At 49.3% G+C, this 86,330-nt stretch carries 63 protein-coding genes and 1 pseudogene; 33 read left to right on the top strand and 31 right to left on the bottom strand.

All coding sequences use genetic code 11. The features are described 5' to 3' along the window. The first annotated feature begins 572 nt into the window (after positions 1–572). A complete protein-coding gene (locus B153_RS0122750) occupies positions 573–1,820 on the top strand; it encodes a nucleotidyltransferase family protein (protein ID WP_020599057.1) in 1,248 nt (415 codons plus the stop codon). Here the strand turns inward: B153_RS0122750 and B153_RS0122745 are convergent. Continuing rightward, positions 1,781–3,733, bottom strand: a complete 1,953-nt coding sequence (locus tag B153_RS0122745) for an asparagine synthetase B family protein (protein WP_040761881.1) — start codon at positions 3,731–3,733, stop codon at positions 1,781–1,783. The genes B153_RS0122750 and B153_RS0122745 overlap by 40 nt on opposite strands. Before the next feature lie 138 nt (positions 3,734–3,871). On the opposite strand from B153_RS0122745, the gene B153_RS0122740 reads away from it, so the two are divergent. Continuing rightward, on the top strand, positions 3,872–4,573 hold the full coding sequence (locus B153_RS0122740; RefSeq protein WP_020599055.1) for a hypothetical protein: 702 nt from the start codon (positions 3,872–3,874) through the stop codon (positions 4,571–4,573). A 1-nt stretch (position 4,574) separates the two neighbouring features. Here B153_RS0122740 and porU2 read toward each other — a convergent pair whose 3' ends face one another. The 3 genes from porU2 to B153_RS0122720 all read right to left on the bottom strand — a co-directional run bounded on the left by porU2 (position 4,575) and on the right by B153_RS0122720 (position 9,514). Next, positions 4,575–7,835 carry a putative type IX secretion system sortase PorU2 gene (gene porU2, locus B153_RS0122735; protein ID WP_020599054.1) on the bottom strand — a complete coding sequence of 1,087 codons (3,261 nt, stop codon included), beginning with the start codon at positions 7,833–7,835 and terminating at the stop codon, positions 4,575–4,577. 228 nt (positions 7,836–8,063) lie between these two features. After that, the gene (locus tag B153_RS0122730) at positions 8,064–8,864 is read right to left on the bottom strand and encodes a polyprenol monophosphomannose synthase (RefSeq protein WP_020599053.1); all 801 of its coding nucleotides are present in this window, start codon (positions 8,862–8,864) and stop codon (positions 8,064–8,066) included. Positions 8,865–9,127: 263 nt separating this feature from the next. Beyond that, a complete protein-coding gene (locus B153_RS0122720; protein ID WP_020599052.1) occupies positions 9,128–9,514 on the bottom strand; it encodes a DUF4296 domain-containing protein in 387 nt (128 codons plus the stop codon). 128 nt (positions 9,515–9,642) lie between these two features. Here B153_RS0122720 and B153_RS0122715 point away from each other — a divergent pair, with 128 nt between their 5' ends. From B153_RS0122715 to B153_RS0122705, 3 genes are read left to right on the top strand one after another with little or no spacing between them, the layout of a single operon-like run. Beyond that, positions 9,643–10,503, top strand: coding sequence for a DUF58 domain-containing protein (locus B153_RS0122715; protein WP_020599051.1), 861 nt, complete (start codon positions 9,643–9,645; stop codon positions 10,501–10,503). Then, positions 10,504–11,508 carry a hypothetical protein gene (locus tag B153_RS0122710; protein WP_020599050.1) on the top strand — a complete coding sequence of 335 codons (1,005 nt, stop codon included), beginning with the start codon at positions 10,504–10,506 and terminating at the stop codon, positions 11,506–11,508. Between the two features lie 4 nt (positions 11,509–11,512). Beyond that, positions 11,513–12,580, top strand: a complete 1,068-nt coding sequence (locus B153_RS0122705) for a VWA domain-containing protein (RefSeq protein WP_020599049.1) — start codon at positions 11,513–11,515, stop codon at positions 12,578–12,580. Between the two features lie 23 nt (positions 12,581–12,603). On the opposite strand, the gene scpA is transcribed toward B153_RS0122705, so the two are convergent. Together scpA and B153_RS0122695 are read right to left on the bottom strand one after the other, a co-directional pair. Beyond that, positions 12,604–14,778 (bottom strand): methylmalonyl-CoA mutase, encoded by a 2,175-nt coding sequence (scpA, locus tag B153_RS0122700; RefSeq protein WP_020599048.1) that lies wholly within the window; start codon positions 14,776–14,778, stop codon positions 12,604–12,606. Between the two features lie 3 nt (positions 14,779–14,781). Beyond that, on the bottom strand, positions 14,782–16,101 hold the full coding sequence (locus B153_RS0122695) for a methylmalonyl-CoA mutase family protein (protein ID WP_020599047.1): 1,320 nt from the start codon (positions 16,099–16,101) through the stop codon (positions 14,782–14,784). 302 nt (positions 16,102–16,403) lie between these two features. Here B153_RS0122695 and dnaA point away from each other — a divergent pair, with 302 nt between their 5' ends. The 3 genes from dnaA to B153_RS0122680 all read left to right on the top strand — a co-directional run bounded on the left by dnaA (position 16,404) and on the right by B153_RS0122680 (position 23,796). After that, positions 16,404–17,813, top strand: coding sequence for a chromosomal replication initiator protein DnaA (dnaA, locus tag B153_RS0122690; RefSeq protein WP_020599046.1), 1,410 nt, complete (start codon positions 16,404–16,406; stop codon positions 17,811–17,813). A gap of 77 nt (positions 17,814–17,890) precedes the next feature. Further along, positions 17,891–18,916 (top strand): GNAT family N-acetyltransferase, encoded by a 1,026-nt coding sequence (locus B153_RS0122685; protein ID WP_020599045.1) that lies wholly within the window; start codon positions 17,891–17,893, stop codon positions 18,914–18,916. A gap of 503 nt (positions 18,917–19,419) precedes the next feature. Continuing rightward, complete coding sequence (locus B153_RS0122680) at positions 19,420–23,796, top strand: SdrD B-like domain-containing protein (RefSeq protein WP_020599044.1); 4,377 nt, start codon at positions 19,420–19,422, stop codon at positions 23,794–23,796. A gap of 132 nt (positions 23,797–23,928) precedes the next feature. On the opposite strand, the gene B153_RS0122675 is transcribed toward B153_RS0122680, so the two are convergent. Then, positions 23,929–24,717, bottom strand: a complete 789-nt coding sequence (locus tag B153_RS0122675) for a DUF3108 domain-containing protein (RefSeq protein ID WP_026262376.1) — start codon at positions 24,715–24,717, stop codon at positions 23,929–23,931. Positions 24,718–24,747: 30 nt separating this feature from the next. Next, the gene (locus tag B153_RS0122670) at positions 24,748–25,794 is read right to left on the bottom strand and encodes an aminopeptidase (protein ID WP_020599042.1); all 1,047 of its coding nucleotides are present in this window, start codon (positions 25,792–25,794) and stop codon (positions 24,748–24,750) included. A 188-nt stretch (positions 25,795–25,982) separates the two neighbouring features. Between B153_RS0122670 and B153_RS38890 the strand changes: the two genes are divergently transcribed. Continuing rightward, positions 25,983–26,084: a lasso RiPP family leader peptide-containing protein gene (locus tag B153_RS38890; RefSeq protein ID WP_157634788.1), complete on the top strand. Its 102-nt coding sequence runs from the start codon at positions 25,983–25,985 to the stop codon at positions 26,082–26,084. A 76-nt stretch (positions 26,085–26,160) separates the two neighbouring features. Here B153_RS38890 and B153_RS0122665 read toward each other — a convergent pair whose 3' ends face one another. From B153_RS0122665 to B153_RS0122640, 6 genes are all read right to left on the bottom strand, one after another. Further along, the gene (locus B153_RS0122665; RefSeq protein ID WP_020599041.1) at positions 26,161–27,444 is read right to left on the bottom strand and encodes a serine hydrolase domain-containing protein; all 1,284 of its coding nucleotides are present in this window, start codon (positions 27,442–27,444) and stop codon (positions 26,161–26,163) included. A gap of 54 nt (positions 27,445–27,498) precedes the next feature. Beyond that, positions 27,499–28,059 carry a GNAT family N-acetyltransferase gene (locus B153_RS0122660; protein WP_020599040.1) on the bottom strand — a complete coding sequence of 187 codons (561 nt, stop codon included), beginning with the start codon at positions 28,057–28,059 and terminating at the stop codon, positions 27,499–27,501. 61 nt (positions 28,060–28,120) lie between these two features. Then, positions 28,121–29,224: a mandelate racemase/muconate lactonizing enzyme family protein gene (locus B153_RS0122655; protein WP_020599039.1), complete on the bottom strand. Its 1,104-nt coding sequence runs from the start codon at positions 29,222–29,224 to the stop codon at positions 28,121–28,123. Between the two features lie 83 nt (positions 29,225–29,307). Beyond that, entirely contained in the window at positions 29,308–30,459 is a 1,152-nt protein-coding gene (locus B153_RS0122650; RefSeq protein WP_020599038.1) for an amidohydrolase family protein, read from the bottom strand. Positions 30,460–30,546: 87 nt separating this feature from the next. Then, positions 30,547–31,023, bottom strand: coding sequence for a 2-C-methyl-D-erythritol 2,4-cyclodiphosphate synthase (gene ispF, locus B153_RS0122645; RefSeq protein WP_020599037.1), 477 nt, complete (start codon positions 31,021–31,023; stop codon positions 30,547–30,549). Positions 31,024–31,036: 13 nt separating this feature from the next. Beyond that, positions 31,037–32,275, bottom strand: a complete 1,239-nt coding sequence (locus B153_RS0122640) for a M16 family metallopeptidase (protein WP_020599036.1) — start codon at positions 32,273–32,275, stop codon at positions 31,037–31,039. A gap of 99 nt (positions 32,276–32,374) precedes the next feature. Between B153_RS0122640 and B153_RS0122635 the strand changes: the two genes are divergently transcribed. Then, complete coding sequence (locus B153_RS0122635; protein WP_020599035.1) at positions 32,375–33,490, top strand: tetratricopeptide repeat protein; 1,116 nt, start codon at positions 32,375–32,377, stop codon at positions 33,488–33,490. A gap of 52 nt (positions 33,491–33,542) precedes the next feature. Here the strand turns inward: B153_RS0122635 and B153_RS0122630 are convergent, their stop codons facing one another. After that, entirely contained in the window at positions 33,543–35,459 is a 1,917-nt protein-coding gene (locus tag B153_RS0122630; RefSeq protein WP_020599034.1) for a DNA polymerase III subunit gamma/tau, read from the bottom strand. Positions 35,460–35,620: 161 nt separating this feature from the next. On the opposite strand from B153_RS0122630, the gene B153_RS0122625 reads away from it, so the two are divergent. Then, positions 35,621–36,235, top strand: a complete 615-nt coding sequence (locus B153_RS0122625) for a trimeric intracellular cation channel family protein (protein ID WP_026262374.1) — start codon at positions 35,621–35,623, stop codon at positions 36,233–36,235. A gap of 37 nt (positions 36,236–36,272) precedes the next feature. On the opposite strand, the gene B153_RS0122620 is transcribed toward B153_RS0122625, so the two are convergent. After that, a complete protein-coding gene (locus B153_RS0122620; RefSeq protein WP_020599032.1) occupies positions 36,273–37,073 on the bottom strand; it encodes an ion transporter in 801 nt (266 codons plus the stop codon). A gap of 460 nt (positions 37,074–37,533) precedes the next feature. Between B153_RS0122620 and B153_RS0122615 the strand changes: the two genes are divergently transcribed. The 5 genes from B153_RS0122615 (at position 37,534) to B153_RS0122595 (ending at position 43,921) form a co-directional block, all read left to right on the top strand. After that, a complete protein-coding gene (locus tag B153_RS0122615) occupies positions 37,534–38,244 on the top strand; it encodes a GNAT family N-acetyltransferase (RefSeq protein ID WP_020599031.1) in 711 nt (236 codons plus the stop codon). Between the two features lie 408 nt (positions 38,245–38,652). Then, complete coding sequence (locus B153_RS0122610) at positions 38,653–38,997, top strand: hypothetical protein (protein WP_026262373.1); 345 nt, start codon at positions 38,653–38,655, stop codon at positions 38,995–38,997. A gap of 152 nt (positions 38,998–39,149) precedes the next feature. Continuing rightward, positions 39,150–41,504 (top strand): TonB-dependent receptor, encoded by a 2,355-nt coding sequence (locus tag B153_RS0122605; RefSeq protein ID WP_040761871.1) that lies wholly within the window; start codon positions 39,150–39,152, stop codon positions 41,502–41,504. Between the two features lie 2 nt (positions 41,505–41,506). Continuing rightward, positions 41,507–42,538, top strand: a complete 1,032-nt coding sequence (locus tag B153_RS0122600; RefSeq protein WP_020599028.1) for a DUF4249 domain-containing protein — start codon at positions 41,507–41,509, stop codon at positions 42,536–42,538. Positions 42,539–42,601: 63 nt separating this feature from the next. Further along, the gene (locus B153_RS0122595; RefSeq protein WP_020599027.1) at positions 42,602–43,921 is read left to right on the top strand and encodes a cryptochrome/photolyase family protein; all 1,320 of its coding nucleotides are present in this window, start codon (positions 42,602–42,604) and stop codon (positions 43,919–43,921) included. Between the two features lie 32 nt (positions 43,922–43,953). Here the strand turns inward: B153_RS0122595 and B153_RS0122590 are convergent, their stop codons facing one another. The 4 genes from B153_RS0122590 to recQ form a co-directional block, all read right to left on the bottom strand. Continuing rightward, on the bottom strand, positions 43,954–45,192 hold the full coding sequence (locus B153_RS0122590) for a lytic transglycosylase domain-containing protein (protein ID WP_245564928.1): 1,239 nt from the start codon (positions 45,190–45,192) through the stop codon (positions 43,954–43,956). A 94-nt stretch (positions 45,193–45,286) separates the two neighbouring features. Continuing rightward, a complete protein-coding gene (locus B153_RS0122585) occupies positions 45,287–46,513 on the bottom strand; it encodes a lytic transglycosylase domain-containing protein (RefSeq protein WP_020599025.1) in 1,227 nt (408 codons plus the stop codon). A gap of 186 nt (positions 46,514–46,699) precedes the next feature. Then, positions 46,700–47,791, bottom strand: a complete 1,092-nt coding sequence (locus B153_RS0122580) for a lytic transglycosylase domain-containing protein (RefSeq protein WP_026262371.1) — start codon at positions 47,789–47,791, stop codon at positions 46,700–46,702. 189 nt (positions 47,792–47,980) lie between these two features. Continuing rightward, positions 47,981–50,107 carry a DNA helicase RecQ gene (gene recQ / locus B153_RS0122575; protein ID WP_020599023.1) on the bottom strand — a complete coding sequence of 709 codons (2,127 nt, stop codon included), beginning with the start codon at positions 50,105–50,107 and terminating at the stop codon, positions 47,981–47,983. Between the two features lie 203 nt (positions 50,108–50,310). Between recQ and B153_RS0122570 the strand changes: the two genes are divergently transcribed. After that, positions 50,311–50,886, top strand: coding sequence for a hypothetical protein (locus B153_RS0122570; RefSeq protein WP_040761869.1), 576 nt, complete (start codon positions 50,311–50,313; stop codon positions 50,884–50,886). Positions 50,887–50,939: 53 nt separating this feature from the next. Here B153_RS0122570 and B153_RS0122565 read toward each other — a convergent pair whose 3' ends face one another. Further along, positions 50,940–51,467: a hypothetical protein gene (locus tag B153_RS0122565; protein ID WP_040761875.1), complete on the bottom strand. Its 528-nt coding sequence runs from the start codon at positions 51,465–51,467 to the stop codon at positions 50,940–50,942. A gap of 119 nt (positions 51,468–51,586) precedes the next feature. On the opposite strand from B153_RS0122565, the gene B153_RS0122560 reads away from it, so the two are divergent. From B153_RS0122560 to B153_RS0122545, 4 genes are all read left to right on the top strand, one after another. Continuing rightward, entirely contained in the window at positions 51,587–53,959 is a 2,373-nt protein-coding gene (locus B153_RS0122560; protein ID WP_020599019.1) for a penicillin acylase family protein, read from the top strand. A gap of 160 nt (positions 53,960–54,119) precedes the next feature. Continuing rightward, positions 54,120–55,904: an arginine--tRNA ligase gene (gene argS, locus B153_RS0122555; protein WP_026262370.1), complete on the top strand. Its 1,785-nt coding sequence runs from the start codon at positions 54,120–54,122 to the stop codon at positions 55,902–55,904. A gap of 80 nt (positions 55,905–55,984) precedes the next feature. Then, entirely contained in the window at positions 55,985–56,602 is a 618-nt protein-coding gene (locus tag B153_RS0122550; RefSeq protein WP_020599017.1) for a glutathione peroxidase, read from the top strand. Positions 56,603–56,691: 89 nt separating this feature from the next. Further along, a complete protein-coding gene (locus B153_RS0122545) occupies positions 56,692–57,585 on the top strand; it encodes a 1,4-dihydroxy-2-naphthoate polyprenyltransferase (protein ID WP_020599016.1) in 894 nt (297 codons plus the stop codon). 83 nt (positions 57,586–57,668) lie between these two features. On the opposite strand, the gene B153_RS0122540 is transcribed toward B153_RS0122545, so the two are convergent. From B153_RS0122540 to ileS, 3 genes are all read right to left on the bottom strand, one after another. Beyond that, positions 57,669–59,993 carry a metallophosphoesterase gene (locus B153_RS0122540; RefSeq protein WP_040761873.1) on the bottom strand — a complete coding sequence of 775 codons (2,325 nt, stop codon included), beginning with the start codon at positions 59,991–59,993 and terminating at the stop codon, positions 57,669–57,671. A gap of 89 nt (positions 59,994–60,082) precedes the next feature. Then, positions 60,083–60,484 carry a hypothetical protein gene (locus B153_RS0122535; RefSeq protein ID WP_245564927.1) on the bottom strand — a complete coding sequence of 134 codons (402 nt, stop codon included), beginning with the start codon at positions 60,482–60,484 and terminating at the stop codon, positions 60,083–60,085. Between the two features lie 296 nt (positions 60,485–60,780). Continuing rightward, positions 60,781–64,230: an isoleucine--tRNA ligase gene (gene ileS, locus B153_RS0122530; protein WP_020599013.1), complete on the bottom strand. Its 3,450-nt coding sequence runs from the start codon at positions 64,228–64,230 to the stop codon at positions 60,781–60,783. 178 nt (positions 64,231–64,408) lie between these two features. Between ileS and B153_RS0122525 the strand changes: the two genes are divergently transcribed. The 3 genes from B153_RS0122525 to B153_RS0122515 all read left to right on the top strand — a co-directional run bounded on the left by B153_RS0122525 (position 64,409) and on the right by B153_RS0122515 (position 66,428). Next, positions 64,409–64,642 (top strand): hypothetical protein, encoded by a 234-nt coding sequence (locus B153_RS0122525; RefSeq protein WP_020599012.1) that lies wholly within the window; start codon positions 64,409–64,411, stop codon positions 64,640–64,642. 103 nt (positions 64,643–64,745) lie between these two features. Next, on the top strand, positions 64,746–65,207 hold the full coding sequence (locus B153_RS0122520; RefSeq protein WP_020599011.1) for a putative toxin-antitoxin system toxin component, PIN family: 462 nt from the start codon (positions 64,746–64,748) through the stop codon (positions 65,205–65,207). Between the two features lie 114 nt (positions 65,208–65,321). Further along, on the top strand, positions 65,322–66,428 hold the full coding sequence (locus tag B153_RS0122515) for a DUF2911 domain-containing protein (RefSeq protein WP_020599010.1): 1,107 nt from the start codon (positions 65,322–65,324) through the stop codon (positions 66,426–66,428). A gap of 72 nt (positions 66,429–66,500) precedes the next feature. Here B153_RS0122515 and B153_RS0122510 read toward each other — a convergent pair whose 3' ends face one another. Next, a complete protein-coding gene (locus tag B153_RS0122510) occupies positions 66,501–67,862 on the bottom strand; it encodes an OmpA family protein (protein ID WP_020599009.1) in 1,362 nt (453 codons plus the stop codon). 211 nt (positions 67,863–68,073) lie between these two features. On the opposite strand from B153_RS0122510, the gene B153_RS0122505 reads away from it, so the two are divergent. The 8 genes from B153_RS0122505 to B153_RS37800 all read left to right on the top strand — a co-directional run bounded on the left by B153_RS0122505 (position 68,074) and on the right by B153_RS37800 (position 78,080). After that, a complete protein-coding gene (locus B153_RS0122505) occupies positions 68,074–69,492 on the top strand; it encodes a Gfo/Idh/MocA family protein (RefSeq protein ID WP_026262368.1) in 1,419 nt (472 codons plus the stop codon). 279 nt (positions 69,493–69,771) lie between these two features. Continuing rightward, positions 69,772–71,151 (top strand): putative oxidoreductase C-terminal domain-containing protein, encoded by a 1,380-nt coding sequence (locus tag B153_RS0122500; protein WP_020599007.1) that lies wholly within the window; start codon positions 69,772–69,774, stop codon positions 71,149–71,151. Positions 71,152–71,240: 89 nt separating this feature from the next. Continuing rightward, positions 71,241–72,401, top strand: coding sequence for a Gfo/Idh/MocA family protein (locus B153_RS0122495; protein WP_026262367.1), 1,161 nt, complete (start codon positions 71,241–71,243; stop codon positions 72,399–72,401). Between the two features lie 106 nt (positions 72,402–72,507). After that, a complete protein-coding gene (locus B153_RS0122490; protein ID WP_020599005.1) occupies positions 72,508–73,878 on the top strand; it encodes a sigma-54-dependent transcriptional regulator in 1,371 nt (456 codons plus the stop codon). 48 nt (positions 73,879–73,926) lie between these two features. After that, the gene (locus B153_RS0122485; RefSeq protein ID WP_020599004.1) at positions 73,927–75,876 is read left to right on the top strand and encodes a KUP/HAK/KT family potassium transporter; all 1,950 of its coding nucleotides are present in this window, start codon (positions 73,927–73,929) and stop codon (positions 75,874–75,876) included. 82 nt (positions 75,877–75,958) lie between these two features. After that, positions 75,959–76,783: a ThuA domain-containing protein gene (locus B153_RS0122480; protein ID WP_020599003.1), complete on the top strand. Its 825-nt coding sequence runs from the start codon at positions 75,959–75,961 to the stop codon at positions 76,781–76,783. A gap of 76 nt (positions 76,784–76,859) precedes the next feature. Beyond that, positions 76,860–77,783 carry an SMP-30/gluconolactonase/LRE family protein gene (locus B153_RS0122475; protein ID WP_020599002.1) on the top strand — a complete coding sequence of 308 codons (924 nt, stop codon included), beginning with the start codon at positions 76,860–76,862 and terminating at the stop codon, positions 77,781–77,783. A 150-nt stretch (positions 77,784–77,933) separates the two neighbouring features. Next, positions 77,934–78,080 (top strand): hypothetical protein, encoded by a 147-nt coding sequence (locus B153_RS37800; protein ID WP_020599001.1) that lies wholly within the window; start codon positions 77,934–77,936, stop codon positions 78,078–78,080. Between the two features lie 59 nt (positions 78,081–78,139). Here the strand turns inward: B153_RS37800 and B153_RS0122465 are convergent, their stop codons facing one another. The 3 genes from B153_RS0122465 to B153_RS0122455 form a co-directional block, all read right to left on the bottom strand. After that, on the bottom strand, positions 78,140–78,478 hold the full coding sequence (locus B153_RS0122465) for a hypothetical protein (RefSeq protein WP_245564926.1): 339 nt from the start codon (positions 78,476–78,478) through the stop codon (positions 78,140–78,142). Between the two features lie 276 nt (positions 78,479–78,754). Continuing rightward, positions 78,755–79,291, bottom strand: a complete 537-nt coding sequence (locus B153_RS0122460; protein ID WP_020598999.1) for a hypothetical protein — start codon at positions 79,289–79,291, stop codon at positions 78,755–78,757. Positions 79,292–79,415: 124 nt separating this feature from the next. After that, positions 79,416–80,798 carry an alkaline phosphatase family protein gene (locus B153_RS0122455; RefSeq protein WP_020598998.1) on the bottom strand — a complete coding sequence of 461 codons (1,383 nt, stop codon included), beginning with the start codon at positions 80,796–80,798 and terminating at the stop codon, positions 79,416–79,418. A 260-nt stretch (positions 80,799–81,058) separates the two neighbouring features. Between B153_RS0122455 and B153_RS0122450 the strand changes: the two genes are divergently transcribed. Next, positions 81,059–84,259, top strand: coding sequence for a TonB-dependent receptor (locus tag B153_RS0122450; protein ID WP_020598997.1), 3,201 nt, complete (start codon positions 81,059–81,061; stop codon positions 84,257–84,259). 218 nt (positions 84,260–84,477) lie between these two features. Here B153_RS0122450 and eboE read toward each other — a convergent pair whose 3' ends face one another. The 3 genes and pseudogenes from eboE to B153_RS0122435 form a co-directional block, all read right to left on the bottom strand. Continuing rightward, positions 84,478–85,704 carry a metabolite traffic protein EboE gene (eboE, locus tag B153_RS0122445; RefSeq protein ID WP_020598996.1) on the bottom strand — a complete coding sequence of 409 codons (1,227 nt, stop codon included), beginning with the start codon at positions 85,702–85,704 and terminating at the stop codon, positions 84,478–84,480. Between the two features lie 101 nt (positions 85,705–85,805). Continuing rightward, a complete protein-coding gene (locus B153_RS38305; protein ID WP_020598995.1) occupies positions 85,806–86,093 on the bottom strand; it encodes a hypothetical protein in 288 nt (95 codons plus the stop codon). Continuing rightward, positions 86,090–86,330: pseudogene (locus tag B153_RS0122435) on the bottom strand (IS5 family transposase); the annotation flags it as partial. The pseudogene B153_RS0122435 and the gene B153_RS38305, both read right to left, overlap by 4 nt.

The following is an 86,330-nucleotide window of genomic DNA, read 5'->3' as shown; positions in this document are numbered from 1 at the left end:
CCGGTTGAACTTCTACGGCACGGATGGTCATGCGGTGTCGTTGGAGAAGAGTGGGGTTCAGGGGGATAATGTGTTGCTGAAAGCAGACAGCAAGCTGTCGACGGGTGTGTACGTTCTGACGGTAGAAGAGCGGGGTCAGACGCGTAAACATCGGATCGTGATCGAATAGGTTCGGGGTTTTCCTCGNANCGCTTTCAGCAACTGAATTCACCACATTTAATTCCTTGTTTCATGAACTCAAAGTCTAACCATACAGTGCCCTCTTCCACGAAGAAGGCCTACACCTCGCCCAAGCTNCATGTGCTGGGTAATGTCAAGAAGCTCACTCTGAAGATTGGTTCGGCCACCGATGGTTTCGGGGCTACCTTTGTTGGCGGTTGAGGCTATAGCTTCCCTGAGCTTCTCCGAAATGAAAAAAGCCTGGTGCTGATCGTACGATCTCACCAGGCTTTTTTCATTTATCTAGATTAGCCTTATATTCGGTTGCCGTACTATCAATTATCGTTTGTGGTTGGGAACAGTGTATTAAAATCAGTTAGGTTTAGCTGTATAGTTTAAAAAAAGTATAGCAAATGCATATTAATCAATCTCCAGAAATTACGGTTCTGTTTATGGCATGTGAACTGTATGTACATCAGGAGAAAACGGCTGAGCTGACCCATTTTTTAGAAAAGAATCCAATCGACTGGGAATTACTGTATCAGTTAGCAGACCGCCATCGCCTAAAACCTTTTCTGTACAAGGCACTGCAAAAAAGCGCTGGTTGTCCAAAACGCTTCCTCACAAGTCTGCAAAATGATTGCCGGGAGGCTGCAACGGATAATTTATTAAAACTTCATCATTATCATTCTGTCGATAAGCTATTAACCGAAAACCATATTGATCATATAGCTTTAAAAGGCATCTATCTGGCTGAAAATTGTTATCCAGATACGAGTCTACGTAGTACAGGTGATATTGATTTATTAATCTATAAAGAAGACGTATTCCGAACAACAAATCTTTTTCAACAGTATGGCTATCAATTAAATAAAAAGCATGCCGTTCATTGGCAAAACAAAAGAGAAACAGTCCTTTCCGATTTATTCGAAGTCAGTTTATTTAAGCCCTTTTTTGGTAGTAATGCATTTGAAATAGATTTGCACTGGTACATTTTAGGGTTCAATATTTATTATAAGCTTTTTGATTTATCATTTATTCGCTCTAATCCAGCGCTGGTAAATGAGCGAAATATTATTTTATTAGTCGCGCATCATGGCGTTTTCAACGTTTGGCAACGCATCTACTATATAAATGATTTATATTTTCTATTGAAAAATAAGCCTGTACATTGGGAGACTCTGTTAAAGGAACTGGATTCGGTTGGTTTTAAACAGGTTTTTCTTTCGGGGCTATATTGGTGCCATACAATTTGGGGTTTAGTATTGCCTCCACAAATTGAATCACTGATTAAATCAGAAAAGGTAAGGTCGATGGCCTCCAGATACGCAGAAAGCTGGAAGGAGAGCCAAACGGATGAAAAAAGCTATTTAATTGTAAAGCAATTTTCTCTCTTTTTTAGAGCACAGAGCCATTTTTTAGGTAAACTGAACGTTTTGGGCTCGTTTATCAAAAGTAGACTATTCCGGTATAGCCTCTTCAAAGTTGGAAAGAAATATATCTATTTCCCTAAAGAATTAGGGTTTATAACCGTATTTGTTCGAGTCTTTCAATCTATACTTCGATTTTTCCCTGATCGATCAAACCCATCAGGTGCAGAGCGTAATAGCGATAACGATCCTCAGTTAGCATCCAGAGAATCGAGCCAAAGTGCCAGGTAAATGATTCGGCTTAGTTGCCAATTATAGCGCGTTTTTTTAGTAGCTGGATAGCTGGAACTAAACACAATGGCAACAATCTTTTCAAAAATCGTTTGGTCTACAATTTCCCAGATTGGATGGTTGGGTAATGTAAGTCGTTCCCGGACTGATGTATATAATTGTTGGGCCGACAAGGTGCCATATTCAACGAAATTTGCTTTGGTATATCTCGATCTAATAGCTTGCGGTAATACGGTTCGTAAACCATTTCGAATAAGTCCACGACCACGTCCCTGATTAAAATGTACTGCTAAAGGCGTTGCCAATCCCAATTCAATTACGGACTTGTCAAAAAATGGAAAAGAATAGGTATGGCCGTAGTAAGCTCCGATGTGATTCATCTGTTCGTTGCAGATGACATTGGTAGTGTGAAGTATTTGATTAAAAGGTGCCTGATGTTCAGTAGTTAATTGGGCAACGAGTTTCTGGGTCGATAACGAGGGATGATGGTTTTTCAGTTGGTTTTTAAAATCGGCATTCAACGCATCATCTATCAACGATTGATGGGTTAATCGGTTCTGGATGCGTTTGATCAAAAAGGAGAGAATCGTGTTGGAGGAGAGGCCAAAAAAGCGCTTTTGCTGGATAAGCATTTTTAAAAATGAAGGGCCAGATTGATTTCTGAAGCGTTTTTTTAGATCAGAGCCAATAACGGAGATAACAAATTTCTCGTACTTCATCTGCTCACTTAGGGCCGACCAGTTGGCGCTCAGGTAGGTCAGATTAGAGCCTTGTACCGCTACCATCTGGCGGCACGCTTCTTCTAGTGCTGCCCAGTCGTTTGCAGTCAGTAATGCCTCCAGATAATCAAACCCGTTTGGCGCTGTACTGTCGCCATCATGACCAGTCAGCAGTAAATCGCAGCCAATTTGTTGTGCTTGTTCCGAAACACTCAAATGAAAGCTGGAAGGGATAATAAAGTGTTCGGGGCGGTCGAATAGCTTATGTAGGGTCAGAACGGCATCCAGTACATTGGCTAACGGCCGAACGGTAGTATGTTTCGGTTGCCACTGGTCAACAACCGCCTGTACATACTCCTGTTCACTGGCCGATGGCTGATTGGTATCGATGGAAAACGTGTGTAATGCTGGACGTTGCTGAGCCAGCAGGAGCGATTGGGCTACACAACTGACGGATGAAGAGTCTAGCCCGCCACTAAGATGCGAACCTATTCGTTGTTTACCCTGAATCCGATGCCGGATCGCCGTCGTGAAATGTTGCTGAAACAGGGAATTGTAGTCTTCCGGTGTTGCCAGTCCCTCAAAACGACCCAGCGCAGGCTGCCAGTAAGGATGAATCTGGATGGACCGTGGGTTTACGGATACGTAATGGCCTGGCAGAACACTATAAATGGTTTCGTAGAACGTTTCGGCACTGTATGGTACATAAACCGTAGACCAGGTCAGATACTCTTTAAATTTATAGCGATTCGATTTTATAGGAACATCCTGCAAGGCCAGGAGGGCTTTAATTTCGGAGGCAAACGCGAAGAAACGCCCTGGCTGGTGCGTATAATAGAGTGGCTTAATACCCAAAGGGTCTCGGGCACAGATCAATTGGGTATTGCGCTCATCCCAAAGTACGGCGGCAAAATCGGCATTTAAGTCATTGAATACCGTTGTTCCCTTTTGTAAATAGCCAGAGGTGAATGGATTCTCCGGGATGGTATTGGCGAATACATCCGCATCCGAAACCGCATAAAGGGAAGCGGGTCGATTCGTCTCAACCGTCCCTCCCAGGGCAAATAGCTCGCCCTGAGAAACAATCTGGCTTGCCGGCTGACCCCGATGGTGTAGTAGCCTGGTCAGGTTTGATCGATCATCCGGATCAATCGGTTGCCCATCAAATCGAATTATTCCCGCAATGCCGCTCATGGTTTCGTATTGAAAATGTAATAACCTGGCCCTTTTTGTATCTTCGCTTTCGGTTCGTTCTTGGGCACAATTTATAGAATTGACAACGGGGCGACAGCTTGCCTGAGCGATCTGACCATTTTTTTGTAAAGCCGCCACATGTGTTTAAAAAGTAGCCTCTATCAAGTTAGCCTGCTGGTACTGATCAACCTTGGCTTTGGATGCCAATCGGCCGATACATCCCTGACCCCCGATGATTCGACGTATTTCCCGATTCAAACAGGTGATTACTGGATTTATCAGGTAACTCAGGAGACGTATACACTGACCAGCGCCCCAACGACACGGACCTATCAGATTCAGCAGAAAATTAGTAATTCCTATACGCAGAATGGTCAGGTATTTTACCAGATCGAGGAATCCATCAAACCATCAGCGCAATCGGATTGGCAAATCAACGCGATTCGTACGGTATATAAAAACCTTTCAGAAGTAATTAGCCAGGACAACAATGTACCTAAAGTGCAGATGCTGTTTCCGATTGCGGCTTCTACAAACTGGAACCTGAATACTTACAATGCCAACCCCGATACTGTGCTGCACTATCAGAATGCAGGAAGCCCGTTTAAAGTAGGTAGCCAAACGTTCGACAATACCGTATCGGTGCTGGGAACGAATGACTCAACGCTGATTAATCAGCAAAAATACAGCCGCGTGTATGCACAGAATATTGGCCTGGTATACCGCGAAAATACATCCCTGGCCTATTGTCAGTCTTCGCCCGATTGTATTGGTAAAGGCATCATTTCGGCAGGTAGCCGACAAAAATGGTCATTGATAGCGAGTAATCGACTGAAGTAGATTAAGGCTGCCAGATCACTTTGCCGGTTCGTTCATCAGTTCGCCCATCTTTCCAGGTCAAACGCAGTGAATACGGATAGATCCCCGCTGAAACTCCCTGCCAGAGCAACAGATTTTTGCCTGTCGAAACGGGGACAAAGCTATTAAATACCTGAACACCAGACTGGTTGTAGATAATAAGTCTGGATTCGACGGGCAAATCGTTTACATTCAGATTTAATTCAAATTTGACGTAGCTGGTGGCAGGGTTCGGATAGGTGTTTACGGTGATGGTCTCTTCGTTCGAAAGCGTAACCAGGTCGAGCCGATAAGGGGATGAAATCCGGTTGCCAGCGGCATCTTTTCCGAATACGATAAGCTGATACGTGCCGCCTGCTTTGAGCGATAAGTGCGTGGTGACCTGAAGCTGGTTGGCCGAAACAGCCGATACCGACAGGAGCTGAGCAGGTATTTTCTGGGGAGCGCAGGTTTCGCAACTTCGCAAATAAACATCTACCGCACTGGTGTCCTGTCGGGAAAGGGGGTTCTCGTCCAGAATAAATACATCGACCCGTGGACTTAACCCGACAACGGATCGGTTCTGCCGGATAGCCCCATCAATAAACACATTGATCTCAGGATTTATGCGGTCAGGTAGGGCTTTGATGGGATAGCTATTGCCACTTTCGGCCTGCGACCAGTCGATCGTGAGCGTTGCCGAGTTGTTGGTTTTCGATAGTTCGGTGATCTGATTCGCTGGGTCGATGATTACCTCAATCTTTTGCAGACCTGGGTCTTTGACAATGGTATATCGTACCGTATCCTGATAACGAAAGGCATTGAAACGGAGTGTATTGGTGGTGGCTCCTCCGGTACTGGCCGTTTTCTTTACCGATACAACAACGGACTGACCGGCTACGAATTTGCCCAGATTGGCTAGGGGCATAACGACCTGGATGGAATCACTACTTTTGATGGAACTGCCTACTACCGACGACTGAATATAGAGACCTTTTGAATCAATCGAGAAATCGGGGTTGGGAAGTGGGTATAAGCTTACAGCTGGATCGCCCTGTAAAACCATTTCCAGTAATATAGATTCGTCGTAGGGGCCGTAAGCTCCCTTCTGGATGGTCGTATTGAGCTGTTGCTGCACTTTCCCGAAGGGCATACCCAGCGTGCTGGCGTCTGTAAAAAGGGAGGTATATAGGTTGTTAAGGTAGTAGGCGGTAGGTCCTTCAAAACTCCAGTACGAATGCGCTAATACGACGGCTGCTCCTTTCGAAGGGGCCAACAACCAGTCTGTGGATAAGGTATTGAAACGCGAAAAAATCTCTCCGGCACCGCAACCGTTAAAAATCATGAACGGAAAAGACGAGTTATGCAACCCATTGTCTGGCGGAGAAGCATAGCCAAAATTCATGTCCGTTATATTAGGACCCGAGTGGCCAAAAAAGGTGATCAGACCAACGCCGTCATTCACCAAAGGGGAGATATTAATGGTTTCGACCTCGGCTGTCGTGGTCTTGCTGAAGACGGAAACCTGCCCACCTAATAGCCCATTGGTAGCTATAGTGCCGAATCCGGCCAGTGAACTGCTGAGCCGCTGGGCTTCATCTTTCGTTTTGCCCCCACTGATATGAATGAGGTGTTTACGCCAGAGACCATTCTGGGTTGGGTTTTCAACTTGTTTTATTTTGTCCAGATAGGCCAGTACCTGTTCATTCGTCGTTACATTCAGCCGACCCGTTGGTATGGCGGGGGTATTTACTGGATAACCGCCCAGGCCCGCAGTTAATAAAATGTCGGAGCCTGGGTAGCCAATGGTTGGAACCAGGTCGTCAGGGGCGGTTTTTACATAATAGGGGTAGCTACAGGCCTTCCCAATCAGCAGCATGTTCTTTACAGCCGTGTTGGCCAGCATATAATCGGCAAAACGCCGAAGAGCCAGCGGACTTCGTTCGCCATAATTAAACTGGTCGTAGAGTGAGTCGGCGTCTACAATAAAAGGGATGTGCTTTCCACCCGCATCGGATGCCCGATAAGCTGCGTAGGTACTGGCCGACTGTTTTAGGGACGAATGCGTAACAACAAGATACGTGGCTGATGACGGAAAATTTGTCGAAAAACGGGCCGTCTGTATCGACAACGGTTTGAGAAACTGGCTCGATACATAAACATCCCGCTTTTGATTCATGCCCGTGACAACGGCCTGCGGCTGGCCCGATGCTGTCTGCAAAACCAGAAATCGGCAATTGGCTTTATCCGTAATGTCGTAGGCAATTGCTCCCGCTGGTGCGTTTTTGATAGCGAGTAATGACGTGGATTGAGCGTTCGGCGGCAAATGAAAAACTTTGTTCGATTGCCCCGCCATATCCGTAGCCTGTGGGTACGATACTTTTACGTAGGTGATCGAAAAGTTATTCGTATTATCGATTTTCTGCGATTTGAATCGGAGCGTAACTTGTTCGTTCTGAAGTCCTGATGGATTGATTGTGGTCTGGAATGTCTGGGAAGCAAAGCCAGAAATTAACAACGGATTTATTTGGGCGACATTTCCGGCATCCACCGTAATTCGATGATCAGTATTGTCGCGTCCATTGACCATGCCTTCCAATACGATGGGCCAGGAAACCGTACTGACCCGGTTTTGTAAGGACATGGATACGGTACCAGTTGAATCGGTTGTCAGTAATGGGCCCGACCAGCCTTCGCCCGGTTCAAAATAACTTAGCTGAAGAACGGGTTCGATGCCTTTCAGGTTGTTGAAGGTGTAATCGCTCGTATAAGCCCGAACGGCTTCTTCAACGTGGAATTTTTCGGCAGTAAGGCCCTGAGCTGAGGAGTTTTGTTCGGCTACGCGCTTGCCGGTTTGTCCGGGCGAACTGGTCAGAAAATAGGCTGTTTTGTCGGAAAATAGGGTTTGGTAAGGATGTAATCGCTTTTGAGGGCGGTATAACAGCGAATCCTGACTCCCATCGTTCCCTTCTCCATAAAATTCCAGATAGTCCTGAGCATCGAACGTGCCATCCTGCTGGCCTACGATACGGATGGCTGTTTCTTTCCCTCGGAAAAAGAGTTGCCAGCTGGCGGGATTGGTTTGAAGGAAAGAGGCATCAGCCGATTTAAGGTCATCATACGTGATTCGGTAGATGCCTGTCTGATTGGTAGAGAACTTCAGGTATTTCTGCGAGGGGTTTATCCACTCGGAACCAAATGTGCGTTGCCCATATAGAGCAAACCAATGAATCGTAAATACTAAGAAAAGTAATCCTTGTTTCATCAGGAAAACGGATAGCCTAACCAGGACAAAAACGGCTCATCGGCAGCCCGGAACAGAGGCCCGTGTGGGGGCCTGTCTCAACCACGCGCTGAGCGGTTTCTGGTAGTTGCGTTGAGCAAATGACGACACTACTGAATCGGGTTTTAGTAGATCAATAATGACGCGTTACCAAAGATAAAGATTAGTTTGGTAACTTGGTTAAGCCAAACGGCGCCCGGTCAGCTTAGGCTAGATCGCATCAACAGACTCTTCCATTTTGGCTACAGATTCCCGGCGGGGGATGTAATGCCGGAAAAAACTGCTGATCTTCATCTGCAATACGCCGAACACCGCTTCCTTGAAAATCTTCGACGACATTTTGGAAACTCCTTTTGTGCGGTCGGTGAAAATGATGGGCACTTCCTGAATCCGAAAACCGTATTTCCAGCAGGTGAATTTCATTTCGATCTGGAAGGCGTATCCAACAAATTTGATTGGATTATGCAGGATAACTTCGAGCACTTCTGCCCGATAGCAGACAAAACCGGCCGTTGGGTCCATGACCGACATGCCCGTGATAAATCGGACATACACACCTGCAAAATACGACATCAGCACCCGGCCCATCGGCCAGTTTACGACATTGACCCCCCGGATGTAACGCGAACCAACGGCTACATCGGCCCGGTCGGGTTTTTCATCGGCACAGGCATGATACAACCGCACCAAATCATCCGGATTATGCGAAAAATCGGCGTCCATTTCAAACAGATACCGATAGCCGCGCGATAAGGCCCACTTGAAGCCATCAATATAGGCTGTTCCTAACCCTAACTTTCCACGTCGTTCGAGCAGATGAAGCCGATGCGAAGGCCCTGTGCTGGGAAAGTCGTGCTGTAAATCGCGAACGCACTGAGCTGTGCCGTCTGGTGAACCATCATCGACGATAAGAATATCGAACGGCTCCGGCAGGCTGAACACTTTCCGAATAATCGCTTCGATATTCTCGATTTCATTATACGTAGGAATAACGACCAGACGTTCTTTCACAGCTTCTTAGTTACGTTTAGAGAGGGATTATCTGTACAACAACAAAACCCACGCTTTTTGTACAAATTAATCATTAAAAATTGTTAATCAGGATTTTGGTTACCGACTGTTGTTCCTGAACTGGGTTTCGGGCCGGAGTGGTCGGTTTGTACAAGCGGGTAGTTATCAATTGTTTTGCCCATTGGGGTTTGCCAAAGTAGTTGCCAGATTGTTGGTGACCGGGTTTAATCAATAGTGAACAAAAAGGTAAGTCTCTATACGGGTCAGTGTGAGTTATCAGGGGCCTTTTTAGTTTTTCCACTGATGATGTTTTGCAGGTTTTTGGTGACCTGCTGATAAATCGTTTCCATCTCACGCGGGTGCGACGAGTAAAAAATGTAACTTTTTCGATAAACGGCCGTATCGAGCTGGTATTTATTAATGATCTGGCTTTCCAGGCGTTTATAGACTATATTCGATGAGTCGATCGACGTTAAGGCCATGCGACTGACCCGCGCTTCGGCCAGATGAACTTCAGTCAGAATATCGGCCATCCGATCGGTCGGAACCAGGTTGTCCGGGCGTTCATCTTCAGGAGCCGTACAGGCAGCCATCAGCCAGCCGCTTACCAACAGATTCCTCCAACAGGATTGAAAATGATTCCGATGCATATGGATTGGTTTAGAGGTTTAGGCACTTGTTGCGTAAGCCGAATACTGAAAAAACGATAGCTTTGTAAGCTGATCTCGTCAGGCAAAGTTCGGGATTGGTTGTTAAAAAAGCATAACGTCTGGTATCTATGGACGAATTCCTGGCACGGCTCCGAAACTTCGACATCCGCATCCGAAAGGCGGTTAATTCGCAGATGCGCGGAAGTTTTCGGTCGGTGTTTAAAGGTACGGGTCTGGAATTTACGGATTTACGTACCTACCAATACGGCGACGATGTGCGGGCTATCGACTGGAACGTGTCATCCAAAGGGCACGGTACGTTCGTAAAAGTATTTCGGGAAGAAAAAGACCAGACTGTTTTTTTTGTGGTCGATGTGAGTGCTTCCCAGCAGGTGGGGCCAAGTTATCGCGACAAGCTGGCGGCTACCAAAGAAGTATGTGGGGTACTGGCGTTGTCGGCCATTCGGGAAGCCAGCCACGTAGGGATGTATTGTTTTTCGGACCAGAAAGAAAAATACATCAAGCCATCCAACGGCCTCAAAACGGGCTATCAGTTGATTATGAGCCTGTATAAACTACAGCCGGAGTCGGGAAGGACCAGTATTGCCGATGCGCTGCTGTTTACGCTTAATGCGCTGAAGCGTAGGAGTGTAGTGATTCTGTTGTCTGATTTCATTGATCAGCAATATGAACATAACCTGAAGGCACTGGCGAAAAAGCATGACCTGGTCGTTATTCACTTGTACGATCAGCGGGAGGTGAAGCTGCCCCGGCTGGGGATTATTCCTGTGCATGATACAGAGACCGGGCGAACGATCTGGGTGAATACCTCATCGGCTGCGTTTCGGAATGGACTGCATGACACGTTTCGACAGAATCAGGTGCGGCTTGAGCGACTCTGCAAGCAATACAATGCCAACTACCTGGCCCTCGATTCGCAGGAGGATTTTGTACCAAAACTTGTTGAGTTATTCCGGGTGAGAAAGTAAATGATTTATATTCATCGCACAATCATTTTATTGGCGTTCCTGCTGGTTTTTGGGCAACCCGGAGTATCACTGGCCCAGAACCGATCCTTGCGACAGGTTCCATTGCAAGGGTATTTTTTGGCCGATAGCATTGAGATAGGTCGCCCATTTCAATACTCGCTCACCTATCGACATCCTGCCATAAAGGACGTATTATTCCCGGATACAGCGCAGCATTTTTCGCCTTATCAAGTGGAAAAGGTAGTTGTATTCCCAACCCAAACGACAGGTACTGGTGCTATGGCCGTCAGCCGGGATAGTGCCGTATATACACTCATCTCCTTTGAGACCGATACGATTCAACGCCTGAAGGTACCGATTCGAATCATTGGTGATGCCGATTGTACAACGTTTTGGTCTCGGGTCGATTCGGTATTTCTGCGGTCGAAGTTGCCCCTGGCTAAGTCAGATTCTGTTCGCTTGCCGACACCAAAACTGGCTACTGAAACCGATCTGGCAACCTTGCAACAGCAGTTTAATTACCTGGCATTGGCCACCGGGTTTTCGTTGGCAGGCTTCGTGGCTTTCCTGGTGTATGCCCTGTTTGGGCGAACCATCAGCCGACAATGGAGGCTCTATCAGCTCAACCGGCAGCATCTTCGTTTTTTGAATGAATACAACCGTTTCTGCCGAAATATTAATTCATATACGGCTTCCGAAACGGCAAATCAGGCCATCGTTTTATGGAAGGTTTATCTGGAACGGCTGGATTCTCTGCCGTATACCTCCATGACAACGCCTGAACTAGCTGAGCAAATGGCTGATGATCGTGTAACGGATGCGCTACGGGAAGCCGACCGAATGATTTATGGCGGTTCGTTTTCGCCCCAATCCCAACCTGCTTTGCGCCTTCTGGGCGAAGTCGCTACACAAACGTATCGTCGTGCGCAGGCTCGTTTGCAGCGATACGGCAATGCCAATGGGGCTATGAATGAACCATCAACCGAAACCTCATCAATAGCCTGACTGTATGGAACCCTGGTATTCGCTTTATTGGTTTCGTTCGGTGCAATGGCAACAATACCACTTTGCTCACCCACTGGCGCTTTCGCTGATTCCGGGAATTCTGGTGCTGTTTTTCCTACGGTACTATTTGGGTCGAAATGCCCGGCAGCAGTTGAACATTTCGATTGGGCAGCTTCGACAAAGACGTATAGGTTCAGACAGTCCGTTCGATCGCTGGTTAAGTTTGCTACGCTATCTGTTGCCTGTCAGTGTCTTTGTGGGTGTGGCTATGCTACTGGTCGCATTGGCTCGCCCACAGATTGTCCGACAGCAGCGCGATGAGCAGTCGGAAGGAATCGATATTATGCTGGCTATCGATGTGTCGGAGTCGATGAATGAGAGCGATTTGCCCCCCAATCGGCTGGCCGCTGCCCGTCGGGTGGCCCAGGCGTTTGTCAACAGTCGCAAAAATGATCGAATAGGCCTGGTGATTTTCGCGGGTGAAGCCTTCTCCTTATGTCCGCTGACAACCGACTATACCTTGCTGAAACAGTACCTGAATGAGCTTAATACGCGCATGGTGCGGACTTCGGGAACGGCTATTGGCGATGCGCTGGCCCGGTGTATCAATCGTATGCGTGATCCAGTTACCACAGCGGCCGATACAACGCGGTCCGATGCTGAACAGGCCGGATCAGAACGGAGCAAACTAATTATTCTCCTGAGCGATGGGGATAATACGGCCGGAAACCTGGACCCGGTTACGGCTGCCAAACTGGCCAGAGCCTTTTCAATGCGTCTTTACACCATTGCGGTCGGGCGTGCTTCGTCGGTGAAAGCCGGAACCGTCGATGAGGGCATTCTAAAGACCATTGCCACCCTTGGAAATGGTAGTTTCTACCGGGCTACCGACGCCCGGAGCCTGCAGCGCATATTTGCCCATATCAACCGTCTTGAAAAAGCTCCGGTACACGTCAGAGTGTATGAAGATATCCAGGATTTTTACCGTGTGTATTTATACTGGGGCATTAGCTTTCTGTTGGGCGCTTTGCTGCTGAAAAACACAATTTTTGGTAATGTACTGGAGGATTGATCAGGCTGAATTAAGTGTAAGACTTATTCCTTCATCAACTCGGCCAGAATTTTCTGGGCGGCTACGGAAATGATCGTTCCAGGACCAAATACGCCTTTTACACCAGCATCGTAAAGGAATTGGTAGTCCTGAGCAGGAATTACCCCACCAGCGATGACCAGAATATCGTCGCGCCCGATTTTTCGAAGCTCCTCAATCAGTTGTGGAACCAGAGTTTTATGACCAGCCGCCAGACTCGATACACCCACAATATGCACATCGTTTTCGGCTGCCTGACGAGCTACTTCGGCCGGAGTTTGGAATAGGGGCCCCATGTCGACATCAAAACCCAGGTCGGCAAAACTGGTAGCAATAACTTTAGCCCCTCGATCGTGCCCATCCTGCCCCATCTTAGCGACCAGAATACGGGGGCGCCGTCCATCAAGTTCGGCAAATTGATCACTCATCTGGCGGGCCAGACGGAAGTTTTCATCGTCAGATACCTCGGCCGAATAAACGCCTGATACAGCCCGAATGGTAGCCTTGTGTCGGCCAAACGCTTTTTCCATAGCATCCGAAATTTCGCCAAGTGTAGCCCGTGCGCGAGCTGCTTCAACAGCCAGGGCAAGCAGGTTGTTTCCGCTCTCGTGGCTTTCTGGCGAGGGTTGGGGTGGGTTCGAAGCCGCCTGCGTTAGTGCTGCCAGGGTGGCCTCTACGTTTCGTGGATCTCGTCGGGATTTTATCTCGTTCAGACGTTTAATCTGCGCTTCGCGGACGACCTTGTTGTCTATATCGAGCAATTCGATGGACGTGTCGGAGCTGGATTGGTAGCGATTGACGCCAACGATGGTGTCTTTGCCTGAGTCGATACGGGCTTGTTTACGGGCGGCAGCCTCTTCGATCCGAAGTTTGGGCAGTCCGGTCTCGATGGCTTTGGTCATCCCACCCAACTGCTCTACTTCCTGGATCAGTACCCACGCTTTTTCGACCAGTTCTTTCGTCAGAAATTCAATGTAGTATGAACCGCCCCAGGGATCGATGGTCCGTGTCACGTTGGTTTCATGCTGGATATACAGTTGGGTGTTGCGTGCAATACGAGCCGAAAAATCAGTGGGCAGTGCAATAGCCTCATCCAGCGAATTGGTATGCAAACTCTGCGTACCTCCCAGTACAGCCGCCAGGGCTTCGATGGTGGTCCGGGCGACGTTGTTGAACGGGTCTTGTTCGGTCAGGCTATAGCCAGAGGTTTGGCAATGCGTTCGTAACGCCAGCGATTTTGGGTTTTTGGGGCTAAATGAATTGACGATGTTTGCCCACAATAAACGACCAGCCCGTAGCTTGGCAATTTCCATAAAATGGTTCATGCCGATGCCCCAGAAGAACGACAGCCTTGGCGCAAATGCGTCGATGTTCATACCGGCCCTTAAGCCCGTTCGAATATACTCCAGTCCATCGGCCAGGGTATAGGCCAGCTCCAGGTGTGCAGGTGCCCCGGCCTCGTGCATATGATAGCCACTGATACTGATAGAGTTGAACTTGGGCATATACTGGGCTGTATAGGCAAAAATATCGCCTACAATTCGCATCGACGGTTCAGGCGGATAGATGTAGGTATTCCGCACCATAAACTCTTTCAGAATGTCATTTTGAATGGTGCCCGATAACTTTTCGGGTGGAACGCCCTGCTCTTCAGCCGCAACGATATAAAAAGCCATGATCGGAATAACGGCTCCATTCATGGTCATCGAGACCGACATCTGATCGAGAGGAATCTGATCGAAGAGGATTTTCATATCTTCGACGGAATCGATGGCTACCCCCGCCTTGCCGACATCGCCCACTACACGGGGATGGTCGGAGTCGTACCCCCGGTGGGTAGCCAGATCGAAAGCGACCGATAACCCTTTTTGACCGGCTGCCAGATTCCGGCGATAGAACGCATTCGATTCTTCGGCGGTCGAAAAACCCGCATACTGCCTGATTGTCCAGGGCTGGCGAACGTACATGCTGGCATAAGGCCCACGCAGATAGGGTGGTATACCAGCCTGCGACGACGAAACGTACTGGGTATCAGCATCGGCAGACGTAAAGCGGGGCTTAAGTTTAATACCCTCGGCCGTGGTAAAAAGCGCAGAACGTGAATGCTGGGGCTTTAGAGGTTCCAGCGACGTTGCGTTCGACGGTGCTTGCTGAATTTTCTGGGTAAAATCGGGTCTCATGGTTTACTCAAAGGGTTCGGCCAGTCGTTTTTCGGCTAATCCTGTTTCTTCAGTGGTTAGGGTATGGGTTTGCGTTGTCGTCTCGTCAAAACGGAATTTGTTGACCCCTACCAGCACGCGTCCGTTTTTAATCGCTTCTACTTTAGCCTGATAGGCGCGTTCCAGCTCGGCCTGTATGTACCCATCGGCTATGGCTTTGGCCATGCCTCCCCGCTTTTCGATGGTTGTAAAAAGGGCCCAGGCCATTTCCACTAGCTGATGGGTCAGGCTTTCAACGTAATACGATCCAGCTGAAGGGTCAGCAACTTTGCCTAAATGCGATTCGTCGCTCAGCAGGATAGAAAGGTTACGGGCTATTCGTTCCGAGAATTCGCTTGATTGATTCAGAACGGCATCGTACGCGTGGATACTCAATACATCGCACCCACCGATGATGGCTGCCATGGCTTCGGTAGTGGCTCGTATCATGTTGGTATAGGCAGTAGCCGTAGAGTCGTAAAACCTAGAGGTTCGGGCATGGATCTGAATCGGATACCTTATGGCCGATTCCTGGTAAAACTGTAAGAAGCGTTGAATGAGTACCCGTAAGGCCCTGAGTTTGGCGATTTCTAAAAAATAATCGGTTCCGATGGAAACGGAGAGAATGAGTTTTTGAGCCAGTTGCTCAATCGGTAATCCGGCATCTGTGAGTGGGTCGAATCGGTCTGCCAGCGAAGCCAGCAGGAACGCTAGTTCCTGGGTCGCTGTGGCTCCGGCCTGATGAAAAGCGTGGCTACTGACCCCAACCGTATAAAACTGGGGAGAATCGGCCGTTAATTGAGTAATCTGGGCGGTTGCTTCACCAGCATCGGTTAGTAGGCCCCCTTTGAGTTGGTAAGGAGCAATGGTTTTCAGGCGTTGAACCACATCGACTATTTCCTGTGAAGTGACTCCCGGCTGAAACTGAAAGTAAACAGGCGTTTCGGTCAGTTTTATGCCATTTAGCAACTGCGAGAGGTCAGGTCTCGCAGGTAACCGGACCACTAATCCGTCTGCTCCTTTGGCGAGTGTGTCTCTGAGAACCGCATTGGCCGTTTTTTCATTCGAGCCTGTACATTCGGGGGCATTAACCCAGCCGGGAATCGGCTTCTGCGCGTCCTGAATCAGCGTAAGTGGCAATTGATTTAGATCATCGGCTGTATAATAGGGCTCCAGCGTAAACCCTTCGTCGGTATGCCAGCGTAGGCTTTCATAAGCACCAGCGTCTTTAAGTTCCCGCTGAACCTGTGCCAGCCAGGCTGATTGGTCGGTTGGAGGAAAAGATGACGAAAAAAAAGAGTCCATCGAGTACGATTAAGACGATACGCTGTAAAAGTAACGTTTTTATCTTTTCGGGAAAGTCATGCGTTTTTAACTCGCTGATACAGGGCATCGTTGTATTATTCAAAGGGATTTTGCCACCCCCTTGACGTTCAAGCTGAATCCCTTAATTTTAGCTTAACATTGCTGAAGCGGGAGCGATGATGACTTAAATCATGCCTTCATTTGTATGGTCTGGTCGGATATTTTCCCCATATTTGTCTCCTTTTTTGCGGAATCAACCGTAGCACAATTAGTTTCTCGTGAATGTAACCACTCAGACAGGCATGCAGCGTGAAGTAACGACGGTGTGGAATCGCTGTCTGAACGTTATTCGGGAAATTGTTCCCGAACAAAGTTTTAATACCTGGTTTGAACCCATCGTGCCTCTACGGCTCAATGGGAATGTTTTGACGATTCAGGTGCCCAGTGAGTTCTTTTACGAATGGCTGGAAGAGAATTTCGTACACGCGCTTCGTAAGGCGCTCGATACGGCTATCGGGCCAACAGGTCAGTTGGAGTACTCGATTATTGTCGATAAGGGAAATGAGCAGAATCGACCGCTAACGGTTAATGTGCCCACGACCAAAAGCCCCCAAACGGCCAAGCCCGACAACGTCAACCCCGATATTCTTAAAAGCCCGTTCCAGCTTAAAGACCTCGATTCGCTTACGCTCGATTCGTACCTGAACCCGAGTTATACCTTCGAGAATTATGTGGAAGGCGATTGCAACCGGCTGGCTCGCTCGGCTGGCTATGCGGTGGCTGAGCGCCCTGGAGTCACCTCCTTCAACCCACTGATGATTTACGGTGGGGTAGGGTTGGGCAAAACACACCTGGTCCAGGCCATCGGGAACTACATCAAGAATAACAGTCATAATAAGTTTGTTCTGTACGTCACGTCGGAGAAGTTTACCAATCAGTTTCTGAATGCGGTACGGACCGATGGTATTCGTGACTTTACGTCGTTCTACATGCAGGTCGATGTGCTGGTTATCGACGATGTGCAGTTCCTGCAGAAGAAAGAGAAGACACAGGAAATTTTCTTCCATATCTTCAATCACCTGCACCAGTCGGGCAAGCAGATTATCATGACGTCGGACCGGGCTCCACGGGCGCTGGACGGGTTGGAAGATCGGCTACTTTCCCGCTTCAAATGGGGGCTTTCGGCCGATTTGCAGACACCAGACCTGGAAACCCGTATCGCCATTATCCAGAAAAAACTACAGACCGAAGGTATCTATATCGACGACAATGTGATTGAGTACCTCGCTCATAGCGTTAATACAAACGTACGCGAACTCGAAGGGGTTATTGTCTCGCTGATGGCCCAGGCTTCGCTAAATCGGCGCGATATTGATCTGGAGCTGGCGAAGCAGACCCTCCGAAATATCGTAGTCGATTCTGATCGGGAAGTAACCATCGATTCGGTCCAGGAAGCAGTGGCCGATTACTTTAACGTGACTATTGCCGATCTGAAAGCGAAAAGTCGGAAACGTGAACTGGTACACCCCCGTCAGGTCGCCATGTATCTGGCCAAAGAAAAAACCGATCTGTCGCTTAAGTCCATTGGCTATCACTTTGGCGGACGCGATCATAGTACGGTGATTCACGCCGTTCAAACGATCAGTGATCTGGTGGCCAAACACGCCGAAACCCGCGATATGATCGAAAAGCTGAAAGCTCAGTTTAAGTAACCCCTCATTTCGGACATAGGGTTGACGAAAAGAGCAGGCTGACGTCTCAGAGGTACTATCTATCGTCATTCATCAGTTTGGCAAAAGTTCCTCATCTGGTTTCCCGCGAGCAAATCGACGTTTTAGCCTGGGATACCTGCGTAGCGGCTTCACCGCAGCGGATTATCTATGGCTACTCATGGTACCTGGATGCTGTTTTGCCACGGCCCAGATGGTCGTGGGTAGGGATTGTCCTTCTGGATGATGCAGGGCAATATGAGGCCGTCATGCCGATTCCACTACGCCGAAAAGGGGTAGCGGGTTTTCGGTATAAGTGGGTGGTGCATCAGCCGTTTTTCTGCCAGTTTCTGGATATTTTTAGTCGGGATACGGCGTTGGATGTTCGCCCGTTTTTTCGCCTGTTGACGGATGCGTTTCGGTATGGATCAAGTTATAGCACGCGTCGGTCAATTCATGACCTAAGCGGTTTCGATACCGTTCGACAGTCATCTACACACGTACTGGGGTTGGCGCCTGATTACAAGACGGTCTATCAACAATATTCGCGCGATCGTAAATGCAATTTGCGTCGGGCGGAAGTTGCCAACTGGACCCTTGTCTTTTCGTCGGACCCGGAACCACTCCTGAATTTGTTCAGGCGGCATCACGCCGGGCTGATGGATGGCGGAGTGCCGGAGTGGGCGTATGACCTGCTCAGAAATCTAACATCTGCCTTGATTCAGCGCAATTGTGGACGAATTCAATACGCTGTCCGGGATGGACATATCGAAGCGGGTGTTCTGTTTGCTCAGGAAGGGAACCGGATTATTTACCTTTTCAACGCAGCATCGGAGGCCGGAAGGAAAGGCAATGCCCGTACATTACTGATTGATCGGACGATTCAGGAGAATATAGATTACAAAAGGGAGACGATTCCGTGGTTGTTCGATTTTGAAAGCCCTGAAAAGCCCTCTGTCCGGCAGTTCTATCAGAGCTTTGGTGCCTATGAACAACCCATTCATTCAGTACGCTGGCATCGCTTAAATCAGCTCGAATATGCCGTGCTTTGTATTCGTGATTGTATAAAAGGTATCATCAAGGCGGTGTTCAATACAAGAATTTAAGTTATACGGCGATTCTTCTTGATTCTAGAACAAATTAATACTATACGATATTGTTATTTTTGGTAATTAAAAACTACTCTTAGTACTTCATTAGCTTACTAATAAGTTTCTTATTGTGCTGTATAGAATAAATAAAAATTGTGATTATTGGTATATGAGTAACTTTATTGTTAAAAGCATTTGGTAGGTTAGTTGATAAAATGGTGTGATTTTTGTGGGTAAAGACAATCTGTCGAGTTATAAGCCGCTTAATAAAATACAATCTGTTGTTTATCCTTTTTGAGAATTGATAATCCCTATGGATGGCTGGATGGTATAAATGTTGCCAATCATGAAATAGGTTATCTCTGATGTATTAAAGGTTATAGTCTGTCATTATTTTTTGATACATGAATATTTAATCTACTGTTGTGTTAATCATAAGTAGACTAGAGGTAACTGAATTTGATAAATAATATATTATTTGTTGATGGGTTAACTGTTCATCCTCTAGCTTCAACGGAATGTTACTAAGACTACTTGTACCTATTTCACTTCAACTGGTATTGATTTTACATTCGGATAAGACGGCTGTTCCACCACCAGCCTATGACCGAACAGCTACAGTAAAGCCGAAGCATTTTCAAGAGGATATCGACAAGGTGGCTCATTCGCTCAGCACAAAACCGATTACGTATAAAACCGTTCCCCAAACTGCATCCGTTGGTGATAATGACTGTGGATTGACTTTACAGCTTAGCGAAACAGGTTGTTACTCCGTCAGTGGAATCAGTAAGGTAACCATTAGCGCTGAAATTGGCTGGTCGACTATTCCTGATGGAGGGGTGGTTACGGTTCAGCTAGGAAGTGCTACCAAGACGTTTACGACCCGTGCTATTTCGACCGCAGCAAACGCCGATGTACATACTCCGCAAGTAGTAGCGTTTCAGGTTGATGCCGATGGCACACCCGCTGCTGTAACCGTCTCTTATAACGCAGGTGGGCAAAACTGTTCGGTCACTGAAACGATCACGAAGCCATCTGCCTGCCCACCACTGACCTGCCTGGGGCTGGGAGGCACTGTTTTCAAAGATTTTAATGCGGACGGTATTCATCAGGATGGCGAGGCTACCGGATTACCTGATATTACTGTTCGGGCCATTACCAGAGTGGGTACAACGTACACGACATCGACCGATTCAATTGGTAACTATACGATGGCTATTCCGCAGGCAGAGTATCCAGTTCGGATCGAATTCACTAATATACCGACCTATGCCGGCAATGGAACCCCAAACGGAGCGGATGGACGGACGACGGTTCAGTTTGTTAGCGCACCGGACTGTCGGGTTGACCTGGGGGTACTTAATGCCCAGGAGTATTGCCAGACTGATCCTTTGATTATGCTGCCCTGTTTTGTTAACGGAGACCCGTTGCCAAATGGCTCTACATCTGGCGGTCTTGATGCCCTTATTGCTTTTCCGTATTCGTCGCGTGGCAACAAGAACATGAGTGTGATGAAACCGCTCGCTACGGCTAGCCAGGTTGGGTCCTTGTGGGGAACTACGTATAGCAAGTTTACAAAACGACTATACACGAGTGCTGTACTCCGTCGGCATGTCGGGCTGGGGCCTGCTGGCCTGGGCGGTATTTATATTACCGATATGTCGGGCCCCACATTAAGTACTGCGAATACAAATCTGTATGTAGACCTCACCACACTGGGAATCGATTTGGGGACAATCCCGTCGAATAATGCAAGGGGGTTAGAGGGGCTACCCATTGCCGCCAGCCACGATCCTGATTCATTTACGGCCATTGGGAAAGTAGGTATTGGTGACATGGATATTGCCGAAGATGGGTCACTATTGTGGTTTACAAATCTGCACGATGGCAAATTGTATTCACTTCGGGTACCGCCTTCGGGGGCACCGGGCCCCAGCGATTGGGCTGTTCACCCGTTGCCGGCCGATAATGTGTGTACCAGTGGTATCCGCCGGATCTGGGCTTTGAAGACGTATCAGGGGAAGGTATATGTAGGTGCTGTTTGCGATGCATCCGTTAGTAAAGACAAGAGCGATCTGCGGGCTATTGTGTATGCCTATACGCCCGGTACAGGTGATAATCTGGGGAGTGGGGGAACCTACCAGATTATATTCGATTTTCCGCTGACTTACCCGAAAGGCGCCCCTGATCGTACGGATTTCAGCATACGGGGCTGGTACCCCTGGGAAGATTCATTCTCCAATTTTGTGGTCGTTAATACGGGCGAGTATTTTATCATGCACCCGCAGCCTATTCTGGCCAGTATTGAGTTTGATATTGATGGGTCCATGGTACTGGGATTCAATGATCGTTCGGGCCTACAGCTTGGCTTTCAGAACTTTAGCGATGATGCTGGTGATACCAAACATTACAGTAACATCAGTGGAGGAGATTTGCTCAGAGCGTATTTTAGTAATGGTACGTTTATCCTGGAAAATGGTGGTAAAGCAGGGCCTAATACGGGTTCGAGTATCAATAACAACCAGGGGCCAGGTGGGGGTGAGTTCTACAACGATGACTTCTATTATGAAGGGCAAGGGTTAGTGCATTCTGAAAATGCCAATGGGGCTCTGGCTATTCGACCGGGGTCTGGTGAGGTAGTAGCTTCGACAATGGACCCGCTCAACAACCAGTCCTGGTCGGGTGGATTACGTTTTCTGAGCAACAAAACAGGAACCCATACTACGGGCAATAATGCAACCAGTGCATTTGTGGTGTATAAAACGGTAGATGGCGATGGAGGAACGCTGGGTAAAGCTACGGGCCTGGGCGGGGTTGGATTAGCCTGCGACCTACCGGCTTATTTGCAGGTGGGCAATCGGGTCTGGCTTGATACTGATCACGATGGCGAACAGGACCCAGATGAAGCGGGCCTGCCTGGTGTCAATGTTTCTTTACTACAGAACGGGGTTGTTCTTGCCACGACTACGACCGATGCGGTTGGTGAATATTATTTTACGTACACACCAACATCGTCGACCGTGCCGGGTTCAACGACTGCCCTTTTACCCAACTCATCCTATCAGATTGTTTTTGGTACGAACGGCCAGTTTGTTGATACACTGCTAACGGCTGGCGGTGGAAAATACCATCTTACCGTAGCGAATGCGACAGGAGGCTATCGAAATGATCTGAACGATTCGGATGCGCAACTAACTGCTTTCGCAAGCTTCACCGCACCGGCAATTAGTATCACCACCAGCTACAGCGGCTCAGTAGATCATAGCTTTGATGTTGGTTTTTACTGTCTGCCAACATCTGTGGCGAGTGTATCCGTAACACCAGCCACTTGCCCGGTCAGCAGTATTACCGCGAATAGTGATGCCCGCATTGATATTAGCGGTATACAGAATGGGGATAAAACCTTTTTATACACCACTAGTATTCCGCCTGCGTATACGGCTACTGGCAACAGCCGTACAATAGTGAGTGGAAGTGTAAGTTATACGGGACTGGCTAATCCCGTCAGTAGCAGTGGTACGAGTTATTCGGTCATTGTATACAACGGACCGTATTGTTATGAAATCGTTCCGGCCTTTCTGCCGTATAACAACTGTATACCTACCGTCGGACTTGCCGTGACTCCCGGTACCTGTAATACACTGACCAACGAGTATACGCTTACGGGGACAATGTCGCTCAGCAATTCGATAACCGATAACGCCCTTTTAACGGATGGGAATGTAACGGCCAGTGTACCCATAACCGTAGGGTCAACCTCTGTGCCTTTCTCGTTAAGTGGCTTTCCATCGGGTTCAGGGCCTCATTCGCTGAGTGCAAGCTATGCGGGACAAGTGTTCAGTCTGACGTATTCAGCGCCATCAAGTTGTACCGTTGCGGCTGACATACAGGTGACATTGGCTGTCGTTTGTGCCGGGCAACCCGCTACGCTTACAGCTAGTGGGTGTGCTACTGGAAGAATCGACTGGTCGGCCGGGACTATGCCCAGTAGTGGTACATCGGTAACGGTTTCTACGGCTAGTCTTGCCAGCATCGCCAGCCCTACGGTGTTGACATACACCGCCACCTGTACCATCGGCAACAGCGTCACATCGGCCGTCGCCAGTGTAACAGTGAACCCGCTGCCAACGGCAACAGTAAATAGTGCGACGATCTGCACAGGCCAGTCGGCCACTCTGCTTGCTACAGGGGGCACCAGTTACACGCTTCTGCCTGATAATCTGGTAAGTGCTATCGGCGAGTTTGTCGTAAGCCCCACCTCGCAAAGTGCATATACCGTGATTGTAAGCAACGCCAATGGTTGTGTAGCCAGTGTAACAGGAACCGTATCCGTAAACGAGCTGCCCGTGGCTACGCTGACCAGCGCTACGATCTGTAGTGGGCAAACCGCTAGTTTAACCGCAACGGGTGGCAATAGTTATACCCTGTTGCCCGGTAATCTGGTGAATGCCTCCGGCGTGTTTGTGGTTACACCTACAGGCAACACTGTATACACCGCCGTGGTCGGAACAAGTAGCGGCTGTACGGCAACCACTATTGGGGCCGTTACGGTGAATCCGTTGCCAACAATCGGAAACATTTATTCAAACTGTAACGGACCGGGTTCGTATACAATTGTCTTAGATAACGTGTCTACTACGACAGCAGGGCCTTTAACCTATGAATTGGTACAAGGTAGCTCATTTGATACAGGTGTAGCGGTAACGTCAGGTAAGACGCTGCTGCCTGCGACTGGGTTTCTGAGTCCGATCCAGTCGCCCGGTATCTATTGGCTACGGGTCTACAACGAAACGGATTGTTATGCCGAAACCTCCGTTGACATACAGGCCTGTGTATGCCCAACGGGTACATGTGTGCCTATCCTGATAAAAATAGCCAAGCGACCAGGCCGATGAGGTTTTGAAATCAGGTAGTAAGAAACCGGGTCGTTAAAGCAGAGAATGTACAATGACGTTTCTTCTTCATCCATACAAAACCCTCCCTATAGCTATGGGGAGGGTTTTGTATGGATGAAGAAGAGGGTACAATTAAAAGAACTTAAGGGGTTGTTTCAGGCCGCTATTCTGGCGCAAATCCATGACCATAGCGCCGACCCAGAAGTCAACTTCTACTTTTACCGGCACTTTGTTCGCATCGTCGGAAACGAAAATACGGATCGACTCTTCTTCTTTAAAGAGCTTGTTAGCAGGCAGAACCGGATTCAGCTTGATGACATTGATCTTGCCCTGCTTGGTTTTGATAACCGCTTTACCACGATACCGAACTTTCATATTATAAATGGTATCGTCGTAAAAAGCCGGTACTTCAAGAACCTGCCCATTACTGATCCTGTTGAAATCGATTGTACGCAGGAAGTAATAGCCACTGATCAGGTCGTGGACATTATCGGGGACCTTGAACACATCCTTTTCCGTACGCTCTTCAGCTTTTACGGTATTGGTTTCGTGATTAAACGTAATATTTTCTTCTTTCCGGTAACTGTTTTCCTGAAGATTGGTATAGAACTTCTGAGGAAGAATGGCGGCTGTATCAATATAAGACCGCCAGGTGTCCCGAATGCGGGTAACCAGATCGAAAGCACCGACGGTTCGGCCGTCGACGTTCACGCGGTAACAAGGACGGTCGTTGACTTTGTATAGAGTTGGGCTTACATCGACAATGGCTTCGGCCGCGTTCAAAAAACCATAGTGAACCCGGTATTCGAGATGTTCGCCGGGACCAAAGCTTGTATTGACGACACGACGATAGGTGTTTAACGCCATAAAGCCAGTGCTCAGGACCAAAAGAATACCAATGCTGATCAATAACTTCTTCATAGTACCAAATGCCCGCATCCCGGACTCCAGTTATAAAGATGGATAGGTCTTTTTTAAGTAAGACAAGTATCGTTTAAAATCTCCTCCGAATCGGTTTTCAAATTCCTGCCGAAACCGATTCTGTTGTTTTCGGTAGGTTAAGTACCCAATAAAGTACGCATTATTGGGTAAGTTTGGTTTGCTAAGACTCCGTTTTTTTATTGAACGTACACTTATGGCTTTACGTTGATCGGTGATGGTGTCGGCTGAAGCCACGATTTGCCGAATGGTTTGCCATTTCAGTGAATCTTTGACAGCCGCCAGGGTTGTAGGTTTAAACGTTCGGTATAAGCTGTCGAGCGTTCGGGTCCCCCGCAAAATATGCTCATCGTATCGTTCGTAAAACGCTTTACTGGCCAGATAGTTCTGGTAAGGCTCGGAAGCTTTCCCATACTTTTGGGCCAGAAACCGTAAGGCTCCGTATTCGCCTACGAAATCAGCCAGGTTTTCGTTGTACTCTAAACTATTTTTTATGAACAGCGTTCCGTGCGTCAGTTCATGGATAATCAACTCGGCCAGGCTTCCTACAGGTTTATCCAGAAAGCTGGACAAGATCGGGTCATTTAAAAATCCTAATGTCGACCAGGCCGATACTTCACCAATCCGGGTATCGAAACCAGTTCGTTTAAGTTCCGAAACCGCTGAATCGGCACGGTCTTTTTCAAAAAAACCTTTGTACGAAAACGTACCGATGATTGGGAAATGCCATTGTTTTGCAACGAGTTGATAAGGCTCTGCGGCTGTTACCACCCACAGGATTGGCTTCCCATGCTGGTCATAAAACGATTCGTAACTTCCTGACTTATCCAAACCAAGCGAGTCTATAGCAAAACGCTTGATTTCGCGGATAAGTTCTATTTGCTTTTTCAACGAGTCGGGGTACGTCGGATCTGCCAACACCTGGTTTACGGGTTTTGTGTTCCAGATTACGCTCAATTGTCCTTTCGCCTGCATCCACCCATAACTGACCAAATCCCATTGCCAGACAACCAGCGCAGCCAAAACCCCTACAAGTACAAGAGCAATTTTTTTAATCATGGGTTGGAAGCATTCATTAACAAGTTGGCATAATGCGTATATGGCCACACTACCTTCTACTAAATAAGCACTTTAACGGCATCGCGATGTCGCTTTTATAGCCTTATTATTGCAAAAGAAGTATGCGTAAAGGACGTACTGGTCGCATTAAGTATACCCATCTTTACTTACTTTAAACGATTAAAACCATGAAAAGTTACACTAAGCTATTGCCTAAAAAGGCATACCAAAAACCAAAACTGGTTAAGCACGGAAAGGTAAACCAAATTACATTGCATGCAGGTAGCTGATAGGTATCGGCAAATCAGAGGGAACTCCATGGCCCTCTGATTTGCCAGTTTAGCTACATCTTCGTCTGAGAATAGCCTAATCAAGTGCCTGATATACCGCGATTCGGAATTTCTTTACGAAGTCGCTGTAATAAGCGTAGGGCTGCACATTGGTAAAAATGAGAAGAATAAGTTCTTCTTTGGGGTCAATCGTAAATTCGGAGCAGTACATCCCCCCCCAGGTAAATGAACCGGGGGTTGCCTGATCGCCATAATGGGAGTTTTCGGTAATCAGTTGAAAACCCAGCCCAAACTTATCTTTCCGATCCCAGACCTCAGCCGCGCCAATCTGGTTACGGAGCATCATTTCGACCGTTTTTCGACCCAGAATCCGCCTGCTATTGAACGTGCCGCCGTTCAGGAACATCTGGCAAAGTTTGGCATAGTCTTCTACCGAACTGATCAATCCCGCTCCTCCCGAAAAATACGTTTTAGCCCCCGAAATAGACGAGTTGCGGTAGGCTTCGTTCGTATGTAACGTCAGCGGTTTGTCCATACTCGACTTTTCGTACAGTTCAACCAGTCGGCTGGCTTTATGATCGGGCAGGTAAAAATAGGTGTCGGTCATGCCCAGCGGCTCCAATACGCGTTCCCGTATGGCAACATCCAGCGGTTTGCCAGTCAGGACTTCGATCAGTCGGCCAATAATGTCGGTATTCAGTCCATAAGTAAAGCCCGCGCCGGTAGAGTCCGTTCCAGGATCACGCAGGAGTGGACGTTTGGCCAGTTTATTGATCGCATCTTCGAGCTTATCGGGAGCCGTTGAATTGAAAAAGGGTACTTTAAATTCGGGGCGACCATCGAGTGGGTGCTCGTATGGAATACCCGCATTGTGGCTCAGCAATTTCCGAATGGTGATTTCGCCTTTTGCCGGACGCGTTTCGTAGGTACCGCCAATCGGGTCTTTTTTGTCATACCTGACCAGTACTTTCGGATTTTTAAAGGCAGGAATATAGTTTGAGATCGGATCATCGAGCAAAAATTTTTCCTCCTCAAACAAGGTCATAAGCGTAGTCGTCGTGATGGCTTTCGACTGTGAGGCAATCCGATAGAGGTCATCGCGTTTGAGTGGAGTTTTCTTGGCCAGGTTGCTGTACCCGAACGCTTTATAATGAACCACTTTGCCTTTGTGGGCCACAAACGTAACGGCATTGGGCGCTATGTCCTGATCGATCAGGCTTTGTAACCAGGTGTCTAACCGTTTTAGTCGGTCGGCCGAAAAACCCGCATCAGCGGCCGATTTGGCAGGGGTGAAAGTTTGGGGTAAGGGCTGGGCCACCACTGAGGTGACGCTAAGTACGAAGAGAATGAGCAGGCGCATGGTTCAGTTGGGCCAATCGTCAGACTGGCTATAGGTCTTTGTTCAGCGGCCAATTTACTCCTTTCTGAAATCCCAGGCTACCACTACCCAGGTTTCGCCGATAGCCGGATCGTAAAACTCGTGAATCGGCTCGAAGCCAACGCGACTATGAGCCCGTAACGAGCGGGTATTGTTGGCCGAAATATCGGTGATCAGTAGCTGAAATCGGTCGCCATATACTTCGCGATGATGCTGGAACATCCGGTCGAATAGTTTCTGGCCCCGATACCCATCAGCTACACATACCTGTCCCATCACATACCAGGCATATTCGGGTAAGGGCTTACCGTCGTAAGTCAGCTTGGTGATCAGGTCAAACAGGGGCAGCAGTTCTGGTACTTCCGATCCAAATTCAGGAAGCATGGTCAGGGCATAGCCTACTACGCTATTGCCGTCTTTGGCAATGACGCTGGGAGCTGCCTGGTTCATACGTGCTAGTACAGCCGGGTCATGCTCAACGGTCACAAATCCCTGATCGACCTGTACAGCAAGTGGAACATTTCGGCGGAGGTTTTTTTGCTGGAGTGCCAAAATCCCCTGAACATCAGCATCCGATCGAACGGTAGTAATTTGCATGCATGGAATGCGGATGGAAGCCCGCAACTCTAGTTATTGACAATCGCGGGTTTCTACCGCCTTACAACGTAATGGCCATTTTCTGGCATTTTTTCAGAAAGTCGGCATCTATTTCTGCGCCAATGCCAGGGGTTTCGGGTAAGTCGATCAGGTAGCCGTTGTAGGTAATGCCGCCATAGACTGGATCGGCAGCATGTTCGAAACAGGCGTCCAGGTCATAAAAACGAACATTCTGACGGGCGGAAGCAAAATGAGCGTTGGCAGTAAGGGCCAGCCGTGACTCCGACATACAGCCAATCATACAAGGTATCCCGGCCGATTCAGCAATGGCATTGATCTTGAGTGCTTCCCAGATTCCGCCACTCTTGGATAGTTTGATGTTAAAATAATCGACCGCTTCTTCGCGAATGAGCCGAAGGGCATCCGTAGCGTCGAACAGGCTTTCATCGGCCATAATCGGTACGGTTGACGCTTGCCGAATTCGACGTAGGCCCGCAATGTCATGCCGTTTAATGGGCTGTTCGCAATACTGAACATTCCAGTTGCCAATGGCCCGTAATACGCCCAATGCCGTTACCACGTCCCACCCCTGATTGGCATCGGTTCGGATGGGGGTTGTATCGCCAATGGCGTTTCGGATGGCTTCTACCCGTTTAATATCATCGTGAAGAGTAGTGCCCAACTTTACTTTGATGGCTTCTGCTCCCTTGGCCTGAATGCGCAGGGCATCGTCTACCATGCGTTCAGGGGTGTTGATGTAAATGGTTTCGTCCGTAACGAGTTGCCGTTTGGAGCCGCCCAGGTACTGATAAAGGGGCATACGGGCCGCTTTTGCCGCAATATCGAATAACGCCATATCGAACGTCGAGCGGGTCGTAACATGGCCGGGCAAATAGCGGGTCAGGGTGTTAAGGCATCCTTCTATATCCAGTGGATTCCGACCCAGCAGCAGTTTAGCCATATCATGGGCGGCCGCCAGCCCCGACTCCTGCGTTTCGCCAACGATCATCCAGAAGGGGGAGCCTTCACCCCATCCCGTAATGCTTTCATCGGTTTGAATCTCGACCAGCAGGTTTCGGGCGTTCTCAATCAGGCCCAGCGAAATGGCAATTGGCGCTTTGAGCGGTATATCGTACCGATAAAGATGGATGGCAGTGATTTTCATGGTTCTTCAAACAAAGACTCTACAAAGAGCACCGAGATTTTCGCCCCGTGCACTGTGGAGTCTTTGTTTTCTTGGTTATGACATTATTGCGGAAACTGGCTTTTATCCAGGCCGGGAATGATCCGTAGCGCGTTTTTGTAATACACTTTTTTCAGAACTTCGTCGGGTAAGCCCATGCCGTACATTCGCCAGAAAGCGTGGTACTTTTTGTGGTACGGGAAGTATTCGTCGTCAGTTTCCAGTACCCGGAAATAGGTAGCGTATTCGCTGGGTACCCAACTGTCTTTTCCAAACAGAATCCGGTCCTGATACTTTTCGAAAAATTTACGACTGGCCTTTGGCTGGCGGCCTAATTCCGCGATGACAGCCCCAATCTCGACATTCATGTTGGGAAAAACAGTCATCAGACTATCCAGCTTTTTCAGGTCGTTGGGATACCAGCCCATGTGAGCAGCAATAAACGTCGTTTTGGGATGTTTCCGGAATACATTGTGCTGTTCCGTAATCAGTTGCTCCCAGGGTACCGGGTCATTAGGGCCCCGCTTACGCCCAGCGTGGAGCTTTAGTTCGAGCCAGCGTTCATTGTAACGGTCCATCGGGTCCCAGAACGACTTGGGGTCGGCGGTATGAATCAAAACCGGAATGCCCAACTGCCCACATTTGGCCCAGATGGGATCAAGACGTGGGTCATCGACCCGAACCCGGTTGCCTTTGTCGTCTTTTACACTGAATCCCAGGCTTTTGTAGATTTTCAGCCCTTTGGCTCCTTTCTTTACGTCGTCCTCCAGGATTTTAACGGCCTGCTCGGTCCAGCCTTTGTCGTTTACGTTCGAAAAGTTGATGTTCGTAAACAGCACCAGCCGTTTGGGGTTCGTCTTTTGAATATTGGTCAGGGCGTCGTCGAAAAATTTTGTGCTGGCGGTCTGGTTATCCGCAAAGCCGCGTCCACTCAGGTTGACCATCAGGCCCATGTTCAGACTGTCCATCTGGGAGAGGAGTTTGCGCAAATCCTCTTTGTCCATCTGAAACTGGTGGTTGTGTACGTCGATGAATGGATATTTCGACCGGGTAAGCTTGTGTTCGGGGACTTTGAGGGTCGATACGGGGTCGTATTCTTCAAAGCCGAGGGGCATATCGGCGGGTTTAGGCTGAGCCACAACCGATAGGCTGAACAGCGAAAAGCCAAGGGCATAGCGGAGGGCCGAGCCAACGATGGGTTGTAAAGAAGAAGTCATATGCATTAGGTTATCAGGTTGCCGAAGCCCAAACGGTTCGTGCGAAGTCGGGTAGTGAAGATACTTTTTTTAGCAGTATAGTAAAAATCAGCGAAAAATTAACGCCACACAATGAGCGGCAATGCCTTCGCCCCGCCCCACAAAACCAATATGCTCGGAGGTAGTGGCTTTGATGGAAATGTCTTCTTCAGGAATGGCCATTACACTGGCCAGACAGGTTTTCATGGCCGGGATGTGTGGGTTTAGTTTAGGTTCCTGCAACACAACGGTTACATCGACATTAGAGACTTCGTACCCGGCCTCCCGAACCATACGCAGCACTTCAGCGAGCAGAATTTTACTATCGACACCTTTCCAGCGAGGATCTTTGTCGGAAAAATGGTAGCCGATGTTCCGCATGTTGGCCGCACCCAGCAGGGCGTCGCACAATACATGACATACGACATCGGCATCAGAATGGCCAACCGGCCCAAACGTACTCGGAATTTGAATCCCACCCAGCCAGAACGGACGCCCTTCTTCCAGTCGATGTACATCGTACCCTTGTCCTACGCGAATTTTCATATAAACGCTGGTTTTATTCGGCAACCCGGTAATAGAGCGTTGAACAGTTTTCTTTGCGCAGCACCTTACGGGCCGTGGCCTGAATGTCGTCGGTGGTTACGGCCTGAATTAGCTCGGCCTCCTGATTGACTAAATCCGGGTTTCCGGCATTGGCTGCGTAGGCTAGGTTCATGGCCCGGTTTAGTAACTCGACTTCCGAGAAAGCCAATGTGGCTTCGGCCTGGTTTTTAACCTTCGCAAGTTCGTCTTCCGATACGGGCTGGTCAATGAATTCATGCACAATGGCTTCGACAGCCGCATCGGCTTCTTCCAGCGAAACACCTTTATTGACATTGCCCTGAATAACGAGCAGTCCGGGGTCGATAGAGGCTGTAATATAGGCATTTACACTGCTGAACATCGGGGTGTCGCGCAGGAGTTTCTGGTACAAACGCGACGATTTACTGCGGCCCAGCATATCGCTCAGTAGATCGGTTGTGTGAAAGCCAGGCTCAAAACGGCCGGGCATGTGGTAAACTTTGTACAAGCTGTTGAGAGGAACTTTGGCGGAGGTCTCCAGCTTTCGCGCTTCGGTCTGGATCGGTTCGGCCGGGAGCCGACGGAAATACGGTTCGCCTGCCGGGATCGAAGCAAACCATTTGGTACACAATTGCTTGACCTGCTCTACAGTTACGTTGCCAGCTACAACCAGAATGGCGTTGTTGGGCAGGTAGTATTTATAGAAGAACGATTTAACATCGTCCATCGTAGCCTCTTCGATATGGCTGATGTCTTTTCCGATCGTAGCCCATCGGTAGGGATGTTGCTGGTAAGCAAGCGGCCGAAGCTTGAGCCAGACATCACCATAGGGTTGGTTCAGATATCGCTGCTTAAACTCTTCGATAACCACTTTTTGCTGTACATCCAGTACTTGCGGATCGAAGGAGAGGCTCAGCATCCGGTCCGACTCCAGCCAGAAAGCCGTTTCCAGGTTCGCGGCTGGCAGAGTAATGTAATAATTCGTAATATCGGGGCTGGTGAACGCATTGTTTTCACCGCCTACCTTCTGCAACGGTTCGTCGTAAACCGGAATATGGCGTGACCCACCAAACATTAAATGCTCAAACAAATGGGCGAACCCGGTTTTGTCCGGATTTTCGTCGCGTGACCCAACATTGTATAAAATATTGACAGCGGCCATGGGCGTCGATTCATCTTCGTGAACGAATACCCGCAGACCATTATCGAGAACAAACTCTTCGTAATGAATCATAGCTAAGCAACAGCAATTAATCTTCGTTCGATTAAGCGCATTGAACAAAAGTACGCTTCTGACTGTATAGAATCAAACGACGTAACTACACCAAGCGCTTTGTCTATTCTGAAAAATACCCTTTTAAGTCTGTTCTTCCTGATAGCCCCGCTGATTGCTCCCGCACAGCTACTCAATGACGCTTCGGCTCAGCAGACTATTTTAAAGGCGCTCGACCATATCTATAGCCTTGAGTTTACGGAATCGGATGCGTTGATTCGGCAGTTACAGACCCGCTATCCGCAAAATCCGGCGGCCTACATTCTACGGGCTACCCAACTGGATATTCAGCACTTACCATTGGCTGAAAATAAAGCCGCTACAGCCCAGTTCGTTCAGGCCGTTGAGCAGGGATTACAGTTGTCGAAGCGAATGCTAGCCAAAAACGAAGAGGACCCCGAAGCTATTTTCTTTATGTTGACCTGCCATAGTTATATGGCTATGCTTTACAACAATCAGGGCGAATCGCTAAAAGCCGTTGGGGAGTCGAAAAAAGCCTATAGTTACCTGCGCGATGGGTTTAAGCTGATGGAAAAGAATCCAGACTTCTACTTCACTACCGGGTTGTATAACTATTATGTGGAACGATACCCTATCGACCACCCGATTGTCAGGCCGTTTATGGTTTTCTTCGCCGATGGCGATATTCCGCTGGGTATCCGTCAGATGGATGTGGCTACCCGAAAGGCTGTTTTTATGCGGCCAGTGGCCAATTACTACCTGGCACACCTGCTGATGAAGCATGAAACCAGTCCGGCACGGGCTACCGTATATACCAAGTATCTGGTAGAGAAATATCCCGATAACCCCTTGTTTGCCATGAGTTATGCGGAGTCTTTACTGCTGGCAGGACGTTATGCCGAAGCCCGTCCTTCTGTGCAGCGGTTAAAGCAGATGCCAAACAAACTGGTTCCGCTGGCGTACCATACTTTTTCGGGTATGCTGGCCGAGTATCTGGATAAAGACGACAAAGAAGCAGCCGAATACTACAATCAATCGCTTAAGCTACCCTACAACGATCCCTATACAAAAGAATATCTGGCCTTTGCCTACGCGGGATTAGCCCGGATCGCTGCCCGCGCCAACGACGCTACCCGCGCCCGGATGTATTACAAAAAAGCCTTATCGATAGGCGAGTATAAATCCTTGATCAGAGAGGCCAAAGGGTATAAGTGATGTATGATATAGGATGTATGATGTAGATCACTAGTACATCCTATATCATACATCAATAATCTACTTCCAGGTTCAGGACTTTGCGGAGTTCGTGCAGGGCAGGGTTCTTTTCGGCCATGTAGTTGTATTTATCCTGCGAGCTGTAAATCATTTTCTTCACTTCCTGAATAACCACCTGATGCTCAATCTGAATCTGGCTATTCTGAAGCTCCCTACGTAAATAACCCAGCAGTTCAGGTTTTAACTCCGTCAGAAAATCTACCTGAAGCGTATTGTCGAGTGTCAACCGAATGGTCGTACCATCCAATACCAGGTCGCGGTTCAGGACAACCTGCTCGGAGGTTATGTCATTCTGTTGGCGACGCAGCCGGGCAAAGGTAGACCACTGATCCCTTAATTCGTCGAATGTGAACGATTTGTCGGGCCGGGTGGGGGCCTTTACTGTAGTCACTTCTTCTGTATCCGTTGCTGCGGATGCGGGACCAGCCGTCAAGGAAATGGTCGTTCGCAGACGACTACTTGCGGGTCGGGCCGGGGGGGCATACTGAGGTTTAGGAGCAACCGGAGCCTGAGCCTCTACCGTTACAGGGGCATTGGCCAGAGCGGTATGTCCGTTAGTCGGAGCTTTTACGGCAGCCGATGAGCCATTGGTCGATGGGCTCGATTGGTAGCCATTAACGGGTTCGCTCGTAATGGGATGCGTAGTCAGTGGCTGACTGGCAGTGGGCGTTGGAGGCTCTGGTCTACTGACTGCTGATGGGCTGGGGATCGGTTCGCCGTTTTTTTTTTCAGCGCCCGATTGGGCTAGCGAAGTAGCATCGCCATTATGCGTTCCATGAAGCGGCAATTCCGGCATTGAATCCCAGTTCAGAACATGCCGCAGATTGGCCAGTTTCATCAGCCACAGTTCGATGTGTAACCGCTGATCTTTGGCCTGCTTGTAGTTCATGTCGCATTGACCGCCCAGGCTGAGAGCCGAAAGCAAAAACGACATAGGAGCCTTAGCCGACTGATCGAGGTATTGCCGCCGGACGTTTTCGGTTACCTGGAGCAACTGAACCGTTGCCGGGTCTTTGCAAACCAGCAAATCACGGAAATGACGGCAGAACCCGACCACAAACTGATGGCCGTCGAACCCTTTCCGGAGGATTTCGTCGACTGTCAGTAAACTTTGAGGCAGATTACCTGCCAGCAGTGAGTCGGTTAGTTTGAAATAATAATCGTAATCAAGAATATGCAGGTTATCCAGTACTTCCTTGTATCGAATGACCCGGTCGGCAGCGAAGGTAACGTTCAGGTCGAACATCGACAGCGCATCCCGTAGGCCCCCATCGGCTTTTTGAGCAATCAGATCAAGGGCTTCGGGCTCGGCCGTAATGTCTTCTTTTGAGGCAATTTTAGCCAGGTGGTCCGAAATATGCCCCGGCTGAATTCGGTTGAAGTCGAAAATCTGGCAGCGCGACAGAATCGTCGGCAGAATTTTGTGCTTTTCGGTTGTTGCCAGAATGAAAATCGCGTAGGATGGGGGTTCTTCCAGGGTTTTCAGAAAGGCATTGAAAGCCGCCGACGAAAGCATATGGACCTCATCGATGATGTAGATCTTGTATTTGCCCGATTGAGGTGGGTAACGAACCTGATCGATCAGATTCCGTATATCTTCGACCGAGTTGTTAGAGGCCGCATCCAGTTCATGAATATTAAACGAAGCATTTTGAGTAAAACTCACGCACGATTCGCAGGTATCGCAGGCTTCCCCTTCGGGCGTCAGGTTTTGGCAGTTAATGGTTTTGGCCAGAATCCGGGCACAGGTCGTTTTGCCAACGCCACGTGGCCCACAAAATAAAAACGCCGACGCTAAGTGATTGGTCTTGATAGCGTTCTTGAGGGTAGTTGTAATATGCTCCTGACCTACCACGGTGTCGAAGGTAGCCGGACGGTACTTGCGGGCCGAGACCACGAAATTTTCCATACTGCAAGTTAGCAGGTTGGGGTCGGAAAGGCAAAAGGTATTTGGCGAAGTACGGGCAGGCGAACCTGAGCCTAACGGCAAAGAATTTCAATACCACTTGATCCAGTGTAAGTTTGCGGATTGATCGCCCGGCGCTATTTCTGGACGATTCCTTATTCGCTATGACTATCTGGTATATCATCGATCTGGTTGGTACAAGTGTCTTTGCCATTTCCGGGGCACTTTCGGCCCTGAGTAAGAAAATGTACCATGATGTAGTGGCCTTGTTTTTTGTGGGCTTTCTGACGGCGGTTGGTGGAGGAACAACCCGGGATGTTATTATGGGGGCCCATCCGATTGCCTGGATACGAGACCCGACTTATCTGATTGTTATTTTTATCAGTGTCATTATGGCTGTAGTAGGACGTCGCTTATGGCGTGGGGCTTTCCGACGCCCTTTACTCCTGTTCGATACTATTGGTTTGGGGCTGTTTACGATTCTGGGTATGCAAAAAGCCTTGCTGGCTGGCGTCAACGATTGGGCTGCCATACTGCTGGGCATTATTACAGCGCTGTTTGGTGGGGTCATCCGGGATACGTTCGTGAATGAGCTACCGCTTATTTTAGACCGACAACTGTATGTTACGCCTTGCCTATCGGGCGCGATCCTTTACCACATCAACGCACGTATGGGCGTCGATCCAACGCTGAACGTCATTGTATCGGCCGGCTTGATTACTTTATTCAGGCTGGTTGCTATCCGGCAGGACTGGACATTGCCCCGGATTCAGAATTGATGGTTGCTTGTTCGTTGTCCCAATTTCCGCCCCGCGCTTAAATCTCCTTACCGCAATGGGGGCATCGCTGACGACTATGGCCTCCTTTATGATGGCGGATGTGTTCGTTGAAACCCGACACCAGAATACCGGTTGGTAAAGCAAATACACCAATCCCGACAATGGCCGCAATGCCACCTAAAAACTTCCCCAATGGTGTAATTGGGTGAATGTCGCCGTACCCTACGGTTGTCATGGCCGTAACTCCCCACCACATGGTTGCCGGAATACTCGAAAACTTGTCGGGTTGCGCGTTGTGCTCTACATAGTACATAATGCTGGAAACAATAATGAGCATAAAAACGACCAGGATCGTACTTAGAACCAATTCCTCCTTTTTGTCGGAAACGACACTTTGAATGAGCCGGAAGGCATGTGAGTAGCGTGAAATTCGGAACAACCGGAATATGCGGAACAGACGCAGAATCCGAACGATGGCCAGGTCGGTGGCAAACAGCGAAAAGTAGAACGGGAAAATGGCTAGAAAATCGATAATGGCTGAAGTCGAAAACATATAGCGTAGTCGGCCCCAGAACGGATGGTGGTATTTCTCATTTTCGACGCATACCCACAGACGAAGGAGATATTCAAACGTGAAAAAGCTGACGGAAAATACCTCAAAATCGTAAAATAAGCGGGCAAAGCGCTGATTATAGTCTGGTACTGTGTGTAAAACGATAGCGATGGCATTCAGGGTGATGATGCCGATCAGCACCAGGTTGAAGACCAGACTAACACCACGGCGCTTTCCAGCCGAAGTTTCAAGGATACGGTAGAGTGACCTACGAATGTGTAGCATGACAGGAAACGGAAGGGAATGCAAGCTACTCACCAAAAACTGAACTTACCATGCGAAGGCCCAGAAAGCCGCCAGCTATATACGTTTGGCAAAAATAGTGTAGTGAGTATTTGTGACCTGCTGATAGTGAGCCGTCTATATTATTGCATTTAACATTCAATAAATATGTTTTGACCATTAACGAACTATCCTGCAAAAAAACCGTTATTTTATTGCAGGATACGGATAATCTCTCTAACATTGTCCGCTTTTTTCTGCACAAACCAATGGCAAAGCTCGTTTATTTACCGACTTTCTTCCATACTACGCCATTTCGGTTTAGGTCCGAAAGGACTATATCAATTTGTTTGCCTATGCGGTAGACGTTTTCGCCCATTTTCTCGTTTTAATTTTCACAACAAACCAGCTCCGGATTGCGCTGTCTCCGTATACGCGGCTTTACAACCGCCATTAAACGACAATGATTAAGCCCGAAATAGTCAACGATCAATATATTGTTCAGGTCGCCAGTGAAGATCATCTTCGGCTGGCCGAAACCATCTGCCGTGAGATGGAAGAGAGTGCGAAGGCCCGGGGAACCGGTATCGCCAAGCGTTCACCGATTTATGTCATGGAAAAAATGCTCGAAGGGAAGGCAATTATTGCCACGACCCTCTCGGGCGAATGGGTTGGGTTTTGCTATATCGAAACCTGGGACCACGGTAAGTTTGTGGCCAATTCGGGCCTGATCGTGCATCCCGATTACCGCAAGAGCGGGATCGCTACCCGAATCAAAGCCAAGGCGTTTGAACTCTCCCGGACCATGTTTCCGACGGCCAAGATTATCGGGATTACGACCAGTCTGGCCGTTATGAAAATTAACTCGGACCTGGGCTATCAACCCGTAACGCTGAATGAGTTGCCAGCTGATGACGCCTTCTGGAAAGGTTGCCAGACCTGTGCGAACTTCGACATCCTGACGCGTACGAACCGGAAACACTGCCTCTGTACGGGTATGCTTTACGACCCCGAAGAGCACAAGAAAGAGGAGAAGGATGAAAAGTGGAACTTTCTGAAAGAGTCGAAACTGTATGAGCGCTGGATGCGCATCAAGAATCGTATTCTGTTGCGTTTGAATCCGTCCGAACGGTCGCGGTCGCGCAGACCCGAACGCGAAATGGAGGTTGCCTGAATACGTTCCTTCTTTTGTACAATATATGCCAAAGGCCCGGACAATTCCCGGGCCTTTGGCATTTCTGCTTCTGTACTTAGTTTGATGGCCGGTTTGCCATCAGCAAAGGCATTAAAAAGATGGCTTCTTAACAATTTCTTAACATTAGCCGTCAGAATTTTATTTTGGTGTATAGGTGATTTATATGTGGTTGATTGACTATACGCACAATAAAGACGGTTTGAGCCAAATATTATAAAAATTTAGACAAATAATAGGTTTTTTTGGTGTTCGTCTGGAAGTGCAGATGAAGCTGATTTGATAACATTGACGTAATATTTGTGTATTATTAACCTACCATTTGCCTTAGGTACGTTCAGGCAGTTTATGGATGAGTTGGACCCTTGTTTCACTTAATCTGTTGAAGTCATGAAAAAATACCTTTATCTACTTATGCTGGTAGGCTTCCTGGCAACACAAGCTTACGCACGGCCTTTTGCTCCGCACAAACCGACAGCACCCCAGGTGACGATGGAGCAACAGATTGCCCGGTACATTTCTTATCCGAGTATATTAAAGTCGACCAGGCTGGCAAGCGTTGTGGTGATTCAATTTCGAATCAACGAAGCCAGTGAGGTATGTCAACTAAAAGTTTTTAGCCAAAACGATGAGTTGAATCATTCGTTGATTCGCCAGCTAACCAGTAAGAAACTGGTGGGATACGGCCGTGTTCCTGACGAAGTATATACGGTTCGACTGCATTTTGAACCTTAAGTAATTTTACCCGATAGCCCTTCTTGTGCTCCCCGAAAGATACCCGCTCCGGCAAGGGTATCTTTCGGGGAGTTCGTATTTTTAATCCATTTCGTTCAAAACGGTTTTGTAACTTAGTCCTTTATTTATAGATTATTCCTATACCGCACGCTATGAGGCTTCGGCTCTACGTTCTTTTTCTTTTCAGTCTTTTTGGGTCGTCAACATTCGCACAGCAAAAGCTTCGGCTCTCAGTGGTCGTGCGCGATGGAGCTACAAAAAAGCCAATTCCCGGAGCTAGTTTGTTTATTGCCGAAACGAAGGCAGGGGCCAGAGCCGACAGTGCTGGGGTGATTTCGATTAACCATGTGCCGGGCATACTGACCCTATATGTGTCGGCGGTGGGCTATTTTCGGGGCCGGGAAACCGTGGTACTTGATTATAACAAACGCGTCGAATATTTCCTGCAGCCACGCTCTACAGATCTGGAAGAAGTTGACGTGCGGGCTCTACGCGAGGATAAAAACATCAAGGCTGTACAGATGGGTCAGATTCAGCTCAGTATGCCCGAGCTGAAGCGGATGCCGGTTGTGTTGGGTGAACCCGATATTCTGAAAGCCCTGACACTACAGGCGGGTGTTACCACGGCGGGCGAAGGCGCTGGTGGGTTTAATGTACGCGGTGGCCGATCGGACCAGAATCTGGTTCTTTTTGATGGGGCTCCGCTGTTCAATACCTCTCATTTGCTGGGATTCTATACGAATGTCAACCCCGATCTGGTTCAGGATGTTAGTTTAAATAAAGGCGCTTTTTCGGCTCAGTACGGTGGGCGTGTATCGTCATTATTACTCATGAGCAGCCGGAACGGGAACAAGGATGGCTGGCGGTTGTCGGGCGGGCTTAGCCCGGTTAGTGCGCGGGTCGTTGTGGATGGACCTCTCTCCAAAAAGCTCACCTTGCTGGCTGGTGGGCGCGTTGCTTTTCCGAATTATCTGTTAGGCTTATTTCCGACCGAAAGTGTTAAAAATAGCCGCGCATTTTTTTATGATGGTAGCCTCAAGCTGACGTATACGCCCGACGACCGAAATACGATTGCCCTATCGGCCTATCGGAGTCAGGACAAATTCCGATTTCCGGGCGATACGCTGTATGGCTGGACGTCGGATGTGCTAACGGGCCGCTGGAGTTATCTGATCCGACCCAACCTTCAGTTCAACCTGACAGCACTATACAGCGGTTACCACCTGAATGTGGATGGTGTTGCCCCCAGCCTGACGTTTCGATTCACGTCTTACATTGAGCAACGGGAGGCTAAAGCCGATCTGTTTTATACCCTTCAGCAAAAACACAAGATTCAGTTTGGCCTGAATGGGATTCGGTACGACGTTAGTACGGGCGATGCAGAACCCACAGGAGAGAATTCCAGTATCAATCCCCGTCGGGTTGCGCCAGAGCGCGGGCGGGAGGTAGGAGCGTATGTGAATACCGAATGGGAACTAACGCCCAGAATTACCTTACAGGCCGGAGTACGGTATTCGGCATTTGCTTATCTGGGGGCACAAACGGTTTATACATATGTGGATAACCTGCCCCGTTCGGAAGAAACCATTCAGGACTCGACCCGCTATGGCAATGGTCAGGTTATACAGGCCTATGGTGGCTTTGAACCCCGGCTGGCATTACGGGTGCAGATGGCGAAAAATACGGCCATCAAAGCCAGTGCCGGGCGAACCCGCCAGTATATAAACCTGATTTCAAATACAACGGCCATTACACCGCTCGATTTCTGGAAAATGAGCGATCGGTACATCCCTCCTCAAATTGCCGATCAGGTATCGCTGGGGCTGTTTCAGAATTTGAATGAGAATACGTACGAACTGAGCCTGGAGGGCTATTACAAACGGCTGCAAAACCAAATAGAATACCGCTATGGAGCCGATCTGATACTGAACCCAACTCTCGAAACGGCCTTGGTGCCAGCCGCTGGTAAAGCGTATGGTGTTGAGGTGGGCGTCAGTAAAAATAAGGGCCAGTTGACGGGGCAGATCAATTATACCTACGCTCGCTCACTGATTGCGGTTCAAACCCCTTTCGATGAATTGCGCATCAACGGCGGTAACTATTACCCGTCTTACATTGACCGCCCCCATACGCTGAACGTACAGGCGCGTCTGGCCCTGTCGCACAACTGGACATTCTCAACCAATTTCGTGTATTATACGGGTGTACCAGCCACCTATCCCGACGGGCAATTTACGTTTAATGGTGAGCCCGTTCAGGACTATTCCCGTCGTAATGCCGACCGTATTCCTGATTATCATCGGCTCGATGTAGCGTTTTCGAAAGACACACGGTTCAATAAAGCTCAAAAGCGGTATGGGGTCTGGACCCTGGGAATTTACAATGTCTACGCGCACAAAAACCCCTATTCGATCTATTTCACCCGCTACAACCAGCGTACCGAATCGTACCGACTGTCGGTATTTGGCACGATGATTCCATCTATCGCCTATAATTTTTACTTCTAAGTATGCGTCAGTTTATAAGTTATGTTCTGCTTCTGACGGTGTTTACGGCCTGTATCGACCGGGTTGAGTTGCCGATTCGGGCAGAAGCTCCCCGGCTGGTTGTGGAAGGACAGATTACGAATGAAGCCCCTCCTTACACGGTTCGATTGACGTATACCGGAAATTACAGCAGTGGTGGCCAGAATCCATCCGATCAGTATGTCCGGGAAGCGCAGGTGAGCCTGGCCGATGACCGTGGGCGGTCGACGCGTTTTGTGGCCATGGGGCAGGGGCTTTATCAAACAACGGATACTACCTTTCGAGGGCAGGTTGGCCGCGCCTATAGCCTGACCATTGTGCTAAGCGATGGCAAACGGTATGTAACGAAGCCCGAACAGATGCCGGCTGTACCTGTAATTGATAGCATTTCCGGGCATTTGGTTAAAACGAATAATGTGATTAAGCCCTATGCCATGTCGTACGGGGTCAATACGAATGATCCGGCCAATGATAAAAATTACTATCGCTGGACGGGCTATGGCTATACAAACCGCCTTTCGCTGGGTTCGCCATGCTCGCTGGGCAGTCCTAACAAATGCTTCACCCGGTGCTGGACGACCGAATCGACCAATGCCGTGAACATTTACAGCGACGAAGCCATCAATGGAAATTCGATTCGGGATCGGTTTGTGCTGCAGGTCCCTGTTTATGCCATTGGTCCTCAGTTGGTTGAGATTCAGCAATATGGAATGACCCAGACAAATTATCAGTTCTGGAAGCTCTACCAGCAGCAAAACGCCCGAACGGGTAGTATTTTCGATCCGCTGCCCGCGCCCGTAACCGGCAATGTTGTAAACGTGGCTGACCCGGCCGATCTGGCCCGGGGGTATTTTGCCGTTACGTCGATTACCCGAAAACGACTTCGGGTTATTAACTACAGTGCCCCCTTTTATCCGGCTGTGGCCAGTTTCATTGCCAGCCAGATTTTACCCGATGGCGATTGTCGTAATACGTATGGTCCGGTGCCCGTAACGGAACCCGACGGATGGGAATAAGGAAGTTTGGTTGCGCAACATTTTTCATGGACGAATTGTTGCGCAACCAAACCACCCTAACGAATGACAGAACCTCTATCGCTGGTTTGGCTCCGGCGCGATTTGCGATTGCACGACAATGCCGCTTTGTACTACGCTCTGAAAAGTGGCCGCCCTGTTTTACCCGTATTTATTTTTGACCGCACGATTCTGGATGCGCTGGACGAACGTACCGACCGACGGGTTGAGTTCATTGTTCAGGAAGTTAATCGCCTACAGAATGAACTGACCGCTATGGGCTCAACGCTCGTAGTGCGGTATGGGCATCCAGTGGCTGTCTGGAAGGAGTTGATTCAGCAGTATGCGATTGGCGACGTGTTTGCCAACTCCGATTACGAAGTATATGCCAAGCAGCGGGATAAGGCGATTGCTGAACTATTGAGTGAACACGGAATCGGGTTTCACACGAGTAAAGACCAGACTATTTTTGATCGGGACGAAATACTTAGTGGTAAAAAAGCGCCCTATACAGTTTTCACGCCTTACAGTAAAAAATGGCATGAAGCCCTGACCGACTTTTATCTTCGGTCGTATCCAACCGAGCGTTATTTTTCGCACTTCCATAAAACCCGGCCCGAACCCATTCCTACGCTGGCCGAACTGAACTTTAAGCCGGTAGGTGAGTCTTTCCCGGCTCGGAGCGTGTCGGCCGGTTTGTTGAATGCTTATAAAAAAACACGGGATTTGCCAGCCCTGGCGCATGGAACCAGTCAGCTAAGTATCCATCTGCGCTTTGGCACAATCAGTATTCGGGAACTAGCCCGACAGGCGCAAGCGGCCAGCGAGGGTACGTTTCTGAATGAACTGTGCTGGCGGGATTTTTACTTTCAGGTATTACACCATTTCCCCCACGTTGAAAAAAACTCGTTTCGCCCAAAATATGACCGGATTGAGTGGCGAAACAACGAAGACGAGTTTGCCCGCTGGTGTGAAGGGCGTACAGGCTATCCGATTGTGGATGCGGGCATGCGTCAGCTCAACACAATTGGCTGGATGCATAACCGGGTCAGGATGATCACGGCTAGTTTTCTATGCAAGCATTTGCTGATCGATTGGCGATGGGGCGAAGCATACTTTGCCAAAAAACTGCGCGATTACGATCTGGCGGCCAATAATGGGGGCTGGCAGTGGGCAGCGGGTTCGGGTACCGATGCCGCTCCTTACTTCCGGGTGTTCAATCCGAGTTTACAAGCTCAAAAATTCGATCCCAAAGAAGTTTATATTCGACACTGGGTGCGGGAGTTGGGAAGCCCTGCGTATCCAAAACCCATGGTCGATCATGCCACAGTGCGCGAACGGGCCATCGCCACCTACAAAAAGGCACTAAACCAACAGGAAGAGTAATAGGGCCTGTACAAGTAACTTATCCAGATACTCTATAGCTTCCATTGGACTACCCAGCCCGGCTTAATGGCCTTTGGGCGAGGCACACCAGCCAAGCCTGTCGCCGGATTCATGGCGATCAATGTGATGGGGATGGTCGTTTGGGTTTGGGCCGAAATGGCTTTGGTCGCTCGTAGAAATAAATTGCCCTGCGTATCGACATCATCCACAACGGCATAAAGCAAATCGCCCGCCTGAAGTTCGTCTTCGCCAATCTGAACGGCTTCGGTCAAGGCAAACGCCCAGCTTTGGCCTACTTTAGGCTGCCCGGCCTTAATCAGTCGGGCAACGGCATCGCCCGTAAAAGCAGGCGTCTTTTTGGGCTTCGATTTGAGCAGTTGTACCAGCAAACTGTCCATAATCATGGCTTCATTTTTCCGGGATGTGCCCGCATCCGAGATCGATTCGATAGGGACACCAATAGGGTCCTGATCTTCGTCCTGGAGCCAGCCCATACGCCGGGCCTGTTCGCGTTCGCGCTCATACGCCTGGCCGGAAGATGCGAGCATCATACCCGCGGCCCCGGCTCCATAGATTGGATTCGTGAACAGTTCTTTCATGGCCAGTATTCGGTAGAGATAATAGCTGGTTTCGGTATTTAGGGCCATGGCATAATAATCTCGGTGCCCCGATTTAGTGATTTTTCGCTGCATCATACCAACGCCACCATTATAAGCAGCCGCTACCAGTGTCCAGGAGCCTAATTTCTGGTGCAGAAACCGTAGGTATTTACAGGCGGCTTCGGTCGATTTATGGAGATCGGTACGTTCGTCGTTACCCGGTGCGATTGAGAGGCCCATATCCTGGGCCGTATCGTCCATAAACTGCCAATAGCCTATAGCCCCGGCCGATGAAACCGCGTTCGACTGCCAGGCACTTTCAATGAGTGGCAGGTATTTAAAATCATTGGGAATATTATACCGGGCCAGAATGGGTTCAATAACCGCAAAAAAGGGAGCCGATCGGGCTTTCAGTCCATTTACATGCTGAATATACCCTGAGCTACCTGCCAGTGCCAGCGCTAGTTTAGCTGAAACTTCACCCTGTTCAGTAGGAACAATCTCCCCGCAAAAATGCAGCCGCTGTGGACCCGCAAGAGGACGCAGAGGTACGGGTTTACTGCGTTCCGATCTGGATTTTGCTCCTGTCGCTTTTTTCTGGGCGGTTGCAGGGAGCGTAAGTAAACTAATGCTAAGGGCAGCCAGCACAACGCTTTTTGTTGTTAGTCTCAAATCAAAAGTCGATTGGTTGGACCTTTAGACAACGCATTGACGAAGAGGTTTAGTTCAGTGAGGAGCCGTGTTCTCTGAAAGGAGAGGTGTTCATTTACAGGGCTTTCCAGGTTAGAATCCACCCTGATTTTATCTGATCAACGTCAGAGAGCTTAATCCCGGTGCGACCTGTGGAGGCATCGATAGCGGTCAGCGACAGATTGTACGTATGCTTTTCGGTGACAGAGTACATTTTGTCGGCTCGCAGATAAAGTTTGTCGGTTTTTGGGTCTATGTCTTCGACAACAGCGTAAAGCACATCCCCTTCTTCAAGAGGTTTTCCATCGGCCATTCCGTTGCGGGTCAGGTGGAAAACCCAGGTGGCTCCTCGTCGTGCTCCCGACGATTCGACCAGTTTAGCCCGGATACCATCCCGGAATACATCGGCTGCGTTTGGCAGAGGAATATCTTTGGGTTTTGCCGTCGTGGGTTGTGTAGCATCGTTGTCAGGGGCCTCGACCGCTTTCTCGGTTACGGTATTAAGCAGCGATTCGGATAGGATAGGCTCCTGCTGATCGGACTCGTAAGTGGGGTTCAGGGGCTCACTCAGATACGCCATCATTTGCTCAGGAATAAGTTGCCGATACGATCTATAGTTGGAAAACAATTCTTTGAACGCCAGAATCCGGTAGAGGTATTTGCCGGTTTCGGCATTTAGGCGCAGGTAATAATAATCGCGCTGCTGTTGACGACGGATATTCCCCAGGAGCGCCCCAATCCCGTGATTATAAGCGGCTGCCGCTAGGGTCCATGAACCTAAACGATTATACAGATACCGCAAATACCGACAGGCTGCGTGCGTCGATTTGACCAGATTCTGCCGTTCGTCATAACCCGGTTCAATAATCAGCCCCAACTCACGGGCTGTGGCAGGCATAAATTGCCAATACCCAACTGCTCCTTTGGGGGATACGGCCATCCCCGTGAGCGCACTTTCGACCAAAGGCAGGTATTTGAAATCCAGTGGAATGTTATGCTTGACCAGGATAGGCTCGATTATCGGAAAAAAAACGGCTGCTCGTTGTCGCATGCGGTAAATGGCCTCGTTTTGAGCCGTATTATGGGCGAAGGCAGACACCAGCCGACGGGCAACAGCCTCTTCATGCAAGGGTACCGATTCTCCGCAGAAATAAACGGAGGGCAACAGCCGGGTTAGTCCCGGATCTATAGGATTTCGATTGATTAACGGCCCGTAGGCTGATGTTGGCAGCAACTCTTTGGATACAGAAACACACGCCACAGCCAGACCCGTCGCCAATGCAAAAGAGGCTAACAAGTTCATTACACAGCAATCGTACCATTTATGGGTTACAGTAATTTAGACGTAAATAGAAATCTATAGTAACTATATAGTTTTAATTTTTCTGTTATGATAAGTTGTATGTTGCTGTATTTGGTTAACCCTAAACGCAGAAAGCCGCTTCAAAAGCGGCTTTCTGCGTTTAGGGTTACTGGTGGTTTTAACGGCTTATAACCAATCCCAGAAATGCAAAGGTCGGATACCTTCGCCTTCGCCTTGCTTCCATTGAAGGATACGGGGGCGACGAAAACGAAGCACCATCAGGCCCATCATTAGCTTTTTAATGGGTAAGTGTGCGCCCTGTTTTTCCAGTGCGGCATCCGGAGCATTCGGTGTATGCTTTACCAGGGCGGCACTGGCAATCAACTGATCGGTATCGGAAGGGGCTTTGGTCAACGTATTGTTTGGCCGAGGACCCCAGATGGGTGATGTATACTCTTCATCAATCAGTTCGATGGTCGGCGCATCCTTAATCTTCTTCGGTACGGCCAGTGGCTTATGCCAGCTTGGCAGTGGCTTGGTAAGCTCGGCAATCGTTGATCCGCTTAGTAGCAAAGCATACTGACGGGGGTTGGTCAGCAATTCCTTAAACGCCAGGATCTGGAAAAGATAAGAGCTGGTTTCGCGGTGGAGCCGAAGTCGGTAATAATTCGAATGGCCCTGCTGCTCCATCTTGTTCATGACGTGCGTAATACCGCCATTATAGGCTGCTGCTACCAAAGTCCAGGAGCCCAGTACTTTATACAACTGGTGCAAATGCCGACAAACGGCTACCGTCGACTTCTCCAGGTCACGGCGTTCATCAATGTGTCTATCCACTTTCAGCCCCAGTTCGCGGGCGGTTCCGGGCATAATCTGCCAATACCCAGCGGCTCCTTTATACGATACACTGCGGTTGTTGAGGGCACTTTCGGCCAGAGGCATAAACCGAAAATCGCGGGGGATTTTGTACTTCCGTAAGATGGGGTCAATAATCGGGAAGAATTCAGACGCTTTGGTGCGAAGGTCCATCAGAAACGCTTCCTGAGCACCATAGTTGCGCAGGGTTTGTGCCCACCGACGCGATACGCGGGGTTCATTAACGGGCACTTCTTCACCACAGAAATAAATTGGAAACAGACGTTTGGTCGAATCAACGACTAATAATTGGGGGTTGTTTAGACCGCTTGACAACGGAAGTACCCGGCTCGTATCGGTTCCAAAAAGTGGGGACCAACTTGGTAGTGTAGTGGCACCAACCCCCGGCTTCATGGCGGCCATGAGCAGTGAAAAACTTACTTCTTTAATCAAAATTATAGTAGTTGTTGTGAGACATAGAGACGAAAAAACCCGCACAGAAGTAACGGGCTCGTAATCTTTACTGAAACGAATTTAGCTGATTATCTGATATATACCAAATTTGGCCTCTAAGAATTATCCAACGGTACCGCTGAAAACAGGATTATATCTTTATAAAAGGCCCGCTACCAGCGTCAGTTTGGCGTAGTCGTACTTCCCTCCTAAATACTCATAAACGGCCTTTAATCGCCCTTCTTCAAGGCCAACGACTCCGATCACTTTTTCAATTTCCTGGCGTTCGTAAGGGTCAATCAACGAGGCCAGATCAATGTCGTAGCCCGACTTGGAAAGTTGCACCAGATGGCTGGCTACAGAGCCGCTTGTAAGCTGCCGTTCGGCCGCAATTTCGTCAATCGACAGGCCTCTGTTGTAAAGATCGAGTGTGAGTAATTGCGTCGCTCCTTTAGGCTTCTCTCCGGCCTGTACACGTCCACGCACATAGCCCACGATCTCGTCCAGAAACTGTTTTCCGAACAACTGAAGTTTACGTTCGCCCACGCCACTGACGTTCCGTAGGGCATCGGGTGTAGTGGGCTTCTGCCGGGCCATGTCTTCGAGCGTAGTGTCTGTGAAGATGACATAAGCCGGAACGTTTTGCTCATCGGCCAGTTGCTTGCGCAGGATTCGGAGCCGCTCGAAGAGTTCGTCTCGCTGCGATTCGGTTTTGGTTCTTGGTTTTTCGACGACGGGTTTGGGAGCATCATCGGGTCGTACCAGATCTATTTTTCGACCGCCGTAAAGTACCTGATCGGCCAGGATACCTCTTCGTAATGCGTAGTGTTGATCGTAGGCGATTTCAATAACCCCGATGTTGATGAGTTGGTGCAGGTAGTTCCGCCAGTCTTCAAAACGAATGTCGCGCCCGGCTCCGTAGGTTTTTATCTGATCGTAGCCTGCCTGCAATACCTGCTGGCTGCGCGATCCCCGCAAAATATCGATCAGCAGATTCATAGGGACACGCTCACCCGTGCGTATCATTGCCGAAAGGGCTTTCTGGGCCAGAATGGTTCCGTCGAAGGTAACGCGTGGATCACGGCAAACATCGCAGTTGCCACAGGGCTCGGGGAGCTCTTCCGAGAAGTAAGAGAGCAGAATCTGACGGCGGCAGGTATGGGCATCAGCATACTGCTGCATCCGTTCCAGTTTGGCCAGTTGAAGCCCCAGATTGGCCGGATTATTTTCGGCCAGCATTTCCTTGTAGGTGGCTACATCGGCAAAGCTGTAAAAAAGAACCGTTTGAGCGGCTGCCCCGTCGCGCCCGGCCCGACCGATTTCCTGATAAAAGCTCTCGATGTTTTTGGGCAGGTTGTAATGAATCACCCAACGTACGTTCGATTTGTCGATGCCCATGCCAAAAGCGATCGTAGCACACATAATCCGCACATCGTCGCGCAGGAAGGCCTCCTGGGTTTTAGTGCGGTCGTCGGGGTCCATTTTGGCATGGTAGAAGGCCGCGCTGAACCCTTTCTCCTGTAGTTTGGCCGCCAGCGATTCGGTCGACTTCCGGCTCAGGCAGTAAATAATACCGGATGTATTGGGCTTTTGCTGAAGGAGTCGGATAATCTGCTGCAGGCGGTTTTGACCCGGCAATACCTGTAAGCTCAGGTTCGTACGGTTGAACGAAGCCACAAACACGGCGGGGTCGACCATCCCTAGCCCAGTCGCAATATCCTGGCGGGTTAGTTTATCGGCGGTGGCTGTCAGGGCAATGGTCGGTACGTGCGGAAACTGTTCTTTCAGGACGTGCAGTTGGGTATACTCCGGGCGGAAGTCGTGCCCCCACGAAGAAATACAGTGGGCTTCGTCGATAGCAAAAAGAGAAATATTGATCTGCTTCAGGAAATGAAAAAACGACTCCGTAAGCAACTTCTCGGGCGAAACGTAGAGCAGTTTAAGCGTTCCTTTCTGGCATGCCGCTTCAATATCACGCTGCTCACGGGAGGTCTGTGTACTGTTATAATAAGCCGCCTGAATACCGTTCATGTGCAGAGCCTCTACCTGGTCTTTCATGAGCGCGATCAGCGGAGAAACCACAATGGTAACGCCCGGCAGCATCAGGGCTGGAATCTGAAAGCAAACGGACTTACCCCCTCCGGTGGGCATCAGTACCACCGTATCGCGCCCGCTCAGTATCGACTGGATAATCGCTTCCTGCATAGGCCGGAAGCGGTCGTATCCATAATATCGTTTGAGGTAATCGGCGGGATTTTGCGTTTGAAGCGGGGGTGTACTAATCATTGGCGTATTCGGGTGATGGTACGCTGGTCGGACAGATGTCAGTAAGACGGGCTAAAAGCCATTGGTGACAGCTACCGGCTACAATCATTCTATCAAATTTAAGAAAAATTTAAGTCATTTTTAGTGTTGGAATGGTGATTTTATCCCCATCTTTCCGTCCTAAGAACCAATTCAATTGTTTCACAAAACCCGATCTAATTTGTATGAACAAGACCCTGTCAATCATGTGCCTTGCGCTAAGCCTTCTGGTTGCTGTCAATGGATGGGCACAGGACGATAAACCGTCGAAAAGCAAAGCAAAGAAAGAACAGAGCGAGGCCGACAAAGATGCCAAAAAGGCGGCTAAAGCAGAGAAAAAAGCCGCCAAAGAGGCTGCTAAGGCTGGTATGGCCGATGCGGATAAAGCCCAGGCGAAGGCAGAGAAAAAAGCGGCTAAAGAGGCCGACAAAGCAAAGACTAAAGCTGATGCCAAAGTGGATAAAGCTGAAAAGAAGACGGATAAAATGGCTGCCAATGCTGGACTGAAAGACGACAAGATGGACAAGCCATCGAAGGCCGACAAGACAGATAAAGCGGACAAGAAAGCCGATAAAATGGCGAAAGCATCGACTCCAGCCGTAAAAGAGGAAAAAGCTACGCCCGCCGACTACAAAGCTCCGGTTGACCCGTCCTCTAAGGGGCCTAATGGGGAGAAAGTTATGGTTGGCCCACGTGGCGGTAAGTATTACATCAATAAAAACGGTAACAAGACTTACCTGAGCAGTACAAAAAGCAAATAACGTCTGGGCAACCAAACACAAAGGGCCGGGTTCATCGAATCCGGCCCTTTGTGTTAATAGGTGGACTGGTAAGATTTTTCCAGAGGAGCACTACCCTGAATGATGCCGTCTTTAATCAGTTGCATAACCAGTTGTCTGGGTAAAACTTCGTTATCACTCAATCCCGTTGTAACGAGTGCTTTCCAGAAAGGGATGCCTGTTGACAGGCTTTTCATTTCCAGCAGAAGTTCGTTGTTCGATGAAATATACCGGCCCGACCCCGATGTGTAGCTTCGATTAAAATCTATTGTTAGTACGACTTCACTCTGGCAAGCCTGGCGTTGTTTTTCGATGGCTTCTTCGGCCGTTTCGAACGAGATTGGGCTATTGGATACGGTACAAACCTGATAGCCGGTCGGAAAGGCTGTTTGTAACGAAGCCAGATAGGCAGGCTTGGTGGCAGGCAGGCGTGATACAATCAGAATTCGCTTAAACTCCGGTTTGGCATCCGCTTTTACGTTCGACTGAAAGGTTGCTGTTACGCAGCTCGTCAGGGCAACCAGTAGGCTGCTGATCAGAAGGCCAGAAACGAGTGATTTCATCCGGTTTAGAAGTTGGTGTTGGGTAAACATACTAACCGCTCAGCGATTTGATTGTTAAATGACTGTTAAACTTCCTGTAAATGGTTTGTTGACTATCTTACGATAAATTCATCAACGCTATGCTTCTACGGTTTACCCTGTTCCTTCTGTTGGTTTCAATCGCTTGTGTTCGTCAGTCAGATAAAGTCCGTCAACTGCCTGGTTTGCAGGAGCCTGTCGACATTGTCCGCGATAAGTGGGGCGTCAACCACATTTATGCAAAAAATGAGCACGATTTATTTTTCGCACAGGGCTATTCTGCGGCTCAGGACCGACTGTTTCAACTCGAAATCTGGCGTCGGCAGGCTACCGGAACCATCGCTGAGCTACTGGGGCCGCAGGAGCTTAAAAGAGATGTAGGAGCCCGACTGTTTCGGTTTCGGGGCAATCTGGATGAAGAACTCAGGCAATATCATCCGCACGGCCCGCAAATTGTCCGGGCGTTTGTTGAGGGCATAAACGCCTATATCAATACCATGCTGAAAACACCGGAACAGTTGCCATTTGAATTTCGGGTGCTCAATACAAAACCCGGGTTATGGACACCAGAGGTAGTGATTAGTCGGCATCAGGGCATTATGGCCAATGTGCGGGACGAGTTGAATTACGGTCGGCTGGTCAATTTGCTTGGTCCCGATAAAGTTCGGGCGTTGCAGTGGTTTCATCCGGTCTCGAAATCCAATGAGCCTGACCTGACCCTGCATGTAAACGGTGACGAATTGTTTCAGCCCATTCTGGAGCTATATGAAGCGTTCCGTCTGCCTCTGAAATACAAAGGCAGACTTAGTAAAGCCGATGAAGATGAAGCCTTTCAGTTCGATAAAGACCGATGGTTCGACACCGAAAAGCAATACACAGGTTCGAACAACTGGGTGATTTCCGGGGCTAAGTCGGCCAGTGGTTATCCGATGCTCGCCAATGATCCGCATCGGTCGCAGGCGACACCTTCACTGCGGTATTGGGTACATCTGGATGCACCGGGCTGGCATGTAGTGGGGGCGGGTGAGCCTACACTGCCTGGTATTTCCATTGGTCATAATGAACACGGAGCCTGGGGGTTAACCATTTTTGAGACGGATAATGAAGATTTGTATGTGTACGAAACCAACCCGGCAAATCGGAATCAATATCGATACAAAGGGACCTGGGTAAGCATGACCACGCTGTCGGAAACGATTCCGGTGAAAGGTGGGCAGCCCGTAAAGGCAATGCTTAAGTACACCCAACATGGTCCGGTCGTTTTTGAAGATACCGTACATCACAAAGCCTATGCCGTGCGGGCCGGATGGCTTGAACCGGGCTGTGCACCTTATCTGGCGAGTTTGCGAATGAATCAGGCCCGAAACTGGGCTGAGTTTCGGCAAGCGTGTGAGCAAAGCCGGGTTCCGGGCGAGAATATGATCTGGGCAGAGCGCCCTGCCAATGGTAAGACCGGAAACATTGGCTGGCAGGTGGTGGCTTTATCGCCTGTTCGTCCGAATTATACCGGGTTGGTCCCTGTGCCGGGCGACGGACGGTTCGACTGGAATGGCTATCTGCCCATACGGCAACTGCCCAACAAACTCAATCCATCCGAAGGGTATATTGTAACTGCCAATAACAACCTGCTGCCACCCCATTATCCCTACCGAAATGCGGTGGGCTGGACCTGGTCATCACCCAGTCGGGCCAACCGGATCGAAGAGGTGTTGAGCAAGGGGAAGCCCAAAAACCTGGCGGATTTTAAAGCCTTACAGGCCGATTATCTGTCGATACCTGCCCGAACGATTGTGCCTTTGCTTCAAAAGCAGACCTCCCCGAATCCCCGAACCCAGCAAGCATTAACCTATTTGCGTCAGTGGGATTATCGGCTTGACCCGAATTCGGTAGCGGCTGCCCTTTTTGTCGCCTGGGACAACGAGCTTAAAGCGGCCGTTTATGACGAGAAAGTGCCCCTGAAAGCCCGTCCGTATATGAAATCGTTACCTACCAAACGGGTCACCGAAGCGTTGTTGCAGGATACTCCCCGTCGGGATAGCCTCCTGATGACGTGTCTGGATAAAGCTGTCGCCGATTTGACCGACCGCCTTGGTCCTGACATGGCGAACTGGCGGTATGGACAGCCCAATTTTAAACACATCACCATCCTGCATCCGCTGAGTGCTCTGGTCGATGGAGCCATGCAGAAGCGGATCAATTTGGGGCCTGTAGCGCGGGGAGGATACGGCGAAACCGTTAATGCTACTTCGTTTGATCTGAACCAGACGCACGGTGCCTCGTTTCGGATTCTGGTCGATACGCAGGATTGGGATAAAACCCTGGGCATCAACACGCCCGGCCAGTCGGGTAATCCTGATAGCCCACATTATGGTGACCTGTTTCCGCTCTGGGCGAAGAATGAGTACTTTCCGGTGTATTTCTCGAAAGAAAAAGTAAAATCTGTAGCCGAAGAGAAGGTTGTCCTGAAGCCGTAACGCAGACATCCTGTCCGCATGGTTAAACGCTTAGGGGGTTGTATGTATGATGAATGCTTCCTTTTCAACCATGCGGACAGGATGTTGGTATGCCGCATCACCGCGATACTTTCGTACTTTTGCTGCCGAAAACTGTACGAACCGACAGTTTCACAAGCGAATGGATATTCAGGAAGATTTAAAAAGTGCGATTCAACGGGCCGTTTCCGAGTTGTACCAACAGGAACTAGGCGAGGTTTCTTTACAACCCACCAAAAAAGAATTCGACGGACTGTATACGTTCGTGACGTTTTCACTGACGAAGGCGTTGCGGCAGGCCCCGGCTCAAATCGGTCAGGCCATTGGCAACTGGCTGGTAGCGAATAGTGCGATTGTGAGCGCGTTCAATGTGGTACAGGGTTTTTTAAATATCAGTATTGCCGACGCAGCCTGGATGAGTGTATTGAACGACATCGCCGGAAATCCAGCCTTTGGCCAGTTAGCTCCCAAAGGGCAGTCGGTAATGGTTGAATTTTCGTCGCCCAATACCAATAAGCCCCTGCACCTGGGGCACCTGCGGAATAATTTTCTGGGCGACTCGGTCAGTCGGATTCTGGCGGCCAATGGCTATGATGTGGTAAAAGCCTGTATTGTCAACGATCGGGGGGTACACATCTGCAAGTCGATGCTGGCCTATAAGCTTTTTGGCAACGACGAAACACCAGAACAGGCCGGTATGAAAGGCGATCACCTGATCGGTAAATACTACGTTCTGTTCGACAAGGCCTATAAACAGCAAGTTGAAGAGATGGTAGGGCAGGGAATGCCTAAAGAAGAAGCCGAGAAAAAAGCTCCCCTGATGCTTGAAGTGCAGCAGATGCTTCGGCTTTGGGAGCAGGGTGATCCCGAAACCGTAGCGCTCTGGCGCAAACTCAACGACTGGGTCTATACCGGGTTCGATGCTACCTACCGCGCCATTGGCGTCAGCTTCGACAAAACCTATTACGAGTCCAATACGTATGTACTCGGTAAAGAGATTGTCGAAGAAGGCTTGCAGAAAGGTGTTTTTTACCGGAAAGACGACGGCTCGGTCTGGATCGACCTGACCGATGAGGGCCTGGACCAAAAACTGGTACTTCGTTCGGATGGTACGTCGGTCTACATGACGCAGGATTTGGGTACCACGGATCTGAAGTTTCAGGATTTTCATAACGACCGCCAGATTTGGGTGGTTGGCAACGAGCAGGATTACCATTTCAATGTGCTGTTTGCCATTCTGCGTCGGTTAGGGCGGCCTTACGCCAGCAATTTGTACCATCTTTCATACGGCATGGTCGATCTGCCAACGGGCAAGATGAAGTCGCGGGAAGGTACGGTTGTCGATGCCGACGATCTGATTCAGGAAACAACTGAAGCGGCCGCCACCGCAGCCGACGAAGCGGCTAAAGGCAAGCTCGACGAATTTAGCGAAGCCGAGAAAACAGCCCTGTTTCATATGCTGGGTCTGGGTGCGTTAAAATACTACCTGCTGAAAGTTGATCCGCAGAAACGAATGCAGTTTAACCCGGCCGAATCGGTGGATTTGCATGGAAATACCGGCCCCTATATTCAGTATGTGTATGCCCGGATTCAGTCAATTCTTCGGAAAGCTGCCGAATCGAATATAGCGCTTGCCGGAAGCGTTTCTGAAACGCAACTTGATGAGATTGAGCAGCAATTGGTCTTTCTGTTGAGTCAGTATCCACAGCGCGTGAAAGAGGCAGGTGACGATTACGCGCCTTCGTATCTGGCTCAGTATGCTTATGAGCTGGCCAGAACGTTTAACCAGTTTTACGACAAGTTGCCGATCCTGAAAGAGACCGATCCCGATACGCTTCAGACCCGTCTCGTATTGGCAAAATCGATTGGTGAAACTATTCGGAAGGCAATGGGCTTATTGGGCATAGAAGTTCCGCAGAAAATGTAGTTACTTTGTTCAGAATCAGTCAATACTAGTTTACTTTCTAAACGTTATGCTTCACGCATAGTAAAACCGAAAAACCAACCATGAAAAAGAATTTCATTTTTACGGTAGTCGCACTGGCCCTTATTTTCTCCCTGTCCAGTTTTATGTCGCTTTCTACGCTTGTTAAAGGGATTTTTGCTGACAAGCGGGCTGCTCTGTCGGCACCTGCTACCAGTGCCCCAACCAAAAGTCTGTATGATTTTACGGTAAACTCGCTGGATGGTAAGCCGGTGGCTTTGAAAGGGTTCAAAGGTAAAAAAGTGGTGATACTGAACGTAGCCTCGAAATGTGGATTCACCCCGCAGTATGCCGATTGGGAGAAATTCTACAAAGAGCATGGTAGCAAGATTGTCGTACTGGGTTTTCCTGCCAACAATTTCAAAAGCCAGGAGCCGGGTTCAAACGAAGAGATTGCTGAGTTCTGTAAGAAGAATTATGGGGTAACCTTCCCGATGTTCGAGAAAGTATCGGTGTTGGGCGAAGATCAGGCCCCGCTCTATAAGTGGCTGACGCACAAAGATCTGAACGGCTGGAACGATCAGGTGCCTACCTGGAATTTCTGCAAATATGTGATCAACGAAAAAGGCGAACTGACCAACTTCTTCGGCTCGAAAGTAAAACCCGAAGATGAAGAGTTTAAGAAAGCAGTTGGTATTTAATTTAATGAGCGAAAGAGTGAAAGAGTGAAAGAGCGAATGTCTTTGGAGGAGATCGCTCATTCACTCTTTCGCTCTTTCGCTTTTTCACTATGAAAAGTTGGATTGCGGCTGCGCGGCCCCGGACATTGCCGCTGTCGTTGGCGAGTATTATTTTAGGAAGTTTTCTGGCTTCTGCCGATGGGCAATTTAGCTGGTCGATTGCGCTACTGGCTGCTCTAACCACCATTTTTCTGCAAATCCTGTCGAACTTTGCCAATGATTATGGCGATGCGGTTTCAGGAAAAGATACCGAACTTCGCGTAGGGCCACGCAGGGCAGTAGCTACCGGCGACATCAGCAAAGAAGCGATGATGCGCGGCATTATTCTGATGTCGGTTCTATCGCTGCTGAGTGGCATTGGTCTGCTGATTGTAGCCTTTTACGGGGCTGGACCAAAACTCTTCTGGTTTTTTCTGGTATTAGGGCTGCTCAGCATTGCGGCTGCTATTGGGTATACGAATGGCAAGCGCCCGTATGGCTACGCTGGGTTTGGCGATATTGCCGTCTTGATTTTCTTCGGTTGGGTGGGCGTACTGGGAACGTATTTCCTGCATACGCTTTCGTTCAACCCGCTTCTTCTCTTACCGGCTACCAGCGTTGGCCTTTTTGCAACGGGGGTTCTGAATGTCAATAACATCCGCGATATTGAAACGGATACCATGACCGGCAAACGGTCGATTCCGTCGCGCTTGGGCCTGTCGCTGGCCATTCGCTATCACTGGGGTTTGTTGATTGCCGGTATGGCTTGCGCACTTGCCTATTCGTTTCTGACGGGAGCGGCCTGGGTGAGCTATCTATATGTGCTGGCCTTCCCGCTCTTTATCCTCAATGGTCGAGCCATTGCCTCTCACCAGCGCCCGGCGGAGCTTAACCCGCGCCTGGGACAACTGGCTATGAGCACGCTATTATTTGTGATCTTATTTGGAATTGGTCAGGTCTTGTAGAAGAACGAGTCGAGCGTGGTCAGGTAGGGTTTGTACCCATGAATTATGCCTGACCACCCTTGACCATAGTTGTTGACCACCAGTTATTGCCTCACCACCTTTCGGATTAGCGTGCCTTCGCCAACCTGAATTTTTAGTAAGTAAGTTCCTTGTGCATGCGGCATGGCAATAGATTCTGACAGGGAACTGGTTGGGGCAAATTGCTTGTGTACCACCGCGCGCCCGCTCGCATCGGTAAGGGTCATGCTAATCTCTTTTTTCTGGCCCATCGTCAGTTCAATATGGATGACATCATGGGCCGGGTTGGGGTAAACTTTCAATTGGCGATCCGACAGGGTTTCTTCGGCCAGCGGCAGGAGTACCGTTACCGACGCCTGTCCTGAACTGGTGCCTTTGCCGCAGCTATTCTCAACACTGGCAATCGAATAAACACCCGACTGCGTTGGCTGAATGGTTAGGGTAATCGGATTTACATTACCCGAAAAAGCGGTCCCATCGGATAGGGTTCCCTTCCAGGGGGCATCGCCGGTAAGGTTGATTGTCAGGGCAACCGATTCGCCTTTCAAAATAGTCGTCGACCCGGCAATCGTAGCCGTGGGCAAAGGTTTGACGGTGAAGGCATTGCTTGGGCTGAGTTGGGCATACGGAATACCGCGAGGGCGCACCTGCACCCGATACCCTGTTCCGGGCGTTAGGTTGGCAGGCAAAGTAGCCTGTAAACTAGTTAATGGGCCTGAGCCAACCACCTGATTCGTGCCAAAATTGCCAGAAGCATCCGACAGAAGTACATCATACTGCCAACCAGCAGCTTTGGTAGTATTTTCGGGAGTGGCCGTTACGGTAAATGCACTACCAACACAAACACTGGTGGCTACCGACGCCTGGGTTGTAATTTTAGGTGGAGGCAATACGTTCACGGTAAACTGATCGGTCAGGCATTTCTGGCTATCGTTGACCGTAATGGGAAACGTTCCGGCTTTGTCAGCTATGTAGGTAATGCTTCGGCTATTTTGTCCCCCCGGCCAGCGGTAGTCCCCAGTCCAGGAAGCCGACAATTGAAGTGTATCCCCGTATTCAGCAGCTAGGGAAGAGGTTGTTCCCGTACTTTTCAGCAGTGTAAATCGGTCGCCGATTGATCCGTCTGACAATAAAAACTGAGCATCCAGACGATCGCCGTTTACGTCCAGAATCATTGAACCCCCTTTCGATACATTGTTATATACCGTGGCTGGATGCGGAAACCCATCAGTTTGGCCACCCAACTGCCCACCGGAGCCGTTAACGACATAAATTGTTCCCTGACCTTTCGACAAAATAGGGCAGGAGTTGGGCGAACCATCGTAGCGGCCCGTGTTATTGTCTGCGAGGTTTTTCGTTTTATCGAAGGTATTGGCCAGCCCTCGTAAACCCTTTAAGCGATAGGTTCGTTCGTAGCCATGGCTATGGCCATTCAATACCAGATCAACGCCGAACCGTTCCAGAATGGGGGTGAGGTTTTCGCGAATGAGCCGCATCGACTCTTCGGTATCGGAGTTGTGACCACCTTTGCTATAGGGTGGATGGTGAAAAATAACGATGGTCCAAGGAAGTTTATTAGCCGCCAGATCGCGTTTGAGCCATTGAACCTGTGCGGATGTGGTATCATACAGACGATACTGCCCTTCTTGCCTGCCTTGTGAGTCGAGCGAAATCAGATGCACATTGCCATAATCGGCGGCATAGTAGGATTTTGAACCAGAGGGCACACCGCCAGCTTCGCCCTGTTGGGGAAACGAAAACAGATTATAATAGGCAATGTTAAAATTGGTTTCACTATCGGCATAATCGTGATTGCCGGGCGTAATAAAAATAGGTGTATTACGGAGCGTAGGCGCGTAAACCGGGAAAACCAATCGCTGGTAATCGTCTTCCAGTCCGTACGAATACGCATTATCGCCAAGCCAGAGCCATAAATCGGCTGGCCGGTTGGCTGTAGCTTGGCGATAGGCCTGATAAACAGTCTGTTGGTTGTCGCTACCGCTCCCAAAATCGCCCAGAACCCACATACGAAAGGGGCGTGTATCGCCCGCTGGCAGTGCTGTTTTGAACGAATAATCGGGGCCGGCCGCCAGTTGCGTATCGCCATACCCTATGGCATAAGCATACCGAGTAGCGGGTTTCAACCCGGTAAGGGTCAAAATATGTTCCTGAGTAGGTTGGGATTCCTGCACACTCCCGGTGAGCTGGTTAGGCGATTGGCCAAACCAGACCCGCCCTATAGTAGGGGATTCGGTACGCCAGCGAACGACTACCGACGTGGGCGTAACAACCTGTAAGTAGGGGCCGCGTATCAGTGTGGGCGTTTGGGCAGAAACCTGCTGCCAGATGCAGAGGATAAAGGCGAGTGGTATACGTCGTAAAAGCTTCATTGGGCGACGGGGATGTCGCCGTAAAGGTACACCTACCGGGCGAAATTTATGCCCAATAGGTGTAAATTCGTTCATGTCAATTCATTGACTTAACGGCCTTTATGCAATGCCTGATGCATTTTCAGCAGATTCCGTACGGGCCAGTCGCTTTGGTTATAAGCTTCCAGTTGAGCGAGTTTCATGACCAACTGTCGTTCTATGCGCCGTCGTTCGTCGTTCGGCAGTTGTTTTAGGTTGGTAGGTAGCTGATGGAGCGCCTGATTTAGTTGGAGGCAGGCTGTAGCGGGCAACGTAAAGTGGGCTGCCAATCGCTCGACATCGGATAGTTTCCACAGATCAGGTTTGCTGCGCCGATTTCGGATGGCATTGCCGCTTAGCCCTACTGCAATTCCTAATTGCTCATCATTGAGCGAACACTCGCGTAACCGCCACATGACGGCCTGGTAATTGTTAACAAAGGAGTGTAGAGTTGAGCGTAGATAATCAATCAAAGTTGTAAAATGGTTAAGTGAACGCAGATATTCATTGCGGGCGAAAACTATGTATCTGATGGGCTAGGGGGCTTTGTGCCGAAGGTCAGTTTGTACACGTGCAGTCAATAGATTGAGCTGCCTATCCATTATGGGCACACGGGTTTATATACAACATTCGTGCCGTTGTGTATTTTTTGGAAAGGGGATAAAAATCAATAATCGGGGGTAGCGTATATAAAAAAAGTCACCCCTCCGTAGAAAGGTGACTGTAGAATGGGGCGAATGACCCGTTATGGATAGCCGAGACGGTAGGGCTATACGCGTTCGACGGTGAGCCGAAGCTGGAATTCATCCATTTCAATCTCCGTGGCCAGCGATTCGGCTCCCTGACCGTTTAGGTCGCCTACCACATCGAGAGCAACAGCCTGGACTTCCTGACTGATGTAGTCACGATTGGTTTCAATAGCCTGAGCCAGTACTTCGTTGTTCCGCTCCAGGGCAATCCGAATCTTATCGGTTACCGAGAAATCGCGATCTTTCCGCAGGTTCTGGATACGATTGACAAAATCGCGGGCAATGCCTTCGCCCCGTAACTCATCCGTGACCGTAACATCGAGAGCAACGGTCAGGCCGCCTTCACTGGCAACCAGCCAGCCAGGAATATCCTCCGTCTGGATGTCAACATCCGAAAGTTGCAGATTGAAGGGGCCAAGTTGTAGCGTGTTCGTTTGCTCCAGAGTTTTCAGTTCGTCGTCGGTCATGGCCGTGATCGCAGCCGCCACCTCTTTCATCTGCTTACCAAACTTGGGGCCCAGTGCCTTGAAATTGGGTTTTACCCGCTTTTTCAAAATGCCGCTGGCATCGTCGACAAACTCAACCGCCTTTACGTTCACTTCCGACATGATGATGGGAGCGACATGCTCGATCTGTCGGCGGGTGTCCGTACTCAATACTGGAATCAGTACCCGGCTCAATGGCTGACGAACTTTCAGTTTATGCCCTTTTCGTAACGAGTGAACCAATGAGGATACACCCTGTGCCGCTTCCATCGACTGCTCCAGTTCAGAATTGATCAGGGTTTTGTCGGCCACCGGGAAATCGGTCAGGTGAACAGAGGTTTGTCCTTCGTTCAGGTTCCGATACAGCCAGTCGGCATAGAACGGGGCAATAGGAGCCATTAGCTGGGCGACCACGCTCAGGCATTCATGCAATGTTTCGTAGGCAGCTCGTTTGTCAGCGGTCATTTCTCCGTCGGACGTGACCCCAGACCAGAAACGCCGACGCGATAGCCGAACGTACCAGTTCGAAAGTTGGTCATTGACGAAATCCTGTACGGCTCGCCCGGCTTTGGTTGGGTTATAGCCATCGAACTGCTGGGCCACTTCCAGAATGAGCGACTGTAGCTTCGATAGAATCCAGCGGTCAAGCTCAGGACGATCAGCTACAGGAACCGTACGGCCCGTAAAGGTGAAGTGATCCAGATTGGCATAGAGTGCAAAGAAATTATAGGTATTCGAGAGCGTACCAAACAGCTTGCGCTGTACCTCGCCGATACCATCAACATTGAACTTCAAGTTGTCCCAGGGCTCAGCGTTGGTAATCATGTACCAGCGCGTGGCATCAGCGCCATACTGGGCCAACGTTTTGAACGGGTCGATCGCATTGCCCAGACGTTTCGACATTTTGTTGCCGTTTTTGTCGAGCACCAACCCGGTCGAAACCACGTTTTTGAACGCGATCGAATCGAAAAGCATACCCGCAATAGCGTGTAGGGTAAAGAACCAGCCGCGCGTCTGGTCAACACCTTCCGAGATAAAGTTGGCCGGGAAGGCTTTTTCGAACACGTCTTTGTTCTCGAACGGATAGTGCCACTGTGCATACGGCATCGCACCTGAATCGAACCAAACGTCGATCAGGTCTGGCTCGCGCTGCATGACTTTCCCCGATTCCGAAACAAAATAAACTTCATCTACATACGGACGGTGGAGGTCAAATGTAGACTGGTTGAATGATTGAATGAATGAATGGTTAGCGTCGAGATAGGACTGGTATTCAGTTTGACCTTCCTGAACCCACTGGCTCATTTGCTCATTCGCTTTTTCAATCTTCGACACGAGTTCGGCAACCGAGCCAATGCAAACTTCTTCGCCCGTTTCCGACCGCCAGATGGGTAGCGGAGTACCCCAGAAACGGCTGCGGCTCAGATTCCAGTCCACCAAGTTTTCGAGCCAGTTACCAAAACGACCCGTACCCGTGCTTTCAGGTTGCCAGTTGATGGTTTTGTTTAACTCTACCAGCCGATCTTTCTTCGCCGTTGTGCGGATAAACCAGCTATCGAGCGGATAGTACAGAATCGGTTTGTCGGTACGCCAGCAGTGTGGATACGGGTGTTCGTATTTTTCAACTCGAAACGCCTTGTTTTCCTCTTTCAGCTTAATGGCGATCAGCACATCCGTTGGCCGGAATTCCGGGTCGGCGCGTTCTTCGTCCGAATAGTATTCCTCTTTTACATACCGACCGGCAAAATCCGTGATTTCATTCACGAACTGGCCATGCTTATCGACAATCGGGACTTCTTTGCCGTTTTCATCCTTCACCATGATGGGTGGAATACCAGCCGCCTGGGCTACCCGAAAGTCGTCGGCACCAAAGGTAGGCGACGTATGAACAACCCCGGTACCATCTTCAGTCGTCACAAAATCGCCCAGGATAACCCGAAATGCGGGCTTATCTGGTTGAACATACGGCAACAGTTGCTCATACTCGATCCCTTCCAGATGTTCGCCTTTAAATTCCGACAGAATTGCCCAGGGAATTACCTTATCGTTTGGCAAGTACGCATCGAATGCCGGGCTGTTGGGCGACTCCTGGTGACCTTTTTCGTTGAACCATCGACTGACCAGCGCTTTAGCCAGTACAACATTGATCGGGCTGAAGGTATACGGATTGAACGTCTTGACGAGTACATAATCAATGTCTTTTCCGACGGTCAGGGCCGAGTTGGCCGGTAAGGTCCAGGGCGTAGTGGTCCAGGCCAGAATGTAGACATCGGCATCAGAAGAGTCGAAAAACAAAAAGCCCGATTTGCCAGTCACCTTGACCTTAAACTGAGCGACGATGGTGGTATCGCGCACATCTTTGTACGTACCGGGCATATTCAGCTCGTGGGAGCTGAGACCCGTTCCGGCTTTGGGCGAATAGGGCTGAATGGTATACCCTTTATAGAGCAGGTCTTTGTCGTACAACTGCTTCAGTAACCACCAGATCGACTCAATGTATTCGTTTTTGTAGGTGATGTACGGATTGTCGAGATCGACCCAGTAGCCCATTTTCTGGGTCAGGTCGTTCCACTGATCCGTAAACCGCATCACGGTTTCGCGGCATTTGCGGTTATAGTCTTCAACACTGATGCCCCCTTCCGATTCGGGTTTGCCGATATGGTCTTTCGTAATGCCCAGTTCTTTTTCGACCTGAAGCTCGATGGGTAGGCCGTGTGTATCCCAGCCCCCTTTTCGCTCCACCTGAAAACCCTGTTGCGTTTTATAGCGGCAGAAAATATCCTTAATGGTTCGGGCCATTACGTGGTGAATACCGGGAGTTCCATTGGCCGATGGTGGGCCTTCATAGAACGTAAACGTTGGGCGGCCTTCACGCAGGGAAACCGACTGTTCAAATACCTGATTCTGATTCCAGTAAGTTAACACCTCGGCTGCTAGCTTGGCATAGTCGAGGGATTCGTATTGTTGGTACTTCACGCCTGGCATAATCGAAAACACGGACACCTTCGTGGTGAGCGTGCGGTTGAAAAATGAGTGCAAAGATACGGAAATTTGCCGCACCGGACTGACTGGAAAGCGGTTCGTATTTCTTCATACCTTTGTGTAGGATGAACAATGTGTTGCCGCAGGAACGTTCATAAGAAAAAGTTACCTGATAATTGACATGGAAAATAAGTTGCAAACTCCCCTTACCGAACCTCAGCTTGAGTTGCTGAAGATGTTTTCGCATAAGGTAGACGATGCCGATTGGTTAGCTATTAAGCGTATGATTGTTCAGTATTTTGCCCAGAAAGCGATTGAAGGGGCTGATAAAGTTTGGGCCGAGCAGAGCTGGAATGACGAAAAAATAGACGAATTATTAAATACCCACAAGCGGACTCCTTATCTGGGAGCCTAAACATAAGCTACCTTGACAGATGCTGGATTTTCGGCTAAGTTTGCTTTATAAACACCGAAATGTCAAAGGGGCTGACATATACGGGTAAACCTCCCTGTCATTCATGGCCTCTCTGGCTAATTTTCCTCCTGATAGTGCCCCTCTTAAAGTTGTCATTGACACAAACGTCCTTCTCGTTTCGATTTCAAGTCGTTCCCGTTATCACTCTATTTACCGTTCGTTTATCGACGGATTGTATACGCTTTGTGTAACGACCGATATACTGAGTGAATACGAAGAAATTCTGGCCTCTCCCAAGCATCTTGGTCCAGAATGGACGCAGTATGTATTAGAAACGATTGACAATGCTCCCAATATGGAGTTTGCTACACGGTATTATCGTTGGGAACTCATCAAGTCGGACCCTGACGACAATAAGTTTGTTGATTGTGCGCTGGCTTGCAATGCGGACTACATTGTGACGAATGATGGTCACTTTGATACACTTAAAGAAATTCCTTTCCCGAAAGTTACAGTCATCTCTGCCGACGAGTTTTTACAACTACTTTCTACTTTGACCGTATAACCGCCCGAAATGGCTTCGACCGCTTATACAGTTCACCTTGCCCCGGCCGTTCGTAATCTCTTATTTTGGTAATCCGTCAATTAGTGAGTATTACTCAAAACAGGACAGCTAACCATGAAGAAAATTACGGTATTGCTCAGTGCTTTCTGCTTAAGTTCATTATCTGTTTTTGCACAACTTACCTTCCCGGCCGATGGGGGAAACAAAAAAGCATCGGTTTCGGAGCGTATTGGTATCACCGATGTTACGATTCATTATGATCGGCCTGCCCTAAAAGGCCGGGAGGGGAAAGTATGGGGGCAACTGGTCCACTATGGGTTTAAGGACTTAGGCTTTGGTACCAGTAAAGAATCGCCCTGGCGAGCGGGGGCCAACGAGAACACGACCATTACGTTCAGCACCGATGTAGCTATTGAGGGGAAACCCTTAACGGCTGGTACTTACGGGTTGCTCATGGCTGTGCAGGAGAATGATGTAACAGTCATTTTCTCCAAAAACAGCACATCCTGGGGCAGTTATTTTTACGATCCCAAAGAGGATGCGCTCCGCGTGACGGTTAAACCGCTGAAAGACCAGCCATCGGTAGAGCGGTTGAAATATGAATTCACGAACGAAACCGATAGCTCGGCGGTGGTCATGCTGGAATGGGAAAAATGGGCGATTCCATTTACCGTATCTGTCAATCTGGTGCAGACGCAGCTAGCTTCGTTACGGAACGAGCTACGGGGCGAAAAAGGATTCCGGTGGGATGCCTACCAGCAGGCGGCTGCTTATGTGGCCGACCATAAAACGAATCTGGAGGAGGGCCTGCGCTGGGCCGATTATGCAATCAATGGGCAGTTTGTAGGCGAAAAGAACTTCAATACGTTCAGCACAAAAGCGCGGTTATTGACGCTATTGAACCGTGGTACCGAGGCCGATGCGCTGATGAAAGAGGCTCTGCCCTTGGCAACTTTGCAGCAGGCGTATCAATACGGGCGGCAACTGATCAATCAGAAAAGAACAAAAGAAGCACTGGCCCTTTTTCAGGATCTGGCCAAAAAATACCCGAATGTGTTTATGAGCCATATGGGCCTGATGCGGGCCTACTCGGCAATGGGTGATTACAAGACCGCCACCGATTGGGGACAAAAAGCCTTAGCCCAGGCTCCTGATGCCAATAACAAAGCCAATGTCGAACGTCTACTAGGCTTGCTCGGGCAAGGGAAAGATGTGAACTAGGTGGCATAGGGCATGGGGGTAAGGGTATAAGATAGTTCGACCCTATGCCCCTACCCCCATGCCCTATGCCATTTAAATCGACAAAATCACAAACTCGACCCGGCGGTTTACTTTACGTTCTTCGTCGGTGCCTTTGGTTAGAATAGGTCGTGTGTCGCCATAGCCGATGGTCTGGATGCGAACGATGTCGATGCCTTTCTGGGCCAGATACCGTTGGCAGGCGACGACCCGATCGCGGGAGAGTTGCAGGTTTTTATCGTGATCGCCAATGATATCGGTATGGCCTTCGAGCCGGATGGTCATGTTGGGGTTATCTTCCATCATGGTCACCAGCTTGTCCAGTTCGGCATAGGAAGCCGGTAATAAATCAGACTTCGACATTTCGAAATAGACGTTTTTCAGCGTCACCTTGTCGCCTACAGACAGGGGTGTTAGGACGATATCGCGGGTAACACTTTTTCCACCCGCCACCTTGCTTAAGTCTAGTACACCATTGGTCGATTGGTAGCCACGTGCCGATACAATGTAGGTGTAGACCTGCCCTTTCTGTAACATCATTTTATACCCACCCGTCGAAGCAAAACTCTGCACCGAATCGATAGCCTGCTTGCTGGACGAGAGCTGGTAGTCGATGGTAGCCGTAACGGGCCGTTTGTTTTTCGCGTCGCTAACTTTGCCTGTAACCGTCACAATAGTCACTTCGGGTGCTGGAGCAGGGGTCGGTTTAGGTTTAGGGGTTTCCATCTCGCCACCCGAGTTACCCGTTGGGGCTGGGGGAACATTCGTATTCTTTTTAGGCAGATTGGGTACAGGCTTGGGGGTAGGCGTCGTTGGTGGGTTGTATACCACCGGGTCGGCCGGGTTATTCACATACAGGTTATAAATGTTCCAGCATATGTAGTTGTCTGAGTGGCATTCGAATAGATCGAAATTTTCAAGCCCTTTATCTAGCCGCTGAAAATATACGGTGAAATTGACCTGTTCACCAGAATAAGTGTTTCTTCCTACAAATACCCTTTTGCCAGTATTCGGATTTACCCGTTCCTGTTTTACTGGAATTCCTTCAACACGTACAAATGGAAACGTTCGGGCACCATTGGCAGCTACTAAATAGCTGGTCGGATCGAAACCAATCGTTCCAGTGGCCATAGGTTGTCCGTTTTGATCGTATTTCGGTGGATTATTCTCAGTATATGTACAATTCAAAATTGTGTAATCTGGTGTTAGACGAATGCTGTTGACCGTTACGCCGGGGTCGGCAGCGCGCCCACTGCCGGGCTGATTGCCAGGGTTTGGGTAAGGGTCGTTCGGATATTGCTGACCACCAGATGGATATTGACTACCGCCCGAGGGGTAACCCGATGGATATGAACCGATCATGCAGGAAGACATGAGTCCGGCCAGTAAGAGGAAGAGGATATAGCGTTGCCGCATAGTGAGTAAGTGGTTACTGTTCAGAGTAGAGTGAATGGTAAAATGAGTACTGTAAACGTAAGTAATTACTGAATAAGACGGGTAGGGCAAATGTTAGTTACAGTCTGGATACCATAATCTTTCGAAATGAACTACAGAAACCCGGCACAATAGTAAAAATCGCCGGGTCAGACCTTAGGTATACTACAAATCGTCTCTGAATCTTACGATCATGGCATCCGATACTCAAACAACTATTTCGCGGAGGAGCTTCCTGGATATGGCCGCCAAAGGCACGCTGGCATCATCGGCAATCATTAGTGGCTTCCCAACGATTGTACCCGCTTCCGTTTTTGGTAAAAATGCGCCCAGCAACCGAATCAATATTGGTGCTATTGGCACAGGACGCATCTCGCGTGGGCATGATATGCCGGGCGTGTGGCAGTACGATAATGCGCTGATTATGGCGGTTTGTGACCTGGATAGCAACCGCGCCGAAGACGCTAAAAAACTCGTAAACGGGGTATATGCGAAAAAAACGGGTAAGGATAATTATGACGGCGTTCGGGTATATACCGATTATCGCGAACTATTATTAAATAAAGACATCGATGCTGTTCTGGTCAGCACGCCCGATCACTGGCACGCTCCCATTGTGGTGGACGCCGTACGAGCGAAGAAAGACGTATATATGCAGAAACCGGCTTCGCTCACCATTGCCGAAGGACGAATGATGGCCGATGCGGTGAAACAGTCCAAACAGATTGTGCAGGTCGGGAGCCAGCAGCGGTCGTCGGAACAGTTTCGGTACGCGGCCGAATTGGTACGTAATGGTCGGATTGGTGATCTGAAAACGGTCTATGTTGGTTTGCCGGGCGATCCATCGGGCGATGAAGAACCACAAATGCCAATACCTAAAAACCTGAATTACGATATGTGGCTGGGGACTACACCCGAAGTGTACTACACCGAAAAACGGGTCCATCCACAGGTGGGTTATGATCGACCGGGCTGGTTACGTTGCGAACAGTTCGGAGCCGGTATGATTACGGGCTGGGGGGCGCACCACATCGACTCGGCGCACTGGGCCATGAATACCGAATACACAGGCCCGGTCGAAATCTGGGGCAAAGCCGATTTTCCGAAAAGTGGCTTGTGGGATGTCCACGGGATTTTCCGTACCGAAGCCATGTATGAAAATGGCGTACACATGATCGTGACGAACGAGATTGCCAACGGAATTCGCTTTGAAGGGACAAAGGGCTGGATTTTCGTGTCGCGCGGTGATGCTAACGTGACTTCCAGCGACCCGATTGCCAAACAGAATGCCGCTAAGAAGCTTGATGCCAGCGATCCTAAACTGCTTACGTCTGTCATTGGTCCCAACGAAGTACATTTGCCCGTGAGTAAAGAGCATCATGGCAACTGGCTGGAAAGCATCGTAAGCCGGAAAGAGCCCATCGCTCCAGTCGAAGTGGGGCATCGATCATGCTCCGCCTGCCTGCTGCACCACGCGGCCATGAAACTGAATCGTAAGCTTTACTGGGATCCTAAGAAAGAACAATTTAAAAACGACCCTGAAGCCAACAAACTCCTGTCGCGTCCACAACGTGCCCCATACGCGATTAAAGCATTAGCTTCGGTGAAATAAAGTAGTCATGGAAAAATAGTTTAGGATATGCTGCGAGAGCGTTTTTGTCATCCCGACGCAGGAGGGAACTTCGGAAATGAGATAAAAAGTGATTTCCGAAGTTCCCTCCTGCGTCGGGATGACAAAAAACAATCTAATGTATTTTCAATGACCTACTTAATGTTTCTAGTTTTTGTAGTTGAGGCTGGTTGATAGAAAAATGTACGTAGCATAAGCCTGTCTCAACGACAAAAACTTGAAACTTGTAAACTAGTACTCTCAAAATCAATTATTTCGAAAATGAAACTGCTGCCCACCGTTGGCATTATGTGTATGGCTGCGATGATTACCGCCTGCCAGTCGTCAGAGAAAAGTGAAAAAGCCAGTGGCAAAATCCAGTTGATTACGCTCGATCCCGGTCATTTTCACGCGGCTCTCGTCCAGAAAAACAGCCTCGAAGGGGTCGATTCGGTGGTGCATGTGTATGCCCCCGATGGCCCGGACCTGCAACTCCATCTGGATCGAATCAATGGGTATAATACCCGCCCCGAAAACCCTACCCACTGGAAAGAAGAGGTTTACAAAGGCGCTGATTTTCTGGAAAAAATGATTGCCGAAAAGAAAGGCAACGTAGTGGTCATGGCGGGTAATAATCGACTCAAAACCGATTACATCCAGAAGACCATCGATGCGGGGTTCAACGTGCTGGCCGACAAGCCGATGGTGATTGAGGCTTCAAAATTTGATGCGTTAAAAAATGCCTTTGCCTCGGCCGAAAAAAACAAGGTTCTGCTATACGACATCATGACCGAGCGGTACGAAATTACGACCATACTTCAGCGGGCTTTTTCGCAGCAGGCCGACGTATTTGGAACCCTGGAAAAAGGAACCCCCGATAATCCGGCCGTAACGAAAGAGAGTGTTCACCACTTCTATAAAAATGTGTCGGGGAGTATTCTGACCCGACCAGCCTGGTTTATGGATGTGACGCAACAAGGCGAAGGCATCGTAGATGTGACCACGCACCTGGTCGATCTGGTTCAGTGGGAATGCTTTCCTGAGCAAACCATCGATTATCAGAAAGACATTAGCCTGACATCGGCCCGTCGGTGGACAACGGACATGCGCCTGAGCCAGTTCAAAGCCATTACCAAACAGGCGGCTTTTCCCGATTATCTTAAAAAAGATGTGGTGAATGATAGCCTTCTGAAGGTGTACAGCAATGGCGAAATCAATTACCAGTTGAAGGGAGTTCATGCGAAAGTGTCGGTTACCTGGGCCTACAAAGCCCCCGAAGGTGCAGGCGACACACACTACTCCATCATGCGCGGCACCAAAGCGAATCTGATTATCCGGCAGGGTGCCCCGCAGCAGTACAAACCGACGCTGTACATAGAGGCTGTTCCGGGTAGTAAAGATTTGGAAGCGTCGATCAAAACGGTATTGCCGAAAATTCAGCAGGAATATCCGGGGGTTGAGGTCAAGAAAATAGCCACCGGATGGGAAGTTATCATTCCTGAAAAATACAAGGAAGGACACGAAGCGCATTTTGGCCGGGTGGCTCAGAAATACCTCGATTACCTGAAAGCCGGTAGCCTGCCCGCCTGGGAAGTCCCCAACATGATTGCAAAATATTACACCACCACCCAGGCTCTGGAGCTGGCAAAGAAAACTAAATGACTGAATGATTGAGTTGTTGAATGATTGAATTGCTGACGCATCACTTTGTGATTCAATCATTCAACAACTCAATCATTCAACAATTCACTATGAACCCAAGAAGAAACTTTATCAAGGAGACCATCAGCACAGCGGCTGGGTTGGTCCTGGCTCCCGCCCTGTCGAACGAATTAATAGGGGCTCCTGCCTTTATTCCATCGACATCATTGGGGAGTAATTCGGTGCCAACGGGTGCCGCCCGGATTCGTTTTTCGGTGATCGGGATGAACCACAGTCATATTTATGGGCAGGTGGGGGCTGTTCAGCGGGGGGGTGGTGAACTCGTTTCGTTTTATGCCAAAGAACCCGAATTAGCGGCCGAATTCGCCAAACGGTTTCCGCAGGCAAAGCAAGCCAAAAGTGAGGCCGAAATTCTGGAAGATAAATCGATCCAACTAGTTTTGAGTTCGGCCATTGCCAACGAACGGGCTCCACTGGGTATTCGGGTTATGAAAGCCGGAAAGGATTTTATGTCCGATAAGCCCGGTATTACCACCCTTGAGCAACTGGCCGAAGTGCGTAAGGTTCAGAAAGAAACCAAGCGCATTTATTCGATCATGTACAGCGAACGGCTGGAGAATAAAGCAACCGTAAAAGCCGGAGAACTCGTGAAAGCAGGTGCCATTGGTAACGTGATTCAAACGGTTGGACTAGGCCCTCACCGCATGAACCCGGCAACGCGACCCGCCTGGTTTTTTGAGAAAAAACAGTTTGGGGGTATCATCTGCGACATTGCTTCGCACCAGTTCGATCAGTTCCTGTTTTTTACGGGCTCGACCAAAGCCGATATTGTAGCGTCTCAGGTCGGGAATCTCCATTTTCCACAGTACCCGAATTTTGAAGATTTTGGTGATGTAATGCTGCGTGGGGATGGTGGTATGGGCTACATCCGGGTCGATTGGTTTACCCCCGATGGCCTGAAAAGCTGGGGCGATGGCCGACTGACAATTCTGGGAACAGAGGGTTTTATGGAACTTCGGAAAAACATCGATCCCGGTGGGCGCGAGGGCGGAAATCACCTGTTCATAACGGATAAGAAAGAAACCCGCTACATCGATTGCAGCAAAGAGAACCTGCCCTACGGCGAACAACTGGTCAACGATGTGTTGAATCGCACCGAAACCGCCATGTCGCAGGAACACTGCTTCTTAGCTACGGAGCTTGCCCTTAAAGCACAGAAAAATGCGCAGGTAATTCATTTGAAAAAATAGTATTTGTTTACAGTTTGATGTTCGACTTTGCCGACTATTTAGATCAAGCCTCGAATATCAAACTGTAAACTGTTTCCCATCTTTGCAGGCGACTAAGCGCATAACTATGCCTGCTACTATTCTGCTGATCGACGATGAGTCGCGGCTGCGTCAATTGCTGGCGCGGATTCTGGAACTCGAAGGGTATACGGTGCTCGAGGCTGAAAATGCCCGGGCGGGCCTGAAAGTTCTTGAACGTGAGGAAGTTCAGCTTGTGATCAGCGATGTGAAGTTGCCCGACAAAAATGGTATCGAACTCTCGGCACAGATTAAACAGCTCTATCCAGCCACTGAAATCATTGTTCTGACCGCTTACGGTACGATTTCAGACGGCGTAACGGCGATCAAAAATGGTGCGTTCGACTACATCACCAAAGGCGACGATAACGACCGGATTATTCCGCTGGTCAGTCGGGCTATCGAAAAAGCAACCCTTCAGTTTCGAATACAACAGCTTGAAAAACAGGTTGGTCAGCGATACGGATTCGAGAGCATTATCGGTCATTCAAAAGCGATTCAGCAAGCCATTGACCTGGCTCGTAAAGTGGCTGTTACTGATACCACGGTATTGCTAACGGGCGAAACAGGTACGGGCAAAGAAGTGTTTGCACAAGCCATTCATCAGGCTAGCTTACGGAAGTCAGGGCCATTTGTCGCCATCAACTGTGGGGCGCTGGGGAAAGATATTCTGGAAAGCGAACTCTTCGGGCATCGGGCGGGGGCCTTTACGGGGGCCAGCCGCGATCAGAAAGGGCTGTTTGCCGAAGCAACCAAAGGAACCATTTTTCTGGATGAAATCGGCGAAATGCCGCTCGATTTGCAGGCGAAACTGCTCCGGGTTCTCGAAACGCATGAGTTCCTGCGTGTAGGCGATACTAAGCCGACCAAAACCGATGTGCGGGTCATAGCAGCTACCAACCGGGGGCTTGAACAGGAAGCGAATGCGGGCCATTTTCGACTGGATCTCTATTATCGTCTCTCCGTATTTCAGATTGAACTCCCACCCCTGCGCAACCGACGCGACGATATCCCCGACCTGGCCGAACAATTTGCCCGACAATATGCGGCCAAGCTCGGCAAGCGCGATATTCGACTGAGTGCAGCGTTTGTTCAAAAACTCCAGCAGCATTCGTGGAAAGGCAATATCCGCGAGTTGAAAAATGTCATCGAACGAGCCGTCATTCTGGCCGAATTCCCTCAGAATACATCGGCCGAACTTACACCTGATTTGCTTCCCTACGAAATGCAAACGGCTGGCCCTGCCTTAAGTCTGAACAACGAACTGGCACTGGATTTGGCAACGGTCGAACAACGGCACATCCGTCGGGTTTTACAGCATACCAACGGCAATAAGACCGAAGCCGCCCGGTTACTCGGCATTGGCCTGACCAGCCTTTACCGAAAATTGAGCGAAATGGATACTTTGCAGGGAGAGTAAAGTCTAAGGGCTATTGATCCTTTAATACAGTCTATTTTTTCATTTGACATGTCGTCTACATCGCTCAACAAGGTTTCGGCACAGGGGCTTCTGGTGGCTATTGGTATTGTTTTCGGGGATATTGGCACGTCGCCCCTTTATACCTTATCGGCCGTGATGCGAGGGCGGGAGTTGTCCGAAACCCTGGTACTGGGTACGCTCTCCTGTATTCTCTGGACGCTGACGCTTCAAACCACCATCAAGTATGTGGTGATCACTCTTCGGGCCGACAACAAGGGGGAAGGGGGTATTTTTTCGCTGTATACCCTTGTTCGGCGGTACACAGGCCGATGGCTGATGTACCCAGCCGTAATTGGTGGCTCCTTCCTGCTGGCCGATGGGCTGATTACACCGCCGATCTCGGTTTCGTCGGCAGTTGAAGGACTACTGATTTTCTATCCAAAACTTGACACAGTTCCCATCGTCATTGCCATTCTGATTGCCCTGTTTGTCGGCCAGCAGTTTGGTACACAGCAGTTAGGGAGGTTGTTTGGGCCAGTGATGCTGGTCTGGTTTTCGTTTATTGGCGTTATCGGCCTTTGGGCGTTGTGGAGTCAGCCAACGGTGCTCAAAGCGATAAACCCCTATTACGCGCTCCATTTCCTGATGACCTATCCCAGCGGCTTCTGGCTATTGGGCGGGGTATTTCTCTGCACGACCGGAGCCGAAGCGCTTTATTCCGACATGGGGCATTGCGGTCGGAGTAATATCCGGGTAAGCTGGGGGTATGTAAAAACTACGCTGCTGCTGTCGTATGCGGGGCAATCGGCCTGGCTCATGCATCACCTCGGCCAGCGACTGGGCGAAACGAGTCCGTTTTACAGCATTGTACCGCCTTCTCTTGTCGTATTCAGCATTGGTTTGGCCACGTTGGCAACGATCATTGCGTCTCAGGCGCTGATTAGCGGGTCGTTTACACTCGTCAGTGAAGCCATGCGCCTGACACTCTGGCCCCGACAGCGCGTAGCGTATCCGTCCGACGAGCGGGGCCAACTTTATGTGCCGTTTGTCAACTGGGCGCTGATGATTGGCTGTTGCCTGATTGTACTGCATTTCCGTGAGTCGAAAAATATGGAAGCCGCTTTTGGACTGGCCGTTACGCTCACGATGCTCATGTCGACTGTGCTCATGAGTATGTATATGCGGGTGAAGCGCTTCAATCCAATTCTTCAGATTGTTCTGACCGCCATTTTCCTGACCGTTGAGACTACGTTTCTGATTGCTAACCTGGTGAAGTTTGAAGAAGGGGGCTGGATTTCGGTTACGCTGGGCTTGTTGATTATGGCGATGATGCTGTTCTGGCACGAAGGTGAGTCGATTAAGCAGAGCCTGATCAAATATGAATCGCTAACCAGCAACCTACCCATTCTGAAATCGTTGAGCAATGATCTGAATATTCCGAAGTTTGCCACCCATCTGGTGTACCTGACTACCTCCGATTCCAGCAAGCGTATCGAGTCCGAAATCCTGTATTCGATTCTAAACCGGGCCCCCAAGCGAGCAGACATTTACTGGTTTATTCACGTTTGCGTGGAAGATGAACCTTATGTGATGCGCTATTCGGTCGATACTCTGGCGCAGGAAGATGTTTATGTAGTTACGTTCTATCTGGGCTTCCGTATCGAACCCCGCATCAATCTGCTTTTCAGAATGGTGGTCGAAGATATGGTGGAAAATAACGAAGTGACGATCGAAAGCCGATACAAATCGCTGAGTACGCACCGGGTTCCCGGCGACTTCCGGTTTGTGCTTTTCCGACGATTTCTTTCCTACGAGAACGACCTGACTGTACGCCAGCAAGTGGCTATGTTCGGCTACATGTTGCTGAAAAACATTGCTTTAGCACCACAGGCGGCTTACGGATTGGATACCAGCAATGTTACGGTTGAGGCTATTCCATTGGTTATCACCAGACCCAAATCGTTACCGCTCAAACGAATTGCTCCTAAAACGGATTGATGCAGGAATACTCTCTACATTTGGTCGGGCAAGCGTAGAACAACGGGCTTCGTTGCTTATAGAGGCATAACGAACCATTAAGATGACCCGATTTGCCGTTGTATTGTTGATCAGCCTGTTATCGGTCGTCAGGCTACAGGCGCAGGACGTAAACTGGAAAAAAGTGAAGGTGCTGGTGTACACCAAAAATGGCAAAGGCTACGTACACGACAATATCCCCAATGCCATTCAGTGCGTCCAGAAACTTGGCCAGCAGTATGGGTTTAAGGTCGATGCATCCGAGGACCCTTCCATTTTTACAGAAGATAATCTGAAACAATACACGATGCTGGTGTTTGCCAGTACGAACAACGATGTGTTCGATACCGATGCACAGCGGCTGGCCTTTCGGCGGTATATCGAAGCGGGTGGCGGATTCGTTGGGGTTCATTCCGTAATGGGGACCGAACGAAACTGGGCGTGGTTCAAACGGATGATCGGCGGCACCTTTGCCTGGCATCCAAAATTTCAGAAGTTCAAAATCGAAATCATCGACACCAAACATGCGTCGATGGAAGGGTTACCAAAGGTTTGGGAGAAAGAAGACGAATTTTATTTCACCAAAAATATGTCGCCCGGCCCTACGGTCATCATGGCGAATGATCTGACGTCACTCAATCAGGATGAGCCCGAAAAAGTCAAGATGTTTGGTGGTTCGTACACGGAGTTATACCCTTCGGCCTGGTATTACAATTTCGATGGAGGCTACACCTGGTGTACCACGCTCGGCCATGCCAAAACTGATTATCTGAACGACCAAACGTTTATCAAACACATTTTTCAGGGTATCCGATACGTGGCCGGACAGGTGAAGAAAATCGACTTCAGCAAAGCCTACGCCGACTCGCGCGACACCCCGATTCGGTAGAAAATCTATACTAAAGCCGATTAGTTTTTCCGAAAAACGAACTTACTGATTTAGAAAAAGTTTTTTCTCATTTCCTATGATTCATTCGATCAAAACAGGCTTTTTATTGACAAGCCTTCTAGCTATATCAGGCCAGTTGGTGGCACAACAAACAACCACGAGTGGTTTAGACACAATAAACGTAGTGGCTCCCGGTGCTACGCTTCAAAAAGTATCCAGCCAGTTTACGTTTACCGAAGGCCCAGCTGTCGATAAAAAAGGGAATATCTTCTTTACCGATCAGCCGAACGATAAAATCTGGAAATACGATACCGATGGCAATCTGTCGCTCTTTATGGACAAAACAGGTCGGTCTAACGGGCTTTACTTCGACAAAAAAGGCAATATCATTTCCTGCGCTGATGAAAAGGATGAACTGTGGTCGATTAGCCCGGATAAGAAAGTGACGGTGCTGATGACCAATTTCCAGGGGCAGCGCATGAACGGACCAAACGATTTGTGGATCGACTCAAAAGGGGGTATCTATTTTACCGATCCCTATTATCAGCGCGATTACTGGGAGCGGAAAAAGCCGGATATCGATGGCCAGAAAGTGTATTATCTGCCCAAAGGTAAATCGGAAGCCATACTGGTCGATGGCGATTTAAAACAGCCCAATGGCATCGTCGGTACGCCGGATGGCAAGTATTTATATGTGGCCGATATCCGGGATAGCAAAACGTATAAGTACGAAATTGGCTCCGATGGTATGCTTCGAAATCGTCAGCTTTTTATTTCGCAGGGCTCCGATGGCATGACGCTCGACAATCAGGGGAATCTGTACATTTCAGGCCGGGGCGTAACCGTGTATGATCCATCCGGCAAAAAACTGGGGAACATTCCAGTACCGTCGCGTTGGGTGGGTAACGTTTGCTTTGGCGGCAAAAAACGGGACAGGCTGTTCATCACCGCTTCGGAGTCGATCTACACCTTACCCATGCGGGTGAAGGGCGTAGAATAAATGATCGGTGGTAGTTAGCAGATGAAACGTAAACAGAAACCGTAAAAGACGAGTTGGGTTGGTAGTACCAATACAGATCACCTAACTATGAATCCTGAATAAAAAAGTGTTCTTCACCAGACCCTAGCTCAACTGGAAGCCACACGGTCGATGGTCAGTAGTTTACAGGGGCAGGTAGATGCCAACCATCCCGATGCAGGCCGGGTGGCCGACGCACTCAGTCATGTGTCGGAGGCAATCGCCAGTCTGCAAGGCATTCATTTTGGTTTGGAGTCCGATTTTAGCTACGACGATTAAGGGCTAACCGACCCGGTAACTTGCTCTAGATGGCCGTGTGGTACGTGCCTGGAGCGGAATCAATCGTCTTCGGGCTTTTTGAGAATCTGTACGACTTTCCCGTTTTCAATCAGCTTCGTTTTCAGGAAGTTGTGCTTCGGGATTGAAAATAGTAGCAGCGGTTGACTTGTAAACGATTGTGGGTGGTTCGTCAGTGTTGTATCGGCTAGGCGTATATAGCGGACCGTTAATACTGAGTCCTGAACGAAAACTTTACTGATCGAAAGTTTAGGGGGCTTGTTGGTAGGCGGAAGCGCAATACCAACTACCGTTTCTTTCGTAAAGTTTATGCCATCGGGCCGTTTGGAGGTTGCAGCCGGTTTAATGACTTTTTCAAAGCCTTCAGACTCCTCGAACAAAAATAAAGTAGGTTTACTTTTATTGATCGGGGCCTCATTACTCAGAAAATACCCATTGAGTAAGCGGTACGCTAAATTGAGCTGTGCAAAAGTAAGTACGCTGATAAGCAGGCCTATAAGTACAAGAAGAGGAGTACGTAAGCGACGGCTTACGGAGGTAATCAACACCATAATCAAACGAGAGAATCAGACGGAAACTATAAAATTAACGCCTGATTGATAGATTCGGTGTATATATGAACAGAAAAAGATAAATTATTTTGACTGCTATGTTACTTAATCGATCGGATTGTGTATACTCATGCCTGCTACATTGAAACACGAGTTTTGATTATCGCTCTGGCATTCAAACAGATCGAACGATTCAATCCCCTTGTCCAGCCGCTCGAAATACAGGATAAATGGTACTTTTTCGTCATTCTTAATATCGCGGGTCTCGGGCGACACGGGAATGCCTTCTGTCTTGACAAGGGCGTAGGTCTTCTTCCCGTCTGAGGTTGCCAAAACCGCCTTCGGATTGAAGGAGATGCTGCTGGTGCCGTAATAGTTGTTATCGTGGCCGTGCGGGTCTTTGCCAAATGTCATATAAAGTACTGTATAACTGGCTGTCAGTCGAATATCGGTCACTTTAATGTCGGGGTCCTGCGAATGCCCGAGGCCACCCTGGGGGTCTGGGTACAGGCGTTGCTGGTAACCGGCAATCGGCTGGCTGGCCTGATAATATTCGGCACCATCAGCAGGGGCATTCACGGCCGCCGGTCGGTTGGCAGAGCAGGCCGAAAGCAGCAACAGAAGAGGAACGATCGCTTTCATAGAAGTAAATTAATTGCTTTCGCCCAAATAACCAAGAAGTCAAAGGAGGTATGATGTATGATGTAGGATGTATGGCCTGTCTTAGCAATCCATACATCCTACATCCTACATCCTACATCCTATATCATACATTACTTAGTACGTTGGCTGATAACGTTTCCCAGATCTGATCGTAAACGGAAATGGCTGACAGGGATTTGCCCACGTTCCGGCTGCTGACAAACACAGGATGATGTTCCGGGGCCGAACCAACCCGTCCATGTGAGCCTTTTACAAGAGTAGCGTCCAGCGAGATCACATCCATCAGGTAACGGAAGCCAAGCAATTTACGCCCCAGCTTATAGCCTGCTCTCAGTTTAATGAGCGGGTTCGTTTGGTCCATAAACATCTCAACAGGATCATAACCCGGCTTCTGGTGAATGGCTACCAGACGGGCGTAGTCAGGGGCGCGGGCGTCGTCCAGCCAGTAATAATAGGTAAACCAACTGCGGGCATCGGCCACTACGACCAGATCGCCGGAACGCTCGTGGTCAATGTGGTATTGCTTCTGCTGCTCCTTGTCCAGTACCAACTCGATACCGGGTGTTTTCTCAAGTAACGAGCGAACTTTGTCGAAAACAGAAGGGTCGTTGATATAAACGTGGGCAATCTGGTGGTCGGGCGTAGCGAAAGCCGGAGAAGCGCCTGCGTCGAACACCTCGAGCCCTCGTTCTTCCCGGTAGCGAATCATACCGGCTTCGCGCAGGATTCGGTTGATGTGAATCGGGTTATCAACATCGGTGATGCCGTATTCCGACAACACGATCACTTCCGCGCCTTCTTTTTCATAATACTGAATCAGGTCGCGGCAAACATCGTCGATCTCTCGCAGATCATTGGCAATTTTCGAAAAGTCCTGACCAAATTTTTGCAGGCAATAATCCAGGTGGGGTAGGTAAATCAGCGTTAGAGTCGGGTGGTGCCACTTGTCGACCAGCATCGAGGCATCAGCAATCCATCGACTACTTTTTATGGTTGTGGCTGGCCCCCAGAACTGAAACAGTGGAAAGGTACCCAGTTCTTTCTGTAGTTTGTCGCGAAGGTCGCCGGGGTGCGTGTAGCAATCGGGAATTTTCAGTCCGTCGGATGGGTATTGGGGGCGGGGCGTGGCCGAAAAGTCGGCGGTGGAATACATATTGTACCACCAGAACATCTTAGAAACCGTAAAATTCGGGTCAATTTTCTTTGCGCGTTCCCAGATTTTTTCACCGGCTACCAGCTTGTTCGACTGTTTCCAGAATTTCACTTCAGAGTCTGTCCGGTCGTACCAACCATTGCCGACAATCCCGGTTTCGCTCGGCCATTTGCCCGTTACGTAGGTCGATTGAACGGAAGTCGTGACAGCCGGAAGCATCGGGTCGATGGTTGCCTGATGTTTGCTGGCGAACCATTGTTTCAAAAAAGGTGTGTGTTCGCCAATCAGCGAATACGACAGCCCTACAACGTCGAGTACTACGGTCTTTTGCATGGTTATCTGAACGAAGGAAAATCTACGGTATACGTATGGAATCTGTCGGTAGAACGGTTTTTAGAGCCGTTATGGTTCTCTGGAATAAAGCGCGAAAGCGGTTATTCTACCATACTAAATAGAGTTTGAGGAGGATAGTTTTTTGTGTGGTTAAATCGTTATGTCCAGATCGGCTAATGGTAATGATAAGGTAAAGGCAGGTTAAAATTCAGTTAAAACGCGGGTACTCTCTTTGCAACTCATAACTACTCAGTTGTCAAATGAAAAAAGGCCTACTATTTAGTGCTATCCTTCTATTTTTAGTTAGTTTTTTCATCAATCGAACGAACGCTCAAACGACGCAGGCTTCTATTTCGGGGGTGATCTCTGAAAAAGAGAAATCGCCACTACCCGGTGCTACGGTTCAGGTGCGTAATGAATCGACCGGGTTTACGACCGGAACCGTAACCAATGCCAAAGGGGAGTACGCGTTTAAGGAGATTCCCCTGGGCGGGCCGTATACCATCCGTGTTACATTTATCGGCTATGGTGAGCAAAAGCGGACTGGCTATATGGTCAATCAGGGCGACGCCATCCGCATCAGCCTGACCATGCAGGAAGCCGACCAGTCGCTCGAAGTGGTACAGGTAGTGGCGTCGGGTCTGAAAAACAAGACCGACAACCTGGGAGCCGCTACGGCGATTAATGCCAAAACGCTGATTTCGATGCCCGTCAACGGTCGGAATTTTACCCAGCTCGTTAACCTGTCGCCCCTCACCAACAGCAGCGGTAGTCTGTCGGGTCAACTGGGTTCATCCACCAACTACACCATTGATGGGATGACGGCCAAAAACCCAACCTCGGCCGGAGCGACGACCAGCCGCAGTGGTGCGCCCTACTCGATCTCGATTGAAGCCGTTCGGGAGTTCAAGGTGATCACCAACCAGTACGATGTCGTTTACGGCCGGGCTGGGGGGGGGCTGGTGAGTGCCGTAACGAAGGCCGGTACGAACAGACTGACCGGAAGCGTGTTCAACTATACCCGCGCCAACTGGCTGTCGAGCAAGTACGACATTCGGGGCAACGTGCGCAATGTACCGTTCTCGACCAATCAGTTTGGGTTTTCGTTGGGTGGCCCGATCATTAAAGACAAACTGCATTACTTCGTGGTATGGGACCACCAGCAGGATTCACGCCCGTTGATTATTGCCGACGTACAGACCCCGCTCGACGAAAGCCGTTTTAACGTAACCAACGCGACGCTCAATCGGTATGTAGATATTGCCCGCAGCAAATATGGAGTTGCCAACACCCAGCAATTTGGTACGTTTCCTAAAAACCGGGGTACCGACGCGGCTTTTGCTCGAATCGACTGGCAGATCAACGCCAATAACCTGCTGACCATCCGTGATAATTATACCAACGACCGGAATAAATTAGGTCTGGCCGATAATACAGCCATCAACATCTATGAGTCATACGGCAACGATTACAACATTGACAACAGCTTGCTGGCTACGCTCCGCACGACGATTTCACCTAAGATTACCAACGAGCTGAAGCTCCAGCATCTGTATACGTACCAGAAAAGTGGCCCGGGCGATCAGTTACCAGCCGCCAACATCCCCCGTAACATCGTGGAGAACGTAACATCGACGGTGGACGGAAAAACCTTATCGACCAATATTCAGATGGGTGGACACCGCTTCGCGCAGGAAGGGTTTACGAACAATGTGCTGCAACTGGTCGATAATTTTTACTACAATACCGATCGGATTCAGTACACCTTCGGGGCCGATCTGATGTACACACACGCTAAGTCGCTGTACGGCAGCGAGGTAAATGGTCGGTTCCATTACATCAACGACGCTTCCGGATCGGCGCTCGATAATTTCAACAATCTCAAGCCCTATCGTTACTACCGTGAGGTGCCCCTCGTAGCTGATCCGACCGTTTACGGCAATATTTACAACCTCGGTGCTTACGGACAACTCAGCACACACCTGAGACCTGAACTGGAAATGACCGCCGGGCTGCGTTTCGACTATTCGATTTATCCCAAAGCCCAGTTCAATCAGGTGGTATTCGATGATCTGAAACTACGTACCGACAACCAGATCAAATCCTTCATTGCACAGCCGCGTATTCAGTTCAACTGGGACGTTAACAACGAGCATCGCACCTTTATCCGGCTGGGAGCGGGGGTGTTTGCCTCGGATATCAACAACTACATGCTGATCAACAACCTGACCTTCGACGGTAAGCACTTTGCTACGGTCGATGTGCGGGGGGCTAACGTTCCAACGCCAGATTTTGCCGCTTATCGACAAAACGCTTCCAGCATTCCGACGCTGGCGCAGTTTCAGGTGCCGACCATCAACATGACGGGCCCGGACGCTAAAATACCCGTGCTCTACAAGGCCAATGTTTCGTACTCACGCTTCCTGACCGACCGATTAAAAGTCGGCGTTTCGGGATACATGTCGCTGGGACGTAACAACTATATGTACATCGACCGGAACATGGTAGCAGAACCGTTTTTCCGGCTACCCAATGAAGCGAATCGGGGCGTATTCGTACCGCTGGCGTCGATGCCAACGACAGGGGTGGGCGACTGGCAGCAGGGACGCATCAGCAATCGCCTGGGTCGGGTGCTGGAGTTGAACAGCGAAGGCCGGGTGAATCAGTTTGCGGCCGTGGTCGACGCCACGTGGCAGTATTTCCGGGATGGCGAAATCACGGCGAGCTACACCTGGAACGATACCCGCGATAATGTTACCTACAACGGTAATGTGGCCAACACCGCTACCCTGGTGCTGCCCGTAAAGGATGACCCACGCAATCTGAGCAACATGACGTATTCGGATAACCAGTTCCGTAATAAGGTGGTCGTTTACGGTACGTTGCCGTCGTTCTTTGGGGTTACGCTTGGATTCCGGTATACGGGGATTGGCGGTACACGGTATTCGCTGCTGTCGGGGGCTAATACCAACGGCGACTTCGTAGCGACCAATGACCTGGCTTTCGTGTTTGATCGGAACAATCCTGAAGTGGCAGCCAACGTTCGTACGGGCCTGCAAAGCCTGCTCGATAACCCTGGTGCCAGCCAGAGTCTGAAAAATTACATCGAAGCGTATTCTGGCCGGATTGCCGAGCGTAATGGCGGGATCAATGGCTTTTACGGCGTGCTCGACATACGGGCGATGAAACGGTTCCGGTTCGGTAAAAACTACGCACTTGAGCTATCGGCTGATGTGTTCAATTTTACGAATCTGCTAAAAAGAGATTGGGGCACAAACAAGTCGCTGGGTACTCAGGCACTGTATGCCTTGAGCGTTCCAGCAACAAGTACCACCGCTGCTATACCGGGATTTACCGCGTCGGTTCCGCAGTACAATTACCGGGTTAACAATACGGGGGCTGTTACCCCATCGGGCGATCCGTTCCAGGTTCAGCTTGGGGCACGGTTTAGCTTCTTTTAGGTAGTAAAGCTGGCTAGCCTTTTGCCAATAGGCTAAAATGAGTGCGTTTTTCTGTCATTCCGACGAAGGAGGAATCTCAAGCTTAACTAATAAGCAAAATTGAGATTCCTCCTTCGTCGGAATGACAGAAAAACGCATTGTTTTTAACTGATAAGGGAAATTTAAACCAACTTCAACAACTCCCTAAAGACTATTCACTGATTTAGGAGTTTTACTATCTAGCCTATCTGCTCAACAACCCATTTCATCTCGCGTTCAATCGAGTCGACCAACTCTTTTTTGAGATCGTCGGGCAACACTCCCCAGGTGTAGGTTTCTACTTCAAGCTGGTTCGTAAATCGTCGTTCAGTCTGAAGCTTCAGAACCTCCACAATGTCATCCTGAGTGGATTGCAGAACCCCATAGTCGGCCACAAACAGCGGGACGTGGAAGTGGGATCGCCATTCGCTGTGCTGGTCATTCAAAGCGGCAAGGGCTTCTGGTAAATCCGGGAAACGCATCAGGGTGTTGTCGCTTGAGCGGGCAACGACCTGGTGCAGATAAGTTGGTTCGTTGAATTGCTCAAAGGCCTGTCGAATGGCGGTGCGACCTGCCGGATCGTTGGGGAACTGAGCTTTCAGAGCCGCACTGATCTGAATTTTGCCGACTCGTAAACCATATTCTTTCAGTTTATCAAGCACCTCGGCCGGACGTTCATAACCCACCGCAAAATGGCATACATCGTAGCATAACCGAACGTGTTCGCAGATGGTAGCTTCCGCTTCGGCATCGGTCATTCCAAATTCGTTGGTCAGTTGCTCAATGCCCATGGGCAACAGATAGTCTGTAAACCAACTGATAAATTCATCCGCCGTTTCGATAACGCCATCGGGTTCGGGTTCCAGATCGAGGTGCATAAGTCGATCCGTTTGCCGATGGAGTCGAATCAGGTCGCTCACTACTTCAAGAACGTTCTGCGTTGTCTGCGAAAAAATATAGTCACGGGCAGCCGGTTGCTCCCATTCAAACCAGTGTCGATAGGAGAGGGGCGAGGTTGATACTCCACCCTGAATAGCGTTGCCCAGCTCATCAACTGGCAACAGAACGGAGAGCAGGCGGAATAGCCGTTTCGTATACTCGACCCGCGCTTCGGTGGTCCAGTCGGGAGTATGCACCTGATCTTTTACAACCGTATCATGGAAACCACCAAATGGGAAGCCATTCATCGTGTACACATAGCAGTCGTTCTGAGCGAGCCAATGTTGGAAAGCGACCAGGTTCTCGGGGTTTTCCAGTTCTTCACTGGCCTGATTCGACAGACGCAGACCTATGCCAAACGGCGCATTTGGCGACAAACGCTGCTTTAGATCGGGTATAGCCTGCTGGATAGCCGCAAAATGATCGGCCCAGGACTCGCCCGCATGAATATTGGTACAATAGCCGAGGTGGCCCAGCGATGTTTTCATAGTAAGCTTTGAACACAGAGGCAGAAAGAAGACAAAAGAATGATGACAATTGTATGCATTGTCGAAAGGCGAATAACTTCCATCTGCCTAGTAGGATTTCGTTAACCCCATACAAGTTCTAATTGATGATCTTTGGGCTTTGCTTTCAGACCGTGGTTATGTTGATTAATTTGGTTTGTATCAAAGTTGCAAATTAAAGCTTCAACCACTGTCCGTCTATTCTCTAAGCTACCTCCATTATGGTAAAAATGGTCTTTAGTAACAATATTGAATTTATTCCAAAATTTGCCTATCATTTCATTTTCTCGCCAGTCATTGTGATGCCAGGTCGATAAAATAAACTTCGCTTTTGTTTCGGACAGTAGCTTAAGAGTATGTTGGGAAATCATCTTTGGCAATAAGTCTCGATTCGTTGTAACATGATCTGGCTATTGGCCAGATACAGCCAACTGACCGAAGAAGATGCTGTATGCTCATAGTCTTTGACGATTCTCCGAAAATAGTTCGTCCAGGCAATGCTTCGTTCCACTACCCATCGTTTGGCCACCGGTACAAAACCTTGGGCTGATTCAGGCCGCGACGCTTTCTCAAAATCGATACTCCAACGGTCAAGCTCTTGAGCAAAC

It is taken from the genome of Spirosoma panaciterrae DSM 21099 (assembly GCF_000374025.1).
Classification (GTDB): domain Bacteria; phylum Bacteroidota; class Bacteroidia; order Cytophagales; family Spirosomataceae; genus Spirosoma; species Spirosoma panaciterrae.
The sequence above is the reverse complement of the archived record's forward strand: the minus strand, read 5'-3'. Positions and strand labels throughout refer to the sequence as shown.

Coding starts and splice junctions, on each gene's coding strand:
- B153_RS0122750 (WP_020599057.1), top strand. CDS start 573: ATGCATATTAATCAATCTCCAGAAATTACGGTTCTGTTTATGGCATGT.
- B153_RS0122745 (WP_040761881.1), bottom strand. CDS start 3,733: ATGAGCGGCATTGCGGGAATAATTCGATTTGATGGGCAACCGATTGAT.
- B153_RS0122740 (WP_020599055.1), top strand. CDS start 3,872: ATGTGTTTAAAAAGTAGCCTCTATCAAGTTAGCCTGCTGGTACTGATC.
- porU2 (WP_020599054.1), bottom strand. CDS start 7,835: ATGAAACAAGGATTACTTTTCTTAGTATTTACGATTCATTGGTTTGCT.
- B153_RS0122720 (WP_020599052.1), bottom strand. CDS start 9,514: ATGCATCGGAATCATTTTCAATCCTGTTGGAGGAATCTGTTGGTAAGC.
- B153_RS0122715 (WP_020599051.1), top strand. CDS start 9,643: ATGGACGAATTCCTGGCACGGCTCCGAAACTTCGACATCCGCATCCGA.
- B153_RS0122710 (WP_020599050.1), top strand. CDS start 10,504: ATGATTTATATTCATCGCACAATCATTTTATTGGCGTTCCTGCTGGTT.
- B153_RS0122705 (WP_020599049.1), top strand. CDS start 11,513: ATGGAACCCTGGTATTCGCTTTATTGGTTTCGTTCGGTGCAATGGCAA.
- scpA (WP_020599048.1), bottom strand. CDS start 14,778: ATGAGACCCGATTTTACCCAGAAAATTCAGCAAGCACCGTCGAACGCA.
- B153_RS0122695 (WP_020599047.1), bottom strand. CDS start 16,101: ATGGACTCTTTTTTTTCGTCATCTTTTCCTCCAACCGACCAATCAGCC.
- dnaA (WP_020599046.1), top strand. CDS start 16,404: ATGCAGCGTGAAGTAACGACGGTGTGGAATCGCTGTCTGAACGTTATT.
- B153_RS0122680 (WP_020599044.1), top strand. CDS start 19,420: ATGTTACTAAGACTACTTGTACCTATTTCACTTCAACTGGTATTGATT.
- B153_RS0122675 (WP_026262376.1), bottom strand. CDS start 24,717: ATGAAGAAGTTATTGATCAGCATTGGTATTCTTTTGGTCCTGAGCACT.
- B153_RS0122670 (WP_020599042.1), bottom strand. CDS start 25,794: ATGATTAAAAAAATTGCTCTTGTACTTGTAGGGGTTTTGGCTGCGCTG.
- B153_RS38890 (WP_157634788.1), top strand. CDS start 25,983: ATGAAAAGTTACACTAAGCTATTGCCTAAAAAGGCATACCAAAAACCA.
- B153_RS0122665 (WP_020599041.1), bottom strand. CDS start 27,444: ATGCGCCTGCTCATTCTCTTCGTACTTAGCGTCACCTCAGTGGTGGCC.
- B153_RS0122660 (WP_020599040.1), bottom strand. CDS start 28,059: ATGCAAATTACTACCGTTCGATCGGATGCTGATGTTCAGGGGATTTTG.
- B153_RS0122655 (WP_020599039.1), bottom strand. CDS start 29,224: ATGAAAATCACTGCCATCCATCTTTATCGGTACGATATACCGCTCAAA.
- B153_RS0122650 (WP_020599038.1), bottom strand. CDS start 30,459: ATGACTTCTTCTTTACAACCCATCGTTGGCTCGGCCCTCCGCTATGCC.
- ispF (WP_020599037.1), bottom strand. CDS start 31,023: ATGAAAATTCGCGTAGGACAAGGGTACGATGTACATCGACTGGAAGAA.
- B153_RS0122640 (WP_020599036.1), bottom strand. CDS start 32,275: ATGATTCATTACGAAGAGTTTGTTCTCGATAATGGTCTGCGGGTATTC.
- B153_RS0122630 (WP_020599034.1), bottom strand. CDS start 35,459: ATGGAAAATTTCGTGGTCTCGGCCCGCAAGTACCGTCCGGCTACCTTC.
- B153_RS0122625 (WP_026262374.1), top strand. CDS start 35,621: ATGACTATCTGGTATATCATCGATCTGGTTGGTACAAGTGTCTTTGCC.
- B153_RS0122620 (WP_020599032.1), bottom strand. CDS start 37,073: ATGCTACACATTCGTAGGTCACTCTACCGTATCCTTGAAACTTCGGCT.
- B153_RS0122615 (WP_020599031.1), top strand. CDS start 37,534: ATGATTAAGCCCGAAATAGTCAACGATCAATATATTGTTCAGGTCGCC.
- B153_RS0122610 (WP_026262373.1), top strand. CDS start 38,653: ATGAAAAAATACCTTTATCTACTTATGCTGGTAGGCTTCCTGGCAACA.
- B153_RS0122605 (WP_040761871.1), top strand. CDS start 39,150: ATGAGGCTTCGGCTCTACGTTCTTTTTCTTTTCAGTCTTTTTGGGTCG.
- B153_RS0122600 (WP_020599028.1), top strand. CDS start 41,507: ATGCGTCAGTTTATAAGTTATGTTCTGCTTCTGACGGTGTTTACGGCC.
- B153_RS0122595 (WP_020599027.1), top strand. CDS start 42,602: ATGACAGAACCTCTATCGCTGGTTTGGCTCCGGCGCGATTTGCGATTG.
- B153_RS0122585 (WP_020599025.1), bottom strand. CDS start 46,513: ATGAACTTGTTAGCCTCTTTTGCATTGGCGACGGGTCTGGCTGTGGCG.
- B153_RS0122580 (WP_026262371.1), bottom strand. CDS start 47,791: ATGGCCGCCATGAAGCCGGGGGTTGGTGCCACTACACTACCAAGTTGG.
- recQ (WP_020599023.1), bottom strand. CDS start 50,107: ATGATTAGTACACCCCCGCTTCAAACGCAAAATCCCGCCGATTACCTC.
- B153_RS0122570 (WP_040761869.1), top strand. CDS start 50,311: ATGAACAAGACCCTGTCAATCATGTGCCTTGCGCTAAGCCTTCTGGTT.
- B153_RS0122565 (WP_040761875.1), bottom strand. CDS start 51,467: ATGAAATCACTCGTTTCTGGCCTTCTGATCAGCAGCCTACTGGTTGCC.
- B153_RS0122560 (WP_020599019.1), top strand. CDS start 51,587: ATGCTTCTACGGTTTACCCTGTTCCTTCTGTTGGTTTCAATCGCTTGT.
- argS (WP_026262370.1), top strand. CDS start 54,120: ATGGATATTCAGGAAGATTTAAAAAGTGCGATTCAACGGGCCGTTTCC.
- B153_RS0122550 (WP_020599017.1), top strand. CDS start 55,985: ATGAAAAAGAATTTCATTTTTACGGTAGTCGCACTGGCCCTTATTTTC.
- B153_RS0122545 (WP_020599016.1), top strand. CDS start 56,692: ATGAAAAGTTGGATTGCGGCTGCGCGGCCCCGGACATTGCCGCTGTCG.
- B153_RS0122540 (WP_040761873.1), bottom strand. CDS start 59,993: ATGAAGCTTTTACGACGTATACCACTCGCCTTTATCCTCTGCATCTGG.
- ileS (WP_020599013.1), bottom strand. CDS start 64,230: ATGCCAGGCGTGAAGTACCAACAATACGAATCCCTCGACTATGCCAAG.
- B153_RS0122525 (WP_020599012.1), top strand. CDS start 64,409: ATGGAAAATAAGTTGCAAACTCCCCTTACCGAACCTCAGCTTGAGTTG.
- B153_RS0122520 (WP_020599011.1), top strand. CDS start 64,746: ATGGCCTCTCTGGCTAATTTTCCTCCTGATAGTGCCCCTCTTAAAGTT.
- B153_RS0122515 (WP_020599010.1), top strand. CDS start 65,322: ATGAAGAAAATTACGGTATTGCTCAGTGCTTTCTGCTTAAGTTCATTA.
- B153_RS0122510 (WP_020599009.1), bottom strand. CDS start 67,862: ATGCGGCAACGCTATATCCTCTTCCTCTTACTGGCCGGACTCATGTCT.
- B153_RS0122505 (WP_026262368.1), top strand. CDS start 68,074: ATGGCATCCGATACTCAAACAACTATTTCGCGGAGGAGCTTCCTGGAT.
- B153_RS0122500 (WP_020599007.1), top strand. CDS start 69,772: ATGAAACTGCTGCCCACCGTTGGCATTATGTGTATGGCTGCGATGATT.
- B153_RS0122495 (WP_026262367.1), top strand. CDS start 71,241: ATGAACCCAAGAAGAAACTTTATCAAGGAGACCATCAGCACAGCGGCT.
- B153_RS0122490 (WP_020599005.1), top strand. CDS start 72,508: ATGCCTGCTACTATTCTGCTGATCGACGATGAGTCGCGGCTGCGTCAA.
- B153_RS0122485 (WP_020599004.1), top strand. CDS start 73,927: ATGTCGTCTACATCGCTCAACAAGGTTTCGGCACAGGGGCTTCTGGTG.
- B153_RS0122480 (WP_020599003.1), top strand. CDS start 75,959: ATGACCCGATTTGCCGTTGTATTGTTGATCAGCCTGTTATCGGTCGTC.
- B153_RS0122475 (WP_020599002.1), top strand. CDS start 76,860: ATGATTCATTCGATCAAAACAGGCTTTTTATTGACAAGCCTTCTAGCT.
- B153_RS37800 (WP_020599001.1), top strand. CDS start 77,934: ATGGTCAGTAGTTTACAGGGGCAGGTAGATGCCAACCATCCCGATGCA.
- B153_RS0122460 (WP_020598999.1), bottom strand. CDS start 79,291: ATGAAAGCGATCGTTCCTCTTCTGTTGCTGCTTTCGGCCTGCTCTGCC.
- B153_RS0122455 (WP_020598998.1), bottom strand. CDS start 80,798: ATGCAAAAGACCGTAGTACTCGACGTTGTAGGGCTGTCGTATTCGCTG.
- B153_RS0122450 (WP_020598997.1), top strand. CDS start 81,059: ATGAAAAAAGGCCTACTATTTAGTGCTATCCTTCTATTTTTAGTTAGT.
- eboE (WP_020598996.1), bottom strand. CDS start 85,704: ATGAAAACATCGCTGGGCCACCTCGGCTATTGTACCAATATTCATGCG.
- B153_RS38305 (WP_020598995.1), bottom strand. CDS start 86,093: ATGATTTCCCAACATACTCTTAAGCTACTGTCCGAAACAAAAGCGAAG.